This is a genomic window from Arthrobacter sp. THG-b23, assembly GCF_059091265.1.
Genome location: NZ_JBNHGM010000007.1, coordinates 57,672 through 171,995, shown reverse-complemented (window position 1 = coordinate 171,995; position 114,324 = coordinate 57,672). Strand labels below are relative to the sequence as shown.

Sequence of the window (114,324 nt, the reverse complement as noted above, 5' to 3'; positions counted from 1 at the left end):
GTCCTCGGGACTGATCCGGCCGGTGGCGTTTACCGCGGTCGCCTCGGTGAGGATCAGCGCGGCCCCGCCGGCAGCGAACTGTCCCAGGTGCATCAGGTGCCAGTCGTTCGGCGTTCCGGGCGCATCCTCGCGCCGCACCGAGTACTGGCACATCGGCGCCACCCACCCGCGGTGCCTGAGCTGCAACCCGCGCAGTCTCAGCGGCTCGAAGAGGCCGCCGGCCACAGCCTGCGCCATTTAGAAGAGCGCCCTGGCCAAGGCCTGGCGTGCCTTGGATACCCGCGGGTCGGTGGCTCCCACCACGTCGAACAGCTCCACGAGGCGTGCCCGGGCGGCCTCCCGTTCATCCCCTGCATGGCGGCTGATGAAACCCACCAGGCGGGCGAAGGCGTCCTCCACATGGCCGCCCGAAACGTCCAGGTCGGCGACGGCCAGCTGGGCCTGCAGGTCGTCGGGCCGGTCGGCGGCAGCGGCGCGCAGCCCGGCCGCATCGGCCCCCTGAAGCCGCTGCAGCAACTGGACCTGGTACAGGCCGGTACGGGCCTCGTCGTCCGCCGGCTGTTCGGCCAGGGCCTTCTGGTACGCCGCGGCGGCACGATCGAAGTCGCCGGCCTCGATGGCGTCGAACGCTTCCTGGTGCAGCGGCGGCAGCGGCTTCTCTTCCTCGGCCGGAGCGTCCCCGGCTCCGGGGGCCGTGCCGGTCACGCCGTTGGCCTGGGCCACCTTGAGCAGTTCATTGACGAACTGCCGCAGCTCGTCGGCCGTGGCGGCCCCCTGGAACAGCGGGATCGGCTGCCCTTTCAGGAGGGCGACGGCGGCGGGCACGCTCTGCAGCTGGAAGGCCTGTGCGATGCCGGGACTGGCATCGACGTCTACCCGGGCCAGCACAAAGCGGCCGGCGAACTCGTTCGCGACCTCCGCCATGGCGGAGGCCAGCTGCTGCGCCATATCGCTCCACGACGCGGTCAGTTCCACGATCACGGGGACCTGTGCGGACAACTGGACGAGCGCCTGGAAGCTCTGCTCGTTGACCTCGACGATGTAGCCCGGTGCTTCGCCTTCGCCCGCTGCCGGCGCCCCGGCGGCCGGGGCCGGCATGCCTCCTGCCGGCGGCTGCGGCTTTTTCAGCGCGGACAGGTCGACGGCGCCGCGGAGGCTGACGGAAGACGGCGCGGGGCCCTGTCCTGGAGTTGGAGTGGTCATGACATCACACTAATACGTCTCGGTCGGCGTCCGGAATTTCCCGACCGGGCCGGCGGCGCGGCCCGGTCGGGCGCGGACCTACTTCAGCTCGGCGTCCACCAGGCCCTGGGCAACGCCCACCAACGTGAGCCGGTCCTCGGAGCCGGCCGGCGGCACGTACAGGAAGACGGACTCACCGTAGGTCACGTCCACGCCCTCCGTGGTGGAGTCATCCCCGGCCAGCGCCGCGAACTCGGGCGAGAGTTCCACCGTGGCACCGGCTTCGGCCGGCAGGCTGCTCATCACCGACTCCATGTGTCCGAACACTACGGCGCCGCCGTCGGCGGTGCCCAGCGCACGCAACGAGCCGTCGTCGACGCTGCGGCTGAAGGAGATGTCGGCGTTTTCGTTGGACTTGACCTGGTCTTTCTGGAACGCCTGGATCTGCTCGGAGAAGGTGTTCTTTCCGATCGCGTCCTTGTGCTTGCCGTCGTCGAGATTCTCGGCGACCATTTTCACGGCCGCCTGCGGCGAGTGCAGCAGGCCTTCCTCGGCGTCCGGCGCCACGGCCGGTGTTCCGCCGCTCTCGGTGGAGACCTGCGGGAAAGTGGTGCCCGGCAGCATCTGGAGCGCGCCCACCATCCGGTAGTTCGAGCGCGGATCCTGCTGCACCAGCACGATCACCTGCGGCACCGGATTGTCCTCGCCCTCCGTGACCGTCACGACCGTCCGCGGCCACTCGGCACTCGTGCTGACCATCGAGGTCAGGATCGGCCCGGCGGCCACCGGAACGGGAGCCGCCGCCTCGCCGTTTTCAGCCCGCACCTTGTAGTTGGCCTCGCGGACGGTCAGGGCGGCCCCGGCGACCCGCGGCTTCAGCTTGCCGGAGTCCTGCGCCGAGTCGGCATCCGAGACTGCCGCGGCCACGGAATCCATAATCCGGGTCAATTGGCCCTCCAGCACCACCGGGTGGCCGGCGGCTTCGCCGGCGTCCTGGGAGGGAGCCGGAGACGCGGCCTGGGCGGGAAGCACCGCGCCGGACGCCAGGACCATGGCCGCACCCGCCGCGGCGGCGGCGCGCAGGCCCAGCTTCGGGCGGACCATCAGGGAACGGCGGCCCGCCGACCGGTCGCCCTCTTCGGGCTTTTCCAGGCCGGCGCCTCCGGGCACGGCCTGGCCGGAACGTTCGGCCGGGACGCTGCGGCCCGGCTGTGCCAGCGCCGCCGTTTCCGGGCCGCCTGCGTTCGGCCGGCCGCTTCCGCCCCGAGGGTCGGAGTCGTCGCCGGGGACGGGCCGGTTCGGACGGCGGGACACCACGGCCATCGCCACCCCGAGCACCAGCAGCAGGGCGCCGATGATCATCAAGGCCAGCGACCACGGCACGGAGGTGTCGTTCGGCCAGGTGACGGTCACCGTGGTCGGCGCCGGCTCGGTGCCGTCCGCGGCCAGCAGGATGGACCACTCGCCGTCGGCCGGGGCCACCCACCGGTGCTCCAGGCTGCCCTCGGCCTGCTGCTGGCTCACCCAGAGGTCGGATCCGGCCGGGTTCGGCACTTTGGCCTCACCCTCGGTCACGGTCCCCTGCAGCTGCCCGTCCTCGATGCCGGTCAGGGAGGTGTGCGCTGCCTCTCCGACCCAGGCCTCAACGTCGCCCGCGCGGCCGATGGCCAGCAGGAACTCGCCGTCGGCCTCCACTGACACGTCCACTTCTTCTTCGTGGACACCGAAGACTTCCGGCTCAATGACGGTCACGGGGGCGGTTGCATCGGCTGCCGTGTAGGTGGCCGATGCGCGCTCGGGCGGTGCCCAGACGGTCCGCTGGGCGATGCCCAGCGCGATGGCCAGCAGGCCGATCACCATCAGGGCCACTGAAATCTTAAAACGCACAAAAATACCAATCGTCGATCGCTGCAGGAAGGAAGGGCCGCAGGGACGCCCAAGCCTTCAGGGGCCGGCAGGGTGCCCGCCATCGGTCATGCTTTATAACCCTATGGTAACGAACCCTTTCCGCCGCCCGTGCGCGGCCGGATTACTCCGTCCGCCGCGGGCAACCTTTTGCCCTTTTGCCGCCGTCATCCGATGCCACACCATACCGGACTGGTAGTCTTTCGCTCAGAATTGCCCCTATCCTGCGCCGTTGTTGCTTAGAGCGCGACGAGCGCGCCCGCCCGTTGCTTCAGCGGCTGCAGGCGGAAGAGAGGATGCTGCGTGAGCGAACACCGGGATGCTCCCACGCCCGCGGGCGGCAACGGATCGCCGGCCGAGGGCCTGCCGGCTGACGTCGATGCACCCGTGCCGGATCCTGCCGCGGCGCCGGCGTCACCCGCTTCGGCGCCGGTCATGGCGGCGCGCCGGCATGCGGTCCTGGGCGCCCTCGGGCGCATCGGGGCGTCCATGCCCCGGGCCCGGCCGCGCGTCCGCTTCCAAATGCCGCCCGAGGACGACTCACCCGCCGCCGCCCGCGACGGGCGCGTCAGCACCGACTTCTCCCCCGCCCGGCACCCGATCCATTTCGGATTCATGGCAACGGTCGGCGTCGGTTTCGCGCTGCTGCTCTACTTCGTGCTCACCAACGTCGGTGAATTGCTGGCGTGGATCGCGGCGGCGCTCTTCATTGCCTTGGGGCTCGATCCGATCGTCCGCTGGCTGGAAAGCAAGGGGCTGCCGCGTCCGGCCGGCGTCATCATTGTGGTGCTGATCCTGGCCGGGTTGATCGCGGCGTTCATCTCCACGCTGATCCCGACCATCGTCAACCAGACCACCCAGATCGTGGCCAACGCTCCCCGCTATGTCGAGGACATCCTGAACTCGGCCTTCTTCCAGACCATTGATGAGCAGTTCCAGGTCCGGGAGCGCATCGACATCGAGCTGGAGAGGTTCTTTGCCAGTTCGGAGAACGTCACGGGGATCTTCGGCGGCGTCCTCGGCGTCGGCAGCGCCGTCCTCCAGGGCGCGTTCGGGGCACTGATCGTGCTGGTGCTCACGCTGTACTTCCTGGCGTCGCTTCCGGCGCTGAAGGTCTGGGCCTACCGGCTGGCCCCGCGGTCCAAGCGGCGGCAGGTGCAGCGCCTGTCTGAAGAGATCACCGGCAGCGTGGGCAGCTATGTGATCGGCCAGGCCTGCGTGGCGCTGATCAACGCGGCGGTGGCATTCATCGCCATGACCATTGCGCAGGTGCCGTTCACCGCCCTGCTGACCTTCGTCGTCGGCCTGCTGGCCTTCATCCCGCTGATCGGCGCCGTGATTGCCGGCGTGTTCGTCTCGCTGGTTGCCCTGACCGTTGGCTGGCAGCCGGCGGTGCTGTTCGCCATCATCTACTTTGCCTACCTGCAGATCGAGGCGTACTTCGTGTCGCCGCGCATCATGCAGCGCGCGGTGGCCGTGCCCGGGGCCGTGGCGGTGATTGCCGTGATTGCCGGCGGTTCGCTGATGGGTGTGCTGGGCGCGCTGATGGCGATTCCGGCCGCGGCATCGGTGATGCTGCTGCTGAAGGACGTCTTCATCGTCCGACAGGACCGGAACTGACGGAACGGTCAGCGGTAGCGGAAACTGCGGGTCTGCCAGCAGCGCGGATGCCAGTGCCGCCGCTCGGCCAGCGCCGTCTCGCCACCGAACAACGAGTCGGCTTGCCAGGCGACCAGGTGCTCGATGCCCGGTCCGATCGTCCGGTTGCAGCCCGGGCAGGTGTACTCCTTGGCGGCGTTCGGCGGGGTGATCCGCCGCACGTTCCATTCGCCGTCGGGCGCGTTCTGGCGCTCCGGGATGCCCGCGCGGGCGCGGTCCAGGTCCAGCTCGTTGGCCCGCGTCCACTTGCTGCTGCCCGTGCCTGAGCGGCGGCGCGGGCGGTTAGAACGGGGCATGCCACCATTCTGCCCCACCGGCGCGGCCCGGACCGAACCACGCCCGTCCGCACTTGAGCCGGGACGGTCCAGAGGTGCCGGGCGGCCCAGCCAAGTTCCGGACGGCCCAGACATGTGCCGGACCGACCACGCACCGGGCACCGGTAAAGTGGCCTACTGTGCGTCTTGTCATTGCCCGTTGCTCCGTTGACTACATCGGCCGCCTCCGCGCCCACCTGCCGCTGGCCACCCGCCTGCTGATGGTGAAGGCGGACGGCTCCGTCCTGATCCATTCCGACGGCGGTTCCTACAAGCCGCTCAACTGGATGAGCCCGCCGGCCAATCTCCGGGTGGCGGAGCCGGAGGCCGACGACGCCGACTCGGGCGTCCAGGAAGTCTGGCACGTCCAGCACGCCAAGAGCGACGACCGCCTGGTGATCAGCATCCACGAGCACCTGCACGAATACAGCCACGATCTGGGCGTCGACCCGGGGCTGGTCAAGGACGGCGTGGAGGCCGACCTGCAGCGCCTGCTGGCCGAACAGATCCACCGGCTCGGTCCCGGCCACACGCTGGTGCGGCGGGAATACATGACGGCGATCGGCCCCGTGGACATCCTGGCCCGCAACGCCGACGGGGGCACCGTGGCCGTCGAGCTCAAGCGGCGCGGCGACATCGACGGCGTGGAACAGTTGACCCGCTACCTGGAGTTGCTCAACCGCGATCCACTGCTGGCTCCGGTCAAGGGGATTTTCGCGGCCCAGCAGATCAAGCCGCAGGCGCGGGTGCTCGCCACCGACCGGGGCATCGAATGCCTGACCCTGGACTACGACGAGATGCGCGGCGTGGACGACGCCGAATCCCGCCTGTTCTGACGCCCCGGGAGTCGCAAAACAACGCGCGCTTCCTGCAGGCCGGCGCTTCCGGCCCGGCACTTAACCGCGGATCGAACTCTTCCTTAATAAAAGATTGAATTGTCCTTTGTACCGTTGACCGCCCATGGGGCTTATGTGATGCTTAACTCAGTCTTTGTGTAGGTGTGGTTTTCATGCTCGCAAGACGTGTTGCGAGTGTGAAGCTCCGCGGCGTCCGGCCCGCAGGCCGTGTCGTTTGGATCTTCCACGGAGTAACCGGGTTGGTACGAGGTGTGCCGGCTTGTTTTTGTTCCACGATGAGGAGATTTAAATGGCACAGGGGACCGTTAAGTGGTTTAACGCGGAAAAGGGCTTCGGCTTCATCACACCGGATGAGGCCGACGGCGACGTCTTCGTTCACTACTCTGAAATCCAGTCGGGCGGATTCAAGACCCTCGACGAAAACCAGCGCGTGAGCTTCGAGATTGGCCAGGGAGCCAAGGGCCCGCAGGCCACCGGCGTCACCGTCATCTAGCCGCTTACGCCTAGCGGAGCGGGGCCGTCCACGCCACCGCACCGTACGCAGAACCCCTCCGATGCTTTCGGAGGGGTTCTTCTTTTCCGGCGTCAGGCGGGCAGCTTCGGCGGTCCCAGCCGGACCACGTCTCCGCCCAGGGCGCGCAGGCGCTCGTCGAACCGCTCATATCCCCGGTCGATGTGCTCCACGCCGTGGATTTCGGTGGTGCCGTCGGCCACCAGCCCGGCGATGACCAGCGCGGCACCGGCGCGGATGTCGTTGGCCTCCACGGGGGCGCCGGAGAGCTGCGGTACCCCCTTGATCAGCGCGTGGTGCCCGTCCAGCCGCACCACCGCTCCCAGCCGGGCCAATTCGGAGGTGAAACCCCAGCGCGCCTCGAACACGTTTTCCGTCACCATCCCGTGCCCGTCCGCGACGGCATTCAGCGCGACGACGAACGGCTGCAGGTCCGTGGGGAATCCGGGGTACGGCAGCGTGGAGACGTTGATCGGCCGCGGCCGCTGCGGTCCTTCCACCGTGAAGCCGTCATCCCTGCTGGTGATCCGGCACCCGGCCTGTGCCAGCTTGTCCAGAACCACGGCCAGGTGGCCGGGATTGGACCTGGCCACGTCCACTGTCCCCCCGGTGATGGCAGCGGCGAAGGCCCAGGTCCCGGCGACGATCCGGTCCGGCACGGTGCTGTGGTGCACGGGGTGCAGGCTCTCCACGCCGGTGATGACCAGCGTGGGCGAGCCGATTCCTTCGATCCGGGCGCCCATCGAGACCAGCAGGTCGGCAATATCGGTGATCTCCGGTTCCCGCGCCGCGTTGTCGATCACCGTCACTCCCCGGGCCAGGGTCGCGGCCATCATCAGGTTTTCGGTGGCGCCGACCGATGGATACGGCAGGCGGTGATGGGTGCCGTGCAGCCCTTGCGGCGCCTTGGCCACCAGGTAGCCGTGGTCGATGCTGATGCGGGCGCCCATCTGTTCCAGCCCGGCCCGGTGCATGTCCAGGCCGCGGCTGCCGATGGCATCTCCCCCGGGCAGTGCCACTTCCGCCTGCCGGCAGCGTGCCACGAGCGGGCCGAGCACGGAAATGGATGCCCGCATGGCGCGGACCAGGTCGTAGTCGGCCTGGTGGGCCGGTGCGGCAGGGACGTCGATATGGACACTGGCGGCGTCGACGTCGTAATCCACCGCGCAGCCGAGCCGGCGCAGCAGTTCCGACATGATCCAGACGTCCTGGATGTCGGGCACATTCGTGATCGTGGAACGGCCCTCAGCCAGCAACACCGCGGCCATCAGCTTCAAGACGCTGTTCTTGGCGCCGGGAACCTCCACCCGCCCGTTGAGCGAGCTGGGCCCGTGCACCGCAATCACGTTCTCCATGAAAAACCATCCTAGGGTTGATGCACGGCTGTGCTGGTTAAAAGGCGGACGGCGCGGCCCCCGGGAGAGCCGCGCCGCACTGGTCTTAACGCCAGGTGCCGATGCCGATCACCGGTCCGGCTTCCAGCCAGGACGAGAGACCAGCGTAGACGTCGAAGGTCATTGCCATCGACAGATCCTGTTTTTCGTGCGTGAGCATCACGACGATCGCACCGGGCTGGATCTTGGCCCGCTCGGTTTCGGTCGGTTGCCGCCAGCCCTGCAGTTCCAGCGAACTGCGCCGGAACCGGTAGCGCGGCTTGGGACTCAACGACAGCAGGCGCAGCCATTCCAGATGCGTGTCCGTATAACGACAAACCCCCATCTGCCAGCTGCCGGGCAGCATGGCGATGGAGGCGTCGAAGGTGCCCAGGGCGCGCCGCAGTTGGTAGCGGCGCACCCCGAAGGCGACCAGTGCCAACACCAGCAGCAGGAAGACTGCGGCCAGTATGGCGAACGTGACGTCGAGACCGTTCACCGGCGGCTAGCGGGTTCCCGCCGTAGCCCCGTCGCCAATCGTCGCATTGTCTGCGACGATGACGACCCGGTTGCTGTCGACGGAGAAGAACCCGCCGTCGACATTCACGTTGATGCGCTCACCGGAGACCGGCTCGATGGCCAGCTCGCCGGCGGCCAGGACTGCCAGCACCGGGCTGTGCCCGGGCAGGATCCCGATCTCGCCGTCGCTGGTCCGCGCCCTGACCATTGTTGCCGGACCGGACCACACGAAGTGGTCCGCGGCAACAATTTCAACTTCCAGTTCAGCAGAAATGTTAGCCACAGGCCTTACTTCCCGGTCTGTTCCTGGATCTTGGCCCACTGGCGCTCCACGTCGTCCAGGCCGCCCACGTTGAAGAAGGCCTGCTCGGCGATGTGGTCGAGCTCGCCGTCGCAGATGGCCCGGAAGCCTTCCACGGTGTCCTTGATGGAGACCGTGGAACCCTCGACGCCGGTGAACTGCTTGGCGGTGTAGGTGTTCTGCGACAGGAACTGCTGGATGCGGCGGGCACGGGCGACGACGATCTTGTCCTCTTCGCCCAGTTCGTCAATGCCGAGGATGGCAATGATGTCCTGCAGTTCCTTGTTCTTCTGCAGGATCTGCTTCACGCGGACCGCGGTGTTGTAGTGGTCCTGCCCGATGTACTGCGGATCCAGGATGCGCGAGGTCGAGGTCAGCGGGTCCACAGCCGGGTACAGGCCACGGGAGGCGATTTCACGGGACAGTTCCGTGGTCGCGTCCAAGTGGGCGAAGGTCGTCGCCGGAGCCGGGTCGGTGTAGTCATCCGCGGGGACGTAGATCGCCTGCATCGAGGTGATCGAGTGGCCCTTGGTGGAGGTGATGCGTTCCTGCAGCACGCCCATCTCGTCGGCCAGGTTCGGCTGGTAGCCCACGGCCGAGGGCATGCGGCCCAGCAGAGTGGAAACCTCGGAACCGGCCTGCGTGAAGCGGAAGATGTTGTCGATGAACAGCAGCACGTCCTGCTTCTGCACATCGCGGAAGTACTCCGCCATGGTCAGGGCGGACAGGGCCACGCGCAGTCGCGTTCCCGGCGGCTCGTCCATCTGGCCGAACACCAGGGCGGTGTCCTTGAGCACGCCGGCTTCTTCCATTTCCACCCAGAGGTCGTTGCCCTCGCGGGTACGCTCGCCGACGCCGGCGAACACCGAAGTACCGCCGAAGTTGCGGGCCACACGGGTGATCATTTCCTGGATCAGCACGGTCTTGCCCACGCCGGCGCCGCCGAAGAGGCCGATCTTGCCGCCCTTGATGTACGGGGTCAGCAGGTCGATCACCTTGATGCCGGTCTCCAGCATCTCGGTGGAGCCTTCCAGCTCGGCGAAGTTCGGTGCCTTGCGGTGGATCGGCCAGCGCTCGGTGATTTCCAGCTGGGATGCTTCGACGTCCAGCGGCTCGCCCAGGACGTTGAAGATGTGGCCCTTGACGCCGTCGCCCACGGGCACGGTGATCGGGGAGCCAAGGTCCTGGACCGTGGTGCCGCGGACCAGGCCGTCGGTGGCCTGCAGCGAGATCGCGCGGACCAGGTTGTCGCCCAGGTGCTGCGAGGTCTCGAAGGTAATGGTGCGGGTCTCGCCGTTGAGGGTGACCTCAGCGGTGAGGGCGTTGTACATTGCGGGGATTGCGTCCGCCGGAAATTCGACGTCGACAACCGGGCCGATGACACGGGCGATACGGCCGGTAGCGCCCGTAGCGACGGAACCGGTTCCGTGCTCGATGGTTTGGGCAGTCATCTTTCTCACTTCTCAGTTTCGATGGCGTGGTTATGTGTGCTGTTGCTGCAGGGACTTCTCAGGACGCCGCCAGGGCGTCCGCGCCACCGACAATCTCGGTGAGTTCCTGCGTAATCTCTGCCTGGCGCGCGTTGTTGCGCAGCCGGGTGTACTTCTCGATCAGGTCCGTGGCATTGTCGCTGGCCGACTTCATGGCGCGCTGGCGTGCCGCCAGCTCGCTGGCAGCGGCCTGGAGCAGGGCGGCAAAGATGCGCGATTCGATGTAGCGCGGCAGCAGTGCGTCCAGGACCTGCTCGGGCTCCGGCTCGTACTCGTACAGCGGCAGCAGATCGGTCTCTGCGGTGGCCTCTTCTTCCACGACTTCCAGCGGCAGCAGTCGGATGACCGCAGGCTCCTGGGTAACCATGGACTTGAAGCGGGTGTAGACGATATGGAGCTCGTCTACGCCACCTTCCTCGTACGCCGTATTGAAGTCGGAGAGCAGTGCCTCGCCGATCTCGCGGGCGGTCGCGAACTCCGGAGCGTCCGTCCCGCCCGTCCAGACCTCCTGGTACTCAATGTTCCGGAAGTCGAAGTAGGCCTGTGCCTTGCGGCCGACCAGGTAGTGGCGGACTTCCTTGCCCTCTCCATGAAGCAGCTCGGTCAGGGACTGGGCCTGCTTCAGCACCGAAGCGGAGTACGATCCAGCCAGACCGCGGTCGGAGGTCAGCACGAGCACGGCGGCCCTGCGGATCTGCTCCGGCTCGGTGGTCAGCGGATGGTCGATCTCGGACTGCGAGGCCACGGCAGAAACGGCACGGGTGATCGCATTGGCGTACGGCAACGAGGCCGCGACGCGGCTGCGGGCCTTGCCAATGCGTGAGGCGGCGATCAGCTCCATCGCCTTGAAGATCTTCCGCAGCGACGAAGTCGATGCGATCTTCTGGCGGTAGACCCGAATCTGGGCTCCCATACTCTTCCTTTCCTCGTCCTCGGCGGCCGGACGGAACCGTTAGTGGTTCCGCCCGGCCAACGAAGATGAATTAGCGCTTCTGCTTGACGATCTGTTCCTGGGCGACTTCGTCTTCGGCCAGGGGGTCGTACTCTTCGTGGCCGGCGCCAACCAAGCGGCTGTCGCCCTCCCCGAAGAAGCCCTGCTTGAAGTCCACGATCTGCGACTTCAACTCGTCCACGGTGGAATCCTCGAGCAGATTCGTCTGGGCGATCGTCGTCAGCACCGAGCTGCGGTGCCGCAGGTGCGAGAGGAACTCGGTCTCGAAACGGGTGACGTCCTCGACCGGAACATCGTCCAGGTAGCCGTTGGTGCCGGCCCAGATGGACACAACCTGGTTTTCCACGGGGTAAGGCGTGTACTGGCCCTGCTTCAGCAGCTCCATGAGGCGGGCACCGCGGGTCAGCTGCTGGCGCGACGCCGCATCTAGGTCCGAGGCGAACATGGCGAACGCCTGCATGTCCCGGTACTGGGCCAGGTCCAGCTTCAGCGTGCCGGAGACCTTCTTCATGGCCTTGACCTGTGCCGCACCGCCCACGCGGGAGACGGACACGCCGACGTCCACGGCGGGACGCTGGTTGGCGTTGAACAGGTCGGACTGCAGGAAGATCTGGCCGTCCGTGATGGAGATGACGTTGGTCGGGATGTAGGCCGAGACGTCGTTCGCCTTGGTCTCGATGATCGGCAGGCCGGTCATCGAACCCGCGCCCAGCTCATCGGAGAGCTTGGCGCAACGCTCCAGCAGGCGGGAGTGCAGGTAGAACACGTCGCCCGGGTAGGCTTCGCGTCCCGGCGGGCGGCGCAGCAGCAGCGACACGGCGCGGTAGGCTTCGGCCTGCTTGGAGAGATCATCAAAGATGATCAGCACGTGCTTGCCGGAGTACATCCAGTGCTGGCCGATGGCCGAACCGGCGTAGGGCGCCAGGTACTTGAAGCCGGCGGGATCGGAGGCCGGGGACGCCACGATGGTGGTGTACTCCAGCGCACCCTTGTCCTCCAGGGTCTGGCGGACGGCAGCGATGGTCGATGCCTTCTGGCCGATCGCCACGTAGATGCAGCGGACCTGCCGGTTGACGTCGCCGGACTCCCAGTTGTCCTTCTGGTTCAAGATGGCGTCGACGGCGATGGCGGTCTTGCCGGTCTGGCGGTCGCCAATGATCAGCTGGCGCTGTCCGCGGCCGATCGGGATCATCGCGTCGATGGCCTTCATGCCGGTCTGCAGCGGCTCGTGCACGGACTTGCGCTGGGTAACGCCCGGGGCCTGCAGCTCCAGTGCGCGGCGCTCGTGCGATTCGATCGGGCCCTTGTCGTCGATGGGAAGGCCCAGCGGGTCCACGACACGGCCGAGGAAGGCATCGCCGACCGGTACGGACAGGATCTCACCGGTGCGGTGAACTTCCATGCCTTCTTCGATGCCGGTGAATTCACCGAGGATTACCACGCCGATTTCGCGGGTGTCGAGGTTCTGGGCCAGGCCCAGGACGCCGTTCTCGAAACGCAGCAGTTCGTTCGCCATGGCCGAGGGAAGACCCTCGACACGGGCGATGCCATCGCTGGCGGTGGTCACGTGGCCGACTTCGACCCGCTCGGCGCTTCCGGGTTCATAGGACGCCGCGAACTCGTTCAGCGCATTGCGGACGTCGTCGGCGTTGATGGTCAATTCGGCCATCTGCAGTCCCTGCTCTCCTGTGTTTATGATCATCGCGTGGTGCGCGACGACCGGTGTGTTTTTCAGTCTGTGTAAGGCTTCCGGCCCAGTCTCCGTGAGGAGACTAAACCGCGAGACTCCGGCGGAGCTCGGCCAGGCGGGAGATCACGGACGCATCCACGACCTCATCCCCGACCATGACCCGCACTCCGCCAACCAGCCGTGGATCTACGTTGAAGTGGATCCGCAGCTCCCGGCCGTACAACCGGTTGAGCCCAGCCTGCAGGCGGCTCATCTGTTCGCTGGTCAGCGGACGGGTAACGCTGACCTCCGCGATCCAACGCTGCTGGCGCTTGGCCACCAACTGGATGAACCGCTCTACCAGGGCCGTGGGCTTGATGCCGCGCGGGGCGGTCACCGCCTGCCGGATCAGCAGCTGTGCCACGGGACCCGCGGCCGGCACCAGCTTCAGTGCCAGCGCCGATTTGGCTTCGTCCGAAGCCTGGGGTTCAAGCAGGGCACGCTGCAGGTCGTGGTCCGACCCGACAATGCGGTTGAACGCGAACAGGTCCCTCTCCAGACCTTCGAGTCCGTCAACACCCTGGCCCTCTGCAACGGCGACAGCCGTGGTGGCCGCCAAGGTCTCCAAGGCGTCCCCGATGTCGCGCGCAGAGGCCCAACGCGCGGCAGCCAACGAGGTGGCGATGGCCCGGGCATCAGCCGAGACCTTCCCCTCGAGGAGGCGGCCGAACATGTCGGCCTTCTCCGTGCTGTCGCGCGCCGGATCGGTCAGGGCACGGCGCAGACCGGCATTGCTGTCCAGCAGGCCCAGGATCCCAAAGAGTTCCTCTGCCAGGGACAGCGAAGCGGTGGGAAGCTTAGCCTCCAGTTCCTGCTGTGCCGCTTTCAGTGACTCGCTCGATACACCGGCCATTATTTAGCAGCACCTGCACTCTGAGACTCAAGGTCGGCGAGGAAGCGGTCCACGACGCGGGCAGCGCGTGCGTCGTCGTTCAGCGACTCGCCGACAATCCTGCCGGCCAGTTCGGTGGCCAGGGTGCCGACTTCGCTGCGCAGCGATGTCACGGCTGCCTGACGCTCTGCGTCAATCTGGACCTGGGCCTGCTCGCTGATGCGTGCAGCCTCTGCCTGGGCCTTTTCCTTCAGCTCCGCCAGGATCTGGGCACCTTCGGCGCGGGCGTCCTCGCGGATGCGGTTGGCTTCCGCGCGGGCGTCCATCAGCTGCTGCTTGTACTCGTCCAACGCAGCGCTGGCTTCAGCCTGGGCGGCCTCCGCCTTGGCGATCCCGCCCTCGATGGCTTCGGTGCGCTCCGCATACGTCTTCTCGAACGCCGGAACGACGAACTTGGCGACGATGTACATGAGAATCGCGAAGCCGATCAGCGTGACGACGATTTCCCAGATGTTAGGGATCAGAGGGTTGGCACCCTCCGCGGCGGCGAGGATCATTGCCTGATTCATATCTCACCCGTCCTATCTACTCGGTGTGGATGGTCCGCGTTGCCCTGGTTAGAGGACGAACGCGAACACCAGACCAAGAATGGCCAAAGCTTCAGTCAGCGCGAGACCCAGGAATGCGATCGGCTGCAGCACGCGCTGTGCCTCCGGCTGACGGGCAACGCCGTTGATGTAAGCAGCGAACACGAGGCCCACACCGATGGCACCGCCGATAGCGGAGAGACCGTAACCGACGAGGTTGATATTGCCTTCCATTATTTTCCTTTCAAGATGCCCACGCGGGCAGGTTGTTGGTTCAGGTTCTTCCCCAGCGGGGAAATCTAGTGTTCCTCGGCCAGGGAGCCTTGGATGTAGATCGCGGTCAGCAGGACGAACACGTACGCCTGCAGGACCTGGATCAGGATTTCGAAGAAGTACATGCCCACGCCGCCGGCGAGGGTCAGGATGCCCAGCGGCTTGAGCCAGAAGTCGGCATCCATGATCAGGAATTCGGATCCGGCGGCGGCCAGCATGATGATCAGGTGGCCGGCCAGCATGGTGGCGAACAGACGCAGGCTGTGCGTGACCGGGCGGACCAGGAAGGTGGAGATGATCTCAATGAGGACGACCAGCGGGAGGATCGCCTTCGGCACGCCGGACGGAACGACGGCGAGCTTGAAGTAGGCGATGCCGTGCTTCTTGATGCCCAGCGCGATCCAGGTGATATAGACGACGCCGGCCAAGGCGTAGGCCGTGCCCACGTGGGACGGGGTCGGCAGCTGCAGCAGCGGGATGGAGCCGAAGAGGTTGTTCACCAGGATGAAGAAGAACAGTGCCATCAGCAGCGGGACGAACGGCTTGAAATCGCGCTCACCGATGATGTCCTTGCCCACTGAGTTGCGGACAAAGTTGTAGCTCATCTCGCCCAGGTGCTGCAGCTTGCCGGGGACAAGCTGGCGGCGGCGGGAGGCCGCCACAAAGAACCAGGAAATCAGTGCAACGGACAACAGGACCAGCAGCATCTGCTTGCCGAAACCCTCACCGTACGGGGCCATCCACGGGAGAACCTCCGGTAGATGCATATCTTCGAGGCTCGGTGGGACGAAGCCACCTTCATCAGCGGCCGCCGGAAGCGCAAGCGCGATCAACGCGTTTCCTCTCTGCAGTGTCCATCTTTGGGCGTTTCAGGGTGGGTCGCCATCGAGGCAGGCCACCATATGAAGTTTTCTGACATTTAGGTGTGGTCCCCCGCGCCGTCCTCATGGCGGCGCCGGGCGCCGCGCGTGAGGTTGTGTTTGCGGGCCAGATAATATCCGCCTCCAGCGCCCAGAACGGCACCGGCGAAAATCAGCCAGCGGGTATCCAACAGAAAGTCCAAACCCCAGCCTATCAAACCCCAGGCGATGATCCCGCCAAGGATATAGGTGAGGACGGTGTTGCCGCCCTGGTAGGTGGAGTCGTCGCCGGAACCGCTCCGCGCGGGGCCGGAAGTGCCTTTAGCTGCCATGTCCGGTCTCCCCTTTCGTGTGCGGCCGGCTGTCTGCCGGGTCCGGTTCGGGATCGGCGTACAACTGGTGGCGGGTCCGCGAGAAGGCGAACACTTCTGCCGCCTGCCAGACCACCACGGTGGCCACCGCCGCCACGAAGAACCAGGTCCGCTCGAGCCACATCGGGGTGCCGATGAGGAAGAGCGCGGCCCCAAAACCCACCACTTTGATGATGTAGGTGGCAATGAAGGCGCCGATGGCGCCGGAAGGATTCGACCGTCCCACAAAATGGCCCACCAGCAGGCTGATGGCGAAGAACAGCACCACCAGCGCCGCGCCGAGCAGGGCACTCAGCGCACCGGCCGCACCCGCGGCCAGCGTCGATATCACGATGATCAGCACGGCGGTTGCGCCGCCGGCGACCAGGGCGGACCGCAGGATCTTCAACCACGGCGACCGCGTGGGACCGGATGCAGCGACAGCTGCGCCAGCGGCGGGGTAGCCGTCGTGGCGGGAAGCGCGCATTGGAAGTCCGTTTTCGATCGCTGTGGGGGCCGGAACGGCCGGGTTTATTCTACATGAGATAGAACTTGCCGACGAGTCGGGCCCGGCTGTTACGCCGGCGGTCTTGCGGCGTTTGAAGAGCGGCGGCTGAAGAGCACCGGCGCGCGCAGGTAGAAAACGACGACGACGGCGCACGCGGCGATGGCTGCCGCCTTGCCCGCGAGGCCCGATTCGGCCGCCAGGTAACCGCAGAAGCCGGTCAGCAACGAACAGCCGGTGACCAGCAGCGCCGACTGCACGTGGCTGAAGCCCACGTCCGTCAGCCGCTGGTAGGCGTGCTGGCGGTGGGGCGCGTACCACCGCTCCCCCGCGCTGATCCGGCGCAGCAGCGTGGCGAGGGTGTCGGCCAGGTAGATGGCCACCGGTCCCAGCAGGTACTCCGCTGGCACGCCGTCCAAAAAGGCGCTGATGCCCAGCATGGTCAGGCTCGCCCCCAGCAGGTAGCTGCCGACGTCGCCCAGAAAGACGTTCCCGCGGCCCAGGTTCCACGGCAGGAACGCCACAAACGCGGCCGCCACCACGGTCCCGCCGACCACGAGCCAGCCGTGGCCGGTGACGGCCCCGGTAGCGGCGAACATCAATCCGACGGCCAGGCCGTGCAACCCGGAAATCCCGTTGATGCCGTCCATGAAGTTGGCGATGTTGATATAGGCCGCCAGGGCCAGGGCGCCCAGCGGCAGCCACCACCAGGTCTGGCCGGTGAGTCCAATGGCCAGCGCGGTGCCGCCGGCTCCGATGCCCAGTTGCAGCGCGGCCCGTCCGCGGATGGACAGTCCCCGGAAGTCTTCGATCCAGCCCAACAGCGCGGCGGCGGCGGACACCCCGGCGACCGCGAGCAGCAGCGTCGGCGCGTCGGCGGCACCCCCGAGCGCCGCGATCAGCAGCCCGGCCAGCAGCCCGGCCGCCACGGTGATGCCCACGCCGCGGACGACGACGCGGGTGTGCGAGGACCGCTCGTTCGGCACGTCGAGTACGCCGAGCCGCTCGAGCATCGGGATCAGCGCGAACGGCAGCAACAGGCTGAGCAGAAGGGCCGCGGCAACGGCCACCACGGCTGCGGTCACGACGCCCGCTCCCGCCCGTCGGCCTTGAGTCCGGCCTCGAGTCCGGCCTCGAGTTCGTCATCGGCGGCCGCTGCCGCCGGGACCACATCCATCGCGCCCGTCGAGGCCGCGACCAGGTCCTGCCGGCTCTTCCACTCGTCCAGGCTCATCCGGTCCGGGTCCAGCCCCTCGATGGAGGCGTGCGAGATTTTGGGGTGCAGCGGCCGGGAATCGCTTTCGCCCTCCCCGATCAAGTCCTCGTGCAGCTTCTCGCCGGGGCGCAGGCCGGTGAAGACAATTTCCACGTCCTTGCCCGACATCGCGATCATCCGCTCGGCGACGTCCAGGATCTTCACCGGTTCGCCCATGTCGAGGATCAGCACTTCCCCGCCGCTGCCAATGGCGCCGGCCTGGATCACCAGCTGGCAGGCTTCCGGAATCGTCATGAAGAACCTCGTGGCCGCGGCGTCGGTGACCGTGACCGGACCGCCCTTGCGGATCTGCTCGCTGAACAGCGGCAGCACCGAACCGCGGCTGCCCAGCACGTTGCCGAACCGGACGGAGACATACTTCTGCCCGGTTTCCTGCGCCACCCAGGCCGTCAGCTTTTCCGCCACGCGCTTGGAATGGCCCAGCACGGTGGTGGGGTTGGCGGCCTTGTCGGTGGAGATGTTGACGAAGGTCGCCACGTGCGCGGCGCGGGCGGCGCGCAGCACGTTCAGCGAACCGAGCACGTTGGTCTTCCAGGCCTCCTCCGGATACTGCTCCAGCAACGACACGTGCTTGAGCGCCGCGGCGTGGAACACCACTTCCGGCCTGCGGTCCAGGAAGATGGCCTCGAGGGCGGCGGGGTCGCGGATGTCGGCCAGCACGGTGTCCCTGCCCGTGAGCAGGCCCTTGCCGGTGATCGAGATCTGCGTGCCCTGCAGCCCGGTCTCGTCGCGGTCCAGCATGATCAGCTCGGCCGGCTGGAACGCGTGGATCTGGCGGCACAGCTCGGAACCGATGGACCCGCCGGCGCCCGTGACGAGCACCCGCTTGCCGGTGACGTAGTGGGCGATCTCTTCGACGTGGATGTCCACCGGCTGCCGCCCGATGAGGTCCTCGATGTCCACCTCGCGGAAGGAGAAGTCCTGCCGTCCGGTGAGCATCTCCTTCAGCGGCGGTACCACCAGCACCCGCATGTTCCGGCCCGCGATGCTGTCGGAGATCTGCCGCATCCGCGCGGAGTCGATGTCCGCGATCGCCACCAGCAGCACGGTCGCCCCGGTGCGGTGCGCGATCTCCGGCAGGTCCTCCATCCGGCCCAGGACCGGCACGGAGGCGATGCGCAGGTGCTTCTTGGCCGGATCGTCGTCGATCAGCCCCACCGGCAGCCACGGCGAGGCCGGGTCGTTGCTCATCCGGGTCACGATGTTGTTGCCGACGAACCCGGCGCCGTAGATCAGCGTCCGCTCGGCCTCGTCGCCCGGCTTGGCTTTGCTTTCCACGTACATCCGCTTCAGGTAGCGGACGGCGGCCATGAACAGGCAGGCGAAGGGGAAGGCGATCAGGCCGGTGCCGCGCGCGATCCCCAGCGAGATGCCGAACAGCAGCAGTCCGACGCTCAGGATCAACGACACCGAGATGGTCACCATGACCAGCAGCTTGGCCTCGTGGAAGCTGCCGAAACTGTAGCGCCCCTTATAGAGCGCGAAGGCGGACCCGACGGCCATTTGGGCCGCGATGGCCACCGCGCAGAGCAGGACGATGCCCGGGACCTTGGTCAGGCTCAGCGTCATCTCGTAGCGCAGGAAGACGGCCAGGACGATGGCCAGGACCCAGGCCAGGGAGTCCAGCAGGATCTGCGACCAGAGCCACAGGGCACGGTCGCTGCTGGCGGTCTTGCCGCGGGGAAGAGCGGAATCGCGGCTCATGCCTCTGCCGTCTCCCCCAGGCCCAGGATACCCGGCACGACGGTTCGCAATGTCTCCAGGCTGATGGTGCCTTCGCGCACTACCCGCAGCGTGGCGGAGGTGCAGTCAACGATGGTGGAGGGCACCGCCGTCGTCCCCCCGACAGGCCGAAAGCCGTCTTCCAGGTAGACGTCCACGGACTCGGCCAACTGCTCCAGGGCCTGCGCGGCCGTCTGCGCCGACGGCTGGCCGGTGCGGTTCGCGGAGGAAACGGCCAGCGGCCCGGTGGCTGCCAGCAGTTCCAGCGCCAGTTCGTCGTTGGGCATGCGCAGGGCAACGGTGCCCTTGGTTTCGCCCAGGTCCCAGGTCAGCGACGGCTGCGCGCGGAAAATCAGGGTCAGCCCGCCGGGCCAGAAGGTGTCGGCGAGGGCCCGGGCCTCGTCACTCACGTCGGTGGCCAGCCCGTCCATGGTCTGCGGCCGCGGCACCAGCACCGGCGGGGGCATTTTGCGCCCGCGCCCCTTGGCGGCGAGCAGCGTGGCCACGGCCTGCGGCGAGAACGCGTCGGCGGCGATCCCGTAGACGGTATCGGTAGGCATGACAACACACTGCCGGTCGGCGATGGCGGCCTGTGCCGCCGCCAGTCCCTCGCTGCGGTCTGCGGCGTCGTCGCAGTTATACGTAGTGCTCACAGTCTCATTGTTCCATTCTCATAACCGTTGAGCCGACGTGGCCCGCTCGCGTCCGGTCAGATCGTACTGGGTGGCCACCTGCTGCCAGCATCCGGCCGAGCGCAGGAGGGACAGCACGGCGGCGGCCTGGACTTCGGCATGCTCCATGATGAAATGGCCGCCCGGCTTCAGCAGCCGCGCGGCCGAGGCCGCCGTGGCCGCCGGCAGTTCCATGCCGTCCGCTCCCCCGCCGTAGAGCGCCATCTGCGGGTCGTGGTCGGCCACCTCGGGCTCGCGCGGGACCGCTTCGGCGGGGATGTACGGCGGATTGGAGACTACGACGTCGAAGGTTCCGTCGTGCGCGGACAGCGCCGTGCGCAGGTCCTCCCGCAGGAGGGTAACGCCCAGCGGCGCCAGATTCCGTTCGGCCCAGGCGTGGGCCAGGGCACTCAGCTCCACCGCGTAGACGGTGGCCGTGGGAACTTCGCTCGCCACGGCGGCGGCGATCGCGCCGGAGCCGGTGCCCAGGTCCACCACTTTGGCCGCGGGCAAAGCCCGCGCGCGGTCGATCGCGTGCTGGGCGACGGTTTCGGTTTCCGGCCGCGGGACGAACACGCCCGGTCCCACCTGCAGTTCGACATGCCGGAAATAGGCCCGGCCCGTGATGTGCTGCAGCGGGATGCGGGTGGCCCGCTCGGCCACCAGGTCCTCGAGCCCGGGCGGAGCTTCCGCTCCCATCAGCGCCAGCGCGCGGACACGCCCCGGCGAAACCCCCAGCAGGTGGGCGGCGAGCAGTTCGGCGTCGACCCGCGGCGAGGGGACGCCGGCCTCGGCCAACCGCGCGGTGGCGGCGGACAAGGCGTCGGCCAGGTTCGTGGCGGGCACTGCTGGCTAGTTTTCCTCGCCGAGGGCGGCCAGCCGGTGTTCCTCGTCCATCTGGATGGCGGACTGGATCACCGGTTCCAACTCGCCGCTCATCACCGCGTCCAGGTTGTAGGCCTTGTAGCCGGTGCGGTGGTCCGCGATCCGGTTCTCCGGGAAGTTGTAGGTGCGGATGCGCTCGGAGCGGTCCATCGTGCGGATCTGCGACTTGCGGGTCTCGGAGTTCGCCGCGTCGATCTGCTCCTGCTGGTGGGCCAGCAGCCGCGCCCGGAGCACGCGCAGGGCGGCCTCACGGTTCTGCAGCTGGGACTTCTCGTTCTGCATGGCGACCACGATGCCGGTGGGCAGGTGGGTGATGCGCACCGCCGAGTCGGTGGTGTTCACGGACTGGCCGCCGGGCCCGGAGGATCGGTAGACATCGACCTTCAGGTCATTCGGGCTGAGGTCGATCTCTTCCGGCTCGTCCACTTCGGGAAGCACCAGGACGCCGGCGGCGGAGGTGTGGATGCGGCCCTGCGATTCGGTCACCGGAACACGCTGGACGCGGTGCACGCCGCCCTCGAACTTGAGCCGGGCCCACACGCCTTCGGCCGGGTCGTTGGAGCTGCCCTTGATGGCCATCTGCACGTCCTTGTAACCGCCCAGATCGGACTCGGTCGCGGAGATGATCTCGGTCTTCCAGCCGCGGGACTCGGCGTAGCGCATGTACATCCGGAGCAGGTCGCCGGCGAACAGGGCCGCCTCGTCGCCCCCTTCGCCGCCCTTGACCTCGATGATCACGTTGCGGGCGTCGTCCGGATCGCGCGGGATCAGCAGGCGGCGGAGCCGTTCCTGGGCGATTTCGAGTTCGGCTTCGAGCCCGGGCACCTCGGCCGCCAGTTCGGGATCCTCGTCGGCGAGCTCGCGTGCCGCTTCGAGATCGTCCGAGAGGTGCGACCAGCGCTTGTGCGCTTCGACGATGCCGTTCAGCTCCGCTGACCGCCGCCCCAGCTTCCGCGCGCGCGCCTGGTCGGCATAGACGGCGGGGTCGCTCAATTCCTTCTGGAGCGCGGCGTGCTCGTCAAGAAGCCCCTGAACGGACTCAAACATCTTCAAACCTCTTTCGACTCACAACAAGTCTAGATAGCAATGGCGGGGGTGCGGGCGATGCGCCCTTAAACGACAAGCCGCCCAGCACACGCCGGCCCGCGCACAGAGGCGGGGCCGGCACATGTGGGCGGCTAGGGCAGCTACTTGTCGTTTTCGGACTTCGAGCCGAGCGTCGTCTTCTGGACCTGCATCAGGAACTCGACATTGGACTGCGTCTCCCGGATCTTGCCCGTGAGCAGTTCCAGCGCCTGCTGGGTGTCCAGTCCCGAAAGGACGCGGCGCAGGCGCCACATGATCTTGACCTCTTCGGGCGAGAGCAGGTTCTCCTCGCGCCGGGTGCCCGAGGCGTTGACGTCGACGGCCGGGAAGATGCGCTTGTCCGCCAGCGAGCGGGACAGGCGCAGTTCCATGTTGCCGGTGCCCTTGAACTCCTCGAAGATGACCTCGTCCATCTTGGACCCGGTCTCCACCAGCGCGGTGGCGAGGATGGTCAGGGAGCCGCCGTTTTCAATGTTCCGGGCGGCGCCAAAGAAGCGCTTCGGCGGGTACAGCGCCGAGGAGTCCACGCCGCCGGAGAGGATGCGGCCCGAGGCCGGGGCGGCCAGGTTGTAGGCGCGGCCCAGGCGGGTCATCGAGTCCAGCAGGACGACCACGTCCATGCCCATCTCCACCAGGCGCTTGGCGCGCTCGATGGCCAGTTCGGCCACGGTGGTGTGGTCATCGGCGGGACGGTCGAAGGTCGAGGCGATGACCTCGCCCTTGACCGTGCGCTGCATGTCGGTGACTTCTTCGGGCCGCTCATCGACCAGCACCATCATGAGGTGGACCTCGGGGTTGTTGGTGGTGATCGCGTTGGCGATGGACTGCAGGATCAACGTCTTGCCGGCCTTCGGCGGGGAGACGATCAGGCCGCGCTGGCCCTTGCCGATCGGAGCCACCAGGTCGATGACGCGGGGGCCGATCTTCTTCGGCTCGGTCTCCAGGCGCAGTCGCTCGGACGGGTACAGCGGAACCAGCTTGGTGAAGTCCACGCGGTCCTTGTTCTCCTCCACCGGCTTGCCGTTGACGGAGGTGAGCTTGACCAGCGCGTTGAACTTCTGCCGGCTGCTCTGGCCGCCGGAATCGCCGTCACGCGGTGCGCGGATGGCACCGACGACGGCGTCGCCCTTGCGCAGGTTGTGCTTCTTGACCTGGGCCAGCGAGACGTACACGTCGTTCGGTCCGGGCAGGTAGCCGGAGGTGCGCACGAAGGCGTAGTTCTCCAGCACGTCCAGGATGCCGGCGACGGGCAGCAGCACGTCGTCGTCGGAAATCTCGGTGTCGTCGACCTCCGGACCGCGGTCGCGGCCGCGGCGCCGCTCGTTGCGGTCGCGGTAGCGGGTGTTGTTGCTGTCGTTGTCGCGGCGGTTGCGGCGGTTGCGGTTGCGGCCGCGGCCGCCCTCGTCGCCGTCATCCTGGCGGGTGTCGCGGGTGTCGCGCTCCCGGGTGTCGCGGTTGTCACGGGTATCGCGGTTGTCCCGGGTGTCGCGGTCGGCTTCGTTGCGGTTGCGGTTGCGGTTGCGGCGATCCGACTGGCCGTCGCCGCGGCCGGCCTGCTGGCCGGAGCCGTCCTGGCCGTCCTTCTTCTCGTCCTGCCTGCCCTCGGCCGGCTTGCCCTCGGCGGCTTCCTGCGGGGCGTCGGCCTTGGTCTCGGGCGTGTCCTGCTGGCTCGACTCGGAACGGCGGTTGCGTCCGCGGCTGCGGCGCTCCGGGCGTCCTTCGCCGTCGGCCGGAGCGCTGTCCGCAGCGGGGGCCTGGGCGGGGGCCTGGGCCGGAGCTTCGGCGGGCGCTTCGGTGGCGGCGGCCGTTGCTTCCCCGTCGGCGGAAGCCACGGTGCCGTCGCTGCTGGCGCGGCGGTTGCGGTTGCGGGTGCGGCTGACCCGATCCGCCGCCTTGGTGAGGTCGCCACCGGGCGTGCCGCCGGTTGCGCCGTCGCCAGCCGGCCCGGCGGTCTGTTCCTTGGCCGCCGCCGGCGCTTCGGTGCGCACCGGCTGGTCGGCCTTCTTGGCCGTCCGGTCGGCCACGGAAGAGCCGCGCTGGTGGTCGGAAATCGCGGCGACCAGGTCGCCCTTGCGCATCCGCGAGCCGCCGGTGATGCCGAGCTGCCCCGCCAGCACCTGCAGTTGGGCCAGCTTCAGGCCGGCAAGGCCTGCACTCTTCGGTGCAGGAGAGTCTATTGTTTCCACACCTGCGGTCAGGTCAGTGGTTTCGGTCACGAAGGATCCTTCCCCCTCGTCGGGCGGTGTGCATATGAAGCGCACCGCGTTGTTTGCCACCCGGCCGATGCATGAGAAGCCCGGCTGGGTCCGGTATTGCCTGCGGCGTCATGCCGCAACAAGTCCGGGTGATCAGAGATGAAAACCTTGAAACAAGCCGTCCGGATGGAACGAGTGAGGTCCTGTCCGGCCGATGGCCGGCAGCAACGCCGTTGAGTGCCGCGGAAGGCTCCTGAAAGGCTGCACCTGGAACGGGGATCCTGCCCAAACGGCTACTCGGCTTGCTTGATCCGGAGCATCCGGCAGGTGTCCTCGCCGGTTAATCCCGGGGGTGCACTTCCACTTTAGCACCATCTGTGTCCACTGCCAGTTTCAGCACACGCCAGTTTCCCGGCATGTCGCTGCGTTCGAGGTGCGCGGCGATGGCCCGCTGGACCTGCGCCGCTTCGGCCTCGTCCGCGGCGAGTGTCATCACGGTGGGTCCGGCACCGGAGACGACGGCGGCGTGGCCCTGGCTGCGCAACGCCGCGATGAGCGCGGCGCTGGGTTCCATGGCCGGCGCCCGGTGCCGCTGGTGCAGCCAGTCTTCGGTTCCGGCCCTGAGCAGGGAAGGATCGCGGGTCAGCGCGTGGACCAGCAGCGCGGCGCGGCCGGAATTGGCGGCGGCAACTTGGTGCGGCACGGACTCGGGCAGCAGGTTGCGCGCCGTTTCCGTGGACAGCTCATAGGCCGGGATGGCCAGCACCGGAACGATGTCCGGGCAGATCGGCACGCACGTGCTGGAGAACACGCCGTCCTCTTCCCAGGAGATGGCCAGCTGTCCGCCCAGGGCCGGAGCCACGTTGTCGGGGTGGCCCTCCAGCGCCGAGCAAACCTGCAGGATTTTGTCCGCCCCCAGCCGTTCGCGCTCCGGGAGCAGGGCGTCGGCCAGCAGCACGGCGGACACGACGGCGGCGGCCGAGGAACCCATGCCGCGGCCGTGCGGAATGAGGTTCCGGGCCTGAAGACGCAGCCCGCTCGCGTCGTACCCCGCTTCACGCAGCGTGCTGCGCAGGGTGCGGATAATCAGGTGGCTTTCATCGGAGGGCAGGTTCGCCGCGCCCTCGCCGGTCACGGACGCGTGGAAGACGCCGTCGTCGGTCGATTCCACGGTGACCGTGTCAAAGTACGCCAGCGCCAGGCCCAGGCTGTCGAAGCCGGGGCCCAGGTTGGCGCTGGTGGCCGGCACCCGCACCGTGACGCGCTGTCCGGGCGCGATGCGGCCGGCCACCGCGGTGTCCTCCCCCGGCAAGGTGCTGCTACTCAAGACCAAGGGCGCTGGCCACGCTGACCACGTCGAAGTCCACCTTGACCGGCGCCACCTCGCTGCCGTCCTGGGTCTGCAGCGCCCACTGCGGGTCCTTCAGCCCGTGGCCGGTGACCGTGATGACGATGGTCTTGCCCGCAGGCACCTCGCCGGCCGCGTGCTTCTTGAGCACGCCGGCAACGCCCGCCGCAGAGCCCGGCTCCACGAAGACGCCTTCCCGGGAGGAGAGCCAGCGGTGCGCGGCCAGGATCTCGTCGTCGGTCACCGAGTCGATCAGCCCGCCGGACTCGTCGCGTGCGGCGACGGCGGTGTCCCAGGAGGCCGGATTGCCGATCCGGATGGCGGTGGCGATGGTTTCCGGTTCGGTCACCGGGTGTCCCAGCACCAGCGGCGCCGCGCCGGCGGCCTGGAAGCCCCACAGCGTGGGGGTCTTGGTGGCGACCGGCGGGAGCATGCCGGCAACGGCCGATTCGTACGGCGCCGCGTACTCCTGGTACCCCTTCCAGTACGCGGTGATGTTGCCCGCGTTGCCCACCGGCATCACGTGGATGTCCGGGGCGTCGCCCAGATAATCGACGGTCTCGAAGGCCGCCGTCTTCTGGCCCTGGATGCGTGCCGGGTTCACCGAGTTGACCAGGAACACCGGGTACGCCTCGGAGAGCTTGCGGGCCACCTCCAGGCAGTTGTCGAAGTTGCCGTTGATCTGGATGATCTCGGCGCCGTGCGCGATCGCCTGGCTCATCTTGCCCATGGCGATCTTGCCGGCCGGCACCAGCACCGCGCACTTCAGCCCGGCCTGGGTGGCATAGGCGGCAGCGGAGGCGGAGGTATTGCCGGTGGACGCGCAGACCACCGCCTTGGCGCCGGCCTCCACGGCCGCGGTGATGGCCATGGTCATGCCGCGGTCCTTGAAGGAGCCGGTGGGGTTCATCCCCTCCACCTTGAGGTAGACCTCGGAGCCGGTCAGTTCGGAGAGGGCCTTGGCCTGCACCAGCGGGGTGCCGCCTTCGCCGAGGGTGATGATCTCGGTCTGCTCCGTTACCGGCAGCCGGTCCGCGTATTCACGGATGACGCCGCGCCATTGGTGGGCCACTTAGATTCCTTCTACTCGCAGGACAGAGGTAACAGCGTTGACGATGTCGAGTCCGCGCACGGCTTCGACCGTTGCGGCCAGCGACGCCTCGGAGGCCCGGTGGGTGACGAAGCGCAGCTCGGCGGTCACCTGGCCGCCGTCGTGGGCGGCATCCAGGGGGCCTTCGGTGTGGATGGTCTGGCGCATGGTCTCGATGGAGACCCCGTGCTCGGCGAAGACGCCGGCAATCTGGGCCAGCACACCGGGCCGGTCGGCCACGTCCAGGCCGATGTAGTAGCTGGTCCTGACCGAGTCGAGCCCGACGGCGGGCAGGTCCACCGTCGCCGTCTCGGTCCGGCCCGGGCCGCCGCCGACTATGCGCCGGGCGGCACTGACCACGTCGCCGACCACGGCCGAGGCTGTCGGCGCACCGCCGGCACCCTGGCCGTAGAACATCAGTTCGCCGGCGTTTTCCGCTTCCACGAAGACGGCGTTGAACGCTCCGTGCACGGCGGCCAGCGGGTGTTGGCGCGGCAGCAGGGTCGGGTGGACGCGCACGGACACGCCCTCGCGGCCGTCGGCGCCGCGCAGCCGCTCGGCGATCGCCAGCAGCTTGATCACATAGCCGGCGTCCCGGGCCGCGGCGATGTCGTCGGCGGAGACGGAGCTGATGCCCTGGCACTGGACGTCGGCCAGGTCGACCGCGGTGTGGAAGGCCAGCCCGGCCAGGATGGCGCCCTTGGCGGCGGCGTCATGGCCTTCGATGTCGGCGGTGGGGTCGGCTTCGGCGTAGCCGAGCTCCTGCGCGGCGGCCAGCGCCTCGCCAAACTGGGCGCCGGTGGAATCCATCTGGTCCAGGATGTAGTTGGTGGTCCCGTTGACGATGCCCATCACCTTGGTGACGCGGTCCCCCGCCAGCGACTCGCGGATGGGCCGCAGGATCGGGATGGCCCCGGCCACGGCCGCCTCAAAGGAGAGCTCGACGCCGGCGTCGTCGGCCTGCGCGTACAGCTCCTGTCCGTCGGCGGCCAGCAGGGCCTTGTTGCCGGTGACGACGGCGGCCCCGTTGGCGATCGCGGTGCGGATGAGCGTCCGGGCCGGTTCCAGGCCGCCCAGCAGTTCGATCACGATGTCGGCATCCTTGACCAGCGTCGCGGCGTCGGTGGTGAACAGCTCGGCGGGCAGTTCCACCGCCCGTTTGGCCGCGGCATTGCGCACCGCGATGCCGGTCAGTTCCAGCCGCGCGCCGGTCCGTGCGGCGAGCACATCGGCGTCGTCAATCAGGATGCGGGCCACCTGGGCGCCGACGTTCCCGCATCCCAACAGTGCTACCTTCAGCGTTTTCATGCTGCCCAAACTCTCAGTCTTTTGTTCACTCGCATTGGCTGCTGCCCGACCGGCGGTCAGCCCAGGTCGCGGGCCAGCAGGTCGGCTTCGGTTTCGCCTCGGATGATCAACCGCGCCTCGCCGCCGCGCACGGCAACCACAGGTGGCCGGGCGACGTAGTTGTAGTTGCTGGAGAGCGCCCAGCAATAGGCCCCGGTCGCCGGCACCGCCAGCAGGTCCCCTGCCTCGATGTCCTCGGGCAGGTAAACGTTCCTGACTACAATGTCACCGCTCTCGCAGTGTTTACCAACCACGCGGGAAATAATCGGGGCCGCGTCCGTCACACGCGAGGCCAGCGCGGCGGAATAGTCGGCGTCATAGAGCACGGGGCGGGCGTTGTCGCTCATGCCTCCGTCCACGGAGACGTAGCGCCGCGGGCTGCTGCCGCCGCCGTCCACGTCCACCTGGACGGTCTTGCGGGTGCCGGCCGAGTACAGCGTGAACGTGCTGGGCCCGGCGATTGCCCGGCCCGGTTCGATCGAGATCCGCGGCACCCGGATGCCCAGCCGCTCGGTGACGGACCGCACGACGGCGGCCATCGCCTGGGCGAGTTCGGCCGGCGGCCGGGGGGCGTCGGCCTCGGTGTAGGCGATGCCGTAACCGCCGCCCAGGTCCAGTTCGTGCAGCTCCACGCCGTGGACCTGCTTGACCTCGGCCACGAACGTGAGCAGCCGTTCGGCCGCCAGCGCGAAGCCTTCCGGTTCGAAGATCTGCGATCCGATATGGCAGTGCAGGCCCAGCAGGTTGATGGACTCGTGCGCCAGCGCCGCCGCCACGGCCTGCGCGGCCGGCGAGCCGGCCGACCGGGGCTGCGCACCGGCGTCGTGCCCCGCGCCGTCGTCCGCGCTGGCCATCGAGAGGCCGAATTTCTGGTCTTCGTGCGCCGTGGCGATGAACTCGTGGGTGTGCGCGTGCACGCCGGGGGTCAGCCGCAGCATCACGTTGGCCATCTCGCCGCGGGCCGCGGCGATGGCTCCGAGGCGTGCCAGTTCGTCCAGGCTGTCCACCACGATGCGGCCCAGGCCCATGTCCAGCGCGCGGTGGAGCTCGGCGTCCGACTTGTTGTTGCCGTGCAGGCCCAGGTCCTCCCCCGGAATGCCCGCGCGGGCGGCCACGGCCAGCTCGCCGCCGCTGCAGGTGTCCAGCCGCAGCCCCTCTTGCGCCACCCAGCGGGCGATTTCCACGCTGAGGAACGCCTTGCCGGCGTAGTACACATCCACGCCGCCGCAGAGAGTGCTGAAAGCCTCGTCGAAGGCTTGCTGGAACTCGCGCGCGCGGGCCCGGAAGTCGTCCTCGGACACCACGAACAGCGGCGTGCCGAACTGTTCCTTGAGCCGGGCGACGCCGAGGCCGGAGATTTCCAGTTCGCCCGCCGCGCCGCGGGACACGTCCCGGGCCCAGAGCTTGGCGTCGAGCCGGTTGACGTCCTGCGGGCAGGTGAGCCAGTCCGGAGCCAGCGGAGAGGCTGCGGTGGTTTCGTGTGCTGCGGGCATTACATCCTCTCCGGCGCGCTGACGCCCAGCAGGCCGAGGCCGTTGGCCAGGACCTGGGTCACAGCGGCGTTCAACCACAAACGGGTACGGTGCGTGTCGGTGACTTCGCCGTCGCCGATCGGCGTCACCCGGCAGGCGTCGTACCAGCGGTGGTACGCGCCGGCGATGACTTCCAGGTGCCGGGCGATGCGGTGCGGTTCCCGCAGCTTCGCGGCCGTGGCGACCACCGACGGGTAGGCGCCGAGCACCGCCAGCAGTTCGTTCTCCGTGGCGTGGTCCAGCAGCGATGCATTGAACGCGCTGCGGTCCACGCCGGAAGAGGCCGCGTTGCGCTCCACGGCACAGGTGCGCGCATGGGCGTACTGCACGTAAAAGACCGGGTTGTCGTTGCTGTGCTTGACCAGCAGGTCCAGGTCGATGTCGATGTTGGAATCGGCGTGCGAGCGGGTGAGGGCGTAGCGGGCGGCATCCACGCCCACGGCATCGACCAGGTCCTCCATGGTCACCACCGTGCCGGCCCGCTTCGACATCCGCATGGGCTTGCCGTCCTTGACCAGGTTGACCATCTGGCCGATCAGCACCTCCACCCGGTCGGCGTCGTCGCCGATGGCAGCCGCGGCGGCTTTCAGCCGGGCGACGTAGCCGTGGTGGTCGGCGCCGAGCATGTAGATGCACAGGTCAAAGCCGCGGTCCCGCTTGTTCTTGAAGTACGCAATGTCGCCGGCAATGTACGCGGCGTTGCCGTCGGACTTGATGACGACGCGGTCCTTGTCGTCGCCGAAGTCGGTGGACCTCAACCACCAGGCGCCGTCCTGGAAATAGAGGCTGCCGGAGGTTTTGAGCTGCTGCAGCAGCTTTTCGACCGCACCGTCCTCGAACAGGGAGTTTTCGTGGAAGTAGACGTCGAAGTCCACACCGAACTCATGCAGCGATTCCTTGATGGCGGCAAACATCAGTTCGACGCCGCGGCTGCGGAACTCTTCCTGCGGGTCGGCCGCCGACAGCGCATCCGGGTTTTGCCGCAGGACCGCCTGCGCAATGTCGCCGATGTAGTCTCCGCCGTAGCCGTCCTCGGGGGCGGGTTCGCCCTTTGCCTTCGCCAGCAGCGAGCGGGCGAAGCGGTCGATCTGCGACCCGTGGTCGTTGAAGTAGTACTCTCGCGTGACGTCGGCGCCCTGCGCGGCCAGGATGCGGGCCAGGGCATCGCCCAGTGCCGCCCAGCGGGTCCCGCCCAGGTGGATCGGACCGGTCGGGTTTGCGGAGACGAATTCGAGGTTGATCCGCTGGCCAGCCAGGTCGCTGGCGGTGCCGAAGGCGCTGCCGGCCTCCACGATGCTGCGGGCCAGCGTTCCCGCGGCGGCGGCGTCCACGGTGATGTTCAGGAATCCGGGTCCCGCGATGTCCACCCGGCTGACGCCGTCGATTTTCTCCAGCCGCGCGCTGAGGATTTCGGCGAACTGGCGCGGGCTCATGCCGGCCTTCTTGCCCAGCTGCATGGCGATGTTGGTGGCCCAGTCCCCGTGCTCGCGGTTCTTCGGGCGCTCCACGCGGACCTCGCTGGGCATTTCGACGGCGAAGTCGCCGGCGTCGACGGCGGCCTGCAGGCAGGCGGCAATGGCAGCGGAAAGTTCTTCAGGAGTCACCCCACAAGCATAGGGCAATCCCTTGATCCGCCCGGCTTTCGGCGGGCTGGCTGTGACCGGGCTCGCAGGCGGGCTTTGCCGGCCGGACGTGCCGGCCGGACCGGCCGCTTCCCGCCGGGTCGCCGTCGCGGCCGGTCCGGGCGCATTTCTTCTGGCGGCGCAGATACTGATAAGCTCAATAGGTCCCGCAGGGCACCGGGCCAACAGCCGGTGCCGCGCCCTCGTAGCTCAGGGGATAGAGCGTCTGCCTCCGGAGCAGAAGGCCGTAGGTTCGAATCCTATCGAGGGCACTGAAGCGCAGGACAAGGGAGAATCCCCGGCGAAACCGCCGGGGATTCTCTCGTTAACTCTCATTAACGGCAGCCGGCCAACGCCGGACCAGCGTCACTCGCCGTCGGCCGCCCCGTCGAAGCGGCGGTCGACGCCCACCTGGTCCACTTTGCGGTGGAAATGCATTCCGGACCTGCCGCCGAGAATCGCACCGGCGAGCGAGACCAGCGCCGCGACGACCAGAAAAACGATGCCGCCGGTCGTCAGCTCCCCCTCGCCGAGGGGCACGCGGGGGAAACTGTTCAGGGAACTCAGGACGTTGAACTGGCTGCCGGCGATCAGCCCGAGAATGGCCAGCACAATGGCAACCACGATTGCCCACAGCCACACGGCCAACCCCTGCTTGACCCCGTCGAAGCGGGCCATCCGGCCGGCGACGTATCCGCCGCAGAAATACGAGATGAACAAGATGACGGCCAGGATGATGCCGCCCACTATTCCGACCGTCCCCAGGTTCCGGGACGCTTGATCGGCAACCTGCGCGGGATCGGCGCTCTCGGCGATCCCGACTGCCGTGCCGATGGCGGCTACCAGCGCCGTCAGGATGACCCCGATCCCGGTAGCCGCGAGCCAGCCGAAGAATGCCGAACCCCACTTGATGCCGCCGAATTGGCGCCTCTCCGCCGCTACCACTTCATTGCGTCGTTGCTTCGGGCTCCTGGCCCCTTCTGCAGCTGAACTCATCACCGGTTCTCCTTAATTCGCTTCGGGTGCGCGCACCCGGCGACTCGATGCGCCGTGGTCGTCCGCCGCGCACCGCCCGCCGGACTACTAAGCACACTTATGATTGTGCATGCACACCGGCCGCGGAACAAGGCCACTCCCCCGGTCGCCGGGGGGAGAACCAGCTCCTAGCCGGCCGCACTGCCTGCCGGCTGCCGCGCGCCGGCGGTGGCGCCGCTGCCACGGAAGGTGCGGCGGTAGGAGGCAGGGCTCACGCCAACGGCCTTGGCGAAATGGTGGCGCAGCAGCACCGCCTGCCCAAACCCGGTGATCCGGGCAATCTCTTCGACGTTCAGGTCCGATTCCTCCAGCAGCTCCTGCGCGCGCAGCACCCGCTGGGCGTTGATCCAGGCGGCCGGCGTCGCGCCGGTCTCGGCCCGGAACCGCCGGGCGAAGGTGCGCTCGGACATATGCACCCGGGCGGCCAGCTGGGCAACGCTAACCTCCTGGGCCAGGTTTTCAGTGAGCCACGCCAGCAGGTCTTTAAGGGTGTGGCAGCCGGCCAGCGACATGGGCCGGTCAATATATTGCGCCTGCCCTCCGGCCCGGTGCGGCGGCACCACCATGTCCCTGGCGATGGCCGTCGCCACGGATGCCCCGAGTTCGGTCCGGACCAGGTGCAGGCAGGCGTCGATTCCCGCGGCCGTGCCGGCGCTGGTGATGATGCGGTCGTCTTCCACGTAAAGCACGTTTTCGTCGACGTCGACCCGGGGATATTCGGCAGCCAGTTGGTGTGAGTACTGCCAGTGCGTGGTGGCGCGCCGGCCGTCCAGCAGCCCCGCTTCGGCCAGCACGAAGGCCGCAGAGCACACGGACAACACCCAGGCGCCGCGGGCATGTGCGGCCTGCAGGGCCTGCAAAAGTGCCTCGGGGGGTTGGTCCATGCGCTGGTACGGTGCCACCACCACCAGGTCTGCGTCGGCGGCGGCATCCAGTCCGAGCGGGACGTTCAGGGAGAACCCCAGCTTGGTACCGACAGTCCCCGGCTCAGGAGTGCAGATCCGGAAGTCGAACGCCGGGACGCCAGTCCCGCGGTCGGACCGGTCGATGCCGAAGACCTCGCAGACCACCCCGAATTCGAACGGGGCCGCTCCCGGAAGCACTATCAGGGCCACCTTTTTCAACATGCCTCCAGTATGGCAGTTTTTTATGCTTTATGGTCGTTTCTGCCACTCTTTTTTTGGCGGCGGCAGGACCACCATGGAGGCATGGAACTCCTCCTGATCACCGCCCTGGCACTCCTCGTCATCACCGGAACCCTCCGGCTGATCTTCCGTGACGGACGGGGCATCACCCCGCCGGAACGCTCGCAGGCCGACTGGACGGCAGGCTCCACCCCGAGCCGCGCCTACACCGACCTCGCCCGACTGGCCTGACCCGCCCACGGGACCCTCCGGGAGGACCTGCGGGACCTGTCCGCACCTACGGGCTCCCTCCCGGCGGGCCCTGCGGGGCCTGCACCCCCCGCTCTGCCTCCCGGAGGGACCTGCGGGGCCTTCCCCCGGCCGGCACGTCCGGCCGAACCTGGCCCCGCGGGTCCGCCCGGGCCCGGGCTACTGGCGGTGGGCGAAGAGGTCGCGCAACAGTGCGATCTCGGCCAAGTGATGAATCATTTCCCGATTGATGTGCAGCACCAGCGTCCCCATGGAGCGATCGGCGTAAGGGCCCTCGGCGGGCCCACAGGGCAGCGCCAGCCCCTCCTCGCCGAGCGCACGGACCCCCGCAATCCAGCGCGCGTAGTATTCGTCCAGCAGCTCCAACGCCCCTGACGCCGTGCCCGGATAGTCGAACGATTCGTAGAAGACCGGCGGACCGCCGAAGTGCGAGGCGTTCCGGCTGCCCAGCACGCCCACCAGAATGTGGCCCAGCCGCCAGGCGGCAGTGGTCACCGGCGGCGGCACCGGCTCCGAAAGCGCGAAGTCGATCGTGAAATCACCGGCGCCCACCGCCATCGGTGCGGTACTCGTGCCGCGGTGGCGCACGTTCCAGCAGCCCTCGGCCGGCTCCCAGAAGTATTCTTCGTCGGTGAGTCCCTCCAGCCGTGGCCGGGCCTGGGCGTCCCAATGCCAGGTCAGCTGCTCGAGCAACTCCTCGGCTGCATTGAACGGCATGCCGGCTCCTCCCCAACGGCGGCTCCTCGGCTCCGGAGCCCGGGAGTCCATCATGCCGGGCGGCCGGCCGTTTGCCCAGAGCCGGGCCACGGCCGCGGCACGACGCAGGTTTTCCGGCACCACCCCGGGGCTCATACCGGACAGCTCTTGTCCTCAATCGAGACTAGAGTGGCCCTGTTGCCGGAACGACCGGCACCCGCGCGTGCTGCATGACGCCGCACGCTCGGGCTGCTGATGACAGGTGGGCCATGCTCGAAACGTCCGCGCGGCTGTTGCAGCTGCTCTCCCTGCTCCAGATGCGCCGGGAGTGGACCGGCTCCGCCCTGGCCGAGCGGATGAGCGTCACCGAACGCACGGTGCGCCGCGACATCGGCAAGCTGCGCAACCTCGGTTATCCCATCAATGCGTCCCCCGGCGTCGCCGGCGGCTACCAGCTGGGCGCGGGCGCGCAGCTTCCGCCGCTGCTGCTGGACGACGACGAAGCCCTCGCCGTCGCGCTGGGCCTCGGGGCGGTGACCGCCAGCCCGGTGGCCGGCGTCGGCGAGGCCTCCCTCCGGGCGCTGACCAAGCTGGAGCAGGTGCTGCCGGCGCGGCTCCGCCCCAAGTTTTCCACCCTGAAGAACGCTGTGGTCACCCTGGCCGGCCCCACCGCCGCCGTGGATCCCGAGGTGCTGACCGCAATCTCCACCGCCATTGCCGAACGGCGCGTGATCGGCTTCCGCTACGCCAAGGCAGACGGCGAGTCCGGCCGCCGCTTGGCCGAACCGTACCGGCTGGTGGACACCGGCCGCCGTTGGTATCTGGTGGCCTACGATACGGGCCGGCAGGACTGGCGCACCTTCCGGGTGGACCGGTTCGAATCGGTTCCCACGGCCCGTGAACGCTTTGCCCCGCGGCAGTTGCCGCAGCCGGACCTGGCCGCCTACGTCCAGCAATCGATCACCAGGTCCCCGTACAGGTTTGACGTGGTGGTACGGATTGACGCTCCGCTGCAGGCGGTCGCGGAGAGGATCCCGCCGAATATCGCCGTCCTGTCCGACGACGGCGGCGCCACCTTGCTGCGGGCGGGTTACGATTCGCTGGACTACCCACTGGTGGAGCTGGCCGCCACCGGCTTTGCGTTCGAAATCCTGGAGCCGGCGGAATTCCGGCAGCGCGCCGCGGAGCTCGCGGGCCGGCTGGCTGCTGCCGCCGGCACGGGAACGGCGGCCGCCCCTACCGCATAGGTGGGACAGCCGCCGTCGTACGTTAAACCCGGTTCATACCCCCGGGCGCGCGGACGCTACTGGAGCATGGTGCGGTCGTCGACCACACCCTTGATCTTCTCGAACTCATGCAGCAGGTCCGGCACGGTGGCCTTCTGCTTCTGCTCCTGGTCCAGATCCAGGATGATCCGGCCCTCGTGCATCATGATCAGCCGGGTGCCCAGCCGCAGCGCCTGCTCCATGTTGTGGGTCACCATCAGCGTGGTCAGGCGGTGCCGGTCGACCACTTCCGCCGTCAGGCGGCTGACCAGCTCCGCACGCTGCGGATCGAGGGCCGCGGTGTGCTCATCCAGCAGCAGAATTTTCGGGCTGCTGAACGTGGCCATCAGCAGCGACAGTGCCTGCCGCTGGCCGCCCGAGAGCAGGCCCACCTTTGCCTTGAGCCGGTTCTCCAGCCCGAGCTCCAGCGAACGCAATTCTTCCTTGAAGAATTCGCGCTTCTTGCGGGTCACGCCGGGACGCAGGCCGCGGCGCTTGCCGCGTTCGTAGGCGATGGCCAGGTTCTGTTCGATGGTCATCTCCGGTGACGTTCCCGCCATCGGGTCCTGGAAGACGCGGCCCACGAAGCGGGCCCGCTGGTGGTCGGCCAGCCTGGTGACGTCCTTGCCGTCGATGCTCACCGTGCCGATGTCCGGGCGCAGCTTTCCGGAGGTGATGTTCAGGATGGTCGATTTGCCGGCGCCGTTGCTGCCGATCACCGTGACGAATTCGCCCGCGGCCAGGGACAGGTTGATCTCCTGCAGGGCAACGCGCTCGTTGACGGTGCCCGCGAAGAAGGTCTTGTGAACGTTCTTGATATCCAGCATGTCAGCCCTTCGCTCCCGTCAGGGACTTCTTCATTTTTCCGAGCCCGCCAACACGGCGAAAGACCTTCCACTGGGGCAGCACCAGCGCGATGACCACCAGCACGGCCGAGACCAGCTTCATGTCGTTCGGCTGCAGGCCGGCCTGGAGGGCCAACTGGATGACCACGCGGTACAGCACGGAACCGAGCACCACGGCCAGGGTGGCGATCCAGATCAGGCGGGTTCCGAAGATCGCCTGGCCGATGATCACCGAGGCCAGGCCGGCCAGGATCAGGCCGATGCCCATGCCGATGTCGGCGAAGCCCTGGTACTGGGCGATGAACGCGCCGCAGACCGCCACGAGCCCGTTGGACAAGGCCAGGCCAAGGATCTTCTGGTTGTCCGTGCTGACGCCGAAGCTGCGGATCATTTGTTCGTTGTCGCCGGTCGCCTGCATGGCCAGTCCGATGTCGGTGTGCAGGAACCAGTCCATGATCACCTTCACCACCAGTGCGACCAGCAGGAAGATGGCGATGGCGCCGATGCCGCCGAGCATGCCCGACTCGCGCAGCGGGGTGATCAGGGTGTCTTCGCGCAACAACGGCAGGTTGGCCCGGCCCATGATGCGCAGGTTGATGGAGTAGAGGGCGATCATCGTCAGGATGCCGGCCAGCAGGCCGTTGATCTTGCCCTTGGTGTGCAGCAGGCCGGTGACGGTGCCGGCAGCCATGCCGGCAATGAAAGCCAGGATGGTGGCCGTGACCGGCGGCATCCCGTTGATGATGCTGATGGCGGCGACTCCGGCGCCGGTGGTGAAACTGCCGTCGACCGTCAGGTCGGGAAAATCGAGGATGCGGAAGGTCAGGTAGACCCCCAGGGCCATGATCGCGTAGATCAGCCCAAGCTCAACCGCGGTAATCATAGGTAAAGGACCTTGGTTCTCTCGTGGCGTCGATCCGGCGGCCGGGCTGGCCGGCCGCCGGATGGACTGCGGACTTCTTCGGCTCGAGCTGGAGGTTCGGGCTTACTCGAAGACGTGGTCAGCCGTGTCGGCGTAGCCGTCCGGCAGGGTCACACCCATGCGCTTGGCGGCAGCCGGGTTGACGTAAAGTTCCAGCTCGGACTGTGTCTCCACCGGCATGGATGCCGGTTCTGCCTCGCCCTTGAGGATCTTCACTGCCATCTCGCCGGTCTGGTAACCCAGCTTTTCGTAGTTGATGCCGTAGGTGGCCACCGTGCCGCGCTTCACCGAGTCGCCCTCGGCGGCAATCGTCAGGATCTTCTTGGACTCGGCCACCTGGATCAGGGACTCCAGGGCGGACACCACGTTGTTGTCGGTCGGTACGTAGAACGCGTCGACGTCGAGCGACTCGGCGGCCTGCTGGACTTCACCGGAGTTGGAGATTGCCGCTTCCTTGATCTCCAGGCCCAGTTCCTTGGCCGCTTCCTTGGCCCATTCCACCTGGACGGTGGAGTTGACCTCGCCCGAGGAGTAGACGATGCCCACGGACTTCGCGTCCGGGTTTAGCTCCTTGACCAGGGCCAACTGCTCTTCGACCGGGTTGCGGTCCGAGGTACCGCTGACGTTCGATCCCGGAGCGTCCATGCTTTCCACCAGCGAAGCGGACTCCGGATCGGTGACTGCGGTGAACAGGATCGGGGTGTCGACGATGGCCTGCACGGCCGCCTGGGCGGTGGGTGTCGCGATGGCCAGGATGAGGTCCTTCTGGTCGCTGGCGAACTTGCCGGCGATGGAGGTGGCGGTGCCCTGGTCGCCCTGCGCGTTCTGCTCGTCGTAGGTCACGGTCTCGCCCTCGACGTAGCCGTTGTCGGCCAGCGCCTTCTTGAACCCCTCGCGGGCCGCGTCCAGGGACGGGTGCGAGACAATCTGGCTGATGCCGATTTCCACCGATTCGGTGCTGCCTTCGGCGGCATTGCCCTCGGTCGATCCCGCATTGCCGCACGCGGAAACAAGCAGGGCGGTGGCCAGCAGGCCAGACCCCAGGCCGAACATGGTCGAACGTTTCTTCACAATGTTCCTTTCGAATGTCCATCACGTGCCGGATAGTCCGGCACTTTTCCGCCTCGCCGCCCCTCCCCGGCGCGGCTGAAGCGGTCCGCCACACGCGGCGTCGTCATCGGCGCCGGCGGTTATGGCAGGCAACCCTGCGGGAGCGTCCTGAAGATCTTACCTGTGAACCGAGTCACATTGTCTAATCAGAACCGCGGGGTCAGGACAACCATATGAGATACGTCTCGTCCACAGGACAAATTGCCTCCGGTTGTCGCCGGATAGTTACTTTCGTCCACGGGCACGCGCCTCCCCGGGCTGCCCCTGCGGCCGGTCCGGGGCGGCCGGTCCAGCGACTAGACTGAGGTCAATCATGGCTGTGAACATCACGTACCCCGCGGCCCTGCCGGTTTCAGAGCGGCGCGAGGACATCATGGCGGCCATCGCCGCGAACCAGGTGACCGTCATCGCCGGCGAAACCGGCTCCGGCAAGACAACGCAGATCCCGAAGATGTGCCTGGAGCTCGGCCTGGGCGAGCAGGGGCTGATCGGCCACACCCAGCCCCGGCGGCTGGCGGCCCGGACGGTGGCCGAACGCATCGCCGAGGAACTGGACGTGAAGATCGGCCAGGAGGTCGGCTTCCAGGTCCGCTTCACCGGCGAAGTCGGCCGGGATACCCGGATCAAGCTGATGACGGACGGCATCCTGCTGGCCGAGATCCAGCACGACAAACTCCTGAAGAAGTACAGCACGATCATCATCGACGAGGCCCACGAACGCAGCCTCAACATCGACTTCATCCTGGGCTATCTGAGGCAAATCCTGCCCAAGCGTCCGGACCTGAAGGTCATCATCACCTCCGCGACGATCGACCCGGACCGCTTTGCCCGGCACTTCGGCAGCGGCGACGAACCGGCGCCCGTGATCGAGGTTTCCGGCCGGACCTACCCGGTGGAAATCCGCTACCGCCCGTTGAACCAGCCGGCGGCCACCGACCCCGACAACCCGGACGTGGACGAGCTCGAAGAAGACCGCGACCCGCTCGACGCCGTCTGTGACGCGGTGGACGAACTGTCCCTGGAGGCCCCGGGCGACATCCTGGTCTTCTTCTCCGGCGAGCGCGAAATCCGCGATGCCGCCGACGCCCTCGCGGCCAGGATCAAGACCAACCGCAGGCTGGCCGGCACCCAGATCCTGCCCCTGTACGCCCGGCTGTCGCTGGCGGAGCAGCATCGGGTCTTCTCCCCGGGCGGCCAGCGCAGGATCGTGCTGGCCACCAACGTGGCCGAGACGTCGCTGACCGTTCCGGGCATCAAGTACGTGATCGACACCGGCACGGCGCGCATCTCCCGCTACTCGCACCGGACCAAGGTCCAGCGGCTGCCGATCGAGCGCATCTCCCAGGCCTCGGCCAACCAGCGCTCGGGCCGCTGCGGCCGCGTGAGCGACGGCATCGCCATCCGGCTCTACTCCGAAGAGGACTACGAGTCCCGGCCCGAGTTCACCGACCCCGAGATCCTGCGCACGAACCTGGCCGCGGTCATCCTGCAGATGACCGCCATGGGCGTGGCCCGCGGCCCCAAGGACATCGAAGCGTTCCCGTTCGTGGAGCCGCCCGAGTCCCGCGCCATCAACGACGGCGTCACCCTCCTGCGCGAACTCGGAGCTTTGCCCGAGCCCGGCGCCAAGGGAGGGGCCGCGCCGAAGTCGGGGCTCACCGCCGTCGGACGCAAACTGGCGCAACTGCCGGTGGACCCGCGGCTGGGCCGCATGATCGTGGAAGCGGGCCAGCGCGGTTGCGTGCGCGAGGTGATGGTCCTGGCGGCGGCGCTGACCATCCAGGACCCGCGGGAACGTTCCCATGGCGACAACGCGGCCAAGCAGCAGCAGGCCAACGAGAAGCACAAGCGCTTCGTGGACGAGAAGTCCGACTTCACCGGCATCCTGAACCTGTGGCGGTATCTGCAGGAGCGGCAGCAGGAGCTCTCCTCCACCCAGTTCCGCAAACTGTGCCGCACCGAGTTCATCAACTACCTGCGGGTCCGGGAGTGGCAGGACCTGTTCGCGCAGCTGCGCCAGTTGGCCAAGCCGCTGGGCATCTCCCTGGAGTCGGGGCGGGACGTTGACCCCGTGGGCAGGCACGACGACATCCACAAGTCCCTGCTCGCCGGCCTGCTCAGCCACATCGGCGTGTACGAGGAGCGCAAGCGCGAATACGCCGGCGCGCGCGGCACCCGGTTCGCCATCTTCCCCGGCTCGGCGCTGTTCAAGAAGTCGCCGGACTGGGTGATGGCCGCCGAGCTGGTGGAAACCTCCCGGCTGTGGGCCAGGGTGGCGGCTAGATTCGATCCCGCCTGGGCCGAAGAGATTGCCCCGCAGTTGTGCAAGCGCACCTATTCGGAGCCGCACTGGTCCAGGAAGATGGGCTCCGTGATGGCCTACGAGAAGGTCACCCTGTACGGGGTGCCGATCGTCCCGCAGCGCCGGATCCAGTACGGCAGGATCGACCGGGAACTCAGCCGCGAGCTGTTCATCCGCCATGCCCTGGTGGAGGGCGACTGGCGCACGCACCACAAGTTCTTCCACCGCAACCGCAAGCTGCTGGCCGAGGTCGAGGAACTGGAGACCCGGATGCGCCGCCGCGACCTGCGCGTGGACGACGAAACGCTCTTCGAGTTCTACGACGAGCGGATCGGCCCCGAGGTGGTCTCCGAACGCCACTTCGACAAGTGGTGGAAGGACGCCCGGGCGGAAAATCCTGCCCTGCTGGATTTCGATCCGGACGCCGTGCTGGCCGCCGACGCCGAGGAACTGGACACCTCGGCGTTCCCGAAGACCTGGCAACAGGGGACCTTCGAACTCCCGTTGAGCTACGAGTTCTCGCCGGTGGCACCGGGGGCGACCCCGGATCCGTCCGACGGCGTGACGGTGCACGTGCCGGTGCTGTTCCTCAACCAGCTGGATGCAGCCCCCTTCCGCTGGCAGATCCCGGGCCTTCGGGTGGAGCTGGTGACCGCACTGATCAAGTCGCTGCCCAAACAGATCCGCAAGAACTTCGTTCCGGCCCCAGACGTTGCCCGGAGCGCCGCGGCGGCCCTGGCGGCGGACTTCGATCCGGCCGAAGATGAACTGGAGCCCTCGCTGGAGCTGGTGCTGCGCCGGCTAAAGGGGCACATCATCCCGCCCGGCTCCTGGAACTGGGACACCGTGCCGCCGCACCTGCGCATGACGTTCCGCGTGCTCGACGGCAACGGCAAGGTGCTGGACGAGGCCAAGGACCTGGCCCGGCTGCAGCAGGAACTTGCGCCGGCCAACCGGCGGGCCATCGCCGAGTCGCTGGGCGCGACGCCCAAGACCGCCCAGCCGTCGCCGGGTCAGGGCCGCGGCGCCCCGGGCAAGAAGCGCGGCGGCGGCCAGGGCGCCGGCACCGGTGCGGCCGGCACCGGTGCGGCCCCCGCTGCCGGGACACCGGCGTCGGGCACTTCCGGACAGGCCGCCCCGGGCCTGCAGGAACGCAGCGGCCTGACCGCTTGGCCGGACGGCGACCTCCCCCGCGAGGTCAGGCGCGAGGTGGCCGGGCACACCGTGACCGGGTATCCGGCCCTGGTGGACGAAGGCAGCACCGCCGGTGTCCGCGTCTACCAGACACCGGCCGGCCAGCAGGCGGCCATGCGCTCGGGCATCATCCGGCTGCTGGTGCTGCGGGTGCCCTCGCCGCAGCGGTACGTGCTGGACCACCTGAACAATACGGAGAAGCTGACGTTCACGCAGAACCCGCACGGTTCGGTGGCGTCGCTGATCGACGACTGCACGCAGGCCGCGGTGGACAAGCTGGTGCCGGCCGAACTGCCGTTCACCCGGGCCGGATTCGACGCACTGTACGAGCAGGTCCGCGCGGAACTGATCGACACCGTCTTCACCGTGACCGCCATCGTGGAGAAGATCCTCTCCAGCACCCGGCGGATCCAGAAGGAGCTGAAGTCCAACGCCAGCCTGGCCCTGATCAGCCCGCTCTCGGACATCAAAAGCCAACTGGAGCAGCTGGTCTTCCCCGGGTTCGTGGCGGCCACCGGCTATGCGCAGCTCAGCCAGCTGCCGCGCTACCTGGAGGGGATCGAGCGCCGGCTGCAAAAACTGCCGACTGCCGTGGGCCGGGACGTGCAGCACATGGCAGTGGTGCAGCGGCTCGAAGACGAGTACGACGACGCGCGGGCGGCGCTGAAGCCCGGCAACCTGGACGGCTCGGGGCTGGACAGGGTTCGCTGGATGCTGGAGGAACTGCGGATCAGCTTCTTCGCGCAGGAACTCGGCACCGCGTATTCGGTGTCCGAGAAGCGCGTCCGAACTGCCCTGAACGAGGCCCTCGCCGGCTGACGCGCGGCACCGGCACCGTCAGTGCCACCGCGGCGAGGACAGGGGCCGGCTGCCAAGTCATCGCCCGCTGGCCCTGACCCCGACATCAGGACAGGGTCTGGCTGCCAAGACAGGGGTTATTGACCCTGTCCTCGACGCCAGGGGTGGACCTCGACGACAGGCCTCAAGAACTGATACTGGTCCGGCCCAGGGTTGCCACCCGCGTCGCGCGCGCGGCTGCGGGCCAATGCGCGCCGCAGGTTTGCCACTCCCACCGCGCGCAGGTTCCCGCCCTGCGGCGCCGCGGTCCCCCGCCCCGCGCCGGTTCTCCCACGCGGAAGCGGCGTTTCCGCGTCAGTCGGCGGGGACGACGTCCCCGTGGCCGGCCTCGCGCAGCGCCGCCCGGATGCGTTTGGCTGATGCCTCCATCACGTCCGGATCCGGGTTTTGCTGGGCCCGCTTGAAGTCGAACTCGGCCTCCGAGTTGGAGGGCCAGACGTGCAGGTGCAGGTGGTTTACCTCGAACCCCGCGATGATCAGGCCGGCCCGGGCGGCGCCGAAGGCATCCACCTGGGCCTTGCCGATGGCTTGGGCGACCGCGGTGAGTTTCTGCAGCAGGTCGGCCGGGGCGTCGGTCCAGCGATCGACTTCCTGCCGCGGCACCACCAAGGTGTGCCCGTCCGCGAGCGGGCCGATGCTCAGGAACGCCACCACGTCGTCGTCCTTCCAGACGAAGCGGCCGGGGATCTCGCCGTCGATGATCTTGGTGAAGATGGTGCTCATGTACGCAATCCTTGTCGGTTGGGTTACTCGGGGTCAGTGGGAGTCGGTCAGGTTCGAGTCGGCCCGGCGCGTCGGTGCAGTCACGGCCCAGCCCGTCGATCCACCACGGTCAGCCTCTTCAGCGGTTCAGCGAGGCGATGTCCAGGACAAACCGGTAGGCAACGTCGCCGGCCACCATGCGGTCATAGGCTTGGTCGAGGTCCGGCGCGCCCACCAGTTCGATGTCGGCCGTGATCCCGTGTTCGGCGCAAAAGTCCAGCATCTCCTGGGTCTCGGCTATACCGCCGATCTTCGAGGCGCCGTAGGCAACGCGCTCGCGCATCAGCAGGTTGACCGGCACCGGCGGCATCGGCTCGGGCGGCACGCCCAGTTGGATCAGCGCACCGTCGCGGCGGATTGCCCGCAGGTACGGGGCCAGGTCGTGGGCCGCGGCCACCGTGTCGATGACCAAGTCAACGCTGCGCCGGGCTGCCGCGAGCGCCTCGGCGTCGCCGGTCACCACCACGTGGTCGGCACCGAGCGCGCGGGCCGAATCGGCCTTGTCCGCCGAGCTGGTAAAGACGGTCACCGACGCCCCCATGGCCTTCGCCAGTTTGACCGCCATGTGCCCCAGCCCGCCAAGGCCCACCACGCCGACTGAGTCGCCGGCTTCGACGCCGAAGTAGCGCATCGGTGAGTACGTGGTGATGCCGGCGCACAGCAAGGGGGCTGCGGCGGCGGGGTCGAGTTCCGGGGGCACGCGCAGCACGAAGTTTTCATCGACGACGACGGACGTCGCGTACCCGCCCTGCGTCACCTCGCCGCCGTGGCGCCGGTCGCGGGCGCCATAGGTGCCCACCGCGCCCTTGTCGCAGTACTGTTCGAGTCCTTCCCCGCAGGCGGAGCAGTCGCGGCAGGAATCCACCATGCAGCCCACACCCACCAGGTCGCCGACGGCATGCAGGGTCACATCCTGGCCGATGGCAGTGACCCGCCCAACGATCTCGTGGCCGGGCACCAGCGGGTATTCGATCTCGCGCCACTCGCCGCGGACCGTGTGGACATCCGAGTGGCAGAGCCCGCAGAAGGCGATGGCGATCTCCACGTCGTGCGGCCCCGCGGGGCGGCGTTCAATCTGCAGCGCGACCATTCCGGAACCCGGCGCCGTCACTCCATAGGCCGCCACCGTCCTCATGCTGCTCCTCGGTGTCTGCAGGTCTGCTGCCGCGAGGGCCTGCTGCTCCTGCTCGGGTGAAAGCGGTTTCCCCAGCGGCGGCGGTGCCGGACGGCCAAGTGTCATGGGCCTGACGCTACCGTTTGCTGCTTCGCCATGCCACCACGGCACACCGAGTGTGACGCTTTGGGTGCGGTGGTGCACGGCGCCGGCCCGCGGCCGATCCGGCGGCCGATTACGGCGCGCTCCCGGTGGCTACCGGCAGCTCCGGATGTCCGCACCACTGGGACCAGGAGCCCGGGAAAAGGGCCGCGTCGATGCCAGCCTCGGCCAACGCCGCGACCTGGTGGGCGGCGTTGATGCCGGAGCCGCAGTAGACGGCTACCTTCCGTCCTTCCGCCCCCAGTTTCCTGAACCGTGCCGCGAGTTCCGCGGGTGGCAGGAAGCGCCCGTCCGGGGACAGGTTGGCCGTGGTCGGTGCGCTGACGGCGCCGGGAATGTGGCCGGCGCGAGGGTCCACCGGCTCCAGCTCGCCGCGGTAACGCTCGGCTGCGCGGGCATCAAGCAGCAGCGAGGTACCCGCGAAATCCAGCACGTCGTCCAGCTCAAGCCTGGGCATCCTGCCGCTGCCCAGTTCGACGTTGCCCAGGCAGGCCAGCTCGTCGCCGCTGTCCACTTCATACCCTTCGCTGCGCCAGGCGGCGAGCCCGCCGTCGAGCAGGTAGACGGAGTCGAAGCCGCCGTCGCGCAGCAGCCACCACACGCGGGCCGCAGCCATGCCGCCATTGTCGTCGTACGCCACCACGACGTCGTCGTTGTTGATGCCCCAATCGCGTGCCGCCTCACGAAAGGCCTCCGGCTCCGGCAGCGGATGACGCCCGCCAACCGGCGTGGGCGCCGACGCCAGCTGCGAGGGCAGGTCAACATAGACGGCACCGGGAATGTGGGCCTGGCGGTAGTGGCTGTGGCCGGCGTCGTCGCCGAGCTTCCAGCGCACATCGAGCAGTACGGTGCGCTGTCCGGAGATCATCCGTTCACGCAGTGTCTGCACGTCCATCAGAGTCCTCATGAGATCTCCTCCTGACTGCTGGCGGGCGTCGTTGCCCGCCGGTGTCCCGACAGTCCATCACAGCAGCACGTATTGGGCCAAGCGGCCGGCCAGGCTGCACCCGACGGTCAGGCCAGCTCCACGCTGTCCCCCGGCGACAGGTGCCGGTAACTGGTGCCGTAGTGGCCGCCGATCCGCTCCACGTGCTTCTCCACCAACGGCAGGCCGCGGTCGCTCAGCCCGGCGTCGTGGATTGGGTAGGCATGCTCGGCCCGCATCGCGGTCACGAAGTCGATCACCTCGCCGGTCTTCGACCAGGGCGCGTGCACGGGCACCAGGACGGTTTTGACGTCCAGCCCGTGCGGGACGATGAAGGAGTCGCCCGGATGGTACAGGCTGTCATTAATGACGTAGCCGATGTTGGCGACCACCGGGATGTGCGGATGAATTAGGGCGTGCTGGCCGCCGAAGGTGCGGATGCGAAACCCGGGCACCTCGAACTCCGTCTCCGGTTCGGCGGCATGGATCCGCCCCGATGCTCCCGGTGCGAGCGCCCGGAGGTCGGCGGCCACGGAGGCCGGGGCATACAACTGCATGTCGTCCGCCGCTGCCAGCAGGCCCGGGACCCGGTCCTGGTCGATGTGGTCCGCATGCCCGTGGGTCACCAGGACGGCGGTAGCCCCTTCGAGGGCCTGCTCCACTTCCGAGAAGTTGCCGGGGTCGATCACCAGGACGTGGCCGTCCTGCTCAAGCCGGACGCACGCGTGGGTGAATTTTGTCAGCTTCATGGAACACACCCTAGCCGCGCGCGGCGGCCAGCGCTCGGCGGTCCGGCCTGCCTCGTCAATCAGGCCTGCTGGTAGGCTGGGATGCAGCCTACGGGTGCCAGTATCAACAGCGAGGAGCCGAAGCGGACATGTCCGTTCCTTCAGCGAAACCGCAGGCGCAGCGCCGCGGTTCGGAACAGCGGGTGACCCGCCAGCGCGTGGCCGTGGCCGCCGCCTTGGACAGCCTGGAGGACTTCGTCAGCACGCAGGAACTGCACCGCCTGCTGCAGGACCGCGGCGATTCGGTCTCGCTGGCCACTACATATCGGATTTTGCAGGCCATGGCCGACGACGGGCAAGTGGACGTGATGCGCAGCGGCGAGGGCGAGGCCGTGTACCGGCGCTGCGCCGTCGAGCACCACCATCACCACTTGCTCTGCCGGACCTGCGGCAAGACCGTGGAAATTGAAGCTCCGGCGGTGGAGCAATGGGCGGCCCGGATGGCGGCGGAGCACGGCTTCACCCAGGTTGCCCACACCGTGGAAATGTACGGGTTGTGCCCGGAATGCAGCGCCGCCCCCGGCGGTGCTTAGCCGGCGGTAACCCTTACCGCGGCGACGTCGCGCCGCCCCACCTTGCCGCGCCGTTGCCGCCGCGCCCCGGCCATCCGGCAGACCACGTAGATCAGGAACGAGATCGTCGTGACGTAGGGGCTGATCGGCAGGCTGCCGCCCAGGGCCAGCAGGATCCCGCCAACCACAGCGGCCACCGCGAACAAGACGCTCAACAGCACGACCACACGCGGCGAACTGCTCACCCGGAGCGCCGCGGCCGCCGGCGTGATGACCAGGGACAGCACCAGCAGGGCACCGACCACCTGGATGGACAGCGCCACGGCCAGTCCCAGCAGGAACATGAACACGATCGCCAGGGCGCCCACCGGCACACCGCGGGCCTCGGCCAGGTCCGGGTCGGCGCTGGCGAAGGTCAGCGGACGCCAGATGGCCAAAAGCCCCAGCACGACCACGGCTGAACCCCCGGTCAGAAGGTTCAGCTGCACCGTGTCCACGGACACGATCTGCCCGGTCAGCAGGCCGAACTTGTTCGCCGAGCGGCCCTCATAGAGCGAGAGGAACAGGATCCCCAAGCCCAGCCCGAAGGACATGATCACGCCTGTGATCGAATTCCGGTCCCGTGCCCGCATGCCCAGCATGCCCAGGACCACGGCCGCGATCACCGAGCCCACCAGCGAACCGAACACCACATTGGCGCCGATCAACAGTGCGAATGCCGCCCCGGCGAAGGACAGTTCGGCGATGCCGTGCACGGCAAAGGCGAGGTCCCGCATCATCACGAACACGCCGATCAGGCCGCCGACCAGGCCCAGGACGGCGCCGGCAATCAGCGAGTTGCGCACCAGCGGCAGCAGGTCGCCGTAGTCGTTGAAGTTGAAGACCGCATTCAGCAGTTCCGACGGATCCATGCCTACACCACCTCGCCGTGGCGGTGGGTGGTGGCGTCGGGAAGCCCCACCACGATGATCCGGCCCTGGTTGTGGATTACTTCGACGTGGCTGTTGTACATGTGCGACAGCACCTCGGTGGTCATCACTTCTTCCGGCGTGCCGACGCGGAACTGGCCGCCGGCCAGGTAGAGCACCCGGTCCACATAGTCGATGATCGGGTTGATTTCGTGCGTGACGAAGACGACCGCGCTGTTCCTTTCATGGCACTGCCTGTTAATCATGGAGCTCACGGCCTGCTGGTGGTGCAGGTCCAGCGAGAGCAAGGGCTCGTCGCAAAGCAGCACCCGGGGATCGGAGGCCAGCGCCTGGGCCGCGCGCAGCCGCTGTTGCTCGCCGCCGGACAGCTGCCCTACCGGGGCTTCCGCGTAACCGGAGGCGCCCACCATCTGCAGCAGTTCGTCCACCCGCCGGCGATGCTTGCGGCCGTTCAGCCGCATGCCCCACCGGTGGCCGTCCAGGCCCAGGCCCACCAGGTCGCGGGCCCGCAGCGGAGTCTCCGGCGCGAAGGTCTTTTGTTGGGGGATGTAGCCGATGTCCCGGCTGCCGCGTTCCAGCGGCCGCCCGTTGACCTCGGCCATGCCATGGCTCAGCGGCTGCAGGCCCAGCAATACGCGCAGGAAGCTGGTCTTGCCGGAGCCGTTGGGGCCCAGCACCGCGAAGAACTCCCCCGGGTTGATGGTCAGGTCGAGGTCATGCCACAGCACGCGCTGGCCGAAGGACAGCGAGGCACCCTGCAAGCGGACGGCGGGGGTCATGGCAGTGTTCCTTGAAGCTTCCGTGCTGCGCAGCGCGCGAGGGGGGTGCAGGGGCAATTGAGGCGTCCGGCTTGGACTGCCTCAGTTAACCACATCCCGGCGGCCTGGCCGGTCACCCGCGCAGCGCCTGGTCCACCGATTCCAGATTCTCCGCCATCCAGGCCAGGTAGTCCTGGTCTGCGGGCAGGGTCTCGGTGAAGTTGAGGACGTCGATGCCTGCCTTTTCCGCCAGTTGGCGCAGGCGCTGTGTCTGCGGGCCTTCGGTCTGTTCGTTGTAGGCGACGAACCGGACCGCCCCGCCGGTAATCAGTTCCTCGGCTTCCCTCAGCGCGGCCGGGGCGGCATCGTTGCCTTCCTCGGCCGCCTCCATGAAGCCGGCCGGGGTCTTGTTCTCCAGTCCCAGCGCATCGAAAAGGTGCAGCGGCACCGGATCTGTGGCCGCTACGGCTTCCCCGCCCGCCGTGGCAGCCAGTTCGTCCATGTCGCTTTGGAGCCCCTCGATCCCAGTACGGAACTGCTCGGCATTGGCCCGGAAGGTTTCGGCCTGCTCCGGGTCCAACGCCGAGAGCTTCTCGGCGATGGTCTCCGCGATGGCGGCCATGGTGGGCAGGTCGTACCAAACGTGTTCATTGAAGCCGCCGTGGCTGTGGTCCGCGTGGCTGCCGTCCTCCGCGTGCCCCGCGTCGGCGCCGTCCGCGTCGCCGCCGTCAGTGCGCTCCGCGCCGGCGTCGTCTCCGTGGGCATGCCCTGCTTCGGCGCCCTTTGCTCCGGACAGCGGCGACAGCTCCACCGCGGTGATGACGTAGTTGTGGTCAACGCCGGTCTCGTCCGCCAGGGTGTGCATGAAGGTGTCGTAGCCCCCGCCGTTTTCCAGCAGCAGGTCGGCCTGGGAGATCGCCAGCTTGTCCCGCGCCGTCGCTTCATAGGAGTGCGGGTCCTGGGCCATCCGGTCGATGATCGATGTGACGTCGACGTGCTCGCCGCCGATGGTTTGGGCCACGTCGCCGTAGACATTGGTGGAAGCGACCACGCTCAGCTTGCCGTCGCCTTCGGTCTCTCCCCCTGCAGCGGCGCAGCCGGACAGCAGCACCGCCGCGGCGGCCAGTCCTGCCAATGCAGGAGGGGTACGTGAGTGCCTCACGGGCAACCTCGGTTCTACTCATAATGAGAATCAGTAACAATAAGGGTTTTCAGCTTAGCGCAGTTGCGAACCGTTCGCATTCGGCACGGGCACCGGACACCCTTCCGCACCGCGCGGCAGGGCACGCGCGGGCACGGGGACCGGACACCCTTCCGCCCCGCGCGGCAGGGCGCGGGCACGGGACACCCTTCCGCTCCACACGGCAGGACGCGGGCGCGGGGCACTCTTCCCGCCCCGCGCCCGCGGGACTATTCGCCGGTCCGGCGCAGTCCCTGGGCCTGCGTCTCGTCGCGGATCTCTCCCACCAGCACTTCCAACACGTCCTCGAGGAACAGCACGCCGTGCGTACTGCCGTCGGAGCCCAGCACGCGGGCCAGGTGCGATCCGGTGCGCTGCATGACGGCGAGCGCGTCCTCGATCTCGTCATCGAGCGCCAGATTGGCCAGGGTGCGGACCTTGGTGACCGGAATTGTCTTGTTGAGCCTGTCCTCCGGGATGGTCATTACATCCTTGAGGTGCAGGTACCCGGTGAGGTTCTCGTTGGCATCGGCCACGGCAAACCGGGAGAACCCGGTCCGTCCCACCGCGCGCTCGAACTGTTCCGGCGTGGTGTCGACGCCGATGGTCACCAATTGGTCAAGCGGCACCATCACGGCGGCGGCGGTCACTGCCGAAAACTCCAGCGAACTGGAGATCAGTCCGGCGTCGTCGTCGACCAGTCCGTGCCGGGTGGACTCCTGCACAATGGACTGGACTTCCTCCAGCGTGAAGGTGGAAGAGACCTCGTCCTTCGGCTCGATCCGCACGGCCCGCAGCAAGTGGTTCGCGGTCCAGTTCAGGGTGGAGATCACCGGCCGCACCACCTTGGAGACCGCCACCAGCGGCGGGGCCAGCAGCAGCGCGGCCTTGTCGGCCATGGACACGGACATGTTCTTCGGGACCATCTCGCCGAAGGTCACGTGCAGGAACGTCACCAGCAGCAGCGCCACGGCGAACGAGATGCCGTAGGAGATCTCGTGCGGAATGCCCAGCCACCCTTCCAGCGGCAGCAGCAGCAGTTCCTTGATCGCCGGTTCGGCCACGTTCAGGATCAGCAGCGAACACACGGTAATGCCCAGCTGCGCGCAGGCCAGCATCAGGGAGACGTGCTCCATGGCCCACAGCGTGGTCTTGGCGCGCTTGGATCCGCTGTCTGCCAGCGGCTCGATCTGGCTGCGGCGGGCGGACATGACGGCGAATTCGGCGCCGACGAAGAACGCGTTGGCGAGCAGCAGCACTACCAGCCAGAAAATACCCATGGCGGCCATCAGAGCGCACCGCCCGCGAGGCCGGTCTCAGGGAGCACGGCACCGGTTGCCGGACTGGGGATGAAGCGGACGCGGTCCACGCGCCGTCCGTCCAACCGCTCGACTTCCAGGGTGCCGCCGTCCACGGGCACGGTATCGCCGACCACCGCAATCCTGCCCAGCTGCGCCATGATGAAGCCGCCGACCGTTTCGTAGCTGGCCCCGTCGGGCACGGTCAGTTGCGGGATTTGCTCGCTGACCTCGTCCGGACGCATCAGGCCCGGAAAGTACCAGTTTCCGGTCGCGCTCTGCAGCACGCCCGGCTTCACCCGGTCGTGCTCGTCAGCGACTTCGCCAACAATTTCTTCTATCAGGTCCTCCAGCGTCACCACCCCGGCGGTGCCGCCGTACTCGTCGAGCACCACGGCGAATTGAAGGTTTGCGGCCCGCAGCTCCGATAGCAGCGAATCCAGATGCACCGTCTCGGGCACGCGCAGCACGTCGGCCATGATGGTGGCCGCGGCCAGGTGCGGGCGCTTCTTGCGCGGCACGCCGATCGCCTTTTTGATGTGCGCGACGCCGCGGACGTCGTCGGGGGAATCGCCGAGCACCGGGAACCGGGAGTAGCCGGTGCGGCGGGCCGCGGCGATGAGGTCGGCCACGGTCTGGTCCGCGTCAATGAACTCCACTCGGATGCGCGGCGTCATCACGTCGGCTGCGGTCCTGCCGGAGAAGGACAAGGTCTTGGCGAGGAAGTTTGCGGTCCCGGCATCCAAGGTGCCCATTTCCGCGGAGCGGCGTACCAGCGATGCCAGCTCGGAAGGCGTGCGGGCGCCGGAAAGCTCTTCCTTGGCCTCCAGCCCGAACAGGTGCAGCACCTTGTTGGCGAAGCCGTTGAGCATCAGCACAAAAGGCTTGAACACCGCGGTGAAGATCAGTTGCGGCCGGGCCACCAGCTTGCCGACTGCCATTGGCAGGGCAATGGACGCATTCTTGGGCACGAGTTCGCCCAGCAGCATGGAGAGGAGGGTGGCGATCACCATGGCGATCACCGCACCGACCGGCTGGATGACGGCGTCGGCCAGTCCCAGCGCGGTCAGCGACGGACGCAGCAGCGAGCTGATGGCCGGTTCCATCAGGAAACCGGTCAGCAGCGTGGTGAGGGTGATGCCGAGTTGGCAGCTGGAGAGCTGCGTAGAGAGGGACTTCAGGCATTTCATCAGCTGCACTGCGCCGCGGTCGCCGTTGTCGATGGCGCGCTGCACAGTGGGCTGGTCAAGGGCCACCAAAGCGAATTCCACGGCGACAAAGAAGCCGGTGCCGAGGATCAGCAGCATGCCGGCGGCGATTTGGATCCATTCCATCTAGCTCGCCACCGCCCTGGACTTCAGGCGGTCCGATGGACCTGGCGGGGGTTCGTCCGAGCCCGGACTAGGAGGCTCCTGACCGGCCGCGCGGGCGGCAAGTGTGTGATGGGCACGTGCACGGGATTTGCCGGTGCTGGGTGACGCCTCGCACGCGGCGCCCGCTTGGGCTGCCTGTGCTCCCGCGGTCTGGCGTGCTGCCTGCCCTGCGGGGCGCGTCACGGACCGGCTCCTAGAATAGCTGTCCATTATGGGCTATAGCGTAGCAGGCGGGCTTGCTCGGCGGGCAGTCCCCGGTGGCCGTTCTGCCGCCGGCGTACCGGCGCGCGGCCCGACAGCCGCCCTCTTCCGCCGGTGCGGGCCGGGCGCAGGCGGCACCGGCTGCCGGCACCCCTACCAGCTTTCCGGCAGCGGCCGGCCTTCCTCATAGCCGGCGGCCGACTGCACGCCCACGATGGCACGTTCGCGGAACTGCACCAGGTTCTGTGCGCCGGCGTAGGTCAGCGAGCTGCGCAGGCCGGCGGTGATCTCGTCCAGGAGGTCCTCGACGCCGGGGCGCAGCGGGTCGAGGTACATCTTCGAGGACGAAATCCCTTCTTCGAACAGCGCCTTGCGCGCCCGCTCAAAGGCGTCCTCCCGCCGGGTCCGGTTCTGCACGGCGCGGGCGGACGCCATGCCGAAGCTCTCCTTGTATTTGCGGCCGTTGCTGTCCGTGAGCAGGTCTCCGGGGCTCTCGTGCGTCCCGGCGAACCAGGAGCCGATCATCACCTGGCTGGCGCCGGCCGCCAGCGCCAGGGCGACATCCCGCGGATAGCGGACTCCGCCGTCGGCCCATACGTGAGCACCGAGCTCCCGGGCCGCCTCCGCGCATTCCTGCACGGCGGAGAACTGGGGCCGGCCCACGGCCGTCATCATGCGCGTGGTGCACATGGCGCCCGGCCCCACGCCGACCTTGACGATGTCCGCGCCGGCTTCCACCAGGTCGCGCACGCCGTCGGCGCTGACCACGTTGCCGGCGACCACCGGAACCTGCGGATCCAGGCTGCGTACTGCTTCGAGGGCGTCGAACATCTTCCGCTGGTGCCCATGGGCTGTATCAACCACCAGGACGTCCACGCCGGCCTGCAGCAGCGCCTCGGTCTTGGCGGGGACGTCGCCATTAATCCCGACGGCAGCGGCTACCTTCAGCCGGCCCTGCGGATCCAGCGCGGGGGTGTAGATGGTCGAGCGCAACGCGCCGGCGCGGGTGAGCGCGCCGACCAGCACGCCGTCGTCGTCCACGACCGGCGCAAAGGATGCCGAGGCCGAGTCGAACAGGTCGAAGGCCTGCCGCAGCGCGGTGTCCGCCCCGGCGTTGAACATGGAGGCATCCAGCAGCAGCGGGTGGGCAGCCTTCACCGACTCCAGCGACGCGTAGCGGTCCACGCCCTCACAGTCCTCGGCGCGCACCACGCCCACGCACTTGCCGGCGTCGTCCACCACCGCAACCGCGCCGTGCGCGCGTTTGTCCATCAGGTGCACGGCATCGATCACGGTGTTGCCCGCGGCCAGCTCCAACGGCGTTTCGAAGACGACGTGGCGGTCCTTGATCCAACCGGTGACCTCGGCCAGGACGTTCAGCGGGACGTCCTGCGGAAGCACGGCCAACCCGCCGCGCCGCGCCATCGTCTCAGCCATGCGACGGCCGCTCACGGCGGTCATGTTCGCCACGACCAGGGGAATCGTGCTCCCGGTGCCGTCGCCGGCCGAGAGGTCAACATCCAGCCTCGACGTGATATCCGAGCGCGACGGCACCAGGAAAACGTCCGAGTAGGTCAAGTCGGTCATCGGCTCGTTGATCAGGCGCATGGCTGCTCTCTTTCCTCGTCGCCGTGCAGGCCGGGACGGCCAGGTGGCGCGGCGGTCGGTCAGGTGAATGGGGCTGCGGGTCGGGTGGCCGGATCCGTCGTGTCCGTGCGCTGGCGGCGCTGCACAGCGGCGGGCGGCCCGGCCGCCTGAAAATCTCCCGCACCCCTGAGAGTCTAGGGCCACCGCGCCGCGGGACGAATCGGCACGAAGTTGGCCCGCTTAAACGCTAAAGATTAGCCTGCGTTGCGAAAGTGTCATTAGACTGGCTACTGGTCCAGATCTAGTGCGCGGCAGATGCGCACTCGCAATTCCGCTGCTGGCCGGCAGGTTCGGAAGGCAGCCAGGGGAAGCGTGTGATCTGCAGGGCAAGCGGCAATTCACGGAAGAGGCGTATCACAAGTGCCAGAGCATCCCAACCTTCGTCTACCCGAAGAATTCGGCGGTAACGAATGGCTCGTTGACGAAATCTACGAGCAGTACCTCCAAGACAAGAATTCCGTGGACAAGAAATGGTGGAGCATCTTCGAGGCGGCCAACGGCGGCGACGGCAACTCGAACGACACTGCAGCTTCCTCGGCCGGCACCGCCGCGCCGTCCCGCCCCACCACGGCAAATGCCGCACCCAAGGCCTCGGGCGAGAGCACGGCCACGGAGCAGGCAGGACCCACACCGATTCCCGCCGACAATGAGCCTGCTCCCAACACCTCCACGAGCAGCACCGCCGCCCCGGCCAAGCCTGCGGCAAAGGCTGAGCCGGCCGAAAAGGCGGAGGCGAAGCCTGCCCCGATCCCCGCCCAGTTGCCCAAATCCGCGCCCAGCGCACTGGCCGAAGAAGACACCGTTTCCGTGCTGCGTGGCCCGGCCAAGGCCATCGCCACCAACATGGACGCCAGCCTGAGCGTGCCAACCGCGACGACGGTGCGCGCGGTTCCCGCCAAGCTGCTGATCGACAACCGTTTGGTGATCAACTCGAACCTGGCCCGCGCCCGCGGCGGCAAGGTCTCCTTCACCCACCTCATCGGCTACGCCGTGGTCAAGGCGCTGGGCCAGTTCCCCAGCCAGAACGTCCACTACGACGAGATCGACGGCAAGCCCGCCGCTGTCCAGCCGGCCCACGTGAACTTCGGCATCGCGATCGACATGCCCAAGCCGGATGGAACCCGCCTGCTGGTGGTGCCGAACATCAAGCGCGCCGAAACCATGAACTTCTCCGAGTTCTGGCACACCTACGAGGACCTGATCAAGCGGGCCCGCGCCGGGAAGCTCACCGCCGACGACTACGCCGGCACCACGGCTTCGCTAACCAACCCGGGCGGCATCGGCACGGTCCACTCCGTCCCCCGCCTGTCCAAGGGCCAGGCCACCATCGTGGGCGTCGGCGCCCTCGAGTACCCCGCCGAGTTCCGCGGCGCCAGCGAACGGACGATCGCCGCGCAAGGCGTCGGCAAGATCATCACGCTTACCTCCACCTACGACCACCGCGTCATCCAGGGCGCCGGCTCGGGCGAGTTCCTGCGCCTGATCGAATCGCTGTTGCTGGGCGAACAGGGCTTCTACGATGAGATCTTCGAAGCACTGCGCATCCCGTACGAGCCGGTCCGCTGGCGGCCGGACAACCAGGTGGACGTCGAACTGCAGATCAACAAGGTGGCCCGCATCCAGCAACTGGTGCACGCCTACCGCGTCCGCGGCCACCTGATGGCGGACACCAACCCGCTGGAGTACGTCCAGCGCAAGCACCCGGACCTGGACATCAACACCTACGGGCTGACGCTGTGGGACCTGGACCGCGAGTGGGTCACCGGCGGATTCGGCGGCGCGGACCGCCTGAAGCTGCGCGACATCCTGGGCGTGCTGCGCGATGCCTACTGCCGCACCACCGGCATCGAGTACATGCACATCCAGGATCCGGCCGAGCGCGAATGGTTCCAGAACGAGCTGGAGCGCCCCTATGCCAAGCCCAGCCGCGAAGAGCAGCTGCGCATCCTGGGCAAGCTCAACGCCGCCGAGGCGTTCGAGACCTTCCTGCAGACCAAGTTCGTGGGCCAGAAGCGCTTCTCGCTGGAGGGCGGCGAATCCCTGATCCCGCTCCTGGATGCGGTGATTTCCGACGCCGCCGACGACGGCCTGGACGAAGTGGCCATCGGCATGGCACACCGCGGCCGGCTGAACGTGCTCACCAACATCGCCGGCAAGACCTACGCGCAGGTCTTCCGCGAGTTCGAGGGCACCCAGGACCCGCGCAGCGTCCAAGGCTCCGGCGACGTGAAGTACCACCTGGGCACGGAAGGAAAGTTCACCTCCGACAACGGCAACGAGACCAAGGTCTACCTTGCCGCCAACCCCTCCCACCTGGAGGCCGTCGACCCGGTGCTCGAGGGCATCACCCGCGCCAAGCAGGACCGCCTGGACAGGGGCGACGAGTTCCCGGTGCTGCCGGTCATGATCCACGGCGACGCCGCCTTCGCCGGCCAGGGCGTGGTGGCCGAAACCCTGAACCTGTCGCAGCTGCGCGGCTACCGCACCGGCGGCACCGTGCACATCGTGGTGAACAACCAGGTCGGTTTCACCACCTCGCCGCATGCCTCGCGGTCCTCGGTGTACTCCACCGACGTGGCGAAGATGATCCAGGCCCCGGTCTTCCATGTGAACGGCGACGACCCCGAGGCCGTGGTCCGCGTGGGACAGTTGGCTTACGAGTACCGCCAGCGCTTCCACAAGGACGTCATCATCGACATGGTCTGCTACCGCCGTCGCGGACACAACGAGGGTGACGATCCCTCGATGACGCAGCCGATGATGTACAACCTCATCGAGGCCAAGCGTTCCACCCGCAAGCTGTACACGGAGGCCCTGGTGGGCCGCGGCGACATCACCCAGGACGAAGCCGACCAGGCCCTGCGCGACTACCAGGAACGGCTGGAGCGCGTCTTCGCCGAGACCCATGCGGCGCAGACGTCGCCGATCCCGGTGATCACCAAGGACTCCGAGGCCGTGTCAGACCTGGAGCGTCCGCTCTCGCAGCAGACCGAGGACAGGGCCAACGTGCCGGCCGGCACCGCCGTCTCCGCCGAAGTGATGGCGAGGATCGGCAAGGCGCACGTGGAAGTACCGGAAGGCTTCTCCGTCCATCCGAAGCTTAAGGCGCTGTTGGAGCGCCGCGAGCAGATGTCCCGCGAGGGCAACATCGACTGGGGCTTCGGCGAACTCGCGGCCTTCGGCTCGCTGCTGATGGAAGGGGTGCCGGTACGCCTGGCCGGCCAGGACTCCCGCCGCGGCACCTTTGTGCAGCGCCATGCGGTCTTCCACGACCGCGTTACGGGCCAAGAGTGGGCCCCGCTGAGCCACCTGTCCGACGACCAGGCCAAGCTGTGGATCTACGATTCGCTGCTGTCCGAGTACGCGGCCATGGGCTTCGAATACGGCTACTCGGTCGAGCGCCCGGACGCACTGGTGCTGTGGGAGGCCCAGTTCGGCGACTTCGTCAACGGCGCCCAGACCGTGATCGACGAGTTCCTCTCCTCGGCCGAGCAGAAGTGGGGCCAGCGGTCGTCGCTGGTGCTGCTGCTGCCGCACGGCTACGAAGGCCAGGGCCCGGACCACTCGTCGGCCCGGATCGAGCGCTTCCTGCAGATGTGCGCCGAGGACAACATGATCGTGGCCAATCCGACCACCCCGGCCTCGCACTTCCACCTGCTGCGCCGCCAGGCTTACAGCCGGCCGCGCAAGCCGCTGATCATCTTCACGCCGAAGCAACTGCTGCGGCTGAAGGCCGCCGCGGCCAAGGTGGAGGACTTCACCAGCGGCACGTTCCAGCCGGTCATCGGGGACGTTCAGGACCTGAACGGCCAGGACGTCGACCGGGTGGTGCTGGTCTCCGGCCGGCTCTACTACGACCTGCTGGCTGCGCGCCAGAAGAACTCCGACACCAAGACCGCGCTCATCCGCGTGGAGCAGCTCTACCCGCTGCCGGTCGACGAGATCAAGGCGGAACTGGCCAAGTACCCGAACGCGGACATCGTCTGGGCGCAGGACGAACCGGCCAACCAGGGCCCGTGGCCCTTCATGGGCCTGTACCTGCCCGAGGCCCTGGACCGGCCGCTGCGCCTGGTGTCCCGCCCGGCATCCGCTGCCACTTCCACCGGCTCGGCCAAGCGCCACGCCGTGGAGCAGGATGTTCTGGTCAAGAAGGCCTTCGAACGCCGCTAAGTAAGATGGTGGGCGGGGTGCCGCAGGGCGCCCCGCCCACTTTCGTTTAAGCACGCTTCCAATCCGTCGAACCAGAAAGCTACCCGTGGAGCAACGCAGAATCAGGATCGCCGCCGTGGGTGATCAACTGCTGGCCGGTGTGGGCGACCCGCGCGCCCTCGGCTGGCTCGGCCGCACCTTGGCCCGGACCAACCCGGATCCAGCCACCCTGGAGTCGTTCGTGCTGGCCTCGCCCAACGAAGGAACCGAGGAACTGGCCGGCCGCTGGCTGCAGGAAGCAGGGCGGCGTTTCGATGACGGCTTCGAAAACCGGCTCGTCATTGGACTGTCCGGCCGTGATCTCGAGCTCGGACTGTCCACAGCCCGCAGCCGGCTCAACCTGGCGAACATCCTCGACGGCGCGGCGCAGCTGAGCGTCAAGGTTTTCGTCGTGGGTCCGCCGCCGGGACTGGACCCCGACCGCAACATCCAGCTGGCCGAGCTGTCGACCGCCTTCGGGGATGTCACCACGCGGCGCAAGCACGTCTTCGTCGACACCTTCACGCCGTTGCTGAACCACGAGCAGTGGCGCACCGACCTGGCCAGCAACGGCGGAGGCCCCGGCCAAGCGGGCTACGGGCTGCTGGCCTGGCTGGTCCTGCACCGCGGGTGGTACCCCTGGCTGGACCTGCCCGAACCTTTCTAACGGCCCGCAAAGGCACGCGTGTGCCGCACAGGGCTGAAACACCGCGACGGCGGGACCGGAGGATGCTCCGGTCCCGCCCTTGCAGTTAAGGACGTGCGTGCTCCCCCCTTGCGGGCACGACGGCCGCGATATATCGTGTTCTGCATCACAAGATATATCGCGTTTGGAGCGGTGTATCGTCGCAGGCAGGACGGGCCATGAACGATACCTGGAGCATCGACGGTCCCCGGACGATCGATGTCGACAATGTCCGCTCCCTGAGAGCATCCATCGTCAAGGGGCGGCTGGACATCATCGTCCATGACGAGCCGACGGTCCGCGTGGAGGTCTCCGAGGTCACCGGGACACCCCTGGAAATGACCCTGCGCAACGGCACCCTGGGCATCAGCCACGGCAAGGCCGGCGACGGGCCGCTGGGTTTCCTCGCCCGGCACGTCAACCTGGTGCTTCCCGGAGCCCGGGACGAAGCGGTCATCAGTATCGGCATTCCCCGGGACCTGCCCGTCAAGGCCGCCACTGTCAGTGGCGACGGCCTCGTGTGCGGTGCGGCGGCCGGGGCGGATGTCAGCACGGTCTCCGGGTCCATGATGGCGGACGACACCGCCGGAATGCTCACCGTCAATACGGTCAGCGGGGACATCATCGTCCGCCGGCACAGCGGGAATCTCGTGGCCAAGAGCGTCTCCGGCGAAATCACAGCTTCCGGCTTCCTGGACCACGTCCGGGCCAGCACGGTCAGCGGGGACCTGGGTTTTGATTTGCACGGCGCCCCGGAGGACCTGGCCGTCAATTCCGTCTCCGGCGACGTCACGGTCCGCGTCCCGGACGAATGCGGCGTGGAAGTGGCTGCTTCTTCGGCCACCGGCAGCATCACGGTGAACGACCAGAAGTTTTTCGGCCTCTCCGAGAAGGTCAAGACCCGGATAGGACCCGAAGGCCGCGGGCTCACCATCCGGTCCACCACGGTTTCGGGCACCTTGGCGGTCTTCCACCGGGACAGTGCCGGAAGCCAGGTCGGCTGATGGCTCCGGTCTTCGCCCACGGCGCCTTGCGGCTCTATCTGCTCGCGCTGGTGGCGGAAGGCGACAAGCATGGGTACGACATCATCCGCGCCCTGAGCGACCGGTTCGGGGGCACCTACTCCCCCAGCGCGGGCACCGTCTATCCCAGGCTGGCCAAACTCGAGGACGAAGGGCTGGTCGCCACCTCGTCCGATGGGCGGCGCACGGTATACAGCATCACCGATGCCGGGCGGGCCGAACTGGCGGCCCGCCGGGAAGAACTGGCCGGCGTCGAAGCCGACATCTCCGCTTCGGTGCGGCGCCTGGCGGACGAGCTGCGGGAGGAACTGCGCAGTTCGATGAAGGGACTGCGGGCCGACCTCGCCGCCTCGGCGGAGGCCGCCCGCGCCAACGCCAGGAAGTCCCCGCGCGCAGCCGAGGCCGCCGGTCAGCGCACGGTCAAGGAACTGGAACACCTGCTCAACGACTTCCGCGACGACGTGAGGGTGCACCTGCGCCGGCGCACGGCGGCCGGCACCGTGGACGAAGTCGCCGTGCAGACCATCAGGACAGTGCTGGAGCAGGCCAGGGCCTCCATCACCGCGGCCCTGCGCTGACCGGTCCGGGCCCTCCTCCGGTTAGGAGGTGGGGCGGGCATATGACAGACTGGTGCGCAGTTCTTTTTCATCCAGCAAAGGAGGCAGCCATGAGCAAGCGAGCACGCAAGCGCCGTGACCGTAAGCGCGGCGGCGCAAACCACGGCAAGCGCCCCAACACCTAAGCAGTCGGACAATAGCCCGCGCGGCTGAAGCTGCTGAACGAAGAACCCCCGCGCCCGATTGGGCCCGCGGGGGTTCTTTTGTTGTGCCCGGCTCGTTCCCTGCAGGATGAGCGCCGCCGGCAGGCCCGTTACACGGTGTCGGCTTCCCTGATGTGGCTGATCCTGTCCAGGATCCGTTCCTTCAGCGTCTGTGGCGCGTGCTCCTGGCAGGAGCGCTTCACCACCGAGCGGATCAGGCACTCCAGGTTGTGTTCTTCGGCGCATTCGGGACAGCTGTCCAGATGCGCCTTGATTTCCGCTAGGTCATCGCGGGAGAGTGCGCCGTCGACGTACTCGTAGATCCGCTGCATCCGGTCGTCTTCGCAGTCGCCCAGTCCGTGGCAGTCGCTCATTTACCGTTCTCCTGTTGTGTCCCCACCGCCGCCGCGGCGTTTTTCTTGTCCTTGGTGCCTGACATGCCACGTTCGTGCGCATAATCTGCGAGCAGTTCGCGCAGCAACTTGCGTCCCCGGTGCAGGCGGGACATCACGGTGCCGATGGGGGTGTTCATGATTTCCGATATTTCCTTGTACGCGAAGCCCTCCACGTCCGAAAAGTAGACGGCCAGCCGGAATTCCTCCGGGATCGCCTGGAGGGCGTTCTTCACGTCCGAATCCGGCAGGTGGTCCAGTGCCTCCGCTTCCGCCGACCGGAGCCCGGAGGACGTGTGCGCGGCAGCCTGGAACATCTGCCAGTCCTCTACCTGGTCCGTGTTGGACTGTTGCGGCTCGCGCTGCCGCTTCCGGTAGAGGTTGATGTACGTATTGGTCAGGATCCGGTACAGCCAGGCCTTCAAATTGGTGCCCGGCTTGTACTGGTGGAAGGCCGAAAACGCCTTGGTATAGGCCTCCTGCACCAAATCCTCGGCGTCGCTGGGATTGCGTGCCATCCGCATCGCTGCCGAATAGAGCTGGTCCACATACTGCATGGCGTCGCGTTCGAACCGGGCACGGCGCTGGTCGGCGGTTTCCGTCTGGACGTCGACCTCGTCCGGCTCCCCCGTTGTGGCGGGGATAACGCGGTCCTGGGCGGCGTCCGAATTCTCAGTCGTCATTGGCTCCCAGTCTACGCTGAGCCGCACAGACGCCGGGGCGGACACTGCGCCCGCAACCGGACCTGCAGGGCCCCGTTCGGCAAGCGCTGTAGCCACAGGATCTCCCTCCGTTCCGACACCTCGTCGGCCGGAGACAATGCACCGGCCTTCCTCCCATGGGTAACCGCCGATGCCCCGCAACTATTCCCCGCCGACCCCGGCAAACGCCCCCGCAAGGTGTGCGGTGGCAACAAAAGTGCCAGACTAGTGTCCAGTGCCACCTTCCCGGGGCCCGGCTCCGGGAAAGGCGCAGATCCTTCGACGCACGCTGACAGCCAGGAGGCTTCCATGTCAATCGTCCGCCTTGCCGCCCGCCCGCTGCTGGCCACAAGCTTTGTAGCCACCGGCATAGACCGTCTGCGCCACACCGACGAAACGGCGGTGTCCCTGCGGCCGCTGGTCCAGCAGACGGAATCCGTCCTTCCCGCGGCTGGCGCCCTGGCCGGGCAGGAGAAGCTGATGGCCCGCGCTATCGGCGCGGCCCAGGTGGGAGCAGGTGTGCTCTTGGGCATGGGCAAGTTCTCGCGGCTCGCGGCTGCCGTACTGGCCGGCACCACAGCCCTCAATACCGTGGTGGATTACCGCGCCGCCGATTCCGCAACGCCGGAAGCCAGGCGCACCCGCCGCAACCACCTGTTGAAGAATCTGTCCTTGATCGGGGCGGTCCTGCTCGCCGCTGTGGATACCAATGGCCGGCCCGGCCTGGTGTGGCGGGCCGAGCATCTTGCCGCTGACGCCCGGCGCAACGTCCGCTCCATCGGCAAAGACGCCCGCCGCAATGCCGGTTCGATCGGCCATGACGCACGGAAGCAGCTGAAGAAGGCCGAGCGCGCGGTGCGCGAAGCCACGACGGACGTGGTGGCATCCTGAACGTAATGCCCCACGCTGCCAACCACTGGCCCGCCCCCTTCGCGGAGCGGCCGATCGATGCAACAGTAGAGGTTCCGGCCTCCAAGTCCCTCACCAACCGTTACCTGGTGCTCGCCGCGCTGGCCGACGGCCCCTCCCGGCTACGCTCCCCGCTGCACTCGCGGGACACCGTTCTGATGGTGGAGGCGCTGCGGTCCTTGGGAGCCGGCATCACCGAGACCGAGGGCGATGGCAGGTTCGGCCCGGATCTGTTGGTGGACCCGATCGACCCGTCGCGTCCGCTGGGCGCTGCCGCCATCGACTGCGGGCTGGCCGGCACGGTCATGCGGTTCGTGCCGCCGCTGGCGGCGCTGTGCAGCGGAGCAGTGGAGTTCGACGGCGACCCGGCGGCGCGGCGCCGGCCCATGTCCCCCACCATCGATGCACTGCGCCAGCTGGGCGTGGCGGTGGATGATGGCGGACACGGCAGCCTGCCCTTCCGCATCACCGGCAGCGGTGAAGTGGCCGGAGGCCACCTGGCGATCGATGCCAGCGCCTCCTCGCAATTCGTCTCCGCCCTCCTGCTGGTTGGTCCCCGTTTTCGCGACGGACTGCACCTCGAGCACACCGGCGACCGCGTGCCCAGCCTGGACCACATCTCGATGACGGTCCAGCTGCTGCGGGACCTGGGCGTGGGCGTCGACGACTCCACCCCCAACCACTGGGTGGTCTCCCCGGGCCCGATCCGTGCCTTCGACACCCGGATCGAGCAGGATCTTTCCAACGCCGGCCCGTTCCTGGCCGCGGCCCTGGCCACGCGCGGCCGGGTCAGGATCCCCAACTGGCCCACCGCGACCACCCAAGTGGGCGACGCCTGGCGGGACATCCTGCCGCGGCTCGGCGCCACCGTCACGCTGCAGGGCGGCACCTTGACCGTCACCGGCGGCGCGTCGATCACCGGCGCCGACCTCGCCGACACCAGCGAGCTGGCGCCGACCGCGGCAGCGCTGTGTGCGTTGGCCGACGGCGAGTCCCGCCTGAGCGGCATTGCCCACCTGCGTGGCCATGAGACGGACCGTTTGGCCGCCTTGGTGGCGGAAATCAACCGGCTGGGCGGTGACGCCGAGGAGACGGACGACGGTTTGCTGATCCGGCCAAGGCCGCTGCACGGCGGCCTGTTCCACTCCTACGAGGACCACCGCATGGCTACCGCGGGCGCGATCCTCGGCCTGGCCGTGCGCGGCGTGGAGGTCGAGGACATTGAAACCACGGCGAAGACCATGCCCGAATTCCCGCAGCTGTGGCAGGACATGTTCACCGTTGCTCCGGCCGCCTCGGCCACCGAGGGCTGACGGTGTCGCGCAGCACCGGCAGCTGGGACGAATCGGATGTGCGCATCCGCCCGAACAAGCGCGGCTCCCGTCCGCGCACCAAGGACCGCCCGGCCCACGAGGATGCAGAGCTCGGGCGGATTGTTACCGTTGACCGCGGCCGCTACACCGCCGTCGTCGATGAAGACACTTTCCGCGAGCGCATCGTCGTCGCCGCCCGAGCCCGCGAGCTGCGCCGCACCCCGGTGGTCACCGGAGACTTCGTCGCCCTGGTCGGCGATGTTTCCGGCGAACCCGACAGCCTCGCCCGGCTGGTCCGGGTGGAGGAACGGCGCACCCTGCTGCGCCGCAGCGCTGACGACACCGACCCGGTTGAACGCGCGGTGGTGGCCAATGCCGACCAGCTGGTCATCGTGGTGGCCGCGGCGAACCCCGAACCCCGCACCGGGTTCATCGACCGGGCGCTGGTGGCCGCGTACGACGCCGGGATCCGCCCGCTGTTGTGCGTCACCAAGGCTGACCTGAAGGATCCCGCCGAGCTGCTGTCCAATTACGAGCACCTGGAGCTGCCGGTCATCGTCAGCCGCACCGCGGCCGCCGACGCTCACGGCGTGGACACCGCCTCCGACGAGGGCCTGTCGGCGCGGCTCGATACCGAGGCCGTGGCCCAGCTGCGCGGTTATCTCGATGGCAAGGTCACCGTCACCCTCGGCCACTCGGGCGTCGGCAAGTCCACCATGGTCAACGCGCTCACCGGGGCCCAGCGCGCCACCGGCGGAGTCAACGCCGTCACCGGGCGCGGCAGACACACGTCGTCGTCGGCCCTGGCACTGAAGGTCCAGGACTCGCCGGCCGGCACCTGGATCATCGACACCCCGGGCATCCGTTCCTTTGGGCTTGCCTACGTGGACCCCGACCGGATCCTGTCCGCCTTCCCGGACCTGGAGCCGGGCACCGCCGACTGTCCGCGCGGCTGCAAACACGACGCGGCCGCCATCGGCTGCGGGCTGGGCCCCTACGTCGCGGACGGCGGGGCCGGCGACGCGGGGGCGGCGAGGCTCGCGTCGCTGCGCCGCCTGCTGGGGGCCGAAGAGCGCCCCGAGGCCAAGGAACTCGGCACCGTCTGAGGCCTCCTGCCCGGCTGGAGGCTCCGCCTCCCGCGTCCGCACTTCACTTACCGATAGGTTGAAACCTATGACCCACGCTTCGCAAAGCTACAACGACGATCTGCGCCTGGCCCACGTGATGGCCGACTCCGTGGATGCGCAGACCATGGCCCGCTTCAAGGCCCTCGACCTGAAGGTGGAGACCAAACCGGACCTGACTCCGGTCACGGACGCCGACCGTGCAGCCGAAGAAGCAATCCGCGGGCAGCTCTCCCGCTCCCGGCCGCGCGACGCCGTGCTCGGCGAAGAATTCGGCAGCAGCGGCCACGGCGCCCGCCGCTGGATCATCGACCCGATTGACGGCACCAAGAACTTTGTCCGGGGCGTGCCGGTCTGGGCCACCCTCATCGCGTTGGTGGACGAGGAGCAGCCGGTCGTCGGCCTGGTCAGCGCGCCGGCGCTGGGCAAGCGCTGGTGGGCCGCCAAGGGAACGGGTGCCTACACCGGACGCTCGCTGGCCACCGCGACCCGGCTCCAGGTTTCCGCCGTGGACCGGCTGGAGGACGCGTCGCTGTCCTACTCCAGCCTGGGCGGCTGGAAGGAACGCGGGAACCTGGACCACTTCCTTGGCCTGACCGAATCCGTCTGGCGCACCCGCGCCTTCGGCGATTTCTGGTCCTACTGCCTGGTGGCCGAAGGCGCCGTGGACATCGCCTGCGAACCGGAACTGAACCTCTACGACATGGCCGCCCTGGTGCCGATCGTGACCGAAGCCGGCGGGCGGTTCAGCTCGCTGGAGGGCGAAGACGGCCCGTTCGGCGGCAACGCGCTGGCCACCAACGGCCTGCTCCACGCGGAGGCCCTGCACCGCCTGAACCCCGAACTGCGTGGACAGCGTCCCGCCGGGTCGGCCGCGGCGGCCTACGACGACGAAGCTGCCGGCAGCGTCGAAGCGGCCGGCGAGGGCCGGTAGCGCCCCGCCGCACGAGGAGCACCACGTGGCACACAGCGGCCCCCGCATGGACGACGAGCAGCGGCGCGCCTACGCCGACACCTTCCAGCAGGGCGGCGAACACTACGACCGCATCCGCCCCGGCTACCCCGACGACGCCGTCGACTGGCTGCTGCCGGCCGGCGCCCGGGACGCCGCCGACGTTGGGGCAGGCACCGGAAAATACACCGCCGCGCTGGCCGCCCGCGGTCTGCGCGTGGTCGCGGTGGACCCCTCGGCGGACATGCTGGCGCAGCTGGAGCGCAACCTTCCGGGCGTGACCACCGTGGTGGGGACCGCCGAGGATACCGGCCTCCCCGACGCCGTCGTGGACGTGGTCACCGTGGCCCAGGCCTGGCACTGGACCGATCCGCTGCGGGCGAGCACGGAAGCCGCCCGCATCCTCAGGCCCGGCGGGACCTTGGGATTGGTGTGGAACCAGTTGGATACCGGTGTGCCGTGGGTGCACCGCCTCTCCCGCATCATGCATGCCGGCGACGTGCTCAAACCCGATTTCCGCCCCCGCGTCGGCCGGGAGTTCGGCGCGCTGGAAGGGCATGAAACCCGGTGGCGGGACCCGCTCAGCACCGGCGACGTGATGGAGCTGGTCAAGACCCGCAGCTACTACCTGCGCGCAAACGAGGCCACCCGGGCGAAAGTCCTGGGCAACCTCGACTGGTACCTCCACGACCACCTGGGCCACTCCCCCGGGGCCCTGATCGACCTGCCCTACCTGACGCACAGCTGGCGGGCCAGAAAAACCTGATCCGGTCCCGGGCATTTCCCCTCCGGCGCTTGTTTTGAGGCTGCCCGTCCGGCAAAATTTAGGCATGCCGAAACTTTGCGCGAGGGGGATCCTGCTGGCCGTTGCATTCGTGCTGGCGGCGACCGGCTGCGCTCCGCCGCCGGAGTCCGCCGCCGCGACGGCGGAGCGGCCCCTGGTGCTGACCACGTTCACCGTGCTGGCGGACATGGCCGACACGATCGGCGGCGGCCACGTGGAAGTCGCGTCCATCACCAAGGTCGGCGCGGAGATCCACGGCTACCAGCCCACGCCGTCGGACTTGGTGAGGGCCCAGGACGCGGACCTCATCCTGGACAACGGGCTGGGCCTCGAACGCTGGTTCGCACGGTTCCTGAATGCCGTGCCGGCCCCGCATGTGGTCCTCAGCGACGGCGTGGAGCCGGTGGGCATCACCGCCGGGAATTATGCCGGCAAGCCGAACCCGCACGCGTGGATGTCTCCGCAGGCAGCGAAGGTCTACGTGGACAACATCGTGGACGCCTTCAGCCGCCTGCTGCCGGCACAGGCGGCCGATTTTCGCCGCAACGGCGCGGAATACCGGCGGGAACTGGACGTCCTGATGGCCGACCTGGAGTCGGCCTTCGCCGATCCGACCGCCGTTCCTGCCCTGGTCAGCTGTGAAGGCGCGTTCTCCTATCTGGCCCGCGACGCCGGGCTGCGTGAGGCCTATCTCTGGCCGGTGAACTCCGACGCCGAGGGCACGCCGCGGCAAATCAAGGACGTGATCGGACAGGTCGCCGAACACCGGATCCCGTCGGTGTTCTGCGAATCGACCGTCAACCCGGAGTCGATGCAGCAGGTCGCCGCCGCCACCGGGGCCCGGCTCATCACGCCGCTGTATGTGGACTCCCTCTCCGGACCGGACGGCCCGGTCCCCACCCATCTGGAGCTGATCCGGCACGACATCTCCCTGATCAAGGAAGGCCTGGTCCCGTGAGCACGCCCGATATCCCGGCCGGCGCCGCCGCCATCTCGGTGCTCGGCCTCACCGTGGCCTACAACGACGTCGTCGCCCTGGACCGCGTTTCCGCCACGGTGGCACCGGGAACCATCTGCGGGCTGATCGGGGTCAACGGCTCAGGCAAGTCGACGCTGTTCAAGTCGCTGATGGGACTGGTCCACCCGGAGTCGGGCAAGGTGGAACTGTTTGGGCTGTCCCCCCGGCAGGCGAGGAGGCTGAACCTGGCCAGCTACGTGCCGCAGTCCGAAGACGTGGACTGGACTTTTCCGGTCTCCGTGCGCGACGTGGTGATGATGGGCCGTTACGGCCGGCTTGGACCCATGCGTCGCCCCCGCCGCCCCGACCGCGAGGCAGTCGACGCAGCCTTGGAACGCACCGGCCTGCGCCATCTGCAGCACCGGCAGATCGGCGAACTCTCCGGCGGCCAGCGCAAGCGCGCCTTCGTGGCCCGCGGCATAGCCCAGCATGCCGGCCTGCTGCTGCTCGACGAGCCCTTCGCCGGAGTGGACAAGGCCTCCGAAGCGGTCCTGATCGCCCTGCTGAAGGAACTGCGCGACGAGGGCAGGACGATCCTGATCTCCACCCATGATCTGGCCGGCATCCCGCAGTTGTGCGACGAGGCCATCCTGCTGCACCAGAAAATACTGGCGCACGGCCGGCCGGCAGACGTGCTCACCAACGAAAACCTGGCCCTGGCCTTTGGCTCCGCGCTGGCCGGCCCGGGGGAAGGAACGCGCAGTGGAGGTGTTTAGCTGGCTGCTGGAACCGCTGCAGTACGGGTTCCTCACCCGCGCCCTGGTGGTCACGCTGGCCGCCTCCGTCGTGTCGGCAGTACTGTCCTGCTGGCTGATCCTGATGGGCTGGTCGCTGATGGGCGATGCGGTCTCCCACGCCGTGCTCCCCGGTGTCGCGCTGGCTTACATCCTCGGGGTGCCGTTCTCGCTCGGCGCCTTCATCTTCGGCGCGGCGGCGGTGGCGCTGATCGGCGGCGTGCGGTCCTCCACCCGCCTGAAGGGTGACACCGTGATCGGCGTGGTGTTCACCGCGTTCTTCGCGGCCGGGTTGGCCATCATCTCCAAAACGCCGAGCCAGACCGACCTGCAGCACATCCTGTTCGGCAACGTGCTGGGGGTCAGCGACGGCGAACTGCTGCAGGTGCTCATCCTCGGCGCCGTGGCGCTGTGCGTGCTGCTGTTCAAGCGCCGCGACCTCACGCTGTTCGCCTTCGACCGCATCCACGCCCACGCCATCGGGCTCAACACCCGCTGGCTGTCGGTGCTGCTGCTCGGGCTGCTGGCGCTCACCGTCGTCGTCGGACTGCAGGCGGTCGGCATCGTGCTGGTGGTGGCCATGCTGATCACCCCGGGGGCCACCGCGTTCCTCTTGACCCGGCGGTTCGATGCCATGCTGGCGATTGCCGCCTCGCTCACGGCCGCCGCCTCGGTCGCCGGCATCTACGCCAGCTACTACCTGGACGTCGCCACCGGCGCTGCGGTGGTTTTGGCCCAGGCGCTGGTCTTCCTCGTGGTCTACCTGGGCGCGCCGCGGACCGGGGTAATCTGGCAGATGTCCCGGCGCCGCGCAGGGCAGGGCTCCGCCGTGCAGCCCGGCACCGGCGCCGCCACCCGGTAGCCTGCCTTCTTGGCAGACGTTCGACGAGAGAGTGAGACGCATGCCCCCGGCCAGGAAGACCGCGCTCAGCAGCGGCTCGTCCAGCGTGCAGGACTACGTGAAGGTCATCTATGCCTTCACCGAGTGGCAGGACAAGCCCATCACGTCCTCTCAGCTGGCCGGCCGGCTCGGCGTGGCCAACTCGTCGGTCTCCGAGATGGTGCGCAAGCTGGTGGAGCTGCAGCTGGTGGACCACCGGCCGTACAGCGCCATCGAACTGACCGACGCCGGTCGCCGGCTGGCCCTGACCATGGTCCGCCGGCATCGCATCCTGGAGACCTTCCTGGTCCAGGAACTCGGCTATGCCTGGGACGAGGTCCACGACGAAGCCGAACTGCTCGAACACACCGTCTCCGACATGTTCATCGACCGGATGGCCGCCAAGCTCGGCAACCCGCAGCGCGATCCGCACGGCGACCCCATCCCGGCGGCGGACGGCACCGTCCACGTGCCCAGCGCCGTGCAGCTGGAAGAGCTCGACGGCGGACACACCGGCCGGATCACCCGGATCAGCGACGCCAATGCCGACCTCCTCCGCTTCTTCAGCGCCGAACGGATCGGACTCGACGACCGCGTGGAAGTCGTCGGCCGGCGCCCCTTCGGCGGTGCGTTGGTGGTCCGGTTCGGCCCGGACGGGGCGGCCCGGGAGCTGGACCTGGGCGACCAGGCCGCCGCCGCCCTATGGGTGCACGGCGATCCGCATCCCGGCTGCCGGCTCGCTTCGTGAGCACGACGCCGCGCGCGCGGCTTCGCATCGCGGCGGCGCCGTCCGCGCTGCCCGGCTGGGGCGCCTGGGCCGCCGTTGCGGTCGGCGGCTTCGCGGGCGCCGAGGCGCGCCACCTGCTGGGCATCGCCTTCCCTGAAGACGGCTCCATTCCATGGACCACGCTGGCCATCAACATCTCGGGCAGCCTGCTGCTGGGCATGCTCACGGCCCTCTGGACCGAACGCCCCGGCACCGCGTTCTGGCTGCGGGCAGCGCTGGGGCCGGGGCTGCTGGCGTCCTTCACCACCTTCTCGGCCGTGGCGCTGGCCATCGACCGGTTGGCGGCGCAGGGCCGCCACGCCGACTGGCTGCTGTACCTGGGCCTGTCCTCGGCCGCGGGCCTCGCCGCCGCCGTCGCCGGGCTGTACTCCGGGCGCAGGCTGGGCCGCCGGATTACCCGGGGGGCTGCCGCGTGACGGCGCTGCTCGTCGGGCTGTTCGGCGCCGGCGGCGCCCTGCTGCGCTTCGCCGCCGACACCTGGCTCGCCCGCTTGCAGGCTGCCCGCCGGCGGCCGGAGCAGCACTGGCCCTGGGCTACCCTGCTGGTCAATGTCACCGGCTCGTTCATCCTCGGGCTCGTCGCCGGCGGGGTGGCTGGCCAGGAGCCGGGCATGCCGGACCCTTGGCGCCTGGCCCTGGCCAGCGGCCTGGCCGGCGGACTGACCACCTTCAGTTCCTTCACCGTCGCCACGGTTAAGCTGTGGGCAGAGCGCCGCGCGGGCGCCGCCGTCGTCAATCTAGCGGCGAACCTGCTGCTGGGCACCGCCGCCGCCGCGCTCGGACTCGCGGCAGCCGGCCTGACCGTGCCGCTGTCCTGAGGCCTCCGAACGCCCCGCCGGAGGGCTATCCGGCGGGGCTCGGGCGGTCCCGGCCGTGAGCATAACCGCCTGCGGATCGGTTAGGCTCGGCTTGTCTGAGCGTCGGCAGAAGAAAGGTGCCCCATGGCAACTCTGGGAATTGAGGAAGAATACCTGCTGCTGGATCCGGCCACCGGCTTACCCGCCCCGGTGGCGGACACGGTCGCCGAAAACCTGGAGGGCTCACTGCAAGTAGCCAGGGATGACATCCAGCGGGAGCTGCTCACTTGCCAGATCGAAACTGCCACCGCGGTCTGCGCCACGCTCACCGAGGCCGAGGAGTCGCTGCTCAACTTCCGCCGCGAGCTGGATACCGCCGCCCGGAAGGCCGGGGTGCGGGCCGCGGCCACCGGCACGGCACCACGGATCCAGGACGACTATCCGGAGGTCACGGACAAGCAGCGCTACCACCAGCTCAAGGCCAGTGCGAAGGGCATTGTGGCCGACCAGTTCGTCAATGGCCAGCACGTGCACGTGTCCGTCCCCGACAAGGAAGCCGGGGTGCAGGCCCTGAACCGGATCAGGCCGTGGCTGCCGGCGGTGGTGGCGCTGGGTGCCAACTCGCCCTACTGGCTGGACCGCGACAGCGGGTTCGGCAGCTGGCGGATCGTCCATTACCGCCGCTGGCCGATCCAGGGCTGCGCGCCGGTCTTCCGCGACGCGGCCGACTACGAGCGCCGGATCCAGCGCCTGGTCGACTCCGGCGTGGTCATCGACCGGGGCGTCATCACGTGGCTGGCACGGCTGTCCGACCGCTACCCCACCCTGGAGGTCCGTGCCGCCGACGTGCAGCTCGAGGCCCAGGACTCCGTGCTGATCGCTGCGGTAGTCCGGGGACTGATATCCACGGTGCTGACCGATGAAGCGTCCGCGCGGTCCTTTTTGCAGCCCGAGCCGGAGCTTCTGGATGCTGCCGTCTGGCAGGCGGGACGCCAAGGCCTGTCCGACCGGTTGGTGGATCCGGAGTCCGGCGTGCTGCTGCCCGCACGGGATGTGGTGGGCATGCTGCTGCGCTACATTCGGCCGGCACTCGAGGAGGAAGGCGACTCGGCCTGGGTTGATGCCAGCATCGAACGGCTCTTCGCCACGGGAACCGGCGCCGACCGGCAGCGCAGGGCCATGGAATCCGGCGGGCTGCCGGCGCTGATGGACCTGTATGCCTCATCCCTGACCGCCGAGCCATAGTCCGCGGCGCTGGTCCATACGAGCGGCGGGCTGCCCGGCTTGGTGCGCTGCCCGCGGCAGCGGCTACGTGAGCAGGGGTGCCATGAGCTTCATGATCTGGGCCGAAGGCTCCACCCCGAATTCCTTCCAGAGCCGGGACTTGAAGACCTCGAAAGCCTGCAGCGCCTGCGCATAATTGCCGTCGGCGATGTGCGTCTCCAGCAACAGCCGCTGCGCGCTTTCGCGCAGCGGCTCGATGGCGATGGCCAATCGCGCAGCGTCCGTCGCCTGGTCGGTCTCGCCGCGTTCGAGATACTGGCTGGCGAGGCGTTCCAGGGCCGTCAGCCTCAACTGCCTCCACCGTTCCTGCTCGGCCGTGACCCAGTCCTCGTACCACCCGGGCAGCAGTTCGGCCGTGCGCAGCAGGTCGAGCATGGCCGGCCGAAGGCGGAGCCCGCGGTCCCCGTCGAGGGCGGCGAGTCGCCGGCGGACTTCGTGAACGTCCACTGCCACGTCCGGAGCCAGTGCCAGCGGATCCCTGCGCTCCGCCAGCAGTCCAGGCAACTCGTGCGAAATCGTCCAGATCGTCTCCCGCAGGCTACCCGTTGCCTGCCTCTCCGAGCTGTCCGGCCAGAGCAGCCCGGCCAGGAAAGCGCGTGGCTCGCTGCCGTAGAGGGCCAGGACGGCAATCAGGCGCTGCTGTCGGATAGTTACCCTGACGGGAAGCTTTCCATGGCGAATCTGCCACCCTCCCAGTAATTGGACTTCCCACATGGGCTCTGTTGCATTCATTTTCGTGCCCCCCAAGGGCATTGTGGCCCCAAGCCACTGCCGAACGTCTCCCCGATTCTAGGTTCCCACCGCGAACCGCCTTGTCAACGCAGCTAAAGGATGCATCCGGAAGGGACCTGATCCCGGTGACAGGGGGCCCGGCCGCTGACGGGCTTCGGCGTTCGGATGGCAGCTGCTGCCTAGCCGGTTCTTCAAAATCCTGGCCGGTGCCGGGCCTTGGCCGATGGCAGTCAGTCCAATAACGCCCGCGTAACACCGGACATCGTCCAATGTCGTCTAGAGGCCCGTCATCGGCGAATTGATCGACACTACTGCCAGGCCCCTGCCGGTACCTGAGGCGAGGAGGACTGCCATGGCGGCATCTTCGGACTTACTCGAGTCCACCGCCTGCGCGATCGTGTTCGAGGCTGTCCGGCAACCGGGCAAGCGGCAGCAGGAAGCGGCATGAGCGCTCCTGCAGACCGCAGTGCCCGGCATCGGCAGACAGACCACACCCCGAAACGCCCCGGCCCCGCCGCGGCCGCCAGCACCATCCTCACCGGCGCCCCCGGCAACGGCGCGGCACGTTGGCACGACGGGGACAGGCTCGAACGGCTCTTCGAGAACCGCTGCGACGAGCTGCGGCGCGACGGCGAGGGGGGACGGCTCGCCGTCCACAGCGCCGGGCAGTCGCTGACCTACGATCAGCTCGACGCCCGGGCGAACCAGCTTGCGCGGTACCTGATCTCGCGCGGCGCGCGGCCGGGCGACCGGATCGCGCTGCTCTTTGACCAGCCAATCCGGTCCTACACGGCCATCCTGGGAGTTCTGAAGGCCGGTGCCGCATTTGTTCCCCTCGACGCCGGATACCCCTCCGAGCGTCTCGCGTACATTGTCGAGGATGCGGGCGTGAATTTTGTCCTGTCGCTCTCCCACCTGCGTGACCGGATGCCCGAAACGGCTGCGACCATCCTCTGCCTCGACGAGGATGAACCGCTGGTGGCCACGCAGGATTCCTCGCGCTTGTCCCGGGATTCCTCGCGCTTGTCCCGGGGAGAACAGGCGGGGTCCGCGGGCGATCTGGCCTACATCATCTACACCTCCGGCTCGACCGGCCGCCCCAAGGGTGTGGCCATCGACCATCCAAGCATCTGCAACTTCGTGCTCGTGGCGGCCGAAGTGTACGGCTACCAGCCGACGGACCGCGTCTACCAAGGCATGACGATCGCCTTCGACTTCTCGGTGGAGGAGACCTGGGTCCCGTGGATGGTCGGTGCAACGCTGGTGCCCAAACCCGGCGGCGTCAGCCTGCTTGGCATGGAACTGGGCCAGTTCCTGCGGGACCAGCGGGTGACCGCCATGTGCTGCGTTCCAACGCTGCTGGCCACCCTCGACGAGGACCTGCCCGACCTGCGGTTCCTACTGGTTTCCGGCGAGGCCTGTCCGCGGGACCTCATCACACGATGGCACCGTCCGGGCCGCAGGTTCCTGAACGTCTATGGTCCAACGGAGGCAACCGTCACCGCGACTTGGGATGTGGTCCATCCGGACAAACCTGTGACCCTGGGCAGTCCGCTGCCGACGTACTCGGCGGTGATCCTTGATCCGGATGAGCCGCGCGCCTTGCCACCGGGGGAACTGGGCGAAATCGGGATCGCCGGGATCGGGCTGGCCCGCGGGTACGTCAACCGTGATGACCTGACCGTGCGGGCCTTCATCGAGGACTTCCTCGGCATCGACAACAATCCCTCGGGCCGGATCTACCGCTCGGGCGACCTGGGCCGGTTCAGCGAGAGCAGAACCATCGAGTACCACGGCCGGATCGATACCCAGGTCAAAATCCGCGGTTACCGCATCGAACTTGCTGAAATTGAGTCCGTCCTGCTGCAGGTGCCGGGAATCGCCCAAGCAGTAGTGAGCACCTACGAGCCAACCCCCGGACTCGTGGAACTGGTTGCCTACTACACGCTGCGCCAGGACACCGCGGAAGTCGACGAGGCCAGCATCGCCGAAAAACTGAGCGAGACGCTGCCCGGCTACATGGTCCCGGCCTACCTCGAACAATGCGCTGAAATACCCGTCATGCCCAGTGGCAAGGCCGACCGGAAGAAGCTGCCGCTCCCCAGCAAACCACGGCTCACCGGCGGTACTCACGACTACAGCGCACCAGGTACGGAGGCAGAGGAAATACTGGCCGGCTGCCTCGCGGGGGTCCTGGGTGTGGAGAAAGTCTCCGCCACTGCCCACTTTTTCAACGACCTGGGAGCGAATTCGCTGCTCATGGCCAGCTTTTCGGCGGCCGTCCGGCGCAGGGCCGCGCTGCCGCCGGTGGCCATGCAGGATATCTACCAGCATCCGACTGTCCGCCAGCTTGCCGTCGTCCTCGCCACGGCACAGGCTGCCGCCGAACTGTCAGGATCCGGGGCGGACGAGACGGAGCCGGTCCTGCGGCCCGCGCCGAGCACGCGCCGGCACATCTTGTGCGGCGTAGTGCAGCTGATGTTCTTCCTGGGCTACACGACCTACGCTGCCTCTTTGCTCGTCATGTCCTTCGTTTGGGTTTCCGAAGGAACCACCTTGATCGATATGTGGCTGCGATCCGTCGGATTCAGCGCCGCCATGTTCTTCGTACTGTCCATCACCCCGATCGTCCTGAAGTGGATTCTCATTGGCCGCTGGAAGCGTCAGGACATTCCTCTCTGGAGCTGGACCTACGTCCGGTTCTGGGTCGTCAAGACACTCAACCGCAGCAATCCGCTCGTCTTGTTCGTCGGCTCGCCTCTATACGTGCTCTATCTTCGGGCGCTGGGGGCCAGAATCGGCAAGGGCGTTGCCATTTTCTCCCGCATGGTGCCGGTGTGCACCGACCTCGTGACCATCGGCGACGGCACGGTCATTCATAAGAATTCATTCTTCCTCGCCTACCGCGCCCGCAGCGGCGTCATCGAGACGGGCACGGTAACGCTGGGCCGCGATGTCCTTGTGTCGCAAAAGACGACGCTGGACATCGACACGTCCATGGGCGACGGCGCTCAACTGGGCCATGCATCCTCGCTGCAGACGGGCCAGGCGATACCGGACGGTCAGCGCTGGCACGGCTCGCCTGCAGTACCTACGGAAACTAACTACCGCAGGGTCCCGCCCGTACGCTGCAGCACGCGCCGCAGGGTCATTTTCACCCTGCTGCAGCTTGTCAACCGGTTAGTCCTGGTCATGCCGGTCGTACTCGTCGCCTTGTCAGCGCTGCTGCCGCCGTATTTGGATAGCGAACACCTGAAAATGGACAACGCGTCCTTCTACGTCGATACCCTGCTCATCACCCTTACCTTGTTCCTTGCCTCCTTCGTCGGCGGTCTCATCGCGGTCCTTACTATCCCCCGGCTCCTGAACCTCGCCCTCAAGCCGGACAGGGTCTACCCGCTGTACGGCGTGCATTTCACGCTCCAGCGGATGGTTGCCGGGATGACGAACGCCAAGCTGTACAAGGATGTTTTCGGCGACAGTTCGTACATCGTGCACTTCCTGAAGGCGCTGGGCTACGACCTTGGCAAGAAGGTGGAGCAGACAGGCTCGAACTTCGGCCCCGAGGTGTCTCACGATTCGCCCTACCTGAATACCATCGGCTACGGGACCATGGTTTCCGACGGCCTGAATATGATGAACGCCGATTATTCCAGCACCTCGTTCCAGTTGTCTCGTGTCAGGATCGCGGGCCGCAACTTCCTGGGAAACGACCTCACCTTCCCCATCGAGGCCCGGGTGGGAGAGAACGTTTTGTTGGCGACGAAGGTGATGATTCCGATCGACGGCCCGGTCCGGGAAAATACCGGCTTGCTGGGGTCGCCGCCGTTCGAGATTCCGCGGTCCGTTCAGCGGGACAGCCGGTTCGATGAACTGAAGATTGAAGAGGCGAAAAACCGGCGCCTGCCGGCCAAGAACCGGCACAATATCGCTTCCATGGGAATCTTCCTCGGTGTGCGCTGGTTCGTGTTCTTCTCCGGAACACTGATCGCAGCAGCATCCGCAACAATCTACGATGATTTCGGCGCGTTGGCGGTCGCCGTCGGAACATTGGGCTTCGTGATCTACTTTGTCCTGCTCACCGTGCTCGTCGAGCGCTTGGTGATGGGCTTCCGGAGGCTGAAACCGCAGTACTGTTCGATCTACGACCCGTACTTCTGGCACCACGAACGTCTGTGGAAGATGCTCGCCACCCCGCCCTTTAACGGCACGCCCTTCAAATCGATTGTCTGGAGGATGCTCGGCGTCAAGGTTGGCAAGCGTCTCTACGATGCCGGCTGCAACATCCCGGAGAAGACACTTGTCTCAATCGGCGACGACTGCGCCTTAAACGAAGGCACAGCCCTTCAAGGCCACTCGATGGAAGACGGTACGTTCAAGTCGGACTACATCACGGTGGGAAACCGGTGTTCCTTTGGCGTCGAATCCTTCGTCAATTACGGCGCCGTGGTGGGCGATGGCGTCTCACTCGAGGCCGACTCGTTGCTCATGAAAGGAGAAGACGTGCCGGAGAACGCCGTATATGCCGGCAACCCGGCCCGCGACTCGACGGACACCGCCAGGCACAGGCGGCTGACGGGCGCGGCCCAAGGGTGATGAAGCTGCACGGGGATGGCCGGTGCGGCGCAAAGCGGCCGGCGCCGGATCACGGCACGAAGTTGCTGCAGCTGGCCTCCCGGTCCATGGTGGTAGGTGATGATTACCAGACGCGAAGCAGCCCAGTTCCTCGATATTCCACCGGAGATGGCGAAACGCCACGGCATCCCGTCGCGCATATCCGAGGAGGAACTCGCCGCGATGGACGCGAACCCACCGGCTTGGCTGGCCCAGTCGCGCGCCAACCGCACCGGCAAGCGGCCTGTCTGGACAGCGCTGCAGTGCACCATATGCGGCCTTACCGAGTCTGCCCGGCCGAAGAAATGGTGGCCGGAATTCACCTATGTCTACTGTCGGCACCATGATCCCGGGGATCTCCCCGGGGCGCCGGCAGGATGGGTCCGCAGCGAGTATGACGGCATCGGCACCAGGTTCATCGGGATCGTCGACGTGGCACCTCCCGGCGACTGACCCCTGGCGGCGGGCCATCGGCTGGCCGGCCGGTTAACGAAGTAAGCTTTTCGCCACCAACCGGCGGCGAACCCGACCGGCCTCCTGCCTGCACGCAAAGGGCGGCCTCCCCGAAGGGAGGCCGCCCCGGATGGCGGAGCTGGGCGGGATTACTCGGTCTCGCCGATGCCCTTCTCGGCGGCCTTGGCCGCCTTCCACACGGCCTTTCCTTCAGCCTTGGCTGTCTTCCAGTCGGCCTTTCCTTCAGCCTTGACGGCCTTCCAGTCCGCGCTTCCCTCCGCCTTTGCGGACTTCCACGCGGCGTCAGCCTCGGTCTTTGTCGACTTCCACGCGGCGTCGGTCTCGGCCTTGACGGCCTTCCAGGCGTGGGTCGGTTCCTCAACCGGAGCCGGGGCCGGTTCTTCCACTACCGGCTCTTCAACAGGTGCCGGTGCAGGCTCTTCCTCCACCGGAGCCGGTTCCTCAACCGGAAGTTCCTCTACCGGGTCTTCCCCGGGCACAGGCTCGACGGGCTCTTCACCCTCGTCCGGGACCGGGGTTTCGTCCTCGACCGGTGCCGGGGCAGCCGGCTCCTCAGCGGGGGTTTCCTCGGCGGGACCGTCCTCGACGACCGGTTCAGCTTCCTCGACCGGGGCCGGCACGATGGTTACGTCCTCGGCCGTGATGGCCACGAACGAATCCTGTGTTTCGTGAGCAGAAGCGGCTCCTGCGCCTCCGGCAGTCACCACGCCTGCCACGAAAACTCCAGCTGCCAACTGCCGGGCCTTGGTCTTAGCAAACGATGACATGTGTTGCTCCATTCGTTGGGGATGTTGCAACTTAATCGTTACATCGGGCGCGGAGGGGCTTGCAAGCGAAAGCGGTGATTAGCCACCGATTGGCCTCCAAACGGGACTGGGGTCTTTACAGGCTGGCGGGAGGCCGTCACACTCCGCCACGACCGGGTGGCAACAAATTCGAGCTCTTGGCAAGGGGGCTGCGAACGGCAGGATAATCGTTACACTGAACCTCGTGGGCGCAACGTCGCATCCCGTCTGTCCTGCACCAGCTTCCCGGGACCCCCGCCCGTAAGGATGACACCCATGCCTTCGCCCCTGCCCCGCCGCCTCCTCGCCGGACTGGCCTCGTTCACCGCCGCCGCGGTCCTCGGTGGAACGCTCTCCGCCCTTCCGGCCTCGGCCACCGATGAACCGGGACTGCCCGGTTCCCCGTCCGAGTACCTGGGTCCGCGCGACATGCCGACCGACCGGTTCATCGTGAAGTTCAGGGACAAGGTCGGGAGCAACTCCGCTGGCCGCGGAAAGGCCTACGGGCGTACCGCCAAGGAACTGGGCGTCAGTGTGAAGGAACTGCGCGCCACGGCCACCGGGGCCCGGGTCATCACCACCGGCAAGGTCCTCAGCGACACCGAGTCCAGGGAACTGGTCGCCGGGCTCGAAGCGGACCCGGCCGTCGAATTCGCCGAACCGGATCAGCGCATGCAACCGGTGGCAGCGGCCCCGAACGACGAGCACTACGGCCTGCAGTGGGACTTCTTCGAGGACAAGGCCGGGATGCGCGTGCCGGGAGCCTGGGACGTCAGCCGCGGCGATGGCGTCGCCGTCGCCGTCATCGACACCGGCATCACCGAGCACAGCGACCTCAACGCGAACGTCTTGCCCGGCTATGACATGATCTCCTACCCGGCCTCCGCCCGTGACGGCGATGGCCGGGACCCGGACCCCCGGGATGAAGGCGACTGGTACGGCCCCGGTGACTGCGGGTACAACGACTCCTCCTGGCACGGCACCCACGTCGCCGGCACCATCGCCGCCGTCTCCGGGAACGGGCAGGGCGTGGCCGGCGTCGCTCCAGGCGCGAAAATTCTCCCGGTCCGCGCGCTCGGGGCGTGCGGCGGTTACATGTCCGACATCGCCGACGCGGTGATCTGGTCGGCAGGTGGCGAAGTTCCCGGCGTCCCGCTCAATGCCAACCGGGCCCGTGTCATCAACCTCTCGCTGGGCGGCTCCGGGCAGTGCTCCGCCACCTTCCAGTCAGCGGTGAACTATGCCGTAAATGCCGGCTCGGCCGTCGTCGTGGCAGCCGGCAATGAGAACCAGGATGCCTCCCAGTCGAACCCGGCGAACTGCAAGAACGTCATCGCGGTCGCTGCCAGCGGGCGCGAAGGCAACCGCGCCCCGTATTCGAACTTCGGATCCATGATCGACGTGACCGCCCCTGGCGGCCACTTCACGGACGCCGAAACAGTCGACAACGGTATCGCCTCCACATACAACCAGGGCACGACCACCCCGGGCACCGAGGGCTACTCCTACCTCCAGGGCACCTCGATGGCCGCACCGCACGTCGCCGGCGTGGCCGCCCTGATCCTTGCCGCACGTCCGACTTGGACGCCGGCGCAGATCGAAGACCAGCTCAAAAGAAAGTCCCGCCCGCTTCCCGGTACGTGTGCCGAAGGATGTGGAGCCGGGCTTGTCGACGCCACCTCGTCACTCGACTTCAGTCCATTCCCCTACGGTCCCCCGAAAATCTCGGGAGTCATGCGCGTCGGCAGCGTCCTGTACGGCACCGATGGAGACTGGGGGCCGGAACCGGTCAACGTCGCGTACCAGTGGTACCGCAGCGGAAGCCTGGTAACCGGGGCCACCGGCCGCACGTACACGCTGACCGGTGCCGACGCCGGGCACACCATCACCCTGAAGGTCCACGTGACCAAGGACGGCTACGCCGCCGGCAGCAACACGTCCGAGCCGACGCCCAAGATCGCCGCGGGATTGCTGGCCAGCTCCAAGCCGGCGATCAGCGGAACCCGCAAGGTCGGCTACGCCTTGGCCGCAGTCCCGGGCGCCTGGACTGCTGGCACAACCTTTGCGTACCAGTGGTACCGGTCCGGGACGGCCATCAGCGGGGCCACCGCCGGCCGGTACGTCCTGACCGCCGCCGACGCCGGGAAATACCTGACCGTCCGCGTCACCGGCGCCGCCCCGGGCTACACCGCCGCTGCCGTGACATCCGCTTCCAGCGGGACCATCGCCTACAGCACCCTCGCGGGGGCCACCCCCACTGTTGCCGGCACGAAGAAGGTCGGCCACACGCTGACTGCCAATGCCGGAACATGGACCTCGGGCACCACGTTGAAGTACCAGTGGTACCGCGGCACGACGGCGATCTCACGGGCGACGGGCCGCACCTATGTGCTCACCGGCTCCGACGCCGGGAAGCAGATCTCCGTCCGGGTGACCGGATCCAAGAGCGGCTACACCAGCCTGAACCGTTACTCGGCCAAGACGTCCGCGGTTGCCAAGGGCACCCTGCGCACGTCCGCACCGGTCATCAAGGGCACGCTGCGGCCAGGCTACACGCTGACCGCGTATCCGGGCACCTGGACGGCGGGCACCACCCTGAAGTACCAGTGGTACCGCTCCGGCACGGCCATCCGCGGCGCCACCGGCAAGACCTACCGGCTCACCGCCACGGACCGGTACGACACGATCAAGGTGCGGGTCACCGGATCCAAGACCGGGTACAACACGGCCAACAGGTACTCGCTCTCCACCGCACGCCTGCGGTAGCGCGAGACCGCCCCAGCCCAGGAAGCCCTGTCCCGACAACCGCTCGGAACAGTCCGGCTCCGAAATTCCCAGGCCGACCGGTTCATCCCGTCCTTGCCTTGCTCGGGCGGGCTTCGCCGTCGTCGGCAGATGCCGGTCCCTCCGGGCAAAAGAAAAAGCCCCGGAAAACCGGGGCTAAATCAGTGGAGATGGGGGGAATTGAACCCCCGTCCGATGTTGTGTTGCCAGGACTTCTCCGGGCGCAGTTTGCTTCGGGTTTTCTTGGCCCCAACCATCCCGCAAACAGGTGGTTGACCCGGGCCCAGCCGTCTAAATGTCCCGAATACCCCAACGGCGAAGGTATTCAGCAGTGGCCCTCTTAATGACGCCAGCATCCGGGGCGAGAGCGACCCCGGGCTGACGGACTTGCAATGCTACTTAGGCAGCGAGAGCGAAGTCAGTGCGCTTAGATTCGGCACTTATTGGTTTGCAGAGAGCGTTTCCGAGATAACTCTGCATCCTCGGCCCGCTTCCCCTGGCGCGACTAACATCGTCGAAACCTGTCATCCCCGTATGTAGTTATCAAAATAACCATTGGTGCCGGGCAGTTACCTGTCCGGACCACCCAGTGTAACCCATGCCGGCACCGATGTATTCCCGCCGCTCCGGCGTAGCCAGCGTGCGGTCTCGGGATTTACCCTCGAACCATGGTTGTGGGCCGAGCCCAAGGCACGCCGCCGACGCCGGCGCCCGCCCAGGCAACGTTCGGCATCGAAGAAGAATTCCTGTTGATGGACCCCCGCACTGCCTTCCCGGTGACGACCGGCCCGACGGTGCGGGCCGCCCTGAGCCTGGGAGCCGCCCCGGAATGGGTCAGCTACGAGTTGCTCGACTGCCAGGTGGAAACCTCGACCCCGGTGTGCCGCCAGCTGTCCGAGGCCGTAGAAGCCCTGCTGGACTTCCGCCGGGAGCTGGCCGGCAGCGCCGCCGCAACACGGGCGGCCGCGGCAGGCATCGGCGTGATTTTCGACGCCGACCTGCGTCCGGCATCCGTGACCGACGCCCCCAGGTACCGCAGCATTGCCGAGCGTGCACCGGCCCTCATCGCCGACCAGTACGTGACGGGCATGCACATCCACGTGGAAGTGGCGGATCCCGAGGTGCGGCTGCAGGTCCTTAACCGGCTGCGGCCCTGGCTCCCGCTGCTCACCGCGGTCGCCGCCAACTCACCGTTTTGGCGGCATGCGGACAGTGGCTTCGCCAGCTGGCGCACCATCCTGTACCGCCGCTGGCAGGTCCAGGGCTGCCCGCCGTACTTCGCGGACCTGCACGACTACGGCGTCCGGGTGCGGCAGCTGTACGCCTCCGGGGTGGTACCCGATCCCGGACACCTCTCCTGGCTGGCCAGACTGGCAGACCACTACCCCACCATCGAGATCCGGGCCGCCGACAGCCAGCTCGCCGCGGCCGACAGCGTGCTGCTGGCCGGGCTGGCCCGGGCACTGGTCGCCACCGAGCAGGCCGCCGTCGTCGCCGGTCGCCCGGTCACCAACTTCCATCCGGAACATCTGGACGTGGCGCTCTGGCAGGCGGCCCGGTTCGGGTTGTCGGAGAAACTGGTGCATCTGGATTCGGCCACCCTCTGGCCCGCGTTCGATGTCCTTGAGCTGTTGCTGCGCCACATCGATGAGGCGTTGGAGCAACACGGGGACCGCGGCTGGGTTCGCGAGCAGGCCGCACGGCTGCGGCTGGAGGGCAACGGTGCGCTGCGCCAGCGGAAGGCGCTGGCCAGCGGCGGCCTACCGGGGTGGCTGGATTTGGTGCGCCGGTCCCTGACGGCGGGCTGATGCCACATACTGGGTTTCCCCCGCGCGGCATGGCGTGGGACAGCGCTGGAGGGGCAGTGCCTCAGGCCCCGCGGTTCTTTTCCCGCATGGCGCGCAGGGCCTCGCGGTTGTCCTGCTTCTCGCGCAGCGTCTGGCGCTTGTCGTAGTCCTTTTTGCCGCGGCCTACGCCGATCTCCACCTTGGCCAGGCCGTCGTTAAAGTACAGCTGCAGCGGCACGATGGTATAGCCAGATTCCCGGGTCTGCCGGGCGATCTTCTCCAGCTCGGCCCGGTGCAACAGCAGCTTGCGGCGGCGGCGGGCGGCATGGTTGGTCCAGCTGCCGTTGAGGTATTCCGGGATGTACACGGATTCCAGGTACAACTCATCGTTGTAGAAGATGGCGAAGCCGTCCACCAGCGAAGCACGGCCCTCGCGCAAAGACTTCACCTCGGTCCCCATCAAGGCCATGCCGGCCTCGTAGGTATCCATGATGTGGTAGTCGTGCCGGGCCTTTCGATTGGTGGCCACTACCTTTCGGCCACTTTCTCTGGGCACGGGGTACTCCTTCGTCGTCGGAACGTTCCATTATAGCGGCGCCGCAGCATATGGTGCCGCAGCGCGCCAAATGCCGCCGCGGAAGCCTAGAGCAGGTTCATCGGATTGACGAAGCTGCCGTTGACGATGGTTTCGAAGTGCAGGTGGCAGCCGGTGGAGTTTCCGGTGCTGCCCACGTAGCCGATCAACTGGCCCCGGCCCACGCTCTGGCCGGCGTACACCACATAACGGGTCATGTGGTAGAAGTTCGTGTCCAGCGCGTTGCCGCCGACCACGCCGTGGCTCATCGTCACGCTGTTGCCGCCGCCCCAGACCGTGCTGTCCGCGCGCGCCACCGTGCCGGCCGCCGGCGCGTAGACCGGCGTGCCGCAGGCGGAACCGTAGTCGATCCCGCTGTGCATGTAGCCGCCGGTGCCGTAGAAGTCCATCGTGCCCGCCGGAGTGGGCCGCCAGCCGTAGCCGGAGGTGATCGGCCCGTTCACCGGGGAGATCAATCCAAATGACGACGGCGCCTGGCTGGCCGGAGGGGGCGGCGGCACCCTCGGGACCAGCTGCGGCACCGGCTGGCCGCTGTTGCGCGCGGCCTGCTGTGCTGCCTTGATCCGCGCCTGTTCCCGCTCCCAGGCTTCCTGGGCCTTGCGCCGCTCCTCGGCCTCGCGCCTGGCCTTCTCCGCCGCCTCGCGGCGCAGCCGTTCCTGCCGCTCCTTGATCTGCGAGAGCACCTGGTTCTGGGCCTGCTCGGTCTTGGCCAACTCCTGCTCGATCTGCGGCTTCTTGGCCTGCAGGCTGTCCGACAGCGCCGAGGTCTCGGCGATCAGCTGGTCGACCTTCTGCTTTTCGGCGGCCGCCTCGTCGCGGGCGACCTGCTCGGCCGCCAGCGCCTCCTCGGCTTGCGCCTTCAGGTCCCGGATCTCCTCCTCCACGGCTTCCAGCCGCGCCTGGGAGTTCACATTCGTGGCGTTCTGCTGGGCCAGCTTGTCCAGTGCCGCGTTTTGGCTGCGCAGCGCCTGGTCCGCCAGGTCGATGGTGCTGGCCAGGCCGGCGTCGCCGTCGGAACCGAAGAACAGCGACAGGTTGGACGGCACGCCGCCCTGCTTGTAGGCCTGGGTGGCGATCTGGCCGATGACCTTCTTTGTTTCTTTCAGCTCCGCGGCGTCGCTGGCCAGTTGCTGGTTGATCTTGTCCTTGGTCTGCAGCGCCAGGTCCACGCGCTGCGCCAGTGCGGCGACCTTGTTCGCGGCGGCGTCCACCCGGCCCTCTGCCTCGGCGAGCTTCTGCTGGGCGGCCGGCAGCCGGCTCTGGTGCTGCTTCAGTTCCTTGACCGCCTCGACGATGTCGGCGTTGAGGAACTCCAGCGACGATTCGATCTGCTGGATTTCCTGGTCGAGGGCGGCCTTGCGGTCGTCGAGGTCATCTGCCTGGGCGGGCCCGGCGGAGCCCAGCGAGAACGCGAGCAGAGCGGCCATGGCGGCACTCAAAATCCCTTGCGGAAGACATTTCTTCCGCGGCTTAGTACGGCTCACAGCCTGGCTCCCCAATGTCAAGTTCTGTGCACGTGTCATGAGTCTAGACCTTAAGGTAGCGGCGCAGGGTCAAAAGGGACGATATTCCGGCCAGAACGGCGCCCAGCAGCACCAGCGCAGGACCGATCACCAGCATGGTGCTGGAGGAAATGAAGGCCGTGTCGGGGTATTGGCTGGCCAGCCAGTCGCCGATGAAGAAGTGCGCCACGGCCCACAGGGTGACCGAGGCCAGCAGTGCCCCGAGCACGGCGGCGATCACCCCTTCCAGCACGAAGGGCAACTGGATCACCACCTTGGAGGCGCCGACCAGGCGCATGATCCCGGTTTCCCGGCGCCGGCTGAAGGCGGAAAGCCTGATGGTGGTGGCGATCAGCAGGATGGCGCAGACGATCATCACGACGGCGATGCCCACCGCCACCAGCGAGGCAATGTTCATGACGCTGAAGACCTTTTCCAGGATCTCGCGCTGGTCCACCACTACTTCGACGCCGGGCAGCGAAGAGAAGATCTCGTTGATGACCTCGTACTTCTGCGGATCCACCAGCGACACGCGGAAGGACTCCGGCAGCTGGTCGGCCGTCACCGAGTCCACGATCGGGGAGTTCGCGAACTGGTCGCGGAAGTGGCCCAGCGCATCGTCCTGCGACTCGTACAGGTAGGTGTCCACGTACTGTTCCACGGCCGGACTGGTCAGCGTGGCCTCGATTTCCGCACGCTGCTCGTCGGTCACGGGGCCGGCCGCGCAGCTCGCCGTCGTCGAGGTGTCAACGCACAGGAAGATGGCCACCTGGACCTTGTCGTACCAGTAGCCCTTCATCTGGTTGATCTGCATCTGCAGCATGCCGGCCGCGCCCACGAAGCTGAGCGAAATGAAGGTCACCAGCACCACGGAGACCACCATGGACAGGTTGCGGCGCAGGCCGGAACCGATTTCGCCGAGGATAAAAGCCAGTCTCATTTGGCCTCCTCCGGTTCGCCCAGGTAGATGCCTTCGGACTGGTCGCGGACCAGCACCCCGTCGCGCAGCTCGATCACGCGCTTGCGCATCTCGTTCACGATCACGTTGTCGTGCGTGGCCATCACCACGGTGGTGCCGTTCTGGTTGATCCGGTCCAGCACCTTCATGATCCCCAACGAGGTGGTCGGATCCAGGTTGCCGGTGGGTTCGTCGGCCAGCAGGATCCCCGGCTTGTTCACGACGGCGCGCGCGATGGCGACGCGCTGCTGCTCGCCGCCGGAAAGCTCGTGCGGCATGCGGTGGTCTTTGCCCTCCAGGCCCACGGTCTTGAGCACCTCGGGCACGGTCTCGCGGATGACCGCCCGGCTGCGTCCGATCACCTGCATGGCGAACGCCACGTTGGCGAAGACGGTCTTGTTGGGCAGCAGCCGGAAATCCTGGAACACGACGCCGATGCCGCGGCGCAGTTTGGGCACGCGCCAGCTGGGAATGTTGGCCACATTCTGGCCGGCGACGTAGACCGAGCCACGGGTGGCGCGGTCTTCTTTCAGGACCAGGCGGATGAACGTGGATTTCCCGGACCCGGACGAGCCGACCAAGAACGCGAAGTCGCCGCGGTCGATCTCCAGACTGATCTTGTCCAAGGCCGGACGAGAGTTCTGGTCGTAGATCTTCGTGACGTTATCGAATCGAATCATGACTACTTTGTGCCTCAGGCCGAGGACGAGGGCTTGTGCTTGGGGGAAGAAACCTCAGCCTCTCGACTATAGGCACGCAGTCTTGAGTTTATCCTGCAGCTTTGCCGGTGTGTCGTTTCACCGGACCGGCCCGATGCCCGCGGCCCGTCCGGCCGCCCGGCCGGACATGGCGTCGCGCACCGCATCGGCCACCGCCGCCGCGCCCGGGCTGTCCATGACGATGGTGTAGTGGTTGGTTCCGGCCACCTCGCGCACCCGCAGCGCCGGCAGCCGGCGCGCCCAGCCATCCACGTATCCGGGCGTGTACAGGCCCGCTTCTTCGTTCAGCAGGCCGCGCGGGGCCCGCAGCAGCACCGCCGGGACGTCGAGCGATTCCAGCGCATCCATCAGGACGGCCCCGCTGTTCAAATCCGCGGTGTCGCGGGCCATCGCCTCGTAATTCGTCGCCGGCCGCAACAGCGGCGGCTCGCCGGCGAGGTCGTAGTCCACGTAGTCCTCCACCAGCGCGTTCCAATGCTCGGCGAAGGCCGGGTGCACGCGCCAGAAGTCCCGATACGCCTCCCGGCTGGGGAACGTTGCGGCCAGGCGTTCGGCCGCCGGGCCCAGCACCGACTGGATGACCTCCTCGTCGCTGAGCCCGGCCGGCACCTGCAGCGGCAGGCCGCCGTCGACGAGCACCAGGGACTCCACCAGGCGCGGGTGGCGCCGGGCCAGCACCACGGAGGCGAACGCCCCCATGGAATGGCCGACGACGACGGCCCGGCCGACGCCGTGCGCCGCGAGCACCTCCGCGAGGTCGTCGGCGTGCGCGGCCATCCCGAACGGGCCGGGCAGCCCGTTGCTGCGACCGCGCCCGCGCAGGTCCGGGGCGATCACGCGCACGCCGTCGAGCTCCTGCGCCAGCAGGCCCCACGTGCGGTGCGAGGCGGTCACGCCGTGCACGGCCAGGATGGCCGGCGCCTCGGCGTCCCGGGGCCCCCACACGCCGGTGCGCAGGGTGCCGCCGCGGACCGGGACGTCCAGGGCGGCGTAGGGCAGGGCTGCGGGTTCGGCGCTCATCGGCTGGACCATCCGCCGTCCATCGTGTAGGACGCGCCGGTGACCATGCCGGCGTCGGGCCCCGCGAGCCAGCACACCAGCGAGGCCACTTCGTGCGGCTCGACCAGGCGCTTGACGGCGCTCTCGGTGAGCATCACCTTGGCGACCACTTCTTCCGCCGGCAGCTGGTGCATCCGGGCCTGGTCGGCAATCTGCTTCTCGACCAGCGGCGTCTTCACGTAACCGGGATTGATGCAGTTGCTGGTCACCCCGTGCGCGCCGCCCTCCAGCGCGGTGACCTTCGAGAGGCCCTCCAGCCCGTGCTTGGCGGAGACGTACGCGGACTTGTAGGCCGACGCCCGCAGCCCGTGCACCGAGGAGACGTTGATGATCCGGCCGAAGCCGCGCTGGTACATGCCCGGCAGCGCCGCGCGGATCAGCAGGAACGGGGATTCGAGCATCAAGCGGAGCATCAGCCGGAAGGCCTCCGGGTCGAACTCCTCGATGGGGTTGATCCGCTGGATCCCGGCGTTGTTGACCAGGATGTCGGTGTCCACCGCCGCGGTTTCCAGCGCCCGGGTGTCGCTGAGGTCCACCTGCCACGGGACCCCGCCGATCTCCTGTGCCACCCGTTCGGCGGCCGCGCCGTCCAGGTCGGCCACGGTGACCTTCGCGCCGCGGTCGGCCAGTGCCCGCGCGCAGGCTTCGCCGATGCCGCTGGCCCCGCCGGTCACCATGGCGCTGCGGCCCGTCAGAGTCTTCTCAGCCATGGGTGGGTCCTTCCGTCGTCTGCTGTCCGGGCGCCAGCGCCCGCTCAATGAACTGCATCATCTCTTCGAATACGTGGTCGGGCACTTCCCGCGGGGCCGGCTGCGCACCGTCGTCGTCCTCCCAGAGCACCCAGCGCATGCCGATCAGTTCGCCGATCCCCATCAGCGCCCACGCCGCGACGTTCGGGTCCATCGGACGGACCTCGCCGGTGGCCTGCGCCGCCTTCAGTCCCTCAATGTAGCCGTTGACGATGCGCGTGTAGTGCATCCGCAGGGCGCCGGGCGACACGAACTCCGCCTGCCGGATGATCCGGTAGAGCGCGGGGTGTTCGGCGGTGAAGCGGAAGAACGCCTTGAACCCGGCCCGCTCGGCCTCCAGCCGGTTCTCCGCCGACTTCGCCGCCTCGGTCATCGCGTGCCGCACCCGCCGGTTGAGGTCCTCGACGACCTCATCGAAGACGGCCTGCTTGCCCTCGAAGTAGAGGTAGAAGGTGCCCAGCCCGACGTCGGCCTGCTCGGTGATCTTGACGATCGAGGCCTCGTGGTAGCCCACCGAGGCAAACACCGCTTCGGCCGCCTCCAGCAGCTTGGCCCGCGTCCGGGTGCCCCGGGCGGTGCGTGGTGCAGCGCTCATGATTCCTGCTCCGATCCTGCGGTCAGCGGGTGGCGGTCGGGGCGGACGGCGGCCTCCCGCAGCCTCCCCCGGACCACCTTGTTCAGTGCGGTGCGCGGCAGCGCCGGCACGAAGGCGAAGCGGCCGGGGACCTTGAAGGCGGCCAGCTGCGCCCGGCAGTGTTCGGCCAGTTCCTCGGCGTCGGTGATCCGGTCCGGCCGGACCACCACGTAGGCCAGCCCGGTCTCGCCCCAGCGTTCGTCGGGAACCCCGACGACGGCGGCCTCGGCCACCGCGGGGTGCGAGAGCAGGACCTGCTCCACCTGGGCCGGGGCCACGTTCTCGCCGCCGGAGATGTAGAGATCCTTGATCCGGTCCACGATGCGGAAGAAGCCGTCGGCGGTGCGTTCGACCAGGTCGCCGGTGCGCAGCCAGCCGCCGGCGAGCGCCGCCGCGGTGGCGTCCGGGTTCCGGAAGTAGCCGGCGAACACGCCCGGTCCCGAGACCAACAGCTCGCCGGTGGCCGCGCCGTCGAGGATTTCGCCGGTGGCCGGGTCCGCGACCGCCACGCTGACGTGCGGGTAGGGCTTGCCCGCGTAGCCGATCATGGACGCCGCGTCTTCGTTGGGCAGGCAGAGCACGTTGGGCGAGGCCTCGGTCAGGCCGTAGCCCTGGCTCAGGGCCACGCCGCGCTTGTGCCAGATCCGCAGCAGCGGCGCGGGCATGGAGGCGCCGCCGACGATCGCGTGCTGCAGGCTGGACAGGTCGGCGGACGCGAAGCCGGGGTGCTCGGCCAGCATGGCGTACTGGGTGGGGACGCCCATCATGGTGGTGACCCTGCGCTCGGCGATCAGCTGCAGCATCCGGCCGGCGTCGAACGTGCGTTCCAGCACCACCGTGGCGCCGGTCCACCAGCCCAGCAGCGGCTGGATGTTCCAGCCGCCCACATGGAACTGCGGCAGTGCGGCCAGCACCACGTCGGAGCTGGAGAGCTCCATGGTCCGCGACAGCGAGAGGTTGGTCCAGAAGCAGTTGGCGTGGGTGAGGATGGCGGCTTTGCTCGGCCCCTCGGTACCGGACGTGAAGATCATCAGGAGGGCATCGTCGTCGCGCACTTCCAGCTGCACCGGCCCCGCGGCGCTCTCCAGCCGCCGGGTGGGGCAGGGCACGTGCCGCTCCACCCCCGAGGGCCCCAGCGCCGCCGTGCGCGGCGGCAGCGGGAGCATCGTGGCGGCAGCGGCGGCCAGCGCGTCGAATTCATCCTCCACCAGCAGCAGCGCCGGGTCCGCCAGCTGCAGCTGCTCGGCGATCTCCCCGGGAGACAGCCGCCAGGACAGCGGGACCAGCACGAGGCCGGCCTTGGCGCAGGCGAAGAACAGCACCACATGGTCCGCGGAGTTGCCGGTCAGGGTGGCGATCCGGTCCCCCACCCCGTAGCCGGCGGCGCGCAGGCCCGCGGCCAGGGCGACGGCCCGGGCATCGAGGTCGCGGTAGCGCAGGCTGACCCCGCGGTCGTCGATCGCCACCCGGTCGGGGGTGGACACCGCGCGGTCGGCGGTCCAGCGGCCGAGGGTATGGAGCCCGCCGGCTGGCGGATGGGGCTGCAGGTTCACTCGGCTTTCTCCAGGATTTCGCGCTGCCGTGCGGCTGCCTGGCGGCGCTGGCCGCGGCTGAGGGTGGCCCGCTGCACCGCGCCGGTGATGCCGCCGGGCAGGAACAGGACCACCAGGATGAACAGTGTACCGAGGATGAACAGCGGCTCCGAGAGCGGGATCCGCAGGATGTCCGGCAGATTCGCGATGGCCTCGGACTGCGCCAGCGCCGTCAGCCGCTGGTCCAGCAGGGTGTAGAAGACGCCGCCGATGACCGCTCCCCAGCGCGAGCCCACGCCGCCGAGCACCACCATGACCAGCAGGGTGATGGTGAAGTCGGCCGAGAGGCTGCGCGGGACGGCACCGGACTGCAGCAGCAGGTAGACCATGCCGACCGCCGAGGCCAACACGCCGCCGACCACGAACACCAGCAGCTTGACCAGGTAGGGCTGCAGCCCGATGACCCGCACGCGCAGCTCATTCTCGCGCACCGCCGCGGCCACGTGGCCGGCGCGGCTGAACTGCACCCAGCTGACGACGGCGAAGACCACCAGCAGCACGATCAGCGCCAGCCAGTACAGGTTGCGCGTGTTGGTTACACCCAGCAGCGCCTCGGGCAGGTTCTCCGTGGCCAGGGTCAGGCCCTCTTCACCGCCGGTGGCCTGGCCGGGGTTGCGGCCCACCAGCACGTGCCCGGCCTCCGCGAAGGCCAGGGTGACCATGGCGAACGGGATGCCCGTCACCCGCAGTCCGACCGCGCCGACCACGTGGGCCAGCACGATGACCAGCAGCAGCGTCAGGCCCATGGCCGGCAACAGCGGGAGGTCGAACGTGTCCAGGATGACGCCGAGGCCGTAGACCCCGGCGCCGAAGTACAGCGCATGGCCGAAGGACAGCAGGCCGCTGACGCCGAGCAGCAGGTGGTAGCTGAGCGCCGCGGCGGCCATCAGCATGCACATGGCGATCAGCTGCAGCGACCCCGGGGTGTAGGTGGGCCCGGGCAGCACGCCGGGCAGGGACAGGTTCAGCAGCGGCAGCAAGGCCAGCAGCACCACGGCCGCTCCCCCGGCGGCCCACTTGAGCAGCCCGCGGACTCCGCCGGCGGCAGCACCGCCGTCGTTCTTGCCCTTCCGCCCGCGCCGCGGCGTCCTGTCTCCGGCGGCGCCAGGGGCCTCGGTGTGTCCGGCAGTTGCGGGGCCCGGATTCGGCTGCGCGTCCGACTGCGGGTCGGTCTTGCTGGTGGTCATGATTTCCTCCCGAGCAGGCCGGAGGGCCGGAAGAGCAGGACAAGGGCCAGGGCCACGACGACGACGAAGTCCCCCGTGCCGTTGAGGTAGAAGTTAGCGAACTGCTGCAGCAGCGCCACCACCACCGACGCGATGGCCGCGCCGGTGAGCGACCCCAGGCCGCCGATCACGGTGACGATGAAGGCGAAGATCAGCAGCGATCCGCCCAGCAGCGGCGAGACGTAGCCGAAGTAGTGGCTGGCCAGCACCCCGCCCAGGCCGGCCGCGGCGCCGCCGATGGCGAAGACCAGCGTGAACGCCTTGCGGACGTCGATGCCCAGCGCGGTGACCATGGAGCGGCTTTCCACGCCGGCGCGGATGATCATGCCGTAGCGGGTGCGCTTGAGGAAGAACACCAGGCCCAGCAGCACGAACACCGCCGCGATGATGGCCACGAAGCGGTCGTTCGCGATGTCGGCGCCGAGGATTCTGGTGGTCTGGCTGAACCACTCGGGTCCGGAGATATAGACCGGGTCGGTGCCCCAGATCCCGTCGAACAGCGCGACCGACGCCAGCGAGAGGCCGACGGTGACCAGCACCTGTTCGATGTGCCGCTCGTACAGCTTGCGGATCAGCACGAACTCGGTGAAGGCGGCGAACAGGGCCCCCACGACGGCGCCCACCAGGAGCGAGCCGAGGAAGGTCCACCAGTTGTCGGCGCCGGCGCGGCGGGCCACTTCCCAGCCGGCGAACGCGCCGAGGGTCAGGAAGGAGCCGTGCGCGAAGTTCAGCACGCCCATCAGCCCGTAGATCAGGCTCAGCCCGGAGGCCACCAGGAAGTAAAGCGCGCCCAGGCCCAGGCCGGTGACGGTCAGCAGGACGATGGTACTCACTTGTGCACCCCGTTCGGGTCGGTGCCGGTCTCGGCGGCGGATGCGGCGGCGGGGGCCGCGTCCCGGCCGTGCCGGGCGCCGCCTACGGCTTCGCTGGCGTGTCCGCCGGCGGCGGGGGCGGCCTCGTCGCCGTGGCCGCCTTCGGCGTGGACGCCCAGCAGCCGCTGGGTCAGGTCTTCGTTGTCCAGAAATTCCAGCGCGCTGTCGGTTGTGTGGACCACCCTCCCGCCGGACAGCACCACCGCGCCGGCGGCCAGCTGGCGGACCACCTGCAGGTTCTGCTCCACCAGCAGGATCGGCACGGTTGCGGCGGCCCGTTCCAGCGTCTCGGAGACTTCCTGCACGATCTTGGGCGCGAGGCCCTTGGTCGGCTCGTCGATCAGCAGCAGCTTGTTCTCATTCAGCAGCGCACGCGCCAGCGAGACCATCTGCTGCTGCCCGCCGGAGAGCGTCCCGGCCATCTGCGAGGCGCGCTTGAGCAGGTCGGGAAAGAGTTCCTCCACCAGCTGCCGGCGCGGCGAGGCGTCCCGTTCGGCCAGCCGCAGGTTCTCCGCCACGGTCAGCTTGGAGAAGACCTCCCGGTCCTCCGGAACGTAGCCCACCCCGCGGCGAATGATCTTGAAGGTCGCTTCCTTGTCGATCCGCGCACCATCCAGCATCACGCTGCCGCTGCGGGAGATCAGGCCGATGATGGCCTTGATGGTGCTGGTCTTGCCTACGCCGTTGCGGCCCAGCAGGGCTGTGATGCCGGTGGCCGGCACGGAGAAGCTGACGTTCTCCACCACCTGCTGGCCGGCGATGTGCGCGGTGAGCCCAGCGACCTCCAGCACCGGGCGGCCGCGGCCGCCCGGCCGTGCTGCGGCCGGCGACGTGGCCGTGGCAGTGGCAGTGGCCGCGGCTTTGTGCGGCTGATGATGGGTTGGCGCAATGGAGGTGGCGTCTGCGCGGTCTGATTCAGGGGCCGCGTCCTGCGCCCCGGCCACGCCGCGTTCCGGTAGCTGGCTCATACGGGTTCTCCCAGGTAGGCGCTCTGGACGGTGGGATTGGCCATCACCGCGTCCGGGGTGTCGATGGCCAGCAGCTTGCCGTGGTGCATGACCGCCACGCGGTCGACCAGCCCGAGGACCACGTCCATGTGGTGCTCGACCATCATCACGGTGCAGCCCCGGTCGCGGTGCATCCGGCGGATGATCGCGCTCAGCCCCGGCACGTCGCCGGAGGCCACCCCGGCCATCGGCTCGTCGAGCAGGATGACCGAGGGGTTGCCGGCCAGGAGCATGGCGATCTCCACCTTGCGCTTGTCGCCGTGGGCGAGGTCTCCGGCGGCGGTGTGCAGCTTGTCCTCCAGCCCGACCTCGGCCACGTTCTGCTTTGCGGCGGCGGTCGCGGAATCCGTCCGCGAGGGGAACCGGAACACCGTGACGCTTCCGCCGAGGGCTGCCTGGGCCGCGAGCCGGACGTTTTCCAGCACGCTGAGCCGCGGAAACAGGCTGGACGTCTGGAATGTCCGGCCCAGGCCGGCGCGGGCGCGGCTGTGGATCGAGGCCGACGTGACGTCCTTGCCGTCGAGCGTGATGGAACCGGCCGTCGGCTTCAGGACTCCGGAGATGAGGTTGAACAAGGTGGTCTTGCCGGCACCGTTCGGTCCGATCACGCCGACCATTTCTCCGGTCGCGACGGAGAATCCGACATCCTCGAGGATGCGGGCGCCACCGATCTGCAGGCCGAGGCCATGCACCGTGAGCGCGGGCTGATCTGGGGAGGTCATCATGTCACTTTCTGTCCGGTCGAGGATCCTGTCCGCGGTTCGGGGCGCCGCCGGGTAGGTCGGCGGCGCCCCGGTACTGCAGCAGTGCGGGCCTGCTGGGGTTGCTGCGGTTACTTGGCTTCCGGCGGAGCCACCGCGTCGGCCGGAATCGCCTTGATCAGCTCAGGCACCCACTCGCCGTCCTTCTCCACCAGCTTGGCCTGGTACATCTCCTGCAGCAGCGCGTGGTCGGAGGCACGGATGGTCGTCTCGCCCTTGGGCCCTTCGAAGCTGTAGCCCTCCAGCGCCGCCACCATGGCGTCGACGTCGTTGCCGCCCTCCTTGACCGCCTGCACGATCATCTGGCCGGCGACGAAGCCGTCCGGGGTGAAGAGGTCGGCCTTCTTGCCTTCGGCTTCAACGCTTTCGATCATGGCCTTCTCCACGTCGTTGCCGGCTGCTCCCGGGAAGTAGTGGTTCAGGAAGCTGATCTTGTCCGAGGCCTTGCCGTAGGCGCCGAAGGTCGCGGCGTCGCCCAGGCCGGTCACGATCGGGGCGGCGTCGAACGCGCCTTGCTGGCTCAGTGCCTGCCACATGGATCCCGACGTGGCGCCTGCCCAGGCCACGAAGACCAGATCCGGCTTCGCATCAATCAGCTGGCGCGCGAACGGCGTGAACTCGGTGGCGTCTTCGGGTACCAGCACGTCATCGACTTCGGCGCCCTGCTCGCCGAGGACGGCTTCGACGGCGGCGAGGTTGCCCTGGCCGAACGCGTTGTCCTGGCCGAACACCACGACCTTCTTGCCCTTGAGGTCGTCTACGAACGTGCCTGCCGTTGCGACGTCCTGCAGGCTCTGGCGGCCGGAGCGGAAGGTGTAGTCGTTGATGCCCTGCAGCGCGTCCGTGGCGGCGGGACCGGAGATGTAGAGCACCTTGTTCTGCGCGGCCTGCTCCGCGAGCTTCAGCGCGATGCCGGACACCACGGTGCCGGCCAGGATCTTATAGTCCTTGCCGATCAGGTCCTTGGCGACGTTGACCGCCTTGTCGGGGTCACCGCCGTCGTCGTGGTAGGTCAGGTTGAGCTTGGTGCCGTTGACCTCGCCGGTGCCCTCGGTGGCGTAGTCGATGCCGGCCTGCAGACCCTGGTAGTAGGCCGCGCCGTAGGCGGCCAGCGGGCCGGATTCGGAATAAACGATGCCCACGTTGATGCTCTCGGGGGCATTGCCTTCCTCGCCGGCCGCGCCCGCGGTGTCGCCGCCGGCGGTCGGCGCGCACGCGCTCACCGCAAGTCCGGTGACCAGCGCGGCGGCCATCAGGAACTTCTTCGTTGCCTTCACTCCGATGCCTTTCGTTGAAAAATCTGTCAAGGAGTAACTCTGGAACTGTCTGAACCTGATGGTCAGGTCCCCCAACCTGAAAGGTGATTCAGATTACGGCAAATCTATGGTGTGGCTCACAGGGGTGTCAACAGTCGCGCCGGGTCGGAAGGTCACGATTCGGTTGCAGGCGCCGAAATTCCGGGGGCGGGCAGCAAAACCGGCCAGCTTGGGGCACGGCGAAGCGACCACAGGAGGAGACGCAGAACAGCCCGGATGCCCTTCGCCGGCCGGGGCAGCGCTGAACGCTCCCCCAAACGACGAAGCCCGGCCGCTCCTGATGGAACGGCCGGGCCTCGTGCGACGATTCGCGGTTAGTTTTCCGCGTTGCGGTTGTTGGCGCGCCAGCGGATGCCGGCGTCGACGAAGTCGTCGATTTCGCCGTCGAATACTGCGCTGGTATTGCCAACCTCGTGTTCGGTGCGAAGATCCTTGACCATCTGATACGGATTCAGCACGTAGGAGCGCATCTGATCGCCCCATGACGCCTTGACGTCGCCGGCGAGCGCCTTCTTCTCGGCGTCTTGCTGCTCCTTCTTCAGCAGCAGCAGCCGGGACTGCAGCACGCGCAGCGCGGCGGCGCGGTTCTGGATCTGCGACTTCTCGTTCTGCATCGAGACAACGATCCCGGTGGGGATGTGGGTCAGCCGGACGGCGGAGTCGGTGGTGTTCACCGACTGCCCGCCCGGACCGGAGGAGCGGAACACGTCCACCTTGATCTCGTTGTCCGGGATGTCGATCGAGTCTGTCTGCTCAATCAGCGGGATGACCTCGACGGCGGCGAACGAGGTCTGGCGCCGGCCCTGGTTGTCGAAGGGGCTGATCCGCACCAAACGGTGCGTGCCGGCCTCCACGGAGAGGGTGCCGAAGGCATAGGGTGCCTTGACCTCGAACGTGGCCGACTTCAGCCCGGCCTCTTCTGCATAAGAAGTGTCGAGCACCTGGGTCGGGTAGCCATGGCGTTCGGCCCAGCGCAGGTACATCCGCATCAGCATCTCGGCGAAGTCGGCGGCATCAACGCCCCCGGCGCCGGAGCGGATGGTCACCACGGCCTCGCGCTCGTCGTACTCACCGGAGAGCAGCGTGACGACTTCGAGTTCGGAGAGCGCCTTCTTGAGCGAGGTCAGTTCGCTGGCCGCCTCGGCCATGGAGTCCTCGTCGCCGGCGTCTTCCTGGCCCAGTTCGACCAGCACTTCCAGATCGTCGATCCGCGCCGCCAGTTTCTCCAGCCGTTCCAGTTCGCTCTGGCGGTGCGAAAGCCTGGAGGTGATTTTTTGCGCCGCGGCCGGGTCGTCCCACAGATCCGGCACGCCCGCCTGCTCGCTCAGCTCGGCAATATCTTTGCGGATCGCCTCCGCGTCGGAGACGGCTTCAATGGATTCATACGTGGCGCGCAGAGCGCGGATTTCAGCGGGAAAGTCGATCTCAGCCATGGTTCTCCCAGCCTACGCCATGGCGGGGAAACCTCTGTCCCGCGAAAAACGGCGCCGGGCTGCCCCTAGCTCAAGCGCAGGCCCTTGCAATAACCTTTGGAGAGGGCGGGGTGCAGGTTGCGCAGGTACCGCGTACGGGGTTGGGGCCTGATCTAAGTCCACTTATTGGGGGAGGCTGCAATGCCCAGTCAAAGTCACGGATCTGTTCAGAGCCTGCGGAAGAGGCAGAAGCTCGAACGTCACGACGGGCCGCCGTCAACCACGTCGCGAAAAATCCTGGGGGCTTTCTGCGCGCTCGTGCTGGCCGCAGCGACCGTGGTCGCCGCTTCCGGACCCTCCACCGCCTCCACCGCAGGGGCCGTCGCTGCGGGGGCCGCCGCCGAGGGAGAAGAACACGGCTACACGGTCGTCCTTAAGGACAGCATCGGGAATGTCGATTCCACCGCTACGGCCCACGGGGAGAAGTACGGGTTTACGCGGTCCAACACCTACGAACACGCGCTGAAGGGATACTCCGGCACCATGACGGTCTCGGAGGCGAAGCAGCTCGCTGCCGACCCGGCCGTTGAATTCGTTACGCCCGAGCGGCAATTCGCGTTGCCGGAAAACGTGACTGGCGACAATAGCGGAACCACGGGCGCGGAATTCCTCCATCCCGGGTGGCTGCGGGTCGGCGGCACGCCGGAGGAGGCTGCCGAGGACGGCAGGCAGATCACGGTCAACTCCGCCGTCATCGACACCGGCATCGACAGCACTCATCCGGACCTGAACGTCCGCGGCGGGGTGGACTGCTCGTCAGGCACCCCGGTCGAGGTAGCTCCCGTTGACCTGTTCGGGCACGGGACCATGGTCGCCGGGATCCTTGGCGCGAAGAACAACAACGCAGGGATCATCGGCACCGCGAGCGGCGCCCCGCTGTGGTCCGTCCGGGTTATCGCAGACGACGGCACCATCACAGAAGCTGCCATTCTCTGCGGCGCCGACTGGGTGGTCTCCACTCACACGGACGGGGACCCGGACAACGACATCAGGGTCGCCAACATCAGCCTCGGCGGCCCCGGCCAAGAGCAGGGAACCTGCGGCAACGGTGTCGATCCCCTGCACAAGATGATTTGCCAGGGTGCCGAGGAGGGGGTCGTCTGGACGGTCGCCGCCGGCAATGCGACCGCGGACTTCTCGAACACTGTTCCGGCCGCGTATGACGAGGTGCTCACCGCCACGGCCATGGCGGACTACGACGGCCGCCCCGGTGGCAAGGGAACAGCGAGCTGCAGTGGAGCGACTTTTCCCAACCCCGACGACGAGTTCGCCTTCTTCTCCAACTTCGCCACCCGGCCTGCGGACCAGGAGCATACCGTCGCGGCCCCCGGAGTGTGCATGACCTCTACGGTCCCGGGAGACCGGTACGCCACCGCATCCGGCACGAGCTTCTCCAGTCCGATCGTCGCCGGCTCGGTGGCCCGATGCTTGGAGAGCGAGGTCTGCCATGGCGACGGGACGGCCGTGATAGAGCAATTCCGCGCAGTGGTCGCGGAGTACAACCACGAGAATCCCCAGTATGGGTTCATTGGTGATCCCCTGCGACCGGTCCCGGGCCGGTACTACGGTTACCTGAGTACCGTGATGCCCTTCTAGAGAAAAGCAGCCAGATTTTTCAGTTGCCTGGGGCCTGCAACTTCTGGTTTAAAGCCTGCGCGCGCGCCAAAAGCTGCCGCCGCGAGGCAGACCCGCTACATGCCTAGGAGCCTTAAATAGGCACCCCGCCCCCGTACAGGCGGGGGCGGGGTGGTCAGCCGCACCTGAACTACTGCAGGCTGATCTTTTCAACAGTGAACATCGGGACCGTGGTGCTGCCACCGATCTGCGTGTCGTAGGTGTGTGCGCCAAGTGAAGTGGCCGTTATGCGCACCAGGTCGTCATTCACGAAGTCCTCCAATTGAGGGCAGTCCTCCATGCCAGAGGTTACTGCTTCCTTGCCGATCAACATGGCGTTGTGGTCGTAGTCATACCAAGCGCCCATTGGCGTGTGTGCGATGTTGGCACGGAAGGTGCACGGGCCCGTGGCACCGTCGAACTGTGTGATAGCGGCGTAGAACGCGATCACATCGCCCTTGTACTTGTCAGGGTTTTTCACCAACAACTGCATTTCCCGCTCACTAAGTTCAGGCGCGTTGTTGATCTTTGCCTTCCGTTCGGCCGCAGCCTTTTTGGCTTCAGCCTTCTCCTTCTTCAGGCGCTTCTCCTCAGCCTTGCGCTCAGCCTCTTCCTCAGCGGCGCGTTGCTTCTCTTCAGCCTCGCGCTCAGCTTCCATTTCCTTGAGCGCCTTCTCCTTTGCCCTCTCGGCGTCAGCCTCATCCTGTGCCCGCTTGGAGGCATCTTCTGTGGGCTCTACAGAAGCGGTGGCTGAGGCCGGAGTAGTGTCCCCGTTGAGTGCGTTGCTGATGCCGCCGAACAGGGACAGCACGGCGATAACGCCGACGATCCACGGCCACTTCTTTTTCTTCGGCTTCGAGCTCTGCTGCGGCGCCTGCCACGGATTTTGGGCAGGCCGCATTGGATTGTTTTCAGACATGGATCCCCAACTTTCAGACTAGTTCAACTCACGTGCGAGTGAATGCTTTAATTATATGGCGATGGTCGGACATAAACGGCGGCGTCCCTCTACTTCGCCGACCTTGCAGTCGAAGCGTCGGCCACGGACCTAGTGACAAGGCGCTGACACAGCTGGTGCCGTCTCGGTGGAGTACAGCCCTAGCGGAAGGTTGAGATCCATCCCGACAGCAGTCGCAGTACCGGGCCGGGCGCACTTTCAGCGTTTCGGTCAGCGTCTAAGTTCCGAGCGCGCATCGCTGGAGACGATCACAGGAATACCCGCCGGGACCAGGAAATTGACCACCGGCGGACTGATGACCGCGCTCAGGACCACGTGCGCCGTACGCTGCTCCGGTGAGCCGGTGTCGCCGCCTACGGTTAGCTGTTCAAACCTCCCGTAGGCACCCGTGTCGGATAAATACCGCGAGACGGATCCCCTCACGGATTCGTCATTCAGCGTTGGCACGGGCGTCCCCGAGCCCGTTTCGACGTCGGCCAAGACGAAAGTGTCTGCGGCAGCCAGTGCGGCCCCATCCGCAACAGACAGCAGCTTCTTCCGTTCGACGTAGACGGCGGAGGCACCCATCACCACGGTCAGGATCAACAGGCTCAACAACACAAAGCCGATGAGCAGAACCAGCACTTGGCCTTCATCGTCGGTCCCGTCGCTTCGGCTTCCTGCGCCGGCGGTGCAATGGGCACTCCCGGCGACTAAAGGCCTTTCGGGCATCATCGGTACCGTTCCACTATTTGGGTCGCCGAGGAGTTCACGGTCGCCATGGTGAGGCCCGTGGCGTCCAGCAACGGCAACGGGATCGAAATTTCGACTTCCGTGGTGACCCAGGACCCCGCTTCCAAGCACGCTCCATTGCCGCAGCTAATCCTGATATCCATACGCTCCGGGTCAAAACCGAAGTCCTCGGCGGCCAACAGCGCCGCCTGCTGCGCGGCCTGACCAGCAGCTGCGGCTTCGTCGGACCCCGCATACACTTTCGCCGCTTGATCAGCGGCACTCACGACGGCGAACGACGCGGCCTGCACCTGTGAGACTGAGATGACGAAATAGACCACCGGAACCAGGAGCAGCGTGCCAAGGAAGACGAATTCAACGACGGCGCTCCCCCGTTCCGGATCCTCTGCCTGCAGGCAGTCCTTCAGCCGCTGCCACAAGCCCGTCACCGTACTCCTCCGGCAAGTTTCGGAATGGGTCCGGCGGCCCTTGGGCCCGTCAGCGCGGAAGAGCCGCATGACCGTGGACTTCCAGCGCACCCCGGGGACCGATCAGTCCGAGCGCAGGCAGCGGAGCCCGGACCGTAACCCGTAACGTGGGAACGCCGGACCGGGCGATCTCTTCAACCTGGACATCTTGACCGTAATCGTCGGTCAGCGAAGCAGAGATCAAGTCAACGGTCCTCTCGTGCGCGTCGGCGGCGTCTCGGTCGGCCAAAGTTCCGTAGCGTGCACCCGACCCCGCGGCGTCGATGAGCGTGTTGCGCACATGCAGGACCAGGCTCAACTGCATGATCGACACGAATATCAGGGTGAGGACACCGCCCACCAACACGAAGTCCACGCTCGCAGACCCTCGGTCGGAACGGTCCCGGCCCCGAACGAAACCGCTGCCGACGCGGGAAGCGGTGGACGGCCGCACCCGGCGGGCCCCGTCACTCGATCCCATGTCAGGGCTGGGTCACGCGGCCAATGGCGTCGTTGAACAGTCCTTCCAGAGCCGGTTTGGCCAGGGCCAGGATGCCTGCCACGAGCACGGCCGACATCAGGGTGATCATCACCCACCCCGGTACATCTCCGCGTTCGCCATCATCGGGCCGAGCCGCACGTCGCAGTCGGTCCAGCCCGCCGCTCCACAGCAGCGAAATCGTGGCGGTGAACATGAGTGAGAGTTTCATCATGTCGTAGTTCCTCCCCTTTTAGACCCCCATTGAGAATTTCCCTCGGTGGACTTCACCAGCCGAGGTTGATCAGCGCAATGCCCGGATACACGGCAAACAGCACGGTCAGGGGCAAGACCCCGAATACCAGCGGCACCATCATGCCGATTTCCTTCTTTCCGGCCGATTCCATCAGATTCCGCTTCGCCATGTCACGCACGTCCTGGGCCTGCGCCCGCAGGACGTCCGCCAGCGGAGTTCCGCGCTCCACGGCAACGGTGATCCCGTCGACGAAGCGCACCAGCGCCGGCAAGCGGGTCCGGTGTGAAAACTCCTGCAGTGCCGTCAACATCGGCGTACCGGATCGCGTTTGCGCGAGCACCACCGCAAATTCGCCGGCGAGTTCGCCTTGGGCGCTGCGGCAGATCCTCTCTAATGCCCCCGTGGCGCTCTCTCCAGCGCTGACTGCAAGTGCCATCAACTCCGCCAAGCTGGGAAATTCCGCCAGCATCTTTTCCTCACGGCGTTGGATTTGGACGCTCAGAAGGTAATCCCGCAGCATGAACCCGCCCACTGCCAGGCCCAGGGTGAGAATTACCGCAAGTACCGGATCCAGCGAATCTCCTGCCGCCGAGGTGATCGTCCACGCAATACCGATGACGAAACCCGCCGCCGCCCACAGCAATTGTTCGGCGCGGAAATCGACGGTGCCCTGCCGGCGTCCCGCCTGCAGCAACCGCTTCGACAATAAAGTGGAACCGAAATTGAACTTCCCGAGCCAGGTGACCGAGTCACGGAGCACAGGGCGGAAAATCCGTTCCAAGGGGCCAAACGGCGTGACGTTTCCCGATCCGCCGTCCAGCAGCCGCGACTTCATCTCGATCGACTTCAGTTGCGGGGCGATCCGGTCCGCGAAACGGCTGCGGCGGAAGAACGGCAACCGGACGACCGTCAGCCAGAGGCCCACTCCCAACGTGAGGCCCAAGAAGGCTGCCGTTGCAGCTGTGTGGTTCACCGGAGCACCCGCTCCTCTTCGGGGAGCGATCCGATGCGCAGCATCAGTCGGTAGCACACGATCGACACCACCAGCCCGCCCAGCAGGACGGCCGCCCCGACGGTCGTGTTGTAGGCAGCCACAGCTTCCGGCCGGGTTGCGAGCAGCATCAAGATGATCCACGGGGCGGCAACGGCGAGCCGGGCAGCGTTGACAGTCCATGATTGGCGGGCCTCAAGTTCACTGCGGGTCCGCGCGCTATCGCGGAGAAAATCCGCCAGGGTCCCGAGCAACCTGCCCAAATCGGTACCGCCGACCTCGCGCGTCATGCGCAGCGCCTCCACGATCCGGTCGGCCACCGGATCGGACAGCCTTGCCTTCAGCCGTTCCAGTGCGTCGTCGAAATTCCCGCCCGCGCGGTAGTCGGAGGCGAATTGGCTGAAGGCCGGCCGCAGCTCCACCGGACCTCGCGTTCCCAGCTGCACCAGCGCCTCGGGCAGGGAGAGTCCCGCCCGGATGGCCGACCGGAGGTGGTCGACGGCGTCCGGCCAGATTTCGCGCAGGACGGCGGCGCGTCGGCGAGCCCTCCAACTCACCAGGGCGAACGGGAGCCATCCCCCAAACAGGCCGAAACAGGCTGCGATGGGACCGGATGCTGCGAGTGCAAACACAACCAGGAAAGTTGAAGCTGCCATTGCCACGCAGCTGGCCAGAAGCGCACTCGACGATACTTTCTCGATGCCTGCCTGGCTGATCATTTGCTGGAGCCGGCCCGGCCGCTTTCGCCGTACCTGCTGGGTGGGCGGTTTTTCCCAGCAGGACCACCAAATCAAAAAGAGCCCCACGCCGCCAAGGAGTCCCGCCGCCGTCGTCATGGCACCGGTTCCAGCAACTGCATGACTTCATATCCTGCGCGGGCGAACTTCTCCCCAGCGGGGCTGGCAGAAGGACTCACCTCAAGTTGGCCGCCCTGACGGCTGAACAGGGTGGACGTTTCAATAATCCCGTTCTCCACACGCCGGCCCAGCGAAACGATTTCCGCGACCTCTCTCCTGCCGTCTGGCCGGCGGACGCAATGGACCACCAGATCAATGCACGATGCCACCGTCGGAACCACGAAGGCGGACGAGATGTTCTGCCCGGCCAGCAGCGGCAGGGTGCAAATCTTGGTGATGGCATCGTGGGCGCTGTTTGCGTGGACCGTGCACATCCCGGGCAGCCCGCTGTTAAGGGCCACGAGCATGTCAAGGCTTTCGGCTTCCCGGACCTCACCGACGATCAGCCGGTCGGGCCTCATGCGCAGTGCCTCCTTGACCAGCCGCCGCAGCGGTATGGCGCCCTCCCCTTCAAGATTCGGTTGTCGGCACTGGAGCCCTACGACGTCGCGCAGGGGCAGTTGCAGTTCGAAGATCTCCTCAACCGTGACCACGCGCTCCCGGCTGCCGATGGCGGCTGCCAGGCAGTTGAGCATGGTGGTCTTGCCCGCCTGCGTTGCTCCTGACACGAGGATGTTCAGTCCGCTGCTGACCGCCGCTCCCAGGAACCGGGATGCTTCCGGCGTCAGCGAGCCCAGTTCGACCAGATGCTCCAACCGCGAAGCACGGGCGATGAACTTCCTGATGTTGACCGCCCAGTGCTGGCGGGTGATGTCCGGAATGACGACATGCAGCCTCGATCCGTCCGGGAGTGCCGCATCCACGAAGGGCGACGACAAGTCCAGCCGACGTCCCGACGACTTCAACATCCGCTCCACCAGATCCGCAACCTGTTGCTGCGTGAGCGAGACGGAGGTCAGCTCGGATTCACCGCCGCGGGCTACATAGACCTCCGACGGGGAGTTGATCCAGATCTCTTCGATGGAGCGGTCGTCCAGTAGCGGTTGCAAGGGGCCGAATCCTGCCACGGCGTCGAAAATGTACCTGCGCGCATGGTCCAGTTGGCCGAGCGGCGGAAGAGAGCCCAGCAAGGACCGCTCGTCATAGTCGGTCACCGCGGCTTCGACCAGCCGTCGGACCTCCGGACCTTGGCGGACAGGGTCCAAGCCTCGTTGGCGGATCAGCTCACGGACCTCCCCCTCGACGATCCGGATGCCCTCCATCCCTTCTCCCCCCTCAGAGTTCGGGCGCAACCCCCCGCCGCGCGAAACTGAGACCGGCGGGCGGGCGTTTCCCACCGACCCTAGCGACCGGTCTTCAGACCGGCCAGCCCTTCCACACGGATTGTGGAAAAGCTGTCACATTTTCTATCCGCCACTGGCCAGTAGCCGTCGCGGGTGATAAGGGCGCTATGGAATAGGCTGAGGGGCAGTATGAAAAGCATCCTCGACGTTCTTGTGCCGCTGCTGCGTACCCTGCCCGATGGCAGCCGGCGTTTCTTGACCGGCTATGGCGCAGCGTCGGCGGCGCTGGCCCTGCTGGACGTCGTCGCCCTGGGGTTGATCGCCGCGCTCCTGCCGGCCCTCGTGGGCAGCTCCGACGCCAAGCTGCCCATCGTGGGCAATGTTGCCGAAAACGGGCTGGCCCTGCCGCTGCTGGCGTTCATCTGCCTGCTGATCGTGCTGAAGGGGGTGCTGGCCGTCCTGCTGCTGCGCTTCGCCACGAAGCGCTTCGCCCGGCACGAAGTGGCGATCGGCGACCGTCTCTTCGCCGCCTACCTCGCCTCGCCGTGGGAGAAGCGGCTGGGCCGCAATTCGGCCGAAATCGTCCGCTCCGTGGACGTGGGCGTGGGGATCACCGTCTCGGGTGTCCTGATGCCGGCGATGAGCCTGTTCGGCGAGCTGGGCACCCTGGTGGCGGTCGTCGTCGTGCTGTTCGTGGCCCAGCCGCTGATCGCGGTGGTGACCATGATCTATCTGGGCTTGGTGGCGCTGCTGCTGGCCAAGGTGATTTCCCCGCGCGCGGTGGCCATCGGCCGGGAAAACCGGGAATGGTCCAACCGCACCGCCAAGACCCTGTACGAGGCGCTGGGCGCCCTCAAGGAAATCACCCTGGCCGGCCGCGGGCCCGAGGTGCAGGAACAGGTGCACGGCACCCGGACCAAGTCCTCGATAGCGCGCGCCGGCGCCATCCAGATTTCGCAGATCCCGCGCTACGTGCTGGAGACCGCCCTGGTTTTGGGGTTCGCGCTGCTGGGCGGCGTGGGCTACCTGACCGGCGGACCGGCCGGGGCGGTCAGCGCCGTCGGCCTGTTCGCCGTCGCCGGCTTCCGCCTGATCCCTTCGCTGACGCGCATGCAGGCCGTGCAGTCTTCCGTGAATACCAGCGCGTCCTTCGCCCGGCAGATCGTCGAGGACATCCACGCGGGCGAGGCCGAAATGTCGCGGCGGCGCGACGAGCGCCCGCAGCACGAGCTGCCGGACAACGCCGCCGACATCGAGCTGAAGAACGTCGCCTTCAGCTATCCGGATACCGCGGCGCCGGCCCTGCACGACGTGAATATTCGGATTCCGGCCGGCAGCCACGTGGCCTTCGTCGGTGCGTCCGGCGCCGGCAAGTCGACGATGGTGGACCTGCTCCTGGGCCTGCTCGAGCCGAGCCGCGGGCGCATCCTGGTGGGCGGCGAACCGATGGAGTTCGTGCTGGATTCCTGGCGGCGGCGCATCGGCTACGTGCCGCAGGAGGTCTCGCTCTTCGACGCCTCGATCGCGCAAAACGTGGCCCTCGCGTGGGACCAGGCCCGCGTGGACCGCGAGCGCGTGACCGTTGCGCTGCGGCGCGCGCAGCTGCTGGACACGGTGCTGGGGCGCGACGGCGGCTTGGACGCCCTGGTCGGCGAGCGCGGCATGGCGCTCTCGGGCGGACAGCGGCAGCGGCTCGGCATCGCCCGCGCCCTGTATGACAACCCCCGGGTGCTCGTGATGGACGAGGCCACCTCGGCGCTCGACACCGCCACCGAGGCGGCGGTGACGACGGCGATCCGGCAGCTGCACGGCGACGTTACCGTCATTACCGTGGCGCACCGCCTGGCGACGATCCGGGACGCCGACATCGTGTTCTTCATGCGCGGAGGAACGGTGGCCGCCGCCGGAACCTTCGACGAGGTGGTGGCTACCGTGCCGGACTTCGCCGAACAGGCTGCCCTCGCCGGCCTCGGCAAGACCGGGAAGCCGGTGGAAGAGCACCGCTGATCCCGTATCCGCCGCAGGCCGCTCCAGGCCCGCGGGCAGGAGCCGGCCGGGCTTATCCGGCTGCCGCCCCGGCGTAGATCCCCGCCAGCCGGTGCACCAGGCGTGCCGGGTCGTGGTGTTCCCCGAGCCAGGCACGGCCGCCCAGGGCTGCGGAGGTGCGGGACGGGTTCTCCAGCGCCGCCGCGGCCGCAGCCGCGAGCGCGTCGGCCGACTCCCCCTGCAGCACGGGAGGCGACCGGTAGTACCCCTCCCCCAGCTGCATCACCACGGGAACCCCGATGCCGATGGCCTGCAGTTCGCTCATGGACAGGATGCCGGCCGCCTGGCCGATCACCACATGTGCAGAGGCGAGCCAGCGCAGGTACGCGGGCTTGGGCATCTTTTGCACCATCACGACGCCGAGCTCCGCGGCACGGGCTGCACCGCCGCCCCAATCCAGCCCCTGCAGCTCCACCTCCGTGCCGGCGGCAACCTGCAGTGCACGCACCAGCTCCAGCTGCCGCTGGCCGCCCTTGGAGTCATCCCAGCGGGAGGCGAAAACAATCCGCGGCCTGGCGGCGGGCCGCCACTCGGGCAGTTCCTCCAGGTCCATCGGGTTCGGCAAGTACACGGCGTCGGCGCGGGCCGTTTCCGCGTGTTCGCGCAGGTCAGGGGTGGAGTACAGCACCTTCACGGCGTGGTCGGCGCCCCACTGCAGCGCGGACCGGCGGACGGGATCGTAGTATTGGGTGCGGATATCCGTGCCGTGGAAATGCAGCACGAAGGGCTTGACCGGTCGGGACCGAACGACGCCGATCCGCGACCCGGAGTGCACATGCAGCAGGTCCGAGCGCAGGATGGCGGCCGCCCGCCGTACCTGCCACGCGGCGCCGGCGGCGAGCTTCGCGGCCCGGCGGACGGCCGACGACGGCGCGCCTTCCGGTGGGATGACATTAAAGTGCCGCCACGGGCGCCCCGCCCGCTGGCCGTATTTGACCAGTGCGGCGCCGACGTCGGCGGCGTCGTAGATGTGCAGGACGCGTGGTTCTGCTGCCACCGCTCAGGCCTCCTGCCGGGCGAACAGACTGTCCACGGCCTGCTCCCAGCCCTTGATCTGGTGCTCGGAGGACAGCTCGCGGGCGGCGGCGTGCGCGTTGGCCTTCCACTCGTCCACCAGCTCGGGCGTCAGGGTCTTGAGCACCTCCACCAGGGCCGCGGGGGTGAAGTCGGCGGTGACGGCGCCCAGGCCGTGTCGGCGCAGCAGCGTCTCCATGGCCGGCGACGGCCCGATGATCAGCCCGGTGCGGGCCTGCACGGCCTCGAAGAACTTGTTGGGCAGGGCGTGGGCCAGGTTGAAGTTGGTGGGCGGAATGATGGAGACGGCGACGTCGTATTCGGCGACGGTGTCCACCAACCGGTCGTACGGGACGGGCTCGCGGAACCGCACGCGCGGCAGTTCCTCGCCGAGCGCCTTGAGCTCGGCCACGTAGGCCGGCTCGTTGGGCATCACGATCAGGTCCAGCTCCAGGTGCTCGGGCGCGCCGCGCATGGCCTCCATGATGTCTTCGATCTTGCGGTAGCGCTGCCCCGCGGAGCTGTAGATCATCCGGATCTTCGCGCCGGTGGGCCGCGGCTGCCGGTCCGCGTAGGGGGCGGCGTTGGTGACCACGGAGGCGGCGACGCCGAAGTCCTTGGTGTACTGCTCGGCGATGCCCTCCGCCACCGTGGTCACCGAGCGCACGGCCGGCAGGTAGGTGCGGCAGAGCCAGCGGACGTAGGGGGCGACCAGCGCCCGCCAGGCCGGTTTGTTGAAGTGCTCCTTCGGCGCGAATTCGTGCAGGTCGGCGTGGACGCCGCGGTCCGGGCCAAGGCTGAGCGCCAGCGGGACGGTGTTGGTGTCGTTGGCCAGCACCGCGTCGAACCGCTGGCCGCGCAGCAGCTTCCGGGCCTGCGCGACCGCGGCGATGTTCCAATACACGTCCACGTAGCGGCGCAGGGCGAGCCGCCGGGGATCGCGCGGCCAACTGGCCAGCGCGGTGTCCAGCTCGAAGTGCCCGGCGACGCCGTCCGGCGCGGGGCCGTAGCCGCAGGTGAACACCCGGTACTTGTCCTTGAACAGGGTGATTTGCTTGAGCACCCGCGGGTCGCTGCGCAGCGGCGAGAGCGAGAGGACCAGCAGGGATCGGGCATCAGTCACGGGGCTGCCTTACGTCGGGGCTGGCGGATTCCGGGGCGGCGGAGGAGCCGTTGGCCCCGGAGGAGTTTTTGGCCGCGGCGGGGCGGCCCGCCGCGGCGACCGGGCGGGCCTTCAGCCGGGCATCGCGCAGCCGGCAGGCAGCGCTGAACGCGAGCGAGTTCAGGTTGGTCCGCAGCGGGGCTTCGCGCCGGGCGTTGTCCTGCCAGCGCCGGGTGAAGGTGCGCCGCAGCGCGCCGGCCGCCTCCCGTCGTCGTACTTCCGCCGCAAGGTCCGCGGCGGAGACCGCGTCCCGCAGGGCCAGCAGCAGGCGTTCGTCCGGGGCGCCCAGTAGGCGCGGCGCCCCGGGGGCGGCGCTTGTCAGGGAGCGGACGACGGCGGACATCGCCTGCCGGTCCTCGGCTTCCCAGGCGAAGCCCGCGCCGCGGCGCAGCGCCGCGCTGATGACGTGGCCCCGCAGCAGCTTCACCGCGATGGCCTCGCGCTGGTCACCCGGCAGCGCCTGGAACCAGGCCCCTGACACCAGCGACTCGACGTCCTGGAACTGGGTGCGCAGCGGCAGCACGGCGGCGGTGACGCGTTCGTCCGCGTCCTGTCCCACCAGGTACGCCGGGGCGTGGGCCGGGTAGGCGATCTTTTCGCCCGAGAACCACAGGCGCAGGCCGAATTCCAGATCCTCCCCGGTGCGCAGCCCAGCGGTCAGCCGCAGGCCCAGCCGGCCGACCGCCTCGCGCCGGATCAGCCCCAGCGGTGCCGTCCGGTAGGCCAGGCGGTCGCGAAGCGGATCGACCAGCGGGCCCCTGAACACCCGGGCGCGCGGCGTCAGGATGCGTGCGCCGCCACGGTAGCGGAGAGGTGCGACGACGACGCCCGCGCCCGTGGCGTGCGCTGCGTCCAGCCAAGCGGACACCGATCCGGGCTCCAGCGTGTCGTCGGATCCCATGATGCCGACAAACTCTGCCCGGGCCCGGCCCAGCCCGTGGTTGAACGGCCCGGCCGGCGACGGTATCCCGTCGGCCAGTTCCAGCAGCCGGACGGTCTCCGGCAGGCCCGCCAACTGTTCGCGCACGGGCACGGGATCCATGTTGTGGCATACCACCGTGGCGCCGACGCGTCCCGGCGCGGCGGCCAGGACCGATTCCACGGCGCGCCGGACCGGGCGGTCAGCGGTATGCACGGCGATCACGATTTCGGCCTCCGGACCGCCGTCGGGGCGGCGAAGATTCTCCGGCACGCTCACGCCCCGCTTCCCGGCGGTGCCTTCGGTCCGGCGATGTCATCCGGCTTGGGTACCTCGTCCAGGGCGATGCGGCGGGCGAGCTTGGTGATCCGCTCCTCGAGTTGCCGGGTGCGCTGGAAGGAGCTGGCCATGTAGATCAGGAAGCACACGATCAGCCCGTACAGCACCAGGTCGGTGCCGCGGCCGATGCCCAGCGCATTCGCCACGGCGGTCAGGATGCCCGGGAAGAACACGGACAGCGCGGCCATGACGGCGAAGAGCATCAGCAGGATGCGGCGCACGGCCTGGTGCCGCGCGTTCTGGCCCCCGCGCATCAGCGCCAGCGCGCCTAGGGCGACGGCCAGGACCAGGACGATTTGGACGACTATGAGCATGGGTTCACCGGAAGAAGAGGTCAGCGAGGATGTTGATGCCGTTGAGCAGGGACTGCCCCTTGGACTTGGAATATTCCGTGTAGACGATGTGTACCGGTTGCTCCACCACGCGGGCATCGAGGGCGGCGAACTGGTGGATCAGTTCGGAAGCGTGTGCCATCCGGTTCTGGGTCAGATGGATTCTCCGGGCCACGTCGGCGGAGATCGCACGCAGCCCGTTGTGGGCATCGGTCAGGCGGTAGCCGGTGGAAATCCGGGACTGGATGGCCGCCGTGCGCAGCACCAGGCGCTTGAGCGCCGAGACCTCGCCCCGCCCGTCGAGGAAGCGGGAACCGAGCACCACGTCCGCTTCGCCGGCCCTGATCCGCGCCAGCATCGCCGCCGCGTCCTGGACCCGGTGCTGGCCGTCCGCATCGAAGGTGATGACCGCGTCCAGCTGCGGATCCTGCACGGCATATTCGATTCCGGTCTGCAGGGCGGCGCCCTGGCCCAGGTTCACCGGATGGGCAACGACGACGGCGCCGGCCTTGCGTGCCAGGGCGGCGGAATCGTCGGTGCTGCCATCGTCCACGCAGACCACGTGGGGAAAGGTTTCGAGCAGCTCCTGGATGACTGAACCGACGACGGTGGCCTCGTTGTACATCGGCACGACGACCCAGCAGCGACTCACCCGCCTAGTATTCCACACAGGGAATGGTCACGGCTGTTCCGGGGGCGGCGGGCCCTGCTGCCCGGTGGCCGGCGGCTGGGCTGCCACGTCGCGATAGTGGCCGTCCAGCTCCCGCACGCTGCCCGCCAGGCTCCGCTGGTCCACCACGAACTTGCGCGCGTCGCGACGCATGGCAATGTACTCCGCGCTGCCCAGCTGCAGCAGTTGCTGCAACCCGTCCTGCAGCTGGTTGTACTCGGCTTCCGGTGCCAGCAGGCCGGTGACGCCGTCGTCCATCATTTCGGGGATGCCACCGCTGCGGTACGCCAGCACGGGAGTGCCGCACGCCTGGGCTTCCAGCAGCACCAGCCCGGCGGCTTCCCGGGCGCCGCCGGCTTCCTGGCTGGGGGCCACCAGGACGTGTGCCCGCTGCAGCCAGGAGCGGATCGCGCTCCGGTCCTGGCGGCCCAGAAAGTCGATGTGCGGGTGGCTGGCAGCCTGCTCGGCGACGGTGTCGCGCAAGGGGCCGTCCCCGATCACCACCAGGCGGTGCCGGGCCTTGCGCCAGACGGCCAGGGAGGCGTCCAACAGATCCCGGATGCCCTTTTGCGTGTTCAGCCGGCCGACGAAGAGCACGACCGGCACTTCATCGGCCTGGTAGCGGGCCGGCTCGAAATAGTCGGTATCGACGCCCTGGTAGTGGATTTGGATTTTCGCGGTGTCCAGTTCCAGCTCGGCGGCGCGGCCGGCCATGTAGTTGCTGACCACCAGGATGCGGGTGCTGTGCGCCGCGGCGGCCAGGACATTCCGGTGGTGCCACCGGGCCATCATCGTGTCCGCGGGATTTCCCAGCGAGACCATGTCGGAGCCGTGCATGGTGGTGATGAGCGGCGTCCCGGACACGATGGAGGCCTTGACGGCAGGCGTCGACCAGGTGGCGAAGTGCTGATGGATGATGTCCGGTTCAAACCGGCCCACGGCCACGGTCATGGCCGGCATGAAAGCCGGCATCATGAGCTCGCGGCGCCGGAAGCCCAACCGTGGGACCGGAACGAAGTCCGTGACCGGGATCGTGACGGATGAATCCTCGATCTCCGCCACCAGCGTGAAGACACGGAAGTCGTGCCTGTCCTTCAACCGCTCGGCGTGCGCCGTGGCGAAGTACGTTGGCGGAATCCGCAACGTGCTCTTGGTGATGGCGATCTTCACGGGGCTCCCGGACCTTGGTGGGCTGCAGCCGTCTCGGTGCGGCTTATCGCCATCCTAGCCCGGCGTCCTGAACGCCACCCGGGGCTCCGGGCCTCGCCCGGGGCCCCTGCCACGGGCAGGGGTCCGCTTGCCTGGCGCCGCGGTCCGGCGCGCCCGGGGCGCCGTCGCGCCGCCGCGGACCGATTCCCTAACGGTAATCTTTCAGTGTCCGGCATTCGCCCGGCGTCAGCGACAAGGAGCAGTGGTGGCCCAGCAGATCCTGTGTATCTCGTTCTCTGATATCCAGGCCGATTCCCGTGTGCTGCGGCAAGTCAAGCTGTTGGCCGAAGCCGGTGAGGTCACCACGCTCAGCTACGGCAAGCGTCCCCCCGGAGCCACCCACCACCTCGAAATCGACGCGTCGCTGCCCTCGCTGCCGCAGACGCCGCTGGGTGTGCTGCTCTTGGCGCTGCGCCTGTATTCCGCGGTGGAGCTGGATGCCCCCGCCATCAAGCAGGCCCGCGAGCTGGTGGCGGGACGCCGCTTCGATCTGGTCGTGGCGAACGAGGCGCGCGCCCTGCCCCTGGCCCACGCCGTGGCGCAGGGGGCACCGGTGTGGGGAGACATGCACGAGTGGGCGCCGGAGGAACGCTCCCACGTACTGCCCTGGCGGCTGCTGGTCGCGCCGTACATGCACAGGCTCTGCGCCAAGTACCTGCCGAGCAGCGCCGCGGTCACCGCCGTCAACGGATCGATCGCCCGGATGTATGCGGATCAGTTCGGCTGCACCGTGGAAGTGGTCCGCAACGCGGGGCCGTTCCGACATCTGGATCCGTCGGCCCCTGTGCCGGGGAAGATCCGCCTGGTCCACAGCGGCGCCGCGGTACCCGGCCGCAACCTGGAAGGCACCATCGACGCCGTCAAGCTG

At 67.8% G+C, this 114,324-nt stretch carries 104 protein-coding genes, 1 tRNA gene, 1 other RNA gene and 2 pseudogenes (2 of these 108 running past the window's edge); 32 read left to right on the top strand and 76 right to left on the bottom strand.

From position 1 onward, the window contains the following. The 3 genes from AC5RVD_RS13510 to AC5RVD_RS13500 all read right to left on the bottom strand — a co-directional run. Positions 1-237, bottom strand: the start of a protein-coding gene (locus AC5RVD_RS13510; RefSeq protein ID WP_494127189.1) for an NADH:flavin oxidoreductase/NADH oxidase. Its footprint begins 876 nt before the window's first position; 237 of the gene's 1,113 nt are visible here — the first part of the coding sequence; the start codon lies at positions 235-237; the stop codon falls past the left edge of the window. Continuing rightward, on the bottom strand, positions 238-1,203 hold the full coding sequence (locus AC5RVD_RS13505; RefSeq protein WP_494127188.1) for a tetratricopeptide repeat protein: 966 nt from the start codon (positions 1,201-1,203) through the stop codon (positions 238-240). A gap of 78 nt (positions 1,204-1,281) precedes the next feature. Continuing rightward, a complete protein-coding gene (locus AC5RVD_RS13500) occupies positions 1,282-3,069 on the bottom strand; it encodes a DUF8094 domain-containing protein (RefSeq protein WP_494127187.1) in 1,788 nt (595 codons plus the stop codon). A gap of 321 nt (positions 3,070-3,390) precedes the next feature. Between AC5RVD_RS13500 and AC5RVD_RS13495 the strand changes: the two genes are divergently transcribed. Next, positions 3,391-4,707, top strand: coding sequence for an AI-2E family transporter (locus AC5RVD_RS13495; RefSeq protein ID WP_494127186.1), 1,317 nt, complete (start codon positions 3,391-3,393; stop codon positions 4,705-4,707). 8 nt (positions 4,708-4,715) lie between these two features. On the opposite strand, the gene AC5RVD_RS13490 is transcribed toward AC5RVD_RS13495, so the two are convergent. Beyond that, positions 4,716-5,042, bottom strand: a complete 327-nt coding sequence (locus tag AC5RVD_RS13490) for an Rv1322 family protein (RefSeq protein WP_493989258.1) — start codon at positions 5,040-5,042, stop codon at positions 4,716-4,718. Positions 5,043-5,200: 158 nt separating this feature from the next. Between AC5RVD_RS13490 and nucS the strand changes: the two genes are divergently transcribed. Together nucS and AC5RVD_RS13480 are read left to right on the top strand one after the other, a co-directional pair. Continuing rightward, the gene (gene nucS, locus AC5RVD_RS13485) at positions 5,201-5,896 is read left to right on the top strand and encodes an endonuclease NucS (protein WP_494113435.1); all 696 of its coding nucleotides are present in this window, start codon (positions 5,201-5,203) and stop codon (positions 5,894-5,896) included. Between the two features lie 310 nt (positions 5,897-6,206). After that, entirely contained in the window at positions 6,207-6,410 is a 204-nt protein-coding gene (locus AC5RVD_RS13480) for a cold-shock protein (RefSeq protein WP_136787594.1), read from the top strand. A gap of 92 nt (positions 6,411-6,502) precedes the next feature. On the opposite strand, the gene murA is transcribed toward AC5RVD_RS13480, so the two are convergent. The 23 genes and pseudogenes from murA to argS form a co-directional block, all read right to left on the bottom strand. Further along, positions 6,503-7,783: a UDP-N-acetylglucosamine 1-carboxyvinyltransferase gene (gene murA, locus AC5RVD_RS13475; RefSeq protein ID WP_494127185.1), complete on the bottom strand. Its 1,281-nt coding sequence runs from the start codon at positions 7,781-7,783 to the stop codon at positions 6,503-6,505. 85 nt (positions 7,784-7,868) lie between these two features. Beyond that, on the bottom strand, positions 7,869-8,300 hold the full coding sequence (locus tag AC5RVD_RS13470) for a DUF2550 domain-containing protein (protein ID WP_493989254.1): 432 nt from the start codon (positions 8,298-8,300) through the stop codon (positions 7,869-7,871). 6 nt (positions 8,301-8,306) lie between these two features. Then, positions 8,307-8,603 (bottom strand): F0F1 ATP synthase subunit epsilon, encoded by a 297-nt coding sequence (locus AC5RVD_RS13465; RefSeq protein ID WP_494113433.1) that lies wholly within the window; start codon positions 8,601-8,603, stop codon positions 8,307-8,309. Positions 8,604-8,608: 5 nt separating this feature from the next. Next, positions 8,609-10,072 carry a F0F1 ATP synthase subunit beta gene (atpD, locus tag AC5RVD_RS13460; protein WP_493979722.1) on the bottom strand — a complete coding sequence of 488 codons (1,464 nt, stop codon included), beginning with the start codon at positions 10,070-10,072 and terminating at the stop codon, positions 8,609-8,611. A 58-nt stretch (positions 10,073-10,130) separates the two neighbouring features. After that, positions 10,131-11,024, bottom strand: a complete 894-nt coding sequence (locus AC5RVD_RS13455) for a F0F1 ATP synthase subunit gamma (RefSeq protein ID WP_494113432.1) — start codon at positions 11,022-11,024, stop codon at positions 10,131-10,133. A 70-nt stretch (positions 11,025-11,094) separates the two neighbouring features. After that, entirely contained in the window at positions 11,095-12,732 is a 1,638-nt protein-coding gene (atpA, locus tag AC5RVD_RS13450; protein ID WP_494127184.1) for a F0F1 ATP synthase subunit alpha, read from the bottom strand. Positions 12,733-12,835: 103 nt separating this feature from the next. Then, positions 12,836-13,645: a F0F1 ATP synthase subunit delta gene (locus AC5RVD_RS13445; protein ID WP_493979719.1), complete on the bottom strand. Its 810-nt coding sequence runs from the start codon at positions 13,643-13,645 to the stop codon at positions 12,836-12,838. Next, complete coding sequence (locus tag AC5RVD_RS13440) at positions 13,645-14,193, bottom strand: F0F1 ATP synthase subunit B (protein ID WP_493979718.1); 549 nt, start codon at positions 14,191-14,193, stop codon at positions 13,645-13,647. Before AC5RVD_RS13440 ends, AC5RVD_RS13445 begins: the two co-directional genes overlap by 1 nt. Before the next feature lie 48 nt (positions 14,194-14,241). Beyond that, positions 14,242-14,445, bottom strand: coding sequence for an ATP synthase F0 subunit C (gene atpE, locus AC5RVD_RS13435; protein WP_074701684.1), 204 nt, complete (start codon positions 14,443-14,445; stop codon positions 14,242-14,244). Between the two features lie 65 nt (positions 14,446-14,510). Beyond that, a complete protein-coding gene (gene atpB / locus AC5RVD_RS13430; protein ID WP_494113431.1) occupies positions 14,511-15,317 on the bottom strand; it encodes a F0F1 ATP synthase subunit A in 807 nt (268 codons plus the stop codon). Positions 15,318-15,403: 86 nt separating this feature from the next. Further along, on the bottom strand, positions 15,404-15,676 hold the full coding sequence (locus tag AC5RVD_RS13425) for a hypothetical protein (RefSeq protein WP_494127183.1): 273 nt from the start codon (positions 15,674-15,676) through the stop codon (positions 15,404-15,406). Continuing rightward, on the bottom strand, positions 15,666-16,181 hold the full coding sequence (locus AC5RVD_RS13420) for a Cg1360 family ATP-synthase-associated protein (RefSeq protein WP_494127182.1): 516 nt from the start codon (positions 16,179-16,181) through the stop codon (positions 15,666-15,668). Before AC5RVD_RS13420 ends, AC5RVD_RS13425 begins: the two co-directional genes overlap by 11 nt. Positions 16,182-16,270: 89 nt before the next feature. Then, complete coding sequence (locus AC5RVD_RS13415) at positions 16,271-17,284, bottom strand: MraY family glycosyltransferase (protein ID WP_494127181.1); 1,014 nt, start codon at positions 17,282-17,284, stop codon at positions 16,271-16,273. After that, a complete protein-coding gene (locus AC5RVD_RS13410) occupies positions 17,281-19,179 on the bottom strand; it encodes a polysaccharide biosynthesis protein (protein WP_494127180.1) in 1,899 nt (632 codons plus the stop codon). Before AC5RVD_RS13410 ends, AC5RVD_RS13415 begins: the two co-directional genes overlap by 4 nt. Before the next feature lie 11 nt (positions 19,180-19,190). Next, positions 19,191-19,850: pseudogene (locus tag AC5RVD_RS13405) on the bottom strand (L-threonylcarbamoyladenylate synthase); the annotation flags it as partial. Positions 19,851-19,868: 18 nt separating this feature from the next. Beyond that, positions 19,869-20,714 (bottom strand): peptide chain release factor N(5)-glutamine methyltransferase, encoded by an 846-nt coding sequence (prmC, locus tag AC5RVD_RS13400; protein ID WP_494127179.1) that lies wholly within the window; start codon positions 20,712-20,714, stop codon positions 19,869-19,871. Positions 20,715-20,720: 6 nt separating this feature from the next. After that, entirely contained in the window at positions 20,721-21,800 is a 1,080-nt protein-coding gene (prfA, locus tag AC5RVD_RS13395) for a peptide chain release factor 1 (protein WP_494113426.1), read from the bottom strand. A 140-nt stretch (positions 21,801-21,940) separates the two neighbouring features. Then, complete coding sequence (gene rho / locus AC5RVD_RS13390; RefSeq protein WP_494127178.1) at positions 21,941-24,055, bottom strand: transcription termination factor Rho; 2,115 nt, start codon at positions 24,053-24,055, stop codon at positions 21,941-21,943. A gap of 319 nt (positions 24,056-24,374) precedes the next feature. Beyond that, the gene (gene thrB, locus AC5RVD_RS13385; RefSeq protein WP_494127177.1) at positions 24,375-25,361 is read right to left on the bottom strand and encodes a homoserine kinase; all 987 of its coding nucleotides are present in this window, start codon (positions 25,359-25,361) and stop codon (positions 24,375-24,377) included. Next, complete coding sequence (gene thrC / locus AC5RVD_RS13380; RefSeq protein WP_494113423.1) at positions 25,354-26,454, bottom strand: threonine synthase; 1,101 nt, start codon at positions 26,452-26,454, stop codon at positions 25,354-25,356. Before thrC ends, thrB begins: the two co-directional genes overlap by 8 nt. Continuing rightward, positions 26,455-27,780: a homoserine dehydrogenase gene (locus AC5RVD_RS13375; protein WP_494127199.1), complete on the bottom strand. Its 1,326-nt coding sequence runs from the start codon at positions 27,778-27,780 to the stop codon at positions 26,455-26,457. A 56-nt stretch (positions 27,781-27,836) separates the two neighbouring features. Then, the gene (lysA, locus tag AC5RVD_RS13370; protein WP_494127176.1) at positions 27,837-29,312 is read right to left on the bottom strand and encodes a diaminopimelate decarboxylase; all 1,476 of its coding nucleotides are present in this window, start codon (positions 29,310-29,312) and stop codon (positions 27,837-27,839) included. Continuing rightward, complete coding sequence (gene argS, locus AC5RVD_RS13365) at positions 29,312-30,955, bottom strand: arginine--tRNA ligase (protein ID WP_494127175.1); 1,644 nt, start codon at positions 30,953-30,955, stop codon at positions 29,312-29,314. The genes lysA and argS overlap by 1 nt, the downstream gene beginning before the upstream one ends. A 217-nt stretch (positions 30,956-31,172) precedes the next feature. On the opposite strand from argS, the gene AC5RVD_RS13360 reads away from it, so the two are divergent. Next, positions 31,173-31,245, top strand: a tRNA-Arg gene (locus AC5RVD_RS13360). A 94-nt stretch (positions 31,246-31,339) separates the two neighbouring features. Here the strand turns inward: AC5RVD_RS13360 and AC5RVD_RS13355 are convergent. Further along, on the bottom strand, positions 31,340-31,969 hold the full coding sequence (locus AC5RVD_RS13355) for a hypothetical protein (RefSeq protein WP_494113420.1): 630 nt from the start codon (positions 31,967-31,969) through the stop codon (positions 31,340-31,342). Between the two features lie 167 nt (positions 31,970-32,136). Then, positions 32,137-33,135: a GlxA family transcriptional regulator gene (locus AC5RVD_RS13350; protein WP_494121555.1), complete on the bottom strand. Its 999-nt coding sequence runs from the start codon at positions 33,133-33,135 to the stop codon at positions 32,137-32,139. 81 nt (positions 33,136-33,216) lie between these two features. On the opposite strand from AC5RVD_RS13350, the gene AC5RVD_RS13345 reads away from it, so the two are divergent. Further along, on the top strand, positions 33,217-33,384 hold the full coding sequence (locus AC5RVD_RS13345) for a hypothetical protein (RefSeq protein ID WP_494113418.1): 168 nt from the start codon (positions 33,217-33,219) through the stop codon (positions 33,382-33,384). Between the two features lie 177 nt (positions 33,385-33,561). Here the strand turns inward: AC5RVD_RS13345 and AC5RVD_RS13340 are convergent, their stop codons facing one another. Next, positions 33,562-34,119 (bottom strand): DinB family protein, encoded by a 558-nt coding sequence (locus AC5RVD_RS13340; protein WP_494113417.1) that lies wholly within the window; start codon positions 34,117-34,119, stop codon positions 33,562-33,564. Positions 34,120-34,367: 248 nt separating this feature from the next. On the opposite strand from AC5RVD_RS13340, the gene AC5RVD_RS13335 reads away from it, so the two are divergent. Next, positions 34,368-35,345 carry a helix-turn-helix transcriptional regulator gene (locus tag AC5RVD_RS13335; protein ID WP_494113416.1) on the top strand — a complete coding sequence of 326 codons (978 nt, stop codon included), beginning with the start codon at positions 34,368-34,370 and terminating at the stop codon, positions 35,343-35,345. 56 nt (positions 35,346-35,401) lie between these two features. Here the strand turns inward: AC5RVD_RS13335 and AC5RVD_RS13330 are convergent, their stop codons facing one another. From AC5RVD_RS13330 to AC5RVD_RS13320, 3 genes are all read right to left on the bottom strand, one after another. Beyond that, the gene (locus AC5RVD_RS13330) at positions 35,402-36,190 is read right to left on the bottom strand and encodes an ABC transporter ATP-binding protein (protein WP_494127174.1); all 789 of its coding nucleotides are present in this window, start codon (positions 36,188-36,190) and stop codon (positions 35,402-35,404) included. A gap of 1 nt (position 36,191) precedes the next feature. Further along, entirely contained in the window at positions 36,192-37,091 is a 900-nt protein-coding gene (locus tag AC5RVD_RS13325; RefSeq protein WP_494113415.1) for an ABC transporter permease, read from the bottom strand. A gap of 102 nt (positions 37,092-37,193) precedes the next feature. Next, on the bottom strand, positions 37,194-38,183 hold the full coding sequence (locus AC5RVD_RS13320) for an ABC transporter substrate-binding protein (RefSeq protein WP_493989304.1): 990 nt from the start codon (positions 38,181-38,183) through the stop codon (positions 37,194-37,196). A 370-nt stretch (positions 38,184-38,553) separates the two neighbouring features. On the opposite strand from AC5RVD_RS13320, the gene hrpA reads away from it, so the two are divergent. Beyond that, positions 38,554-42,555: an ATP-dependent RNA helicase HrpA gene (gene hrpA / locus AC5RVD_RS13315; RefSeq protein WP_494127173.1), complete on the top strand. Its 4,002-nt coding sequence runs from the start codon at positions 38,554-38,556 to the stop codon at positions 42,553-42,555. Between the two features lie 333 nt (positions 42,556-42,888). Here the strand turns inward: hrpA and AC5RVD_RS13310 are convergent, their stop codons facing one another. The 4 genes from AC5RVD_RS13310 to AC5RVD_RS13295 form a co-directional block, all read right to left on the bottom strand. After that, positions 42,889-43,317 (bottom strand): HIT family protein, encoded by a 429-nt coding sequence (locus AC5RVD_RS13310; protein ID WP_494113633.1) that lies wholly within the window; start codon positions 43,315-43,317, stop codon positions 42,889-42,891. A 118-nt stretch (positions 43,318-43,435) separates the two neighbouring features. Continuing rightward, positions 43,436-44,596 (bottom strand): NAD(P)-dependent alcohol dehydrogenase, encoded by a 1,161-nt coding sequence (locus AC5RVD_RS13305; RefSeq protein WP_494127172.1) that lies wholly within the window; start codon positions 44,594-44,596, stop codon positions 43,436-43,438. A gap of 109 nt (positions 44,597-44,705) precedes the next feature. After that, positions 44,706-45,539 carry a sulfurtransferase gene (locus AC5RVD_RS13300; protein WP_494113631.1) on the bottom strand — a complete coding sequence of 278 codons (834 nt, stop codon included), beginning with the start codon at positions 45,537-45,539 and terminating at the stop codon, positions 44,706-44,708. 107 nt (positions 45,540-45,646) lie between these two features. Beyond that, positions 45,647-46,306 carry an MBL fold metallo-hydrolase gene (locus AC5RVD_RS13295; protein ID WP_494113630.1) on the bottom strand — a complete coding sequence of 220 codons (660 nt, stop codon included), beginning with the start codon at positions 46,304-46,306 and terminating at the stop codon, positions 45,647-45,649. Between the two features lie 128 nt (positions 46,307-46,434). Between AC5RVD_RS13295 and AC5RVD_RS13290 the strand changes: the two genes are divergently transcribed. Further along, complete coding sequence (locus AC5RVD_RS13290) at positions 46,435-46,878, top strand: Fur family transcriptional regulator (RefSeq protein ID WP_494121561.1); 444 nt, start codon at positions 46,435-46,437, stop codon at positions 46,876-46,878. Here the strand turns inward: AC5RVD_RS13290 and AC5RVD_RS13285 are convergent. The 6 genes from AC5RVD_RS13285 to guaB1 form a co-directional block, all read right to left on the bottom strand. Then, complete coding sequence (locus tag AC5RVD_RS13285; RefSeq protein WP_494127171.1) at positions 46,875-47,768, bottom strand: metal ABC transporter permease; 894 nt, start codon at positions 47,766-47,768, stop codon at positions 46,875-46,877. The genes AC5RVD_RS13290 and AC5RVD_RS13285 overlap by 4 nt on opposite strands. 2 nt (positions 47,769-47,770) lie before the next feature. Continuing rightward, positions 47,771-48,565, bottom strand: coding sequence for a metal ABC transporter ATP-binding protein (locus AC5RVD_RS13280; RefSeq protein WP_494113627.1), 795 nt, complete (start codon positions 48,563-48,565; stop codon positions 47,771-47,773). Between the two features lie 112 nt (positions 48,566-48,677). Continuing rightward, complete coding sequence (locus tag AC5RVD_RS13275; RefSeq protein ID WP_494127170.1) at positions 48,678-49,706, bottom strand: metal ABC transporter solute-binding protein, Zn/Mn family; 1,029 nt, start codon at positions 49,704-49,706, stop codon at positions 48,678-48,680. A gap of 248 nt (positions 49,707-49,954) precedes the next feature. Beyond that, a complete protein-coding gene (locus AC5RVD_RS13270; protein WP_494113625.1) occupies positions 49,955-51,004 on the bottom strand; it encodes a hemolysin family protein in 1,050 nt (349 codons plus the stop codon). 8 nt (positions 51,005-51,012) lie between these two features. Further along, positions 51,013-52,356, bottom strand: a complete 1,344-nt coding sequence (locus AC5RVD_RS13265; RefSeq protein WP_494113624.1) for a hemolysin family protein — start codon at positions 52,354-52,356, stop codon at positions 51,013-51,015. A gap of 393 nt (positions 52,357-52,749) precedes the next feature. After that, the gene (gene guaB1, locus AC5RVD_RS13260; RefSeq protein ID WP_494127169.1) at positions 52,750-54,204 is read right to left on the bottom strand and encodes a GMP reductase; all 1,455 of its coding nucleotides are present in this window, start codon (positions 54,202-54,204) and stop codon (positions 52,750-52,752) included. Between the two features lie 399 nt (positions 54,205-54,603). Here guaB1 and AC5RVD_RS13255 point away from each other — a divergent pair, with 399 nt between their 5' ends. The 5 genes from AC5RVD_RS13255 to AC5RVD_RS13235 all read left to right on the top strand — a co-directional run bounded on the left by AC5RVD_RS13255 (position 54,604) and on the right by AC5RVD_RS13235 (position 60,880). After that, a complete protein-coding gene (locus tag AC5RVD_RS13255; protein ID WP_494127168.1) occupies positions 54,604-58,413 on the top strand; it encodes a multifunctional oxoglutarate decarboxylase/oxoglutarate dehydrogenase thiamine pyrophosphate-binding subunit/dihydrolipoyllysine-residue succinyltransferase subunit in 3,810 nt (1,269 codons plus the stop codon). Between the two features lie 85 nt (positions 58,414-58,498). Then, the gene (locus AC5RVD_RS13250) at positions 58,499-59,098 is read left to right on the top strand and encodes a GDSL-type esterase/lipase family protein (RefSeq protein ID WP_493989216.1); all 600 of its coding nucleotides are present in this window, start codon (positions 58,499-58,501) and stop codon (positions 59,096-59,098) included. A gap of 197 nt (positions 59,099-59,295) precedes the next feature. Continuing rightward, positions 59,296-60,120, top strand: a complete 825-nt coding sequence (locus AC5RVD_RS13245) for a DUF4097 family beta strand repeat-containing protein (RefSeq protein ID WP_494127167.1) — start codon at positions 59,296-59,298, stop codon at positions 60,118-60,120. Continuing rightward, positions 60,120-60,716 (top strand): PadR family transcriptional regulator, encoded by a 597-nt coding sequence (locus AC5RVD_RS13240; RefSeq protein WP_494121569.1) that lies wholly within the window; start codon positions 60,120-60,122, stop codon positions 60,714-60,716. The genes AC5RVD_RS13245 and AC5RVD_RS13240 overlap by 1 nt, the downstream gene beginning before the upstream one ends. 89 nt (positions 60,717-60,805) lie before the next feature. Next, positions 60,806-60,880, top strand: coding sequence for a 50S ribosomal protein bL37 (locus AC5RVD_RS13235; protein ID WP_369299106.1), 75 nt, complete (start codon positions 60,806-60,808; stop codon positions 60,878-60,880). Between the two features lie 128 nt (positions 60,881-61,008). On the opposite strand, the gene rsrA is transcribed toward AC5RVD_RS13235, so the two are convergent. Both rsrA and AC5RVD_RS13225 read right to left on the bottom strand, forming a co-directional pair. Next, positions 61,009-61,272: a mycothiol system anti-sigma-R factor gene (rsrA, locus tag AC5RVD_RS13230; protein WP_493989213.1), complete on the bottom strand. Its 264-nt coding sequence runs from the start codon at positions 61,270-61,272 to the stop codon at positions 61,009-61,011. Then, positions 61,269-61,973 carry a sigma-70 family RNA polymerase sigma factor gene (locus AC5RVD_RS13225; RefSeq protein ID WP_494113619.1) on the bottom strand — a complete coding sequence of 235 codons (705 nt, stop codon included), beginning with the start codon at positions 61,971-61,973 and terminating at the stop codon, positions 61,269-61,271. The genes rsrA and AC5RVD_RS13225 overlap by 4 nt, the downstream gene beginning before the upstream one ends. Before the next feature lie 327 nt (positions 61,974-62,300). Between AC5RVD_RS13225 and AC5RVD_RS13220 the strand changes: the two genes are divergently transcribed. The 12 genes from AC5RVD_RS13220 to AC5RVD_RS13165 all read left to right on the top strand — a co-directional run bounded on the left by AC5RVD_RS13220 (position 62,301) and on the right by AC5RVD_RS13165 (position 72,533). Further along, positions 62,301-62,882, top strand: a complete 582-nt coding sequence (locus tag AC5RVD_RS13220; protein ID WP_493989211.1) for a DoxX family protein — start codon at positions 62,301-62,303, stop codon at positions 62,880-62,882. Positions 62,883-62,887: 5 nt separating this feature from the next. Further along, entirely contained in the window at positions 62,888-64,213 is a 1,326-nt protein-coding gene (aroA, locus tag AC5RVD_RS13215; RefSeq protein ID WP_494113618.1) for a 3-phosphoshikimate 1-carboxyvinyltransferase, read from the top strand. A gap of 2 nt (positions 64,214-64,215) precedes the next feature. Continuing rightward, positions 64,216-65,319, top strand: coding sequence for a ribosome small subunit-dependent GTPase A (gene rsgA, locus AC5RVD_RS13210; protein WP_494127166.1), 1,104 nt, complete (start codon positions 64,216-64,218; stop codon positions 65,317-65,319). 67 nt (positions 65,320-65,386) lie between these two features. Beyond that, positions 65,387-66,271: a histidinol-phosphatase gene (hisN, locus tag AC5RVD_RS13205; protein WP_494127165.1), complete on the top strand. Its 885-nt coding sequence runs from the start codon at positions 65,387-65,389 to the stop codon at positions 66,269-66,271. A gap of 25 nt (positions 66,272-66,296) precedes the next feature. Continuing rightward, on the top strand, positions 66,297-67,055 hold the full coding sequence (locus AC5RVD_RS13200) for a class I SAM-dependent methyltransferase (protein ID WP_494127164.1): 759 nt from the start codon (positions 66,297-66,299) through the stop codon (positions 67,053-67,055). A 64-nt stretch (positions 67,056-67,119) separates the two neighbouring features. Continuing rightward, a complete protein-coding gene (locus AC5RVD_RS13195; protein ID WP_494127163.1) occupies positions 67,120-68,031 on the top strand; it encodes a metal ABC transporter substrate-binding protein in 912 nt (303 codons plus the stop codon). Next, entirely contained in the window at positions 68,028-68,807 is a 780-nt protein-coding gene (locus tag AC5RVD_RS13190) for a metal ABC transporter ATP-binding protein (protein WP_494127162.1), read from the top strand. Before AC5RVD_RS13195 ends, AC5RVD_RS13190 begins: the two co-directional genes overlap by 4 nt. Next, positions 68,794-69,687: a metal ABC transporter permease gene (locus tag AC5RVD_RS13185; RefSeq protein WP_494127161.1), complete on the top strand. Its 894-nt coding sequence runs from the start codon at positions 68,794-68,796 to the stop codon at positions 69,685-69,687. The genes AC5RVD_RS13190 and AC5RVD_RS13185 overlap by 14 nt, the downstream gene beginning before the upstream one ends. A gap of 40 nt (positions 69,688-69,727) precedes the next feature. Next, entirely contained in the window at positions 69,728-70,453 is a 726-nt protein-coding gene (locus tag AC5RVD_RS13180; protein ID WP_494127160.1) for a metal-dependent transcriptional regulator, read from the top strand. Further along, positions 70,450-70,908, top strand: a complete 459-nt coding sequence (locus AC5RVD_RS13175; RefSeq protein WP_494127159.1) for a fluoride efflux transporter FluC — start codon at positions 70,450-70,452, stop codon at positions 70,906-70,908. Before AC5RVD_RS13180 ends, AC5RVD_RS13175 begins: the two co-directional genes overlap by 4 nt. Beyond that, entirely contained in the window at positions 70,905-71,309 is a 405-nt protein-coding gene (locus tag AC5RVD_RS13170; RefSeq protein WP_494127158.1) for a fluoride efflux transporter FluC, read from the top strand. Before AC5RVD_RS13175 ends, AC5RVD_RS13170 begins: the two co-directional genes overlap by 4 nt. 123 nt (positions 71,310-71,432) lie before the next feature. Beyond that, positions 71,433-72,533: a carboxylate-amine ligase gene (locus AC5RVD_RS13165; protein WP_494127157.1), complete on the top strand. Its 1,101-nt coding sequence runs from the start codon at positions 71,433-71,435 to the stop codon at positions 72,531-72,533. Positions 72,534-72,596: 63 nt separating this feature from the next. On the opposite strand, the gene AC5RVD_RS13160 is transcribed toward AC5RVD_RS13165, so the two are convergent. Beyond that, entirely contained in the window at positions 72,597-73,304 is a 708-nt protein-coding gene (locus AC5RVD_RS13160; RefSeq protein WP_494127156.1) for an AfsR/SARP family transcriptional regulator, read from the bottom strand. A 444-nt stretch (positions 73,305-73,748) separates the two neighbouring features. On the opposite strand from AC5RVD_RS13160, the gene AC5RVD_RS13155 reads away from it, so the two are divergent. Both AC5RVD_RS13155 and AC5RVD_RS13150 read left to right on the top strand, forming a co-directional pair. After that, positions 73,749-77,900, top strand: coding sequence for a Pls/PosA family non-ribosomal peptide synthetase (locus AC5RVD_RS13155; protein WP_494127155.1), 4,152 nt, complete (start codon positions 73,749-73,751; stop codon positions 77,898-77,900). 99 nt (positions 77,901-77,999) lie between these two features. Further along, positions 78,000-78,371 carry a hypothetical protein gene (locus AC5RVD_RS13150; RefSeq protein ID WP_494113734.1) on the top strand — a complete coding sequence of 124 codons (372 nt, stop codon included), beginning with the start codon at positions 78,000-78,002 and terminating at the stop codon, positions 78,369-78,371. Positions 78,372-78,520: 149 nt separating this feature from the next. On the opposite strand, the gene AC5RVD_RS13145 is transcribed toward AC5RVD_RS13150, so the two are convergent. Further along, entirely contained in the window at positions 78,521-79,159 is a 639-nt protein-coding gene (locus AC5RVD_RS13145; RefSeq protein WP_494127154.1) for a hypothetical protein, read from the bottom strand. 294 nt (positions 79,160-79,453) lie between these two features. Between AC5RVD_RS13145 and AC5RVD_RS13140 the strand changes: the two genes are divergently transcribed. Further along, positions 79,454-81,943 (top strand): S8 family serine peptidase, encoded by a 2,490-nt coding sequence (locus AC5RVD_RS13140; protein WP_494127153.1) that lies wholly within the window; start codon positions 79,454-79,456, stop codon positions 81,941-81,943. A 180-nt stretch (positions 81,944-82,123) separates the two neighbouring features. Here AC5RVD_RS13140 and ssrA read toward each other — a convergent pair. Continuing rightward, positions 82,124-82,493, bottom strand: a transfer-messenger RNA (tmRNA) gene (gene ssrA / locus AC5RVD_RS13135). Positions 82,494-82,629: 136 nt separating this feature from the next. Between ssrA and AC5RVD_RS13130 the strand changes: the two genes are divergently transcribed. Continuing rightward, positions 82,630-83,769: a carboxylate-amine ligase gene (locus tag AC5RVD_RS13130; protein ID WP_494127152.1), complete on the top strand. Its 1,140-nt coding sequence runs from the start codon at positions 82,630-82,632 to the stop codon at positions 83,767-83,769. A gap of 61 nt (positions 83,770-83,830) precedes the next feature. Here AC5RVD_RS13130 and smpB read toward each other — a convergent pair whose 3' ends face one another. The 14 genes and pseudogenes from smpB to prfB all read right to left on the bottom strand — a co-directional run bounded on the left by smpB (position 83,831) and on the right by prfB (position 98,171). Further along, positions 83,831-84,304 (bottom strand): SsrA-binding protein SmpB, encoded by a 474-nt coding sequence (smpB, locus tag AC5RVD_RS13125; protein WP_127511404.1) that lies wholly within the window; start codon positions 84,302-84,304, stop codon positions 83,831-83,833. An 86-nt stretch (positions 84,305-84,390) separates the two neighbouring features. Beyond that, a complete protein-coding gene (locus AC5RVD_RS13120; protein ID WP_494127151.1) occupies positions 84,391-85,770 on the bottom strand; it encodes a peptidoglycan DD-metalloendopeptidase family protein in 1,380 nt (459 codons plus the stop codon). Positions 85,771-85,870: 100 nt separating this feature from the next. After that, positions 85,871-86,785 (bottom strand): permease-like cell division protein FtsX, encoded by a 915-nt coding sequence (gene ftsX / locus AC5RVD_RS13115; protein WP_494113739.1) that lies wholly within the window; start codon positions 86,783-86,785, stop codon positions 85,871-85,873. Beyond that, positions 86,782-87,483, bottom strand: coding sequence for a cell division ATP-binding protein FtsE (gene ftsE, locus AC5RVD_RS13110; RefSeq protein WP_493979073.1), 702 nt, complete (start codon positions 87,481-87,483; stop codon positions 86,782-86,784). Before ftsE ends, ftsX begins: the two co-directional genes overlap by 4 nt. A gap of 117 nt (positions 87,484-87,600) precedes the next feature. Beyond that, a complete protein-coding gene (locus tag AC5RVD_RS13105) occupies positions 87,601-88,542 on the bottom strand; it encodes an alpha/beta fold hydrolase (protein WP_494127150.1) in 942 nt (313 codons plus the stop codon). Then, positions 88,539-89,291 carry a 3-hydroxybutyrate dehydrogenase gene (locus tag AC5RVD_RS13100; protein WP_494074994.1) on the bottom strand — a complete coding sequence of 251 codons (753 nt, stop codon included), beginning with the start codon at positions 89,289-89,291 and terminating at the stop codon, positions 88,539-88,541. Before AC5RVD_RS13100 ends, AC5RVD_RS13105 begins: the two co-directional genes overlap by 4 nt. Continuing rightward, positions 89,284-89,925 carry a TetR/AcrR family transcriptional regulator gene (locus tag AC5RVD_RS13095; RefSeq protein ID WP_494127149.1) on the bottom strand — a complete coding sequence of 214 codons (642 nt, stop codon included), beginning with the start codon at positions 89,923-89,925 and terminating at the stop codon, positions 89,284-89,286. The genes AC5RVD_RS13100 and AC5RVD_RS13095 overlap by 8 nt, the downstream gene beginning before the upstream one ends. After that, on the bottom strand, positions 89,922-91,517 hold the full coding sequence (locus tag AC5RVD_RS13090; protein ID WP_494127148.1) for a class I adenylate-forming enzyme family protein: 1,596 nt from the start codon (positions 91,515-91,517) through the stop codon (positions 89,922-89,924). Before AC5RVD_RS13090 ends, AC5RVD_RS13095 begins: the two co-directional genes overlap by 4 nt. Beyond that, entirely contained in the window at positions 91,514-92,743 is a 1,230-nt protein-coding gene (locus AC5RVD_RS13085) for a branched-chain amino acid ABC transporter permease (RefSeq protein WP_494127147.1), read from the bottom strand. Before AC5RVD_RS13085 ends, AC5RVD_RS13090 begins: the two co-directional genes overlap by 4 nt. Then, on the bottom strand, positions 92,740-93,615 hold the full coding sequence (locus AC5RVD_RS13080; RefSeq protein ID WP_494000186.1) for a branched-chain amino acid ABC transporter permease: 876 nt from the start codon (positions 93,613-93,615) through the stop codon (positions 92,740-92,742). The genes AC5RVD_RS13085 and AC5RVD_RS13080 overlap by 4 nt, the downstream gene beginning before the upstream one ends. Positions 93,616-93,746: 131 nt before the next feature. Next, a pseudogene (locus tag AC5RVD_RS13075) lies at positions 93,747-94,445 on the bottom strand (ABC transporter ATP-binding protein); the annotation flags it as partial. A gap of 173 nt (positions 94,446-94,618) precedes the next feature. Next, a complete protein-coding gene (locus AC5RVD_RS13070; RefSeq protein ID WP_493989186.1) occupies positions 94,619-95,383 on the bottom strand; it encodes an ABC transporter ATP-binding protein in 765 nt (254 codons plus the stop codon). Between the two features lie 110 nt (positions 95,384-95,493). Continuing rightward, entirely contained in the window at positions 95,494-96,699 is a 1,206-nt protein-coding gene (locus AC5RVD_RS13065; protein ID WP_494127198.1) for a substrate-binding domain-containing protein, read from the bottom strand. A 353-nt stretch (positions 96,700-97,052) separates the two neighbouring features. Continuing rightward, positions 97,053-98,171, bottom strand: coding sequence for a peptide chain release factor 2 (prfB, locus tag AC5RVD_RS13060; protein WP_494113407.1), 1,119 nt, complete (start codon positions 98,169-98,171; stop codon positions 97,053-97,055). Between the two features lie 180 nt (positions 98,172-98,351). Between prfB and AC5RVD_RS13055 the strand changes: the two genes are divergently transcribed. Continuing rightward, positions 98,352-99,806, top strand: coding sequence for a S8 family peptidase (locus tag AC5RVD_RS13055; RefSeq protein WP_494127146.1), 1,455 nt, complete (start codon positions 98,352-98,354; stop codon positions 99,804-99,806). A 169-nt stretch (positions 99,807-99,975) separates the two neighbouring features. Here the strand turns inward: AC5RVD_RS13055 and AC5RVD_RS13050 are convergent, their stop codons facing one another. From AC5RVD_RS13050 to AC5RVD_RS13015, 8 genes are all read right to left on the bottom strand, one after another. Continuing rightward, a complete protein-coding gene (locus AC5RVD_RS13050; RefSeq protein ID WP_494127145.1) occupies positions 99,976-100,743 on the bottom strand; it encodes a hypothetical protein in 768 nt (255 codons plus the stop codon). 249 nt (positions 100,744-100,992) lie between these two features. Next, positions 100,993-101,406, bottom strand: coding sequence for a pilus assembly protein TadG-related protein (locus AC5RVD_RS13045; RefSeq protein ID WP_494127144.1), 414 nt, complete (start codon positions 101,404-101,406; stop codon positions 100,993-100,995). 86 nt (positions 101,407-101,492) lie between these two features. Continuing rightward, the gene (locus tag AC5RVD_RS13040; RefSeq protein ID WP_494127143.1) at positions 101,493-101,942 is read right to left on the bottom strand and encodes a hypothetical protein; all 450 of its coding nucleotides are present in this window, start codon (positions 101,940-101,942) and stop codon (positions 101,493-101,495) included. A 49-nt stretch (positions 101,943-101,991) separates the two neighbouring features. Further along, positions 101,992-102,336, bottom strand: a complete 345-nt coding sequence (locus AC5RVD_RS13035; protein WP_494127142.1) for a TadE family protein — start codon at positions 102,334-102,336, stop codon at positions 101,992-101,994. Between the two features lie 106 nt (positions 102,337-102,442). After that, the gene (locus AC5RVD_RS13030; RefSeq protein WP_494127197.1) at positions 102,443-102,655 is read right to left on the bottom strand and encodes a hypothetical protein; all 213 of its coding nucleotides are present in this window, start codon (positions 102,653-102,655) and stop codon (positions 102,443-102,445) included. Between the two features lie 70 nt (positions 102,656-102,725). Then, the gene (locus AC5RVD_RS13025) at positions 102,726-103,667 is read right to left on the bottom strand and encodes a type II secretion system F family protein (RefSeq protein ID WP_494127141.1); all 942 of its coding nucleotides are present in this window, start codon (positions 103,665-103,667) and stop codon (positions 102,726-102,728) included. Continuing rightward, complete coding sequence (locus AC5RVD_RS13020; protein WP_494127140.1) at positions 103,664-104,521, bottom strand: type II secretion system F family protein; 858 nt, start codon at positions 104,519-104,521, stop codon at positions 103,664-103,666. The genes AC5RVD_RS13025 and AC5RVD_RS13020 overlap by 4 nt, the downstream gene beginning before the upstream one ends. Beyond that, positions 104,518-105,744 carry a TadA family conjugal transfer-associated ATPase gene (locus tag AC5RVD_RS13015; RefSeq protein ID WP_494127139.1) on the bottom strand — a complete coding sequence of 409 codons (1,227 nt, stop codon included), beginning with the start codon at positions 105,742-105,744 and terminating at the stop codon, positions 104,518-104,520. The genes AC5RVD_RS13020 and AC5RVD_RS13015 overlap by 4 nt, the downstream gene beginning before the upstream one ends. Before the next feature lie 210 nt (positions 105,745-105,954). Here AC5RVD_RS13015 and AC5RVD_RS13010 point away from each other — a divergent pair, with 210 nt between their 5' ends. After that, entirely contained in the window at positions 105,955-107,772 is a 1,818-nt protein-coding gene (locus AC5RVD_RS13010) for an ABC transporter ATP-binding protein (RefSeq protein ID WP_494127138.1), read from the top strand. Positions 107,773-107,824: 52 nt separating this feature from the next. Here AC5RVD_RS13010 and AC5RVD_RS13005 read toward each other — a convergent pair whose 3' ends face one another. From AC5RVD_RS13005 to AC5RVD_RS12980, 6 genes are read right to left on the bottom strand one after another with little or no spacing between them, the layout of a single operon-like run. Further along, on the bottom strand, positions 107,825-108,808 hold the full coding sequence (locus AC5RVD_RS13005; RefSeq protein ID WP_494127137.1) for a glycosyltransferase: 984 nt from the start codon (positions 108,806-108,808) through the stop codon (positions 107,825-107,827). 3 nt (positions 108,809-108,811) lie between these two features. After that, positions 108,812-109,948 (bottom strand): glycosyltransferase, encoded by a 1,137-nt coding sequence (locus tag AC5RVD_RS13000; protein WP_494127136.1) that lies wholly within the window; start codon positions 109,946-109,948, stop codon positions 108,812-108,814. Then, positions 109,941-111,185: a glycosyltransferase gene (locus tag AC5RVD_RS12995; protein WP_494127135.1), complete on the bottom strand. Its 1,245-nt coding sequence runs from the start codon at positions 111,183-111,185 to the stop codon at positions 109,941-109,943. Before AC5RVD_RS12995 ends, AC5RVD_RS13000 begins: the two co-directional genes overlap by 8 nt. Then, positions 111,182-111,559 (bottom strand): DUF2304 domain-containing protein, encoded by a 378-nt coding sequence (locus AC5RVD_RS12990; protein WP_494127134.1) that lies wholly within the window; start codon positions 111,557-111,559, stop codon positions 111,182-111,184. The genes AC5RVD_RS12995 and AC5RVD_RS12990 overlap by 4 nt, the downstream gene beginning before the upstream one ends. A 4-nt stretch (positions 111,560-111,563) precedes the next feature. Beyond that, the gene (locus AC5RVD_RS12985) at positions 111,564-112,229 is read right to left on the bottom strand and encodes a glycosyltransferase family 2 protein (RefSeq protein ID WP_493989168.1); all 666 of its coding nucleotides are present in this window, start codon (positions 112,227-112,229) and stop codon (positions 111,564-111,566) included. 27 nt (positions 112,230-112,256) lie between these two features. Then, positions 112,257-113,417 (bottom strand): glycosyltransferase, encoded by a 1,161-nt coding sequence (locus AC5RVD_RS12980; protein ID WP_494113388.1) that lies wholly within the window; start codon positions 113,415-113,417, stop codon positions 112,257-112,259. Positions 113,418-113,661: 244 nt separating this feature from the next. Here AC5RVD_RS12980 and AC5RVD_RS12975 point away from each other — a divergent pair, with 244 nt between their 5' ends. Beyond that, on the top strand, positions 113,662-114,324 hold the 5' portion of the coding sequence (locus AC5RVD_RS12975; RefSeq protein ID WP_494113387.1) for a glycosyltransferase. It continues 477 nt past the right edge of the window; 663 of the gene's 1,140 nt are visible here — the first part of the coding sequence; the start codon lies at positions 113,662-113,664; the stop codon falls past the right edge of the window.

Bases quoted from the DNA above. Each gene is read 5' to 3' on its own strand.
- AC5RVD_RS13505 (WP_494127188.1), bottom strand. From the start codon at position 1,203: ATGACCACTCCAACTCCAGGACAGGGCCCCGCGCCGTCTTCCGTCAGC.
- AC5RVD_RS13490 (WP_493989258.1), bottom strand. From the start codon at position 5,042: ATGCCCCGTTCTAACCGCCCGCGCCGCCGCTCAGGCACGGGCAGCAGC.
- AC5RVD_RS13480 (WP_136787594.1), top strand. From the start codon at position 6,207: ATGGCACAGGGGACCGTTAAGTGGTTTAACGCGGAAAAGGGCTTCGGC.
- murA (WP_494127185.1), bottom strand. From the start codon at position 7,783: ATGGAGAACGTGATTGCGGTGCACGGGCCCAGCTCGCTCAACGGGCGG.
- atpD (WP_493979722.1), bottom strand. From the start codon at position 10,072: ATGACTGCCCAAACCATCGAGCACGGAACCGGTTCCGTCGCTACGGGC.
- AC5RVD_RS13455 (WP_494113432.1), bottom strand. From the start codon at position 11,024: ATGGGAGCCCAGATTCGGGTCTACCGCCAGAAGATCGCATCGACTTCG.
- atpA (WP_494127184.1), bottom strand. From the start codon at position 12,732: ATGGCCGAATTGACCATCAACGCCGACGACGTCCGCAATGCGCTGAAC.
- AC5RVD_RS13445 (WP_493979719.1), bottom strand. From the start codon at position 13,645: ATGGCCGGTGTATCGAGCGAGTCACTGAAAGCGGCACAGCAGGAACTG.
- AC5RVD_RS13440 (WP_493979718.1), bottom strand. From the start codon at position 14,193: ATGAATCAGGCAATGATCCTCGCCGCCGCGGAGGGTGCCAACCCTCTG.
- atpE (WP_074701684.1), bottom strand. From the start codon at position 14,445: ATGGAAGGCAATATCAACCTCGTCGGTTACGGTCTCTCCGCTATCGGC.
- AC5RVD_RS13425 (WP_494127183.1), bottom strand. From the start codon at position 15,676: ATGGCAGCTAAAGGCACTTCCGGCCCCGCGCGGAGCGGTTCCGGCGAC.
- AC5RVD_RS13420 (WP_494127182.1), bottom strand. From the start codon at position 16,181: ATGCGCGCTTCCCGCCACGACGGCTACCCCGCCGCTGGCGCAGCTGTC.
- AC5RVD_RS13410 (WP_494127180.1), bottom strand. From the start codon at position 19,179: ATGAGCCGCGATTCCGCTCTTCCCCGCGGCAAGACCGCCAGCAGCGAC.
- prfA (WP_494113426.1), bottom strand. From the start codon at position 21,800: ATGTTTGAGTCCGTTCAGGGGCTTCTTGACGAGCACGCCGCGCTCCAG.
- AC5RVD_RS13375 (WP_494127199.1), bottom strand. From the start codon at position 27,780: ATGAAAACGCTGAAGGTAGCACTGTTGGGATGCGGGAACGTCGGCGCC.
- lysA (WP_494127176.1), bottom strand. From the start codon at position 29,312: ATGCCCGCAGCACACGAAACCACCGCAGCCTCTCCGCTGGCTCCGGAC.
- AC5RVD_RS13355 (WP_494113420.1), bottom strand. From the start codon at position 31,969: ATGAGTTCAGCTGCAGAAGGGGCCAGGAGCCCGAAGCAACGACGCAAT.
- AC5RVD_RS13350 (WP_494121555.1), bottom strand. From the start codon at position 33,135: ATGTTGAAAAAGGTGGCCCTGATAGTGCTTCCGGGAGCGGCCCCGTTC.
- AC5RVD_RS13345 (WP_494113418.1), top strand. From the start codon at position 33,217: ATGGAACTCCTCCTGATCACCGCCCTGGCACTCCTCGTCATCACCGGA.
- AC5RVD_RS13340 (WP_494113417.1), bottom strand. From the start codon at position 34,119: ATGCCGTTCAATGCAGCCGAGGAGTTGCTCGAGCAGCTGACCTGGCAT.
- AC5RVD_RS13335 (WP_494113416.1), top strand. From the start codon at position 34,368: ATGCTCGAAACGTCCGCGCGGCTGTTGCAGCTGCTCTCCCTGCTCCAG.
- AC5RVD_RS13330 (WP_494127174.1), bottom strand. From the start codon at position 36,190: ATGCTGGATATCAAGAACGTTCACAAGACCTTCTTCGCGGGCACCGTC.
- AC5RVD_RS13325 (WP_494113415.1), bottom strand. From the start codon at position 37,091: ATGATTACCGCGGTTGAGCTTGGGCTGATCTACGCGATCATGGCCCTG.
- AC5RVD_RS13320 (WP_493989304.1), bottom strand. From the start codon at position 38,183: ATGTTCGGCCTGGGGTCTGGCCTGCTGGCCACCGCCCTGCTTGTTTCC.
- hrpA (WP_494127173.1), top strand. From the start codon at position 38,554: ATGGCTGTGAACATCACGTACCCCGCGGCCCTGCCGGTTTCAGAGCGG.
- AC5RVD_RS13310 (WP_494113633.1), bottom strand. From the start codon at position 43,317: ATGAGCACCATCTTCACCAAGATCATCGACGGCGAGATCCCCGGCCGC.
- AC5RVD_RS13305 (WP_494127172.1), bottom strand. From the start codon at position 44,596: ATGACACTTGGCCGTCCGGCACCGCCGCCGCTGGGGAAACCGCTTTCA.
- AC5RVD_RS13300 (WP_494113631.1), bottom strand. From the start codon at position 45,539: ATGAGGACTCTGATGGACGTGCAGACACTGCGTGAACGGATGATCTCC.
- AC5RVD_RS13295 (WP_494113630.1), bottom strand. From the start codon at position 46,306: ATGAAGCTGACAAAATTCACCCACGCGTGCGTCCGGCTTGAGCAGGAC.
- AC5RVD_RS13290 (WP_494121561.1), top strand. From the start codon at position 46,435: ATGTCCGTTCCTTCAGCGAAACCGCAGGCGCAGCGCCGCGGTTCGGAA.
- AC5RVD_RS13285 (WP_494127171.1), bottom strand. From the start codon at position 47,768: ATGGATCCGTCGGAACTGCTGAATGCGGTCTTCAACTTCAACGACTAC.
- AC5RVD_RS13280 (WP_494113627.1), bottom strand. From the start codon at position 48,565: ATGACCCCCGCCGTCCGCTTGCAGGGTGCCTCGCTGTCCTTCGGCCAG.
- AC5RVD_RS13270 (WP_494113625.1), bottom strand. From the start codon at position 51,004: ATGGGTATTTTCTGGCTGGTAGTGCTGCTGCTCGCCAACGCGTTCTTC.
- AC5RVD_RS13265 (WP_494113624.1), bottom strand. From the start codon at position 52,356: ATGGAATGGATCCAAATCGCCGCCGGCATGCTGCTGATCCTCGGCACC.
- guaB1 (WP_494127169.1), bottom strand. From the start codon at position 54,204: ATGCGCCTGATCAACGAGCCGATGACCGACTTGACCTACTCGGACGTT.
- AC5RVD_RS13245 (WP_494127167.1), top strand. From the start codon at position 59,296: ATGAACGATACCTGGAGCATCGACGGTCCCCGGACGATCGATGTCGAC.
- AC5RVD_RS13240 (WP_494121569.1), top strand. From the start codon at position 60,120: ATGGCTCCGGTCTTCGCCCACGGCGCCTTGCGGCTCTATCTGCTCGCG.
- rsrA (WP_493989213.1), bottom strand. From the start codon at position 61,272: ATGAGCGACTGCCACGGACTGGGCGACTGCGAAGACGACCGGATGCAG.
- AC5RVD_RS13225 (WP_494113619.1), bottom strand. From the start codon at position 61,973: ATGACGACTGAGAATTCGGACGCCGCCCAGGACCGCGTTATCCCCGCC.
- AC5RVD_RS13220 (WP_493989211.1), top strand. From the start codon at position 62,301: ATGTCAATCGTCCGCCTTGCCGCCCGCCCGCTGCTGGCCACAAGCTTT.
- aroA (WP_494113618.1), top strand. From the start codon at position 62,888: ATGCCCCACGCTGCCAACCACTGGCCCGCCCCCTTCGCGGAGCGGCCG.
- hisN (WP_494127165.1), top strand. From the start codon at position 65,387: ATGACCCACGCTTCGCAAAGCTACAACGACGATCTGCGCCTGGCCCAC.
- AC5RVD_RS13195 (WP_494127163.1), top strand. From the start codon at position 67,120: ATGCCGAAACTTTGCGCGAGGGGGATCCTGCTGGCCGTTGCATTCGTG.
- AC5RVD_RS13180 (WP_494127160.1), top strand. From the start codon at position 69,728: ATGCCCCCGGCCAGGAAGACCGCGCTCAGCAGCGGCTCGTCCAGCGTG.
- AC5RVD_RS13165 (WP_494127157.1), top strand. From the start codon at position 71,433: ATGGCAACTCTGGGAATTGAGGAAGAATACCTGCTGCTGGATCCGGCC.
- AC5RVD_RS13160 (WP_494127156.1), bottom strand. From the start codon at position 73,304: ATGAATGCAACAGAGCCCATGTGGGAAGTCCAATTACTGGGAGGGTGG.
- AC5RVD_RS13155 (WP_494127155.1), top strand. From the start codon at position 73,749: ATGAGCGCTCCTGCAGACCGCAGTGCCCGGCATCGGCAGACAGACCAC.
- AC5RVD_RS13150 (WP_494113734.1), top strand. From the start codon at position 78,000: ATGATTACCAGACGCGAAGCAGCCCAGTTCCTCGATATTCCACCGGAG.
- AC5RVD_RS13145 (WP_494127154.1), bottom strand. From the start codon at position 79,159: ATGTCATCGTTTGCTAAGACCAAGGCCCGGCAGTTGGCAGCTGGAGTT.
- AC5RVD_RS13140 (WP_494127153.1), top strand. From the start codon at position 79,454: ATGCCTTCGCCCCTGCCCCGCCGCCTCCTCGCCGGACTGGCCTCGTTC.
- AC5RVD_RS13130 (WP_494127152.1), top strand. From the start codon at position 82,630: ATGGTTGTGGGCCGAGCCCAAGGCACGCCGCCGACGCCGGCGCCCGCC.
- AC5RVD_RS13120 (WP_494127151.1), bottom strand. From the start codon at position 85,770: ATGGCCGCTCTGCTCGCGTTCTCGCTGGGCTCCGCCGGGCCCGCCCAG.
- ftsX (WP_494113739.1), bottom strand. From the start codon at position 86,785: ATGAGACTGGCTTTTATCCTCGGCGAAATCGGTTCCGGCCTGCGCCGC.
- ftsE (WP_493979073.1), bottom strand. From the start codon at position 87,483: ATGATTCGATTCGATAACGTCACGAAGATCTACGACCAGAACTCTCGT.
- AC5RVD_RS13105 (WP_494127150.1), bottom strand. From the start codon at position 88,542: ATGAGCGCCGAACCCGCAGCCCTGCCCTACGCCGCCCTGGACGTCCCG.
- AC5RVD_RS13100 (WP_494074994.1), bottom strand. From the start codon at position 89,291: ATGGCTGAGAAGACTCTGACGGGCCGCAGCGCCATGGTGACCGGCGGG.
- AC5RVD_RS13095 (WP_494127149.1), bottom strand. From the start codon at position 89,925: ATGAGCGCTGCACCACGCACCGCCCGGGGCACCCGGACGCGGGCCAAG.
- AC5RVD_RS13085 (WP_494127147.1), bottom strand. From the start codon at position 92,743: ATGACCACCAGCAAGACCGACCCGCAGTCGGACGCGCAGCCGAATCCG.
- AC5RVD_RS13070 (WP_493989186.1), bottom strand. From the start codon at position 95,383: ATGACCTCCCCAGATCAGCCCGCGCTCACGGTGCATGGCCTCGGCCTG.
- prfB (WP_494113407.1), bottom strand. From the start codon at position 98,171: ATGGCTGAGATCGACTTTCCCGCTGAAATCCGCGCTCTGCGCGCCACG.
- AC5RVD_RS13055 (WP_494127146.1), top strand. From the start codon at position 98,352: ATGCCCAGTCAAAGTCACGGATCTGTTCAGAGCCTGCGGAAGAGGCAG.
- AC5RVD_RS13050 (WP_494127145.1), bottom strand. From the start codon at position 100,743: ATGTCTGAAAACAATCCAATGCGGCCTGCCCAAAATCCGTGGCAGGCG.
- AC5RVD_RS13030 (WP_494127197.1), bottom strand. From the start codon at position 102,655: ATGTTCACCGCCACGATTTCGCTGCTGTGGAGCGGCGGGCTGGACCGA.
- AC5RVD_RS13020 (WP_494127140.1), bottom strand. From the start codon at position 104,521: ATGACGACGGCGGCGGGACTCCTTGGCGGCGTGGGGCTCTTTTTGATT.
- AC5RVD_RS13015 (WP_494127139.1), bottom strand. From the start codon at position 105,744: ATGGAGGGCATCCGGATCGTCGAGGGGGAGGTCCGTGAGCTGATCCGC.
- AC5RVD_RS13010 (WP_494127138.1), top strand. From the start codon at position 105,955: ATGAAAAGCATCCTCGACGTTCTTGTGCCGCTGCTGCGTACCCTGCCC.
- AC5RVD_RS12990 (WP_494127134.1), bottom strand. From the start codon at position 111,559: ATGCTCATAGTCGTCCAAATCGTCCTGGTCCTGGCCGTCGCCCTAGGC.